Here is a 115,343-nt window from a genome sequence, read left to right as displayed (position 1 = left end):
TCGGCAAAGAGGCGAACCGCTTACGGTTGAGATTAAAGCTGTATATCCTTTCTCTATCACTTTATGGGGAAAGAAGCTGGAGCGTGAAATTCCGGTCCACTTCTCCATGTCAACGACAGGCCTGAAACATTATAAGGATCTGGACTACTATATAGATTGATAGGATGACTTTGTGTGAAAAATATTGCAGTAGGAGTATTGTTGATTATTCTAGTGTCAATTGTTGTGGAGCCTTTGGTGGAGATGGGCATTGTATTTAGAGAGAAGGTAGTGCTGAGCACTGCGATCTCTAATGCTTGCCGGGCAGCCAAGGATCGGAGTTTAGAGTATGAACTGCTACGTGGACTGGATGCGGTGATTAACGAGGAGAGGTTCAAAGAATACTTTTCAGATGCGTTCGAAAGTGCTCTAAATGTATCGGAACAGACCGATAATGGCAACGTGCTTACATTTACCTCCAATGATGATAGATACAATGATTTTACGGTAAATTTAGATTTTTCTAACATAGAGAACACCCAAACCAGCCAATGGGTATCAGAAGTTAATGTGAAAGCACAGGCAACATACAAATTTAAAACCAGATACTTAAAGCTCGCTGAAGAAGCAGACAAAGAAGTAGATTATCAGTTAATTAGCGAGAGGAAATATATTCTCTCCGTTAAGAATTGATGAAAGGAATAATCAGAATGGACTATATCATGGTTACTTTTCAAACGGATACAGGTCTAAGAATGGACCTAAAAGTTCCGGTGTTTGTGACTATAGAAGAACTGTTAGACATGTTAACGGAGTCCTTGAGCTTAAAGGAGAGAAGCGGGGCTAAGCTTCAGGCTGAGCCATTAGGCAGAATATTAAGTAATAGTAAAACCTTGGATCAAGAAGGTGTAGCCCAAGGCGCACTGCTCACACTTATCTGAGAAGGGGCAATGAAATGAATGGCAACCTGCAAAGTGGCGGATTAATCCTAAAGGCTGATGAATCTCTTTTTATTACGGATATTAAAAACTATTCAGGAACCTATTCTTTGGACAGAGCGAATGATCAAGCTGTGCCTATTCATTATGAGGGTTTGTTCTGGTTCATGAATGAGGCTGGCAATTTCCTTTATTACAGTGATCAGTTAAAGGGAAATGTGCTCTGTAAGCTTGATATTGTAAAGCAACATTCAGAAGTATTGTTAGACAAACCTTGTTATCAGCTTCAGCGACATGAAGATTGGATCTACTATATTCACGAGGAGGACCATCGATTATATCGCTGTTCTACTAGTGGTAAACGTGATATGAGGCTGATTGATGAGCATGTGGAGAGTTTTCTCTTGTACGAAGGACAAATCTACTATGCTACACCAAATGGGATTAAGAGGAGCACAGAATCCGGTGAGGCAAGTGAAAAGATTAGTGAATTGGTTACAAGTTTACTGATTCGGATAGGAAATAAGCTGTGTTTTTCAGATGCCGAGAATGGACATCGCTTGACGCTACTTGATGTGGAGCGTCATACGGTAACTATGGTAGACAATATAGTTGCCCTTAGTATAAGCACGGATGACAAATATATTTATTGTGCTAACCGATTAAATGACAACAGTATATATCGCGTAGATCCATTGCATGGAGGGAGTATTCGAATATCTGGGGAAAGCGCGGACTATTTACATGTTCTGGACAATGATCTTTATTTTTGCAGTGGTCGTGAATGGCATCGAATCTCTCTATTTGGTGGAGAGGCGGAGACAATAACCTTTATAGGAAGGTAGATCTAATGAGCTATGAATTCAGTCGTCAGCCCCGTTTTCTACCGGATATGCCCCGGGGAGAAATTGATGTTCCTAATCCACCTATGATTAACGAGAAACCAGAGATCTCTTGGTTCGGAATATTGCTTCCACCTATCGTAATGTTGATTATTACCGTATTAATCGCAATGACTTCACAGTCCATCTATTTACTGATCTCAGTTGCGACCACAGTAATGACACTGATTGGCTCATTGACAGGAGCAACTTCTCAGATTCGGAAATATAAGCTAAAGAAGAAGGAACGGGAAGAAAAATATCTTCAATTTATAACCGATGTCCGCAGCGATTTGTCGATAGCTCGCGAACAACAGGTGAAAGCCATGAATGAAATGAGCCCGGATCCTGCGGAATGTGTGCAACGAATCTCGCGCAGGGATAACAAGCTATGGGAAAAAACGCCTTCACATAATGATTTTCTGGCTCTGCGGATCGGGGTGGGAAGTGTACCCCTGGAACTGCACATCAAATACACCAAACAGGCGATCATCCTTGAAACAGACCCGCTGCTGATGGAGCCGCAGAGATTGGCCATGGAATTTGAGAAGGTCCCGAACGTTCCTATAACGGTTAATCTGTTGACTACCGAAATATGCGGGATTGCCGGTGAAAGCGATAAAACAGCTGTGCTAATAAAACTGATGCTGCTACAGCTTGTGACTCATCATGGTTATGACGATGTCAGGGTTATTGTTCTTGCCGCAGAGGATGAATTGGAGAAATGGGATTGGCTGAAATTTGTACCCCACCTATGGGATGACGGTTTTAATATCAGATTTCTTTTATGTGGTAAAGCCATTGCCCATCAGACCTTGTCCGAGATTTATGGCTCTTTGAAGGAGCGGGAGATGAGGTCTTTGAGCGGTGGTGTATTGCCCCATTATCTCTTTATTGTAGAGGACGCTTCCTTACTTGAGAATGAGCTAATCAGTAAATATTTGTACAACGGCAGTGTAAAGCTTGGAGTATCAACCCTTTTTATCGCCAAGAATTCCGCTTATTTGCCCATGAACTGTAAAACGGTTATTCATTTAAACGGAAAAAACGGTGAAATGGCCAATCGATTAACCGGGGAGAAGATCGTATTTACTCCGGATCAGGCAGATATAAAAGATTTAGATCTAGTCGCCAGAAAGCTCGCACCGCTACGAATCAAAAATTCAAGTGCTAATTTCTCACTTCCATCCTCCATCACACTGATGGAAATGCTACAGAACGAAAAGGTATCTGAAGTAAATGTAATGTTGAACTGGACCCGCAACAAAACCTATATGGGCATGAGTGTACCTATAGGGGTGAGGGCTGGTGGAGAAGCTTTATATTTAGACATGCATGAGACGGGGTTCGGGCCCCATGGTCTTGTAGCCGGGACAACAGGTTCTGGCAAAAGTGAATTATTACAAAGTATCATCGTATCCCAAGCCATTCATTACCATCCGCATGATATTGCTTTTGTTCTTATTGATTATAAAGGGGGCGGCATGGCAGATGTATTCAAGGGAATGCCTCATCTGGTCGGTACCATTACGAATTTGGATGGGAATCAAACGACGAGAGCACTGCTATCTATCAAAAGTGAGCTCATGCGGCGGCAACGTGTCTTCTCGGAATATGGCGTGAACAATATTGATAAATACCAGAAATTATTTTATAGCAAAAATGTAAAAGGTGACATGCCAGCCATTCCCCATCTGATTATGATTGCGGATGAGTTCGCGGAGCTTAAGCAGGATCAACCGGATTTCATGAAAGAGCTTGTAAGTACGGCCCGGGTAGGTCGAAGCCTTGGCGTCCATTTGATCCTTGCCACCCAGAAGCCTGCCGGCGTAGTGGATGACCAGATATGGAGTAACTCGAAATTTAAAATATGTCTTAAAGTGCAGGATGAGGCTGACAGTCGGGATGTTATTAAACGTCCTGATGCGGCCATGATTAAGGAACCGGGAAGGGCGTATATACAGGTCGGAAATGATGAGATCTTTGAGTTGTTCCAATCTGCGTATTCTGGTGCTGATTATGATCCGAAAGGCGAACTGCAGAAACAGGAGAACAAGACCAAACGAATCTATAAGGTAGCTCTGAATGGTAGAAGCGAGCAGATCTTTCCGCTTGAGGAAGAGAAATTCTCCCAAAATGAGTCTGCTTCCCAACTGCATGCCATGGTTGAATACATTACAGAAACTGCCAAGCAATATGGGATTTCTCCAATGAAAGGGCCTTGGCTACCGCCACTGCCTGAAGTAGTCTACCTCGATTTATTGCTGCCGAATAGCTTAGCAGATGGTAGATGGCCGCAGCAGCAGAAACTGCTCAGTGTGCCAGTGGGGATCATGGATGATCCAAGAGGACAGAGACAGGAAGCGCTGGAGATAGATTTTGCATCTGAGGGGAATCTGTTTGTCTATGGAACGCCGGGTACAGGTAAAACCGTGTTCCTCAAAACGTTATGTTTATCGCTGGCTCTAATGTATCCGCCGGATGACGTCAATATCTATATTATGGATTTTGGCGGAAGCTCACTCAAAGCTATGGAGAAACTCCCTCATGTCGGTGGGGTAATGACACTGGAGCAAGAAGATAAAATTGACCAATTTATGCGCTTTATGTTCAGGGTTATGGAGGATCGAAGAACGCTGTTTCAAAATAATGGAAGTGAAGGGTTCAATGATTACCGTAGAAGTGGACGAAAACTGCCCGCATTTATAGTCATAGTCGACAACTACTTTGCTTTATCGGAGACCTACGAAGATTTTGACGCTCAAATGGTGCTGCTGGCTCGTGAAGGTTTTAAATACGGTATTTATATGGTCGCTACAGCAACCAATAGTGCTTTGGTCAGATATAAATTTTCGGTTAACTTCAAAATGGCGATCAGCTTCCAGATGACTGAGAAGAGTGAATATGATGGTATTGTAGGACGAACGGAAGGCTTGGAACCCGCTAAGGTTGCAGGCAGAGGATTGGTAAGAGGCAAGCCGCCTTTGGAATTTCAGACTTCGCTTCCTGAATATCAACATACCGCTACCGAGCTCATCTTGAAGAGAATGGAGGCTTTGAATCTAACTGGAGCCGCACCAATTCCGGTGATGCCTTCTACGATTGATCTGCGGCAGCTCAATAATAATACAGAGCAACTGGCAATAGGCTTGGGCAACAATGATTTACAGCCTGTGTTTATAGACCTTGTTGCAACACCAGTGCTGATGATAGCTGGAGAGGCTATGTCAGGAAAGAGCACTTTACTTGTATCGTGGATGAAGCTGCTGAGCGAAAAGGAGGATCTAGAGGTATATGCGCTGGATTCATCTGCTATGGGCATTTATGAACTGATACAACAGTCTTACGTAACGGATTTATCGAACGTGGATGATTTGGACAATTTCATTGATGGGATCAAAGAACAATTGGAAACTAGACGCAGTGAGCTTCTCTCATGCAGAATGTCCGGTGGTGACGTTGGCGCTCTGATGAAACAGTGGAAGCAGATAATCTTCGTTATTGATCGTCTAAGTGAATTTACGAGCGGAGACAAGTATATGCTGCATGAGCTGATTGAACGAATTGTGAAGCAAGAACGCGGCATGAAGGTAGCTGTTCTAGCGGCAGATAACACAAATGATCTTACCTCTAATTGGGATTCCTTGGGCAAGACTATCCGAGAAGAACAGACCGGGATCCTGCTAGGTAGAATGAAAGAACAAAATCTTTACAATGTGTCCTTACCTTACGGAATCCAGGAGAAAGATGGGGAGCAAGGTGATGGCTATCTCATTGTAAAGAATAAATATACCGGATTAAGATGTGCCGTATGGAGTAAGGAGAATCGAGTTAATGCGGGAGTAGGAGTTTAGGATGGAGGTGCAGCTAGTGTCAGTTAGTCCATCAGAAATCAGGGGAAACGCTTCACAAATCCATAGTCTAATCAATGAAGTGAACAGTACTTCAAAAAAACTGCAAAGTGATTATACACAATCGGCCAGCTATTGGACCGGTACGGCTTCTAAAGCATTTCAAAGTGAATACAACGAGCTGGATAGCGAAATGAAGACCCTGCTTACAATGCTGGATAGGCTCGAAAGTGGGGTCCAAAGAGTGGCTTCAGAAGTGATCCGTGCTGAACAGGAAAGAGAAGAAAAGCGAAGACTAGCAGAGAAGGCGGCGCAAGAGGCACTGAAACAAAAGCAATTAGAAAAGCAAAAGCAAAGCCAGAAGTAATGACAGGGGTGTTGAGATAGAAATGCTTTGAAAGGAGGTGAATAATGTGGCGGGAAACAATCTTACATTTAATCCGGATCAGGCACTAGGTGTAGCTAAGTCTATTAAAACCAAAGCAAACAATGCAGATACTCTTATCAAACAATTGCAATCTGAAATTCATGCTGTTAGCGGTTGGTGGCAAGGAGAATCACAAACTGCTTTTATACAACAATTCGATGGACTTATGCCTAGTTTTAAGGAAATGGTTCTCTGTGTAGAGAACATCAGTAAGAACCTAACGCAAATTGCTAACATCAAGCAACAAGCCGAGCAAGAAATGGCAAGTAAACTGCGTGGAAAATAATGCTGGCATACATAACAAGGCAGATTTTGAGCTATCTGCCTTGTTAGTATGATTTTAAGTAAGTATGAAGTGAATTTATTTGGGGGGATCTGTAAGTGAAGCTGACCGAACAACAATACATAACACTGGCATCAGTTGTAGAAGCAGCAGACGGTCTCGAACTGACGGATAGTCTGACTTTTGCTGGTGCAGCAGCCTATGCCTATAGAGATGAGCATGATGATAGATTAATTATCTTTACATATAAAGGAAAAGATTGGCTTGCGGATCTGCAGTCTCTGTTAAGCGGTCAGAGCAGCATGCCGGAGGAAGCATCAAGATTTTTATTAAAAAACAAAGGGGAGAAGGATTGCCAGGTTACTGGTTATTCCATGGGCGGTGCCTTAGCTCTTTATGCAGCAGCGGTTAATGAGGGGATTGGTGGTGTGGTATTCGACGCACCAGGTATAGTAAACATTCTGACTGCGGAGCAAAGGGGGAAGCTTCAGGTTAAAAATATTGTGGCTTATAACAGTCTTGTATCCGCGTTAGGCAAACACAACGAAGAGATTGTATTTGCTAAATCGGGTATAGAAGAAACGGAATTTCTAATTCCTGATTCGCTTTGGCAGCGCTATACCTTTGACTCTGAGGGGAATGTGATTATAGGTGAAAAAGGGAATGCCTATGCTTTGCTATCCAAGATTAATATCCTAACGGAAGAGCATACGCCTGTTTTTGATGCTGTTATGAGTGGATTTGGGGATACCGTCGGACTAACAGAATCTGCATCGGATCATTTGGGTTACGTGATATTTACCTTAATAGATCAGTTAGATGTAGGAAAAGTGCGAGGTGCACTGATTGAAATTGCCCACAAATATGAACGAATGTTGGATGCGAAGTTCAGCGAGTGGAGAACCGAAATGAATAATATTCCGGAATCCTTCTTATTCGATGACATCCGTGCGAAATTTGAACAACTATCTGAAGCAGCCATGCTAGAGGCAGCGGGAATAGCAGAAGAGCTTAATGAAATCACGCAAGCTGTCTTATCCATCTTGCTGATTTGCAGTCCGGTAGGGGATAAGCTGATGGACCATGTAGAGGAATGGTTGAATAAACTGACAAATGCCCTCATGGAACGTATGGAGAAACTAACGAACCAAATGACATTACATCTCGATAAAGTGGTTGAAACAACCATGAATCAAATGCTCAAATTTCCAGAATTGAAGCTGGATTTTGAGTTCTGATTACTAACTGGAATCGCGATCAAAAAGGAGTGAAGCCAGCATGAAAAAGATTTATACAAGGAAGGTGTTGACTCTGATGTTGATATTATCAATGTTCAGCTTTATGGGATGTGGCTCTAGAGAGGAGAAAAGTGAAAAGAAAATTTTGAGCTCCTTGCAGGAAAAGTATGGCGAGGAATTCATCCTTGATGGCATAGGCGGCGGTTGGGGAACGATGAACAACAATACTTTGAAGGCGACTGTGCATCCTAAGAAGGATGACACGATTAATGTACGGGTGGAAATCACGAAGGATTTGGAAAAGGTGTATGACAACTATTTAAACCAGGTGGTAGCAAAAAAAGACGAACCAATGATTCAAGCAATCGCTGCTAGCATTTGGCCTGACAGTAAAATTATCGTTGCCAACGAAACGGGGTTGGTTTACCCCAAGCATAACGATACAAAGATTTCCTACGAGCAATTTCTGAAGTTATATCCAACGAATACGCTGGTGATTTCAGTCTATTTAAATAGTGATAACTATGTTGATGGTAATGGAGATATGGACCAAGAGGCAGAAATGAGAAAATATATGGATTTTGCAAAAATACTAGCAGAAAATAAATATGTGAGTAGTCTGATAGGGATAGGATACCTCACTCCAGAGGCCTATGGTCGATTAGAAGAGGTCAAAAAGGCAGAGGAAAGTGTTGACATATATTTTAGTGACGAAACTAAAAAAACAGGAATTATTAATATAGTTACAATGGCTGGATTCAAATTAGGAGTTGATGGAAAGATTGTAGAATCTCAAGACAAGATTAGAGAATTCTTTGATATATGGAAAGAGGACAGAATAAAAAGAATGGAACAAAGAGGGGGATTGTAATGGACGATACGCTTACAGAGGTAGAGTTAAAGCAGATCTCACAACTTGTTTATTTAGATATACTCAACATTAAGGATTTGGAAAAAACATATGCATTATATAAAAAAATCACTCTCGGCGAAGTTCTCAACTTCTACGCTTCTCCCGCAGGTCAGCAACAATTAAAAGAACGCTTTCCTGACGATCTTAACGGAGTCAAAGAATACAAGCAGTGGAATGATCTCATAGAGCAGATGAATATATCTGATTATCAGAATTGGGAAATCTCCAATATCGTCTCTCATAATAAAAAAGAGGAATCAGGTTTTGTTGCATTTACAGTAGATACCAAGAACGGGGCAAAGGTAGCGGCGTTCCGGGGTAGTGAACCAATGGATAACCCGCTTTACCATAATGACTGGAAAAACAACGGAACAACTGCATATGCCCTTGAATCTTTACAACAGGCGGAAGCTAAAGAATATATGGATAATTTCAAAATAGATGCGGGTTATGAATTGTTTCTGACTGGGCACTCGCTAGGAGGTAATCTAGCCCTATATTCCTCTTTTATATTACCTGAGAATTTACGGAATCAGCTAACTTCCGCATCAACGTTTAATGCACCGGGATTTAATGGAACCTTGCTTGATAAACACAGGGCCACTATAGATGAATTGAATGAGAATGACAAAATTAAAGAGTTCAGAAATAAAAATGACATCGTTCCGGCCTTATTTCAAAATCCATCAGCAGGTATTTACATTGACACTGAATCTGAAAGGAATACCGTGCTGCCACATCATTCCTTATTCTCACTGAAGATCGACGGGAACAATGAGTCCTTTCAACGTTCAGAGTCACAGACTCGGGCTTTGGTTCCTAACCTTGTGCATAATATTACAGTTGGTTTAGAAATTGTGCCGGGGCCACTAAAGGAAGCATTGGTTGAAGGGATTTTTAAAGTATTGGATGGGGAAGTAGATCTGCGGCCATTAGCGTTTGCGGGAATAGCCGTAGTTGGGCTTTTAATGGTGACTGTTGGGCCCGTTGCAGTTGTTACTGCGGCGATTACTGCAGCGTTAGCTGCGCTCGTTGTCACTATAAAAGCTCTGGTTGCGCTTTATGTGATTGGTTTTGTAATTGACAGTGTGATTCCCTGGATTGAGCAAAAGGTGGAGGATATCAAGGAGAGAGTGGTCTCCTTTTATAATCAAAGTGTTGAATTTGTAACGAATATGGTGACAGAAGCTGTCCGAGTGACTAATTTGATCGGTGATAAAATTGAGGAGTTTTCACAAAAGGTAAAGCACGCAGTCTCTGATTTTATGACGAAATTAAAAGAGGGCTTTAATCGTTTTGTAGAGAATGCCATTCAGTATATTGAAGCTCAGAAGGAATATTGGATTAGTGTAAAAGACAAAGCAATGAAGAAAATGGGGGATATATTCCAAAGTGTAAAATCTAAAATTAAGAAAACTAAGGAAGAATTTATCGCTGGCGTACGCACGATTAAAGATTCAGCGATCAGCAAAGTCAAATCGACCGTAACGAAAACCATAACGAAGATTGCAGTTGCATCTGCTAGTGTCATTCAAGGAGCCAAGATTTTGGCGAATATGGATAAACTGGAGAGTCTGCAGAAAAGTCTGGTGCGTAAGGAAGAGAGCATTGCTGAAGCCGTCGAGAGGATATTATCTATAGCTTCAGGAGTCAGTTCTAACGTGGGCAGGACTTACAGTGAATCTTATGTTCAAGCTCAATTAAGAGAAGTTCAACGTTTAAGCAATGAAGTCCGGACACAGAAAAATCGTGTAACAACAGCGATTAACGGAAAAACTGCAGGTTTAAGATACACAGTTACAAAATATCGAGAGATTGAATCCAAAATTGTTGCAGCTGCCCGTGCAAGTACTACCTCAATACATCTTAACTAATTATATCAGGAAATAGAAAGATAAATTGAGAGGAGTAATTATATGAAAAAATTAATCAGTTCTCTACTTTTATTACTAATGGTATCCCTGATGACTTCTGCATTTTCAGGTTTTGCAGCAAGTCTTCCATTGAGGGTAGTAGTAAATGGAGAAAAAGTTATTTTTCCAGACGCCCAGCCTTTTATCGATGCGCAGCAAAGAGTACAGCTACCCGTGCGTTTTATAAGTGAAGCGCTTGGAGCTAAGGTGTTATGGGACAGTAAGGCCAAAAAGGCAACAATCTCGCTTGAAGGCAAAACAATGGGTGTCTATATCGGGAAAAAGAGTTATGAGCTCAATGGAAAAACAAAACAAATGGACACGGCAGCATTGTTCAAACAGTCAAGAACCTTTGTCCCACTTCGATTTGTATATGAAGGACTCGGTGTAAACGTGAAATGGGATGATGCTGTGAAGACGGTCTACATCACTACTCCTTCAGGTGAAATAGCTACCTCTGATAAGCCTGCTACGGGAGAATCAACGAATGGAGCGAAGACGGTAACGATTCATGGGTTTGAAATCCCGTATACTCAATTGGGGGCCAATCTAGAGTCGACTTATATTACCGATTCACAGCTGACAGTATACAACAATGATGATCGGAAAGCAGGTCAGTATCTTTTTCAAATCACAATTACATTTACTAATATAGGCTCTGACCCTGCACTGGAAGCGAAGGAAGCGGAGAATATTCTTAGACAAAACATTGAGGGCGATGTCGTAGATTCGATTATGAAGTATGTTAGAACAAAAACAAAAAGAATGGATGAGCTAGATTATAAAGTCTTCCAAAGCAAAGATTATAAAATTGATGTAGACTCTCCTGGTATGGGGGATATAGGAATCGCAGTATGGCCGAAGTAGGAGAGGTGAAGGTATGAAAAAATCGATATGGCTTAGTATAGTGACAATATTCTTATTCCAATCTATAGCTTCTTCAGTTTTCTCTGAAGAGTCAGTGAATGATACATCTAACAATCTTCCAAAAACAGCGACAGCTGTTATCGAGAAGATCAATAAAGATATGGCGGAGCTCTATAAAAAATCTAATTATTACACAATGGAGACTAATAAAGGAAAGTTAAGAGAGGATTTGTTGCAAAACCAGATAAAATCTAACAATAGTAATTTTGAGATTGTTTATGGTGGAAATCATGAATGGCTGGAGCATAGCAATATGTTTGCTTTTTCCGGGTATTCGATTGATGGGGACTCGGTCTCAACTGAGGGAGCTCCATGGTATGCTGGATGGAGCGGGATTCAAATTCAGAATTTTAATATGATTAAGGAACCTTGGAAGGACTCTGGCGTAAAATCAAGCTACAAAATTAGAAAAAATGATTTTGATGCATTTGTAGGTCGGGATATTGAGTATCTAGCAAATTCCGGCGGGACTTTTGAGCAGGCGATTCTTACTGGACTAAACCTGAGCTATGCCGGTAAGAAATATGAACGGTTCATCTATAACAATCAAGACAAGGAGTATAAAGACAGGGTTGTATACACTCAGAATACTACACCGTCTAAGGGAGGGCGATGGATAGATTATGTTCACGTCTTGCAACCGCCTACCTATCTGTCTTGGGGATCAGGCAGGATTTACATCCAAGGTTCCAACGGAAATATTACTTACTTAGGCATTCCTATCGCACCGTTTATTTTGCAGGTAAATGATTTATCCCCTCATTTCGAAACTTTGCCAACCGGCGCGGTAGCTGGACAAGAGGTAACCGTTGGAATCAGACTCAGATCCAGCTTCGCCACGCAGAAAACAACAGATTACGCTTGGAAGATCACGAGTAACGGAAAGGAAATCCCTGTAAGATACCATGGTCATGCGTCAACGTTAGCAGGTGAAATTATGCTTGCGGCTAATACGGCTGACAATATTCTTTTCGCGACATTTACAATGCCTGATGAGGACGTATACATCCAGTTTAATCTGAACAGGTTGAAGTCACCTAATGAAGTCTTTTACGGAAATAATGAGATTTACGGATGGATTAAGAAGGTCAACTCGATGCCAACAACTAAAGGCTCCTTCGATCTGGATTATAATGTGTTATCGAAAAAAGTGAAATTCGGGTTAGCCGATGGTGCTGCTATAAAGGCTGTTCTACAACCGCAATATTCTGATTTTACTTGGAGTGGGAATGCTACAGGCGCTTTGGAAGTAATCAATAATTCGGATACTATCTATCGTTATTTCCGTGTGGAGAATAATCCGCTGGTTAACGATGCCGCCAGTACTATAGTTAGGCAACCTGACATCATAGCTAGTCTACAGCGTCCTGATTTTGGTGATGATCCTGTTAACGGTAAGTGGTACATTAATCCGGCTCCGTATACACCTAATCAAAAGTCAGGTAATATCAGTTTCCAGGGTACTGTGAGCAGAAATTTCACTCGTAATTATCAGGTGTGCAGCACAACTAAGAACGGGCAAGGTAAAGATGTTGAATCTTGTCAAACGTATACGGAGAGCGGCAGCACTTCAGCTCCGTTTACACCAGGTGAGGATGTCAAAACCATTCGGACCTATATTTATAACGGGGCCAAACAAATAGCACCTAAGCTGTACAAGAATTCAATAGACAAGAATAAAGCGGATTCTTTGATTCGAAAGCTCCTCTGGACAAGTGAGCCTTACAATTATAATGTAATCCGCTGGATGGCTCATGAAGATGAGAATAAGAACTTACAGGATTGGACGAAAGTAAAGGGGCAATTCGAACGAATCTTCACACAACAGGCAAGCGGAGACATCGGTTGGAAGGTAGAGAATAGCATGGCTCAAGCTTATAAGAAAGCCAGAGCTACCGCTAAAAAAATGCTTAACGACAAATCTAATTATGATACCGCCGTGTTTGCGACGGATAAGCAACTTCAAGGGTATGATTATCCGATTAAATCCGGATATTATTTTAATCCTGTTGGAACGTATACCTTTACACTGGAGACAGTTACGTTTAAAGATACGGATAAAGACACGAAGGACCATAAGGATCTTGTTGAGGAACTTACGAATTCTTTCCGATATGAAACTGATCTTATGTATATCAATAATGATAAAGTTGCGGTCAATCTGCGGAATGAACCACTGAGCAAAAACGGGAATAACTTTGCAAGAAAGCCAGCAGCTTTATCCGTAGAGGATAACACCGGAGTGAATGATGCGAAATTGTTGACGGTGGAGAACAGCTTTACTAAAGATGTGGAAGAGATCCCATATTCACAAGAAAGAGAAAGTGATAATGGCACCCATGAATTCTGGAAGAATATATTAGAGGGTTACTCACAGTCTAGTACACTGGGAAGCTTCGACAATTTCAAATACCGTGAATATGTGGGCTTGAATCAGAATATGTACAAGATCACGGAAAAGTCTACGGTGACGATTACGATTAATAAGGACCATATTCCTGTCTATACTACAGCTGAAATGCCAGATGGGAAGTACTATGTTAAGGCTTGGTTGGCAGATGTGGAGCTCTCCAAGAGTACCAACGCATACAAATCACTGGGCAAGCTTGTCGGCATTAAGCCGCTGGATCAAATTGAGGTTACGGTAAAAGGCTCTATGTTTGATGACTTAAATAATTAAACAATAATAAAACTCCCTTCATGCAAAATTGCATGAAGGGAGTTTTATTATTGTGATAGCGCTTCATCCAACGTATAATAAGGGCTGTTGATTGTTTTATTTTATATTGTTTTTTTATTTTCACACTGGATGGCGGATTATTGCTTATTGGAGAAGGGAGATAGTTGCTATGAAGTTATTGGGAGCGATTGAAGCAGGCGGAACGAAGTTTGTATGCGGGATTGGTTATGAGGACGGTACCATTCTGGACCGAGTTAGCTTTCCGACAACAACACCGGAAGAAACGATGGGACTCGTAATCGACTATTTTAATGGGAAGAATGTAGAAGCTTTTGGTATTGGATCGTTTGGACCGATTGATCCCGTGCTGGACAGCCCTACTTATGGTTACATAACAACGACACCAAAACCTCACTGGGGACAATATAATCTGGTAGGTACAATGGCTGAGCAATTTAACGTGCCGATCGGTTTTGATACGGATGTGAATGGTGCAGCGCTTGCGGAAAGTAAATGGGGAGCGGCTAAAGGTCTGGACAGCTGCCTTTATATTACGGTTGGGACAGGTATTGGAGCGGGAGCAGTTGTTGGAGGTCAGATGGTGCATGGATTGTCTCATCCTGAGATGGGACATATTCTAGTTCGCAGACATCCAGAGGACACGTTTGAGGGCTACTGCCCTTATCATGGCGATTGCCTTGAAGGGTTAGCCGCAGGTCCGGGGATTGGCAAACGCTGGGGACAACCAGCAGGCGAGCTGCCTGTTGACCATCCAGCTTGGGATATGGAAGCTCATTATCTTGCACATGCACTTATGAATTACGTGCTGATTCTGTCTCCCGAAAAAATCGTAATGGGCGGTGGGGTCATGAAGCAAAGCCACTTGTTCCCGCTAATCCGTACCAAGCTGCAGGAGCTGCTTAAAGGTTATGTTCAGCATCCAGCGCTCAATACCGATATTGATAATTACGTTGTGCCACCGCAGCTTGGAGATAATGCAGGACTTGCAGGTGCGATTGGACTGGCAACCTTAGCTTTGGCAAGAAACTAGTATAAAAAGATATTGACTGTTAGGAAATATATGGTATTGTAGGATCTAACAGTATAGCATTTAATGAGGGAGCACCTCTTTCACGTTTATCGTGAGAGTGGTGCTTTTTTGCGTTTTCCGAGTCTGACAGTGTGGGATTCACACCAGCGAAGAGTAGTTCAGACCCGGTAGGTATAGTGCTTGCTGAAGACTAGAAAGGCAGGGATGAATATGCAAATTGTATTTATGAATCGCTTATCCAGAATATCTGGGGTGGATCAAGAGGTGTTCGCTCAGCTATGGATTGGAGAGGAAGAAGGAGTGTGGAGCCTGGGCTGGCGTGATTTTTCAGACGGTGAGGAGACGCAGGAGCATTTGTGGTATGCGGGTGGTTCTTGGAATGAAATGCTCTGTGTTTACAGGCATGAGCTGGCGGTGAAGATGGGGGATGGCTATCGGCCGTTGATTGATGGCGTATTTCATGAAGAAGACGGCCTTACTGGGCGTAATCAGGAGCAGCTAAGGCTGCAATATTACAGTGAATATAATGGGAACGAAGCTATTTATGAGGAGTTATGTGCTTGGCGCCGCAGCCGAGCTTCTAGTGAACGGAAAGCCCCTTACATTCTTGCCAGCAATCGTTTGTTACGTTTGATAAGCACTTTCTTGCCGCATACACCAGAGGAGCTGCTGCAGATCCCTGGTGTAGGGGAAGGAAAGGTAGCCCAATATGGCACGGATTGGTTGGCTATAACCTCTACGGCTGCAAGGGAACATTCCTTTCCTTTGAATTGGGTTCACCAAGAAATTGAGGAGGACTCTTTTGTATCCTGGCTCTATAAACAGAAAGAGGTCAAATATAAGAAACAGCTAGAAAGACTGCGATTACGGCGAATTCTGCTGCAAGGGATCGAGAATGGGTTAGGGTTAGAACAGCTTAAGGTGAACAGTGGAGTGAACCGTCGCGAACTGATTGAAGCGGTAGAGGAGCTGGAAAGAGAAGGTTATTGCGTGGAGAAACTGATCGAGGTAGAACTGGAAAATATGCCGCAGAATGAACAGGAAGCGATATGGAATGCCTATCTAGAGGCAGGAGATCTTTTTCTAAAGCCAGTGCTGCATATGGTGTATGGGGAGGATTTTTCAGCAGCAGAAGGGCTGGACAGCTATTATGAACGTCTGCGGCTGATCCGCATTCGTTTCCGGCGGGAGCAAGCTCCTAAAGTGGGCGTGGCGACCAGTTTCTAGTAGCTTTTCCTCATATCAAAAAGACGAAGGCTTCCTTACACCATAGGGTTAAAGGGCCTTCGTCTTGCCTATTCGTCCGTTTATTTTCATAGCCATTCTTTCTTGCGGAATACATACAGCATCCCACAGCCTAACGTCAACATTAGACCTATAACGGCAAAATAGCCGTATTTCGTATGCAACTCAGGCATATGATCAAAGTTCATCCCATAGATTCCGGTAATTACGGTCAAAGGCATGAATATCGTTGTAATCGCGGTAAATACTCTCATAATTTCATTGGCGCGGTTGGCGATACTGGATTGGTAGGCCTCACGTAAGTTGCCCATGAGATCGCGGTACGTCTCAAAGGTTTCGGATATTTTAACTGCATTTTCATAAATGTCGCTAAAATACTTCTGCAGCTGATCATCAATCAGACGGAGGTCTTTTTTGTTCAGGGTATTGATAACCTCTTTCTGTGGTCCCAGCATCTTCTTTAACCATAAGATCTCACTTCGCAGACCGATAATCTCACTCAGATGAGATTTCTTGGTATGCATTAAAATATCCTCTTCAAGCTTCTCAATCCGGGCTTCAATTCGGTCACCTACGGAGAAATAATTATCTACGACAAGGTCGATAAGCAGGTAAAGGAATTGGTCGGGTTCGCTAACCTCTTGCTCCCATAACATGGGCTTCAGGATGCGCAGCTCGTGGATCTTTTGTTTCGTTACAGTAATAATATAATGTCTGCCCAAGAATATATTGAGTGCCCGCAGGAAAATTTCCTCATCATCAAAGCGGATGCTGTTTACAACAATAAAGTAATGACTTTCGTATATTTCGATCTTTGGACGTTGATCCTCTTCACTAAGGCAATCCTCAACAGCGAGATCATGCAGGTTGAACAGGGGCTGAAGCAGCTCCAAATCCTCCACATCTGCATCAATCCAATAGAACCCTTCTGTTGGGGGTGTCAATGTTTCATCAATTTCATCAATAGGTGTAAAAACCCCTGCATTCACCAGCCGGATTTTCATCTGATTCCACTCCTTCTATCCCCGGGTCTTCACCAGGGACTGCTAATTAAGCACAGAGAAAAAAATCAGCTTGGCCGGCGTTACAATCAATACAAGAGGCCGAATGACGATTCGAGGGCATGAAGAAGAACTGCTCCCGCCGCCGGCAAGCTGATGATTATCCTGTGTGGTTGCTCATTTTGTACACTTAATTGCGAGCTCGGGTCGCCTTCCATTCTTCTTCTCACCTCTTCTTTTCGTTCAGGTATGAAATACTTGTCTAGTATAACAACGGAGTATGCCTCTTTCAAGCAAATTTATTGTTACTTTAAGGCTACTTCAGCATTGTATGGACTTGACGAAAAGGAGGTTCATGATTTAAAGTAAATTTTAAAGAAATTTAATTGAATACAGCTAAATCTTATCAAGAGCAGGTGGAGGGACTAGCCCTATGAAACCCGGCAACCGGCGTGTGAACGCACGGTGCTAATTCTTGCGGAACTTTGCTGACGACTAAACCCCGTCCAAAAGTTTCTGGCAGATGAGAGAGGCGCATATGACTGTAGATATGACCTTTCTCGTTTTCCGAGAAAGGTCTTTTTATTGTTCAGAAAGCCGCGATGTGACAACATAACCTAAATACAGTTAAGGAGTGGAAAGACAATGCCAATTAAAATTCCCGACAGTTTACCAGCAAAAGAAGTACTATCCGGAGAAAATATTTTTGTGATGGATGAAAGTTTGGCTTTCCATCAGGATATCCGTCCACTAAGGATTGCTATTCTGAATCTCATGCCGACTAAAGAAACGACGGAGACTCAATTGCTGCGTTTAATAGGAAATTCACCGCTGCAAGTTGATGTTACCTTGCTGCATCCACGCTCACATACTTCTAAGAATACTTCTGCTGAGCATTTGAGAAGCTTTTACAAAACTTTTGACGAGATCAGCCACCGCCGTTTGGATGGCCTTATTGTTACAGGAGCACCCGTAGAGCAAATGGAGTTTGAGGAAGTATCCTATTGGGAAGAGCTAAAAGAGATTTTTGAATGGAGCAAGGATAATGTGACCTCGACCATGCATATCTGTTGGGCGGCACAGGCAGGGTTGTATCATCATTTTGGTGTTCGTAAAGTGGCATTGCCTGAAAAATGTTTTGGTGTATTCTCCCATACGATTAATCAAAATAACATTAAATTGCTGCGCGGTTTTGACGAGGTATTCCATGTACCGCATTCCCGTCATACCGATGTCTCCCGCGAAGATATTGAGAGCAATCCAGATCTGCAGATTCTGGCAGAATCCGAAGAAGCTGGTATGTATCTAGTAGCTACGACCGACGGCAAACAAATATTTGTGACCGGACATTCCGAGTACGATCCTCTATCCCTGAAATGGGAATATGATCGTGATTTGGAGAGGGGCATGGAGATGGCCTTGCCGAAACACTATTTCCCTAAAGATGATCCAGAACGGACACCTCCTGCAGTGTGGCGTGCACATGCCAACTTATTATTCTCTAATTGGCTCAATTACTATGTATATCAAGAGACACCTTACGATATCGACCCGATTGTTTATTAAGATCAGCGCTACATTATAATTTAGGAGGCATTTATCATGGACGACAAACTTAGGATTGAAAGCAGACTGGCACAAATAGGTTCACAAGAAGATCCGGCTACCGGAGCCATTAATTTTCCTATCTATAATGCTACGGCATTCCGTCACCCGAAGCTTGGGCAGAGCACAGGTTTCGATTATAGCCGTACCAAAAGTCCGACCCGTTCCGTACTGGAGAATGCGGCTGCGGAATTGGAGTCTGGTGATGCAGGTTTTGCCTGTAGCTCTGGGATGGCGGCTATTCAAACCATATTTACCCTGTTTGGGCAAGGCGATCACTTGATCGTTTCGCTGGATCTTTACGGCGGGACCTATCGTTTGTTGGAACGAATTATGTCCAAGTTTGGAATCACTGCTTCCTATGTAGATACGAATGATTTGGATGCGCTTGGGGCTTCCCGTCTTCCAAATACAAAGGCGATATTTATTGAAACGCCAACGAATCCTTTGATGATGGTTACGGATATTGCAGCCGTTGCTACTTGGGCTCGTCATCATGGGCTGCTCACAATTGTAGACAATACACTGCTGACTCCATTTTTCCAGCGTCCTCTGGAATTAGGTGCGGATATTGTAGTCCATAGTGCTACCAAATATTTGGGCGGACACAATGATGTACTTGCTGGTCTTATTGTATCTAAAGGGGCTGAATTATCCGCTGAAATAGCGATTCTACATAACTCTATTGGCGCTGTGCTTGGGCCAACAGACAGTTATCAGCTGATGAGAGGCATGAAGACACTGGCTCTGCGTATGGAACGGCACGAGAGTAATGCACTAGCAATTGCCCGCTATCTACAAGAGCACCCGGCGATTGCGGAAGTGTTCCATCCAGGCCTGCCGGATCATCCGGGATATGAAATTCAGAATCGCCAGTCCTCGGGCAATACCGGAATTTTTTCTTTCAAATTAAAAGATGCCAGATACGTAGAACCTCTGCTTCGTCATATTCGGCTTATAGCCTTCGCGGAGAGCCTCGGCGGGGTTGAATCGTTAATGACCTATCCTGCAGTACAGACGCATGCGGACATTCCTGTGGAAATTCGGAATGCGGTGGGTGTAGATGATCGGTTGCTGCGCTTCTCGGTGGGCATTGAACATGCGGAGGATCTAATTGCTGATCTGGGTCATGCTTTGGAGGCTGCGCGGGCGGAAATCGAAACGAAGTAAAAGTAACGGCAACCCAGATCGGCACCGAATTGCTGGAAAATATCGAGGATCTAACTCACCGTTGATTTAGAGCTGGTGTTAGACTGAGGATGAAATAGAGCTGTCTCATAAGCCGGGAATTGGCTGCTGGGATAGCTCTTCTTTTTGGACTTTTTGCTATTGGACACAGCTGACCTTAGATACAGCATTATTACACATTTGGAATGTTAACGGCCTCCACAGCAGCTATAGCGCTAAAAAACAGCTTTCATGAGGCTCTTTTCATGGAATAGCATCACTGGAGTCCATAACTATGCTCTAAAGGCTAAAAACTTGCAAATAACGTCATCTGTGTCCGACAGCCTCAGGGAATTTTGATTCAACGGGTGCAGGCAGCAATGTAAGGACTCTTTCTGCTGGATGGTATCTTGCTGAGAAAGTAAAAAGTTTTTCAAGCTGTTCAGATTGTGATACGATGAGGAAATGAACTGTTCATTTATTAAAATATAAGGTATAAGTTACATACTATACTTTATCCTTATGTTACTACGAGAAACGGTTGTTATCTCTAAAGGACGACAACGTTATTTTTTCTTGTGATTTTGTGAATCTACCATATCCCTAAGGGTTTAAAAGGAGGATGCGAACGATGAGTGCGATAGATCTTATTTTGGATAAAGCCCTGCGGGGCGACCGTCTCCAATTGGAAGATACCATCCGACTATTCGAGAGCAACGAAATTGAGAAAATGGGTGCTGCTGCAAACACTATTATGGAACGCTGGCACCCGGACCCGTTAGCCACTTTTGTAATTGGCCGTAATATTAACTATACGAATGTATGTGATGTGTACTGCCGTTTTTGCGCTTTTTACCGCAGACCAGGCTCGGATGAAGGCTATGTGCTGCCAGATGAGGCGATTTATCAAAAAATTGCTGAAACAATTGCTGTTAATGGTACAGAAATTCTTATGCAAGGTGGAACTAATCCTAACCTTCCATTTAGCTACTATACAGATATACTGCGCGGAATTAAGCAACGGTTCCCTGAGATTACAATGCACTCCTTCTCTCCTGCGGAGATTATGAAGATGAAAGAAGTATCAGGATTACCACTGGAACAAGTGGTTCGTGAAATTCATGCTGCGGGTCTGGATTCATTGCCAGGTGGAGGCGCAGAAATTCTTGATGACCGTACACGCCGCAAAATCAGCCGACTAAAAGGCTCGTGGCGCGAGTGGATGGATGTAATGCAGACGGCACATAAAGTGGGTATGAATACCACAGCGACAATGGTGATTGGGCTTGGGGAAAGTATGGAGGAACGTGCTTTGCACTTACTACGTGTGCGTGAGGCTCAGGATGAGTGTATTGCCAACAAATATGATTCTGAAGGTTTCTTGGCCTTTATCTCATGGACATTCCAGCCGGACAATACCAACCTGAAGCTGGACAGACAAACGCCTGAGGAGTATCTGAAGACGGTGGCGATCAGCCGCCTTGTGCTGGATAATATTAAGAACTTCCAATCTTCTTGGGTCACTATGGGGCCAGAGGTCGGCAAGCTCTCCCTGCAATATGGCTGCAACGATTTCGGCAGCACAATGATTGAAGAGAACGTAGTATCTTCGGCGGGTGCGACTTACAAGGTAAACATCGAGTCGATTACTCAGCTGATTCGCGAAGCAGGCAAAGTTCCAGCGCAGCGGAATACACGTTATGATATTCTGCGGGTGTTCGATGATCCTAATGCGAAGATTGATAATGATTTTGTAATGCAGAACTAATATATATTAATTAATCAACGCTTGATGCTTGTTAATCCTTCAGTGGATTAATGAGCATCAAGCGTTTTTTTGTAAGATTAGGATTACGATCATTTGCAAGCCTCATTGCAGAACACAACTGAATCTTCGCTTGTTATATCATCCGCTATGCGTACGGACCCAGTGGATCTTATTCGCAGACTCAGCGCCTTTTGAGTCGGGATTCGGACCCCAGCGACGCTATTCCTTGAAAAAAGCCTCATGTAGGCTGGTTTTTAGTGCAATAGCGACTGTGGGGTCCGATAGGATGGGGAAATCAGAAAATGATACGTATAAGAGCATCAGTGTCCGATAGAGCTGCAGTATATGAAATATGAACAGAAAAGCATTTTTAATTTCTTTTTACCTATTCACATTATTATCCAAAAGTGATATCATAATCATATCAAAAGAATATCTAGTGGGGGTGCTTTTATGAAAGAGAAAACGCTTCGTCCTGTCAGTGGATTTTGGGTTCTCGCATTGATTGCAGTTTGTTTAGCTGGAGGAATTTATGGTGCTGTTCAGGAGTATGTCGCAGTGCCAGTCATTCTGTTCGTTGTAGCTGGGGTATTATGTACAAGTGTTACGGTTGTGCAGCCCAATAAGTCGGTCGTAGTTACCTTTTTCGGGCAATATGTAGGGACTATCGTGACAAGTGGCTTGTTTGCAGTCATTCCGTTCAGTTTGCGCAAGACGGTTTCCCTCCGCGTACGTAACTTTAACAGTGTCAAGCTGAAGGTTAATGATGTGGAAGGGAATCCGATTGAAATTGCTGCAGTTATCGTATTTAAGGTAATTAACTCTGCAAAAGCGCTTTTTGATGTAGATAAATATATGGCGTTTGTGGAAATCCAAAGTGAAACAGCGCTGCGTCATGTAGCCAGTAAATACCCGTATGATAACTTCAATGAATCGGGCATGTCCCTGCGGGCTAATGCAGATGAGATTGCTAAAGAATTGGCAACCGAGCTGCAAGAACGTTTGTCGATATCTGGTGTCGAGGTCATTGAAGCGCGGCTTACACACTTGGCTTATTCCACAGAAATTGCCAGTACAATGTTGCAACGTCAGCAAGCATCTGCAATTCTGTCCGCTCGTCAAATCATTGTTGAAGGCGCCGTAGGCATGGTCGATATGGCGATTAAACAGCTTAAAGAAAGCGGCGTAGTTGAGCTTGATGAGGAACGCAAAGCGGCGATGATCAATAATCTGATGGTTGCGATCGTGTCGGAGCGCGGAGCGAGTCCGGTCATTAACGCCGGCTCGTTGTACTAAGGCGGTGCATCATGGCGGCCAAGAAAAGCTTTCCACTGCGGATCGATCCGGATCTGCATGAGGCGCTGGAACGATGGGCGGGAGAGGAATTTCGCAGCGTAAACGGACATATCGAATACTTGTTGCGTGAGTCTTTGAAACGTGCAGGCCGCTTACCTGAAAAAAAACGGCGAGAGGAATAACCACAAAAGGATTGTTTCGGTATCCATGTATTGGCTGCCAGAACAGTCCTTATGTGTGTCTTCTGCCTGAGTTTCTATCATTTTGGACCCTTTTCTGACTTGACTGTCAGAGAGGACAGATTTATAATTACTCCATAATTCACGTTAACAGCATTGACGAAGATATGAGTTGATTGTTCTGGACCGTTCAGAGAGAGGAAACTTAGGCTGAAATTTCCTCCGGCATCCTGCTTTCGATTTACCCCTTTGTAGCTGCCTTTTTGAACTCCCTGCAATGGGATAGTAAGAACTGCCGGTTCATGGTCGTTACTCCATGCTTACGAAGGATTCTATCTTCACTCCGCTTGAGGTTTCAAGGGAGGCTAGAGAGAATCGAATTTGGGTGGAACCACGGGTGTAATCGCTCGTCCCTTTGCGGGACGGGCGTTTTTTTGTGTGCGTGGATATTATTGTTCCGCAAAGGTTAAAGGGCCGTTAGGCTTAATTATATGAAGGAGGAATTAGCAATGTCAGTAAGTATTAAGCTTCCGGACGGTTCTGTCCGTGAATACGCAGAGGGTAGCAGTATTGATGATGTAGCAGCTTCTATTAGCAGTGGCCTGCGCAAAAATGCAGCAGCGGGGAAAATGAACGGTATCGTTGTAGATTTATCTACTCCCCTTGAAGAGGGCGCACTGGTAGAGATCGTAACTTTGGATTCACCTGAAGGTCTGGAGGTTATGCGTCACAGTACAGCTCACTTGATGGCTCAAGCGGTCAGACGTTTGTTCGGAACAAAAGAAGTTAAGCTTGGTGTAGGTCCGGTCATTGAAGATGGCTTCTACTACGATATGGATCTGGAACATCCTCTAAATCCTGAAGATTTGCTCAAAATCGAAAAGGAAATGGACCGCATAATTTCGGAGAACCTGCCGATCGTGCGCAAAGAAGTTAGCCGCAAGGAAGCACTTGAAATTTTCGGTGAGCTAGGTGATCCTTACAAGCTGGAATTGATCGAGGCATTGCCTGAAGATAGCGTGATTTCTATCTATGAACAAGGTGAATTCTTCGATCTATGCCGCGGACCGCATGTGCCGTCGACTGCCAAGATCAAAGTCTTTAAATTGATGAATGTAGCTGGTGCTTACTGGCGAGGCGACAGCAAGAATAAGATGCTTCAACGCGTATACGGCACAGCTTGGATTAAAAAAGCTCAGCTTGATGAGCATCTTCGCCTGCTTGAAGAAGCGAAGAAACGCGACCACCGGAAGCTTGGTAAAGAGCTTGAAATCTTTACATTTAATCAATTGGTAGGACAAGGCTTGCCAATCTGGTTGCCTAAGGGTGCCAAATTGCGCAGTATTCTGGAGCGTTATATCGTAGATCTGGAAGCAAGTCTTGGCTATCAGCATGTATACACACCAGTTCTGGGTAATGTTGAACTGTACAAAACTTCAGGACACTGGGAGCACTATCAAGAGGATATGTTCCCTAAGATGACTATCGACAATGAAGAATTTGTTCTTCGTCCAATGAACTGCCCGCATCACATGATGATTTATAAGAGCTCGATGCACAGCTACCGTGATCTGCCGATCCGTATTGCTGAGCTTGGTATCCAGCACCGTTATGAAATGTCAGGCGCATTGACTGGCTTACACCGTGTACGTTCGATGACTCTTAATGACTCCCATATTTTCTGCCGTCTGGATCAAATTAAAGGCGAGTTCATTCGTGTAATCGAATTGATTAAACAGGTATACAGTGACTTTGGTATTAATGACTACCGTTTCCGGTTGTCCTATCGTGATCCTAAGGATACAGAGAAATATTATGCGAATGACGAAATGTGGGAAACTGCACAGCGGATGTTGCGTGAGGTAGTAGAGGAAGCAGGACTGCCGTTCTACGAAGCAGAAGGCGAAGCTGCATTCTATGGTCCTAAACTTGATGTGCAAATTAAAACTGTATTAGGTAAAGAAGAGACTCTGTCTACTGTACAAATCGACTTCTTGCTGCCTGAACGTTTTGAACTGGAATATATCGGTGATGATGGTCAAAAACACCGTCCAGTCGTTCTGCACCGCGGAATCTTGGGTACTATGGAACGTTTCGTTGCCTTCCTGTTAGAGAACTTTGCGGGCTCGCTGCCGCTTTGGTTATCTCCACAGCAGGTTAAAGTAATTCCTGTATCGACAGCGTTCGACGATTATGCCAAGGAAGTTACAGACAAGCTGCGTCGCCGTGGTATCTCTGCTGAGGCAGATCTTCGCAATGAGAAGCTGGGTTATAAGATCCGCGAAGCTCAGCTTGAGAAACTGCCATACATGTTCGTAGTTGGCGAGAATGAGATGAACGCTCAGACGGTCTCCATCCGTAAACGCGGGGAAGGCGACATTGGAGCTAAGCCGCTTCAAGAAGTGATTGAGCTCTTGTCTCAGGAAATTGCTGATCGTGTGATTTCCTAATTTCTTGTAATTAACAACACCAAAATTACGTCTAAATAAGACCTCTGTTATATGCCCATGAGGATCAACTTCTGATCTTCATGTATAAAATTTTGTGAATCGGGAAACCTTCGCTAATAAGGGGGAGGTTTATCACATGAACAAAATGGGCATATTTCAGAGGTTTTGGTGTCTTTTTGTCACCATCGTTTTGCTATTGACCGCTGCTGGAATCATTCCAGAATCTAAGCAACAGGCAGTAGGGGCCATTGGGACAGGAGACACTTTACAGCACACGGGTATTAACAAAACGCTATCGAACGAGTTGCAATATACCAAGGCTAATTCTGTGTTTATGAGAACCACAGATGATAAGGTCGTTCTTGCGACTGGCCGCGCCACACTAATGTCAAACGAGGCGCATTCCGTCGCACCTGTATTACCTGCAACAACAAAAAATAAACCAGCAGCGACAAAGGCACCGCAGAGCACCAAAGCTCCAACCACTAAAACAAATGGTGGCAGCGGATCTTCAAAACAGTTACCAAATTCTATTCCTGTAGCCGCTCCCGCGGAAGACCAGATTATTACTTCAATGAAAGTAATGGCGACTGGCTATACTGCGGGTTATGAATCTACAGGTAAGACATCTAAGCATCCCGAATATGGAATCACTTATTCAGGTGTAAAAGTGCGCAGAGATAAGAATACAGTCTCAACCATTGCTGCTGACCCTAAGGTTTTGCCGCTGGGTAGTATTCTTTATATACCGGGCTATGGATACGCCATAGTTGCTGATACGGGCTCGGCTATTAAAGGGCGGAAGATTGATCTGTATTTTGCTACTACGAAACAGGTGTATAAGGAATGGGGCAAAAAATCGGTTGTAGTTCAACTCATTAAGCGTGGTAACGGGACTTGCACGGAAGTCATGCTGAAGAAGCTGAGCCAAGCGATTGAGACTTACAAAGCAGTGCCGCAATCCCTACTCGAAGAATCCATTTAATGGGATTGAACTTATTTTCACTTGGTCATGCATAATAGTGACATCACCTTGCCATAATACGGACTGGGGCAAAGCAATTGCCTCTTCCGAGATGTTCTCTTAGTAAGCATATTCTATGCTGCATAAGAGAAAAGGAGGTGAATTCCGTGGCCAATAACAAGAAATCTAAAGTACAAGAAAATTACAAAACACCAAATGAAAAATACAATGCTGAGTTTGCTGTTGAGAATGACGGCGCTACTAAGCAAAGTGGAAATACTTCTAAACCAGCTCAGAAACCGCAACAATAATGCGCTAACTGAAGCAGAAGACTGCTGAAAAAAAGAGACTGTCCAAATCAGTTAATTACTGAGGGACAGTCTTTTTTCATATATAATGAAGTAAATAGAATTTTATCCCATTCATCTCAGTCTAGAGACTGAGGGGAAGTTCCTTCTCTCGCCGCTGTTTCTCAGCACTTCATTCCTGTAGACTAAGGCTATAAGATTGAAGAAGAGAGCGTTCCACTACTTTAAAGGGGAAATGAGTCATGAAAAGAAGGTTCACCAGCCAGGTTTTAGGCGGCCTGATCCTGATAGGGATTGGAGCTATGTTTCTACTGAGACAATTGGGTTACACTGATTTCAGCTTAGGTTACCTGATTTCGAATTATTGGCCGGTTATCTTGATCCTAATGGGAATGAAACGGCTTTTAGGTACAGGGGAGGAGCAATCAAAAGGTTCTTCACCTATCGGCGGCTTTTTCTTTCTGGCGATCGGAGTGTTTTTCCTTGGACGGAATTTAGATTGGTTTGATATTTCGGCCGGGGATTTTTTCAAAATGTTCATTCCAGTCATGTTGATTGGCGGCGGACTTTATGTGATTTTTAAACCACGCGGTTCAGTACCACCTGTGCCACCAGCTCCACCGTCACCACCAGATCACTTTCCTTCAGGAAAAAGCTCACTAGATGTGGAGCCGCCCAAACCGCTGGATTCCACACTTGATGAACAATTTGAGCAAAAATTCGGCAAGGCTTCTGGTCAACGCGACTGGAAGGACTATCTTCAAAAAGATGAAGAAGACGATGAGGACGAAACAGGATCTTATAAGTCCGGCGCTGAAGCACGTTGGCAAGAGAAGCAGGAACGACACGAGCGCAGACGTCAGGAACGTCATGAGCGTCATGCTCGTAGACATGGTGAATGGCATGAGGAATTCCATGAATCAAATAATCAAAAGGAATCGACCAATCGCTCTGCTTTTATCGGAGATGTCCACATGGGGCGCGAGCATTTCCAACTGAAGAACACGAATATCTCGCAGTTTATCGGCGATACCGTACTGGATCTGACGAATGCACAAATTGCTTATGGCGAAACGAGGATTAATATTTCCGCTTTTATAGGCGACATTAAAGTGTACATTCCGAATGATATGGATCTTGGCATCTCGGTGAACAGCAGTTCTTTTATCGGGGATATGGAAGTTCTGGATCAGTCTCGCAGTGGGTTTATGAGCAGTGTACAGTGCAAGACTCCTTATTATAAAGAAGCAGGCAAAAAAGTCCGTATAAATGTAAGTGCATTTATAGGTGACATTAAAGTTAAAACGGTGGGTTAGATGGGGACAATCTTCAGTAATACCAAATGGTTGCTGTTGTTTTACTTTTTGCTCACTGGAGCGGTAAGCGCTGGATTGATGTATGCAGGCACTTGCCTTGGTTATATCGAAGTGAAGGATTATAGGATGTGGCTGTACTTATGTCTCGGGATTGTGTTGTTCACTGTAGTTATCGGCTACATGGCAGGCCAGCGGATTCAGCGCCGGATTGATCATCTGGATCTGAATATGCTGCAGGTAGCCAAAGGAAATCTGTCCGTACGGATGCCAGAAAGTGACGATCAGTCTTTTGCCCGAGTGTATCACGAGTTTAATGTCATGATGGATACGGTTGAGAATAAGATGCAGCTTCTACAGCGATTGGGTGAACAAGAGGTTATTGAGAAGGAACAGGCAGCGGAGAGTGCGGTGTTGGAGGAAAGAAGGCGTATGGCCCGGGATCTGCATGATACGGTGAGCCAACAGCTTTTTGCCATCCATATGTCCGCTTCTTCGCTGCCTAAAGTTCTGAAGGTCAATGAAGCTCAAGGTCAAATGGTCATGGACCAGTTGATTACAATGTCTCAGATGGCACAAAAACAAATGAGAGCATTAATTGCACAACTGCGTCCAGTGGAGCTGGAAGGTCGAAATCTGTTCGAGGCGCTGGAAAAATGGTTTCCCGATTATTGTCGCCAGAATGGCTTAAAAGGAATGAAGGAGCTCGAACTTCAGGGCGAGTTATCGGAAGCGATCGAACATCAGCTGTTCCTAATTATTCAAGAGGCGATGGCGAATATTGTGAAGCATGCTGAAGCTAGACTGGTCAGCCTATCACTGCGTGAAGGATCAAGACAAGTTGTGCTGAGTATTAGTGATGACGGTCAAGGTTTTGAACATGTGCAGCAAAAACAAGGCTCCTACGGTCTCACCACCATGCGCGAACGCGCGGAGAAACTGGGTGGGCAAGTGGAGATTATTAGCCGCAAGGGTGCGGGAACGACGATCCGTGTACATATTCCTAAGTTTGTTCAAGGGAACCCAGAATTAGAGCAGAATAGATCGTTAGGAACAGATACACAGGACGAGGAGGAGTAGAGCATGAGTGTCATAAAAGTGTTGCTCGTAGATGATCATGATATGGTACGGATGGGCCTCAAAACTTATCTAATGCTGGAGCCTACATTCGAGGTCATCGGTGAGGCGGCGAATGGACAAGAGGCGCTGGAGATGCTGCGTGCTGGTGGACATGAAGGTCTGCCTGACCTCGTGCTGATGGATTTGATGATGCCTGTGATGAATGGTGCCGAGACCACAAGAGCAGTGCTGGCTGAATTTCCTGGCCTCAAAATCGTGATCCTCACCAGCTTTCTGGAGGATGATCTTGTTGTAGATGCTATAGAGGCTGGTGCTGTCAGCTACGTGCTCAAAACAGTGTCGGCAGAAGAGTTAATCTACGCACTGCAAGGGGCTTACCGCGGCATGCCCGTCATGACGGGTGATGTGTCACAGGCGCTGACCCGTGGTATACGCCAGCGCACCGTGCAAGGTGATTCCTCCGGTTTAACAGAGCGTGAGAAGGAAGTCCTGCTGCTTATAGCTGAGGGCAAGACCAATAAGGATATCGGTGAGGAGCTGCATATCAGCATCAAGACAGTGAAGACGCATGTCAGCAATCTGTTGATGAAATGCGAGCTTGATGACCGTACCCAGTTGGCTATTTACGCTCATCGAAAGGGCTGGGCTCAGGGGTAGGACTTGTAGACTAAGGTGCATTACTATTTGAAATGGTTTTAGAAGCTCGGGCCGCGACCTTTTTCGCGCCCGAGCTTCTTTTTTCTGCTTCCCTGTATAATCTCCTCCCATTTGCCTATATCTTTTATCTGCGCTTAAATTGTTTTTAATGTGACCTTAAGGTTTAAAGTACAAAATAAGAATATGAAAACAAATTAATCCTTGTCACGGCGACAGGAAGCAGGAGGAAAGATAAACATGGACGATAACAAAAACAACTTCAATCGCGACAATGGACCAGCACCAGATCGGGAATGGGACAATAATAACAATAGCAGCAATAATAATACTTCATCTGAAACAGGATCATCATCCTACTACTATTCTTACGGACCTTTTAAATCTTTGAACAAAGATGAGAATAACGCTGACGGAGGCGCGCAGCACTACAATCGGATGGAGCCAGAACGGGTCGAGGTTACACCTCCACAGCCTGTAAAGCCCTTACCATATAACACATCACTTCGTACCACTGGCTATGATGGCAATGGTGGTGGCCGCGGAGGAAATGGCGGTGGCGGTTCTGAAGGTGGCGGCGGCTGGCAATATAATAAAAAACCAAAAAGCTCGTTAAAAACAGTGCTGGTATCATTCCTAGCCGGTATGGTCGTTCTCTCGGGCTCAATGTATATGGCAGACAGAGGTAACTGGTTTACGGGAGATACAGCTACAACGGTTGCTACTAGCTCCGGAACGAATGGAACGGCGAAGACAACGGGCGAGAGTGCAGGTGTTGCGCCTTCTACTTCTACTACATCCTTGGTGACTGGATCTCGTGATGTGACAGGTGTTGTTGATGCAGTGGGACCAGCAGTCGTTAAGATTGAGACATTAGTGAAAACTAATTCGCGTAATGGAAGCTCATCCAGCCCGAATCTGAGTGATCCCTTCTCACAATTTTTCTTCGGGGATCAATACAGTGGAAATGGTTCTTCACAAAATGAACAGGATTCCAAATCAGGATCGGATTCTTCATCACAGCTTATCCCTTATGGAATTGGAACAGGCTTCATTTATGAGAAATCCGGCTATATTTTGACCAACCAGCACGTAATTGACAATGCTGATGTAATCCAAGTAACCGTCGATGGCGTAACCAAGCCTTATGAAGCGAAGCTGCTAGGTTCTAGCAAAGATCTGGATTTGGCTGTGCTTAAAATTGAAGGAGATAGTGATTTCCCTACCGTAGCACTTGGAGATTCGGATAGCATAAAGGTAGGTTCAGAAGTGGTTGCTATCGGTAACCCACAAGGCTTCGACCATACTGTAACTTCCGGTGTTCTTAGTGCAAAAGGACGCAGTATTGATATTAACGAAGAAGATGGCAGTGGAACTCGTAATTACAAAAATCTGCTGCAAACCGATGCTTCTATCAACCCGGGTAACTCAGGTGGGCCGTTGCTCAACATGAATGGACAGGTAATCGGGATGAACGTAGCCGTCAGCACGGATTCTCAAGGTATTGGTTTCGCAATCGCTGTGAATACGATTAAAGAAGTCGTAGATAAACTGGAAGCCAACCAAGCCATTCCGAAAGAGCCGGTACCTTTCATTGGTGCAACTCTTATGACGATTACAGATGAGGTTGCTAAGCAAATGGGTACGGATATTAAAGAAGGTTCTGTGGTTGCAGATATCATCTATAAATCCCCAGCGTATACCGCTGATCTGCGCCCTTACGATATCATTACCGGTGCGAATGGAACGAAGTATTCAACCAACCAAGATCTGATTACCTTCATTCAAACGTTAAAAGTTGGTGATAAAGTAACATTAAATGTTGTGCGCGACGGTAAAACCATGGATCTTTCAGTTACCATCGGTAACAAAAATGATTTTGATACAACGACTACACAACAAAGTCAGCAGCAATAATACCGGACGGTAAGTCACACGGAAGGGGCGACCCTTCCGTTTTTGTCTAATTGTGATGTAAACTGCTACAATATATAAAAAGAACTGAACAATGGGGGCTGCTTGATGCGACCGAATATTCTAATTATTGATGATGACGAAAAGATTATTTCTATGCTGCGTAGAGGTTTAGCTTTTGAAGGTTACGATGTGAAAACAGCGGTGAATGGAGCGGATGGATTACGGGCAATCTTGAGCAGTGATCCGGATGTGGTAATTTTGGATGTAATGATGCCTCAGGTGGATGGCTTTGAAGTATGTCGCCGCCTGCGGGAAGGGGGCAGTAATGTTCCTGTTCTCATGCTTACCGCGAAGGATGAAATTGAGCACCGTGTAAAAGGGCTTGATCTGGGTGCGGACGATTATCTGGTTAAACCTTTTGCCTTGGAAGAACTGCTTGCACGTGTACGTGCGCTGCTTCGGCGTAAGAGTGAGCAAAGTGAAGGTGGAGAGCAAGCGGTTTCTTATGAAGATATTACGCTGGATGTGGATTCACGTGAGGTTACCCGTGCCGGTAAAAGACTGGAGCTAACAGCGAAGGAGTTTGAGCTGCTTCATCTTTTTATGCAAAATCCGAAACGTGTGCTTTCACGGGATCTGATCATGGATAAAATATGGGGTTATGATTATAGCGGTGAATCTAATGTGCTTGAGGTATACATAGCTATGCTACGTCAAAAGACGGAGGAGCATGGCGGTAAACGCCTCATTCAAACGATCCGGGGTGCCGGTTACATTCTAAGAGGTGACAACTAACATGTCTATAAGATTGCGGCTGACTGCTTGGTATTCAGGGATTTTGGCCGTTATGCTGCTGGCCTTATCAGCCGCAATTTACGGTTTTGTTTATTTTAATACTTATGGGGACTTGAAGAATCGCCTCCAGGTGCAAGCTGAGCAGACCATTCCATTTTTCAGTATCAATTTATACAGCGGTGAACTAATGATGGATGGGGTCAGAACTCCTGAGAATTCTAATACGTATACACAGATCTATGTTTATGATACTAAGGTTATGCAGCGAACGACAAACATGAGAAATGGTAATCTTGCATTTGATTATCCCGAGCGGGATAAAATTGTACAGGGATTTCGTAATGTTGTAATTGAAGGCAATCAATTTCTGATTTATGAACGGCCAATTCTATTGGAAAATTATAAAAATAATCCTGCTGCTGTGTTACAAGTGGCTACCTATGTAGGTGAACAGAATAAGCTCTTGGAGCGTTTAAAAACTATCCTGCTCGTAGGTTCTTTTGCTACCCTGATCGCGGCATTTACCTTCGGCTTGTTCCTAGCGCGCAAATCCATGAGTCCAATCGGCAAAGTAATTGAAGCTGCGAATGGGATTCAGACGGGGAATGATTTAAGCTCGCGTATTGAATACGATGGGCCGCCAGACGAGATAGGAAGACTTATTGAGACCGTTAACAGTATGCTTGGGCGTATGGAAGGATTCTACACAGAGCTGGAGGATTCGTATGCGGCTCAGCGCCGTTTCGTTTCAGATGCTTCACACGAGCTTCGGACACCGCTCACTACGATTCGCGGAAATATTGATCTGCTGCAAAAGGTTTGGGAGATGGAACCCGGAGAAGGGAAGATGAGTGAAGCTGAGATTCGCCAGCTATCGCTTGAATCGGTGCAGGATATCGCAGACGAGTCTAAGCGTATGAGCCGCTTGGTAGCGGATATGCTCTCGCTCGCGCGTGCGGATACTGGACGTACTTTTGATATAGAGCCCGTGGCACTGGAACCGATGATGAATGAGATTGCGCGCCGCGCCTCTTTCCTGCCGCGTCAAGCCGAGTGGGTTACAGGTGATATGTCAGTCTTAAACGGCAAATATATAGTTGGGAATAAAGATTATCTACAGCAAATGCTCTTTATTTTTATTGATAATGCCTTTAAGTACACGCCTTCTGGCATCGTGAGTTTGGATACCCTTTTCTATCAGAATCAGGTTGGTATTCGGATCACTGATACAGGTATTGGTATGGATAAAGATGAGGTTCCATATATCTTCGATCGTTTCTATCGTGCGGATGAATCGCGTGGAATTACGGAAGGGATTGGGCTTGGTCTATCCATTGCTAAGTGGATTATTGACGAGCATGGTGGGTCTGTGGAGGTTGTTACACGCCAAGGTGAGGGTACTACTTTTGTCATCTGGTTGCCGCTTCTCTTTGCTCCGCCGCTGGAATAGGGTATAATTTAGAAGTGTCCTATTACAGAGGTCAATGAAAGCAGAAAGCTGGTGAACTCATGGAAGTCATTAAAATCTCTCCCCGGGGATATTGTTACGGAGTTGTCGATGCAATGGTTATGGCACGGCAGGCTGCGCAAAATCTCGATCTTCCCCGGCCGATTTATATACTGGGTATGATTGTTCATAACAGTCATGTCACGAATTCGTTCGAAGATGATGGCATTATTACTTTGGACGGACATAATCGTCTGGATATTCTGGATAAAGTGGATAGTGGGACTGTTATATTCACTGCACACGGGGTTTCTCCTGAGGTGCGCAAGATGGCAAGGGACAAGGGTCTGACTACGGTCGACGCCACCTGTCCTGATGTCACGAAGACCCACGATCTTATTCAGGAAAAAGTAGATGATGGTTATGAGGTCATTTATATCGGCAAAAAAGGCCATCCGGAACCAGAGGGTGCTGTGGGTATTGCCCCTGAGCATGTGCATCTGATTGAAAAAGAAGATGAGATTGCTACGTTATCCATCCCTTCTTCACGTATCGTCATTACGAATCAGACTACTATGAGCCAGTGGGATATTAAACATATCATGAAAAAGCTTCTGGAGACCTTCCCAGGTGCTGAAGTGCATAATGAGATATGTATGGCTACCCAGGTACGTCAAGAGGCTGTAGCGGAACAAGCAGGGCAATGTGATCTGGTGATTGTTGTCGGTGATCCGCGAAGCAACAACTCTAATCGTCTGGCACAGGTGTCGGAAGAAATCGCTGGGGTTCCTGCCCATCGTATTTCTGATGTGTCTGAACTCCAAACAGAATGGTTAGAGGGTGTGAATATCGTCGGGGTCACTTCTGGCGCATCCACACCTACACCTATCACCAAAGAAGTGATTAACTACTTAGATCAGTATGATTCGGCTAATCCGGAGACGTGGGAGATTAAACGTACTGTGAATATGGCGAAGCTGCTGCCACCGGTTAAGAATAAGAGTGCAAGTACTACTTAATGTAATGGGCTAGGCTCGAACTTATATATTATGAACGCTGCAACAAGAGCGCTTAACTTCGTCAGTCGAGGTTAAGTGCTCTTTTTTATCGAAAGAACGCTTCCAGCATAGGAATCTAGAATATAGATTGACTATAATCGCTTTTTGAGGTAGAATTGCTTTAGTGATTAAAAGCATAAAAGCTTAAAAGCGAACACGCGTCGTAGCGCGATAGTATCTAGCGGAATTATTATAAATTTTAAGTGTAGAGAGGGAGTTATAAATATGATCGTCATTACATCAAATCAAACACCGGAAGAGCAGGTTAAAGATATAATTGCCGTAATCGAAAAAGAAGGTTTGCAGGTGCATCTCTCCAGAGGAGCAGATCACACGGTGATAGGTTTAGTGGGAGGCGTCACTCCTAAGCTCGCCGAGCATTTGCGGCAAATGAAGGGTGTAGAGAACGTCGTGAAGATCTCCAAATCCTACAAGCTGGCCAGCCGGGATTTCCATCCTGAGGATACGATTATTGATATCAAGGGTGTGAAGATTGGTGGAGAAAACCTGGTGATCATGGGCGGACCTTGCGCCGTTGAGTCTCCAGAGCAGATTGATGAGATCGCCCGGCTTGTTAAAGCGTCTGGTGCTCAGGTACTTCGTGGAGGCGCGTTTAAGCCCCGCACAGGACCGTACAGCTTCCAAGGCGTAGGTGTGGAAGGTTTGACTATGATGGCTGAAGCAGGAAAGCGTCATGGCCTGTTGACGATTACAGAGGTTATGACACCGGAGTATGTTGATATCTGTGCGGAGCATGCGGATATTCTGCAGGTGGGTACACGGAATATGCAGAACTTTGATTTGCTGCGCAAGCTGGGTACCTGTGGCAGACCTGTTCTTCTAAAACGTGGCTTCAGTGCGACCTATGATGAGTTGCTCAATGCAGCGGAGTACATTTTGGCAGGCGGTAATAAGGATGTAATGCTCTGTGAGCGCGGTATTCGCACATTTGAGACCTACACTCGTAACACACTGGATCTATCGGCTATTCCAGTTCTACAAAGCTTAAGCCATCTTCCAGTAATCTCTGACCCAAGTCACGGAACCGGTCGTCGTGAGTTAGTTGAGCCTATGGCCAAAGCTTCTGTTGCTGCTGGTGCAAACGGGCTAATTATCGAAATGCACACAGATCCGGACAATTCCATGACAGGTGATGGTGTTCAATCGTTATTCCCTGATCAGTTTGATAACCTGCTTAAAGATCTGGAAAAGCTGGCTCCAATTGTTGGACGTAAGTTTTCTACTTCGCCAGAAACGGTTTCGGCGCTATAAAATTCAATCTAAGAGCTTCCTCGGAAGCCCTCTTAACCCGCGACCTAGTGGGAAAAGAGGGTTTTTTTGGAGTTGAATAAAATAAATGTGACATGAAAATATGCGAAAATAACAGATTTCACGAAAGCGTTAGAATATCTTACATTGCTGAAAGAAATACCTGACATAAGCATTGACGATGTTAGGTATGAGATTTATAATTACGACAGCAAAAAAAATTAAAACAAGAACATTTGCATACTGTGAGCGGCCTAATGTTCGGAACTTGGGGGAGGAAAAATTCATGTCGGTTGAAAAAGTGTTGCAAACAATTAAAGAGAACAATATCGAGTGGGTAGATTTTCGATTCGTAGATTTAGGTGGTCGTGCCCACCACATCTCTCTGCCAGCTTCTGAAGTGGAAGATGAAACTTTTGTAAATGGGGTAGCATTCGACGGTTCTTCCATCAAAGGTTTCCGTGGTATTGAAGAATCAGACATGGTTATGATGCCTGATCCGAATAGTGTGTTCATAGATCCGTTTACAGCTCATCCAACGCTGAACGTGATGTGCGACATTTTCACTCCTGATGGCGAACGTTATGAGCGCGATCCTCGCGGTATTGCTGTGAAAGCAGAAGAATTCCTGCAAAAAAGCGGAGTAGGTACATCTGCATTCTTCGCACCTGAATCAGAATTCTTTATCTTTGACGATGTTCGTTACGAAAGTGGCATGAACAGATCCTCATTCTTCGTAGATTCTGAAGAAGCGGCTTGGAATACGGGTCGTAAAGAAGAGGGCGGCAACTTGGCATTTAAAGTTGGCGTTAAAGGTGGATATGTTCCTGTAGCGCCAGTTGACTCCCAACAGGATATCCGTAGTGAGATGTGCCGTCTGCTTGCTGAAGTTGGACTACGCATTGAACGTCATCACCATGAAGTAGCCACTGCAGGTCAAGCGGAAATTAACTTCCGTTTTGATACCTTGAAGAAAACTGCTGATAATCTCATGACTTATAAATATATTGTACAAAACACTGCACGTCAGTATGGCAAGGTAGCAACCTTCATGCCAAAACCGCTGTTTGGTGATAACGGTAGCGGAATGCACGTGCATCAATCGATCTTTGACGGAGATACTCCTTTGTTCTATGAAAAAGGCGCTTATGCTAACCTGAGCGAAATGGCTCTTCATTATATCGGTGGTATTTTGTACCATGCACCAGCATTGATCGCTTTGACTAACCCAAGCACCAACTCCTTTAAGCGTCTGGTTCCTGGCTACGAAGCACCGGTTAACTTGGTTTACTCCAAAGGAAATCGTTCTGCAGCAGTTCGTATCCCAGTAGCAGCTGTGACACCAAAAGGCTGTCGTATCGAATTCCGTACACCGGATTCCACGGCTAACCCTTACTTGGCATTCTCCGCAATGCTGATGGCAGGTCTGGACGGAATCAAGAACAAGATCAACCCGCAAGAACTGGGTTATGGTCCTCTTGATAAGAACATCTATGAATTGTCTGATGCAGATAAAGAAAAAATCCGCAGCGTTCCAGGCAGCCTGAGCGAAGCGCTTGATTCTTTGGAAGCTGATTACGAGTTCCTAACAGAAGGCGACGTATTTACTAAGGACTTCATCGATAACTATATTGCTCTGAAACGTTCTGAAGCACAAGAGGTAGCGATTCGTGTTCATCCACATGAATATGCCCTGTACTTCGATCTATAAGATTCCTGCTATTATAATCTTTATAATAAAAGAAGCTGTCTCAAAAGTAGTGATTCTACTTGGAGGCAGCTTCTTTTTTTGAATTGGGAAAGTAATGGATTTTATTGTACTTTATGAATGTGTGCCACGCATAGTGTTCTAAGCCATGAGTAGTGTTCTATGTTATTGGGGTGGGCGGTAGGTGACTGTTAGGTGTGATTTCCGTTCGGCTTGCAGTATATGATTTGTGGTATCTGTGACGCTGGACTATGTACGGTGAGCGATATGCGTTCTGTGTTTATGTGATGTACAAAGTGGATTTAAACTAATTAGGGAAAAACTCCCTAAAAATAGCCGATATTTGCTCTAAATGAACGAAATCAGGGAATTCCTCCCTAATAATCAGGGTGATTTCTTTATTAGTTACTGAATAGGCCAAAATTCAGGGAAGTTTTCCCTAATTATAAGTCCGATGAACAGAAATCTCTGATTTTTAGGGAGAAATTCCCCAATTATTTTATAAGTACTTCACTTATTGCATCATTTGGAGTGCACTAGGTACGCCCTTGAATCCATTTGGGCATCAAGTAGTGTTAAGAAACATAAAAAGGCTGTCACCAAGCCATAAAATGGCTGCTTGGGACAGCCCCTTTTTGCTATTCGTGTATTCTCCGAGAAAGGCTACACTAGCCCCCGTTCAGGAGCGCCGCAGGACTCTCTAATGATAAGCTCTGGTTCTACGCTGAAAGAACTCGTACCTGATTGGTTGTTTATTAGATCATACAGCATTAGTGCTGCTAGGCGACCGATCTTATCTTTATTTTGGCGGATGGTAGTCAATAGGGGTGTTGTATAATTGCAGGCCTCAATATCATCACAGCCAATAATTGCAACAGTTTCAGGAACAGCGATAGAAGCCTCTTTAAGGGCACGCATCGCCCCTATAGCAAGCTGATCGGACGCTGCGAAGATCGCTCTAGGTAAATTTCCATTCTCAATCATTCTACGCATCGTCTCATACCCACTGGCCTCAAAGAAGTTACTTCCGTTTAAGAACCAATTCTCGTTAATAGGCAGCCCCAAATCTTCAAGAGCTTTGCGATAACCACTTTCGCGCATATTGGAGATGTCTGAATCTGAGGAGCTGCCGATGTAGCCAAGCTCTCGATAGCCCAGTAAATAAAAGTGTTCTACCACTTTGGAGGACATTTTGAAATTATCCGACATGATAAAGCCAGAGTTGTCACCCGTTAGTTTTAAATCTACGCCGATACATGGAATTGCACTGTTGTCTAATTCGCTGATAGAGGTTTCTAGCTCCTGTCCGGATAGAAGCACACACCCATCTACATTAAAATGCTGACAACGGGCAAGATAATCGTTAGTATCGCCACTTTGGAATTTTTCATTGGAAAAAAAGATAAGGTCGTAACCTAGTAGTCCCATTTGTTTTTTAAATGAATTTAGCACCTCGATGAAAAAAGGGTGGGTAAAGTCGACATTCAGCATTCCGGCAAAAATCACTCCGATTAGATTGGACGATTTCGTAGCCAATGTTTTAGCTGAATTGGAGGGGGTATATCCAGTTTCTTTTATAATTTGTTGAACCCTTGTCTTGGTATCTTCCGAAATATCACTGTAGTTATTAATGATTTTGGATACTGTCGAAACAGAAACTCCAGCAATTTTCGCTATATCTTTGATGCTGTAGGCCAAATTAAGTCCCCCTTATAGTGAAAAATGTTCCGTAATATATGTTTAAAATCTACTCAAGGCTATTTTTTTATGACTTGAATTTATGATTTACGAAATAGTTTCGTTACTTATTTTATAGTTCAATAAGATTATAGTCAATGGAATGTTTACTCTTAAACTAGGATTATGCTTGATATTAAAGGTTTTTTTGAATGATTGGTTCAAAAAACGTTCAAAAATGAACAATGAAAAAAGACTTTACAAAGACAAATAACGATGCAATAATGAAAATACCGAAACCGCTTTCTGTGATATCATCCTTACTGTTTCGTGATTTTCAGAAATTAGCATGTGGTTTCGTTAAAGGGTCATAACAAATTATCTGGGGGGTAACAAAATGGTAAAGAAGCTTTCTGCGGTATTGTTGAGCTCAGCGCTAGTGCTCTCATTAGCAGCATGTGGAAGCGGCAATAACAACGCGAATGGTGAGGCTACTCCGGGCAGCGGAACAAACAAGCCTGCATCTGGTGATAAGAAAGTGATTAAGATCTTACACTGGAAACAAGAGAATATTAACAAGGTCATTACAGAAATTAATAAAAAGTTTGAAGAAAAATATCCGGAATACAAAGTGGAGTACACAACCACTGGTCCGGATGATGAATTCAAACAAGCACAAAGAGCAAGAATTACAGCTGGTGACGTAGATGTACTTGCCGATCTATCCGGTATGAGATTGTCTCCGAAAGATTGGACACCAGGTGCGAAAGTGCCAGACTGGCAACAATGGATTGATTCCGGACTGATTGCTGATCTGAGCGGCGAAGCTTTCGTTAAAAACTACAATGCGAATGATATTGCTAAAGCCGGCACTTATAAAGATAAAGTGTATGCAATCCCAACCGGTAAAGTAGCGATGTCAGGATTCTTCTATAATAAAGAAATTTTTGAACAAAACGGGCTGACTGTACCTACAACTTGGACAGAGTTCATTAGTGTTCTAGATACATTGAAAGCAAAGAGTATTGTTCCAATCGTAGTGGCTGGTAAGGATGTATGGCCTTTGAAATTGCCAGTGTTCGGTTTGCAAGCCAAGATTCTGGGTGGCGGCAACCAACAACAATGGATTGAAGGGGTTTGGAAGGGAACTTCGGCGTTTAACGATGCTGAGGCTGTAGAAGTATTGGAGAAAATGAAGACGCTTCAAGATAACTACATCATCGACGGTTTCTTGGGTATCGACTATGCAACAGCACCTTCGTTTTTCGCAACAGGAAAAGCAGCTATGATTGCTGACGGAACTTGGGATGCTCCTACGATCGCGGCAGCAAATCCAGATGTGAAATTTGGTTACTTCCCAATCCCAGCTACAGAAGATGCTGCTAAGAATAATTCTCTTGTCGGTAAATACGATGTAACTTGGTATGCAGCAGAAAAAGGCCCGAACAAAGAAGGCGCTTTGAAATGGCTGGAATTCTTCTCTGAACCAGAAAACTACACAGAATATGTTAAAGCAGCTGGATTCTTGCCTACACAAGACAATATTGCCACTGAAAGTGACTTTATTGACAAAGAACTTGCTCCATACATGACTGGAGATTTCGAACTTGCTTATGAAATTATGATGATTAACCGTGATAACGTTGGTGAGCACATTGCAGCTGAAGGCGTTCACACTGAATATTTGGCACCAGGCGGCGAGTTTAAAACCGCTAAAGAGCTTGCAGATGTACAACAAAAAGAATGGGAAGCAGCAGCACCTAAATAAGTAGCTATCCCGATAAATAAAAAGAATCTACAACATACTGTACACCAAACATGTTTTACAACTTCGGGGTCTGTTTTGTGCAGGCCCCGATCATTTTATTGAATTAGGATTGGGTAGGTGAGAGAAATGTATCCGTTCGGGAAAGGTATTAAACGATATATACCGCTTCTGCTGCTAATGATTCCATTATCATTGTATGTAATTTTCTATTTTGGCCCATCTATGATGACGGTTATCTATTCATTTACAGATATCACTAACGTTCCTGGAAGCAAGATGAGTTTTGTAGGCCTTGACAATTATTATGATGTATTTTACTCAGGAAATTCAGGCGAGCGTTGGGATTCCATTATACGTACTATTTATTTCATGGTCATTGTAACCATTGTACAGAACGGTGTCGGTCTGCTTATGGCCGTAGTTATCAATCAGAAGCTGAAAGGCGATTATTTCTATCGCGCGGTATTCTTTTTACCGGTTGTGCTTGGTGTAGCGGTAGTTGCACTGGTATGGGGCATGATGTTCGATCCGCTGAGTGGTCCGGTTAACCAACTGTATGATTCTTTGTTCGGTTATAAAGATATGTTCTTTGGAAGCTTCACTCATGCGTTCGGTTATATTATATTTACGCAAATTTGGATGTATATGGGTTATTCGATGCTGATTTTCCTTGCGGGACTACAATCCGTACCGAAAGATTTGTATGAGGCTGGATATATAGACGGAACTACGAAGTGGCAATCTTTTAAAAATATCACATTCCCACTTATCGCTCCATCCTTTACGATTAACATTATTTTGTCTATTATCGGTGCGATGTCCACCTTTGATATTATTCTCGCAACTACGGACGGTCGCTTTAACACAAGAACGATGGCATATGACGTTTATAAAGAGACGTTCCGTGGTTCTCTACAGATGGGACTTCCTTCCGCGCTTTCCGTGGTTCAGTTCCTTATGATTCTGGTGTTTGTAGTATTTGCAGTGAAACAAATGCGTAAGAGAGAGGTGGAATATTAATGAAGGATTCCAAAACCGCCAAAACTCTCTCTTATATTCTGATTGCAGTGTTGCTTGTTTTGTATATCATGCCGTTGTTATTTGTAATCAATATTTCATTCAAGTCCTTTACAGAATATCTGTTAGATCCTATCGGTCTCGTAAAAAGTATTCAATGGGATAATTATAAAGAAGCTTGGCTACAGGGTAATTTCTCTAATTATTTCTTAAACAGTCTGCTGTATACAGCTGTGGCAACAGTGCTGACCCTAATTGTTTCGTTATTCGGGGCCTTCCCGGTGGCGAGAAATTATGTGAAGTGGAGCGGATTTATTTATTTGTTCTTCTTGATGTCTCAGTTCCTGCCGAATCCAATGGTCGCACAGTTCAAGCTGATGCTTACCATGAAACAGGAGCTAGGATTTGTAGGTTATGACACGAAGCTGGGTTACATTCTCCTTAAAACAGGCGGAACGGGTATCGTGTTCATGATGTTTGTAGGTTACATCAAAGGAATTAGCCGGGAGATGGATGAAGCAGCAGGTATGGATGGCGCTGGATATATGCGTTATTTGTTCCAGATCATCATGCCACTTATGAAACCAGTAATTGCTACAGGTGTTATTCTAACAGCAATTAGTATCTGGAATGACTTCGTGGGGCCGGTCATGTATTTACCGAGTCCAGAAAACTATCCAATCACCTTCGGGCTTAAAGAATTCCGCGGTCAATACGGGAACAACTGGCCTATGTTGGCGTGCGGGATCATGATCGTATCTGCACCGCTTATCATCCTATACACCTTCATTCAAAAGTATATCGTTGACGGTGCATTGGCAGGTGCGGTTAAAGCTTAAGTAGTTGTGTAAATGAGAGGATGGAGAGAATGGATCGTAATAAAATTCATGGCTTCGAATTCACCGGAAATGATGGGGAATTCAGGCTTCAGCAACCGGATCGCAGCAGTTTTCTATATTTCCCTCTAGTGAATGAAGGGGGAATGATGTCGACGGTAACTCCAAAACTTCATGGTCAGGTTACCACAGGTCATAATACATTTTTGACACCGCCATTATCTGTTGAAGATTTGCATAATTCGCGGGCTTCCCGTAACTTCTGGGTATACGTAGAAGGCAAGGGAGCTTGGTCGGCAGTGGGGAACTCCGCTAAGCAAAATGCCGATTTCTATACATCGTCTACTGATGAAGCAGTACTAGAGGCTGGTTTCCTGTGGCAACGCGTAACGCGTTGTAACGCAGAGATGGGTGTTAAAGCTGAAATCACCAGCTTTGTGCCAAGCGGTAATGATAAGGTCGAACTAATGAAGGTTACGTTGACGAATACAATAGCAGAGGTTATTACGCTGACACCGACAGCGGTAGTTCCGATCTACGCGCGTTCGGCAGATGATCTGCGCGATCATAGACATGTAACCTCTTTGCTTAACCGGATCTATACTTCACCTTATGGTGTTGAGGTTCAGCCTGCGCTCTCCTTTGATGAGCGGGGACACCGCATCAATCACACTTCTTATGGAGTATTTGGTGCAGAGGGTGACGGCAGTCAACCTGCTGGTTTCTTTCCAGTGCAGGAGGAGTTCATTGGAGAAGGTGGAAGTCTGGATTGGCCAGAAGCTGTTATCCTGAACAACACGCCGGAGATTGGCACGGGTGGAGGTGTACAAAGAGAGGGATATGAGGCTATCGGGGGTCTTCGTTACGAGGCGCTTAATCTGTCTCCTGGTGACAGCCATTCTTATATAGTAGTTATGGCGATCCATAATGAGAGAATTGACGTGGATGCCTTGATGAACAAATATGGTACATCTGAAGCTTTTGATCATTTGCTTGAGGAAACTAAAGCCTTCTGGGCAGATAAAGTGAATATGGTAGAATTTCATACCGGTGATTCAGATGCTGACCAATGGATGAAATGGGTTACGATTCAACCCGTGCTGAGAAGACTTTATGGTAACTCCTTCTTGCCTTATCATGATTATGGAAGGGGCGGACGTGGCTGGCGGGATCTTTGGCAGGATTGTCTAGCACTCCTTATTATGGAACCGGCTGAAGTACGCAGCTTACTGCTGAACAACTACGCCGGGGTAAGAATAGATGGTAGTAATGCCACTATTATCGGTCAACAGCCTGGTGAATTTATTGCCGACCGTAACAACATCCCGCGGGTGTGGATGGATCATGGAGCTTGGCCGTTCTTAACGACTATGTTATATCTGGATCAGAGTGGTGATCTTGATTTCTTATTGCAGGAACAGACGTATTTCCGCGATACCTTTATGAGTCGCTGTAAGGAACGCGATAATTCATGGGATACCTCGCTGGGAAGTGATCTCAGAACTACTTCTGGTGAGGTTTATAAAGGTACGATTCTGGAGCATATCCTACTGCAAAATCTGGTTCCGTTCTTTAATGTTGGAGAGCACAATAATATCCTGCTGGAGGGCGCAGACTGGAATGATGGTCTTGATATGGGCGCAGACCGGGGTGAGAGTGTAGCTTTCACAGCATTCTACGCAAGTAACTTATTGGATATTTCTCGTGTGCTGCGTACGCTAAAGACTTCTAAAGGGCAAGAGACAGTTGAATTGGCAGAAGAAATGAAACTATTGCTAGATTCGCTTGGTGATCAAGTGGATTATGAATCTGTATCAGGCAAGCATGAAAGACTTAATCAATATTATGCTGCCGCTCCGAACAAAGTCAGCGGTATTCGTGCAGCACTCGACATAGAGACAGTAGCGGACGATCTGGAACAAAAAGCAGAGTGGATCTTTAATCACTTGCGCCGCAATGAGTGGGTGGAAAGTGAACACGGTGGAGGCTGGTTTAACGGTTATTATAATAATGATGGAGAACAAGTGGAAGGGGAATTCGCAGAAGGCGTTCGAATGACGCTTACGGGTCAAGTATTCCCGCTGATGGGCCATGCAGCTGCACCAGAGCAAATTCCGCATATCATTGCCGCCGTGGATCGTAATCTACTGGATGACAAAATTGGGTACAGACTTAATTCCCGTTTCGGAGGGATCCAGCAGAATCTGGGTCGTGCCTTTGGCTTTGCCTTTGGACATAAAGAGAACGGTGCTATGTTCAGTCACATGACCATCATGTATGGCAATGCATTGTATAAACGCGGATATGTGAAAGAAGGACATAAAGTATTAGAATCTCTGTATAGCTTAAGTACTGACTTTGCAAAAGCCCGCATATACCCAGGAATTCCTGAGTATATTAACGAGCAAGGCAGAGGGATGTATACGTATTTAACAGGATCAGCAAGCTGGCTGCTGTTAACTATGGTTACTGAAGTATTTGGTGTAAAAGGTAAGCTAGGTGATCTTTTGTTGCAACCGAAGCTTGTTAAAGAGCAGTTTGATTCCGAGGGAAAAGCCTCTATTAAGACAATCTTCGCGGATCGCGAGTTTGAAGTGGTCTATAAAGCCACAGGAAGCTTAAACTACGGGGAGTACCAAATACACTCTGTTACCCTGAATGGCAGCGAGGTGACGCTGCAGCGCGGCTCAGGAAGTGCGATTATTCCGCGTGAAGAGTTGCTCTCTCTGCAGACAGAGAAATGCCACTTGATTGAAGTGACATTGGCGTAGCTTTATACGATATTTTAAGACGTCTGCACCGTTATTCATAGCGGCTGCAGACGTTTTTTTCAATAATGAATATTTATTCATTGTAACAATGAACGAAAGGGCGCGTTAGGTATGGGTTGCAGACTGTCAAATGGCATATTAACTGTCGATATCGCTGATATCGGAGAGTATAAGGGCACTCGTTTTGACTGGACAGGATTTATTACACAGGTGACATTAGAAGAGGGGAAACATACGTTTTGTGTGCCGGAAAGCTTGAAGCCAGGCGAAGGAACTGGAGGCAAGGGGCTTTGTAATGAGTTTGGCATTTCCCGGGCAATTGGATATGATGAAGCGCCAATCGGAGGCTGGTTTCCAAAAATCGGAGTCGGATTGTTACAAAAAGGAAATTCCCCATTATACAGCTTCAATGAGGAGTTCCCTTTAACCTCTTTTAGTAAGGATGTCGAAGCAGGGAATGATGCGGTCACATATACGATCCACCCAATGGAAAGCAACGGATATGCTGTGCAGCTAACCAAAACGATTTCTTTACAGGGGGATCAATTAACAATTGCATATGAATTGCATAACAAAGGTCAAAAGCCTTTCCATACGGAGGAATATATTCACAATTTCATCGGAATCGATGGGTTGAATATTGGGCAGGATTTTGAACTGCGTCTTCCGAGGGAACTCAAGGTAGTAGAACCAGAATCCTCCTATACGAAAGAATTGCTAGAGGTATCCGGGAATACTCTTACTTGGTCAAAGGAACCGGATAAACCCTTTTATTGCAAGTTGAGCGGTTGGGAAGGTCAGGAAAATGAGTTCACCTGGGAGTTGGTTCATAAGCCTAGTGGAACGGGCGTGCGAGAGAGTGGGGACTTTCCAGTAGAACGTATGGCCCTGTGGGGAGAAGGTCATGTAGTCTCTCCTGAAGTATTTGTGAACATTAGTCTTTTACCGCGTCAAAGCAAGAGCTGGCGCCGATCTTACCGGTTTTTCACTGCGAAATGAGTACCGTCTTAACCTTTTATGTGAATAATTATACTTGCTGGTGCGGGAGAATATTGCTATCATAACCATATCCATATTGATAGGAGAGAAAGGGTGGGGAGCAGTTTTGAATAAGAGAGCATACAATTTTAATGCCGGACCGGCAGCATTGCCGCTTACGGTACTGGAACGCGCACAAGCGGAGTTTGTTGATTTCCGGGAAAGTGGAATGTCTATCATGGAGATGTCGCACCGTGGTGCAATTTACGAATCCGTGCATAATGAAGCGCAGGAACGTCTGCTTTCGCTCCTCGGCAATCCGAAGGGCTATAAGGTATTGTTCGTACAAGGCGGAGCAAGCACACAGTTTGCAATGATCCCTATGAACTTGATTTCCGAAGGCCAAGTAGGTAGCTATGTAATGACAGGTAGCTGGGCGGATAAAGCTTATAAAGAAGCCAAATTGGTAGGAGGCGCTCATGTTGCTGCTTCTTCCGAAGATAAGAAATTCTTGGCTATACCTGAATTAAGTTCGATCAAAGCTGCGGAGAATGCTGCTTACCTTCATGTTACTTCCAACGAGACCATTGAAGGAACGCAATATGCAGAATTTCCGGATGCAGGCTCGATTCCGTTAATCGCGGATATGTCTAGTGATATACTTTGCCGTCCAATCGATGTGAACCAATTCGGAATGATCTATGCCGGAGCACAAAAGAACCTTGGACCTTCAGGCGTGACTGTAGTTATCGCGAAAGAAGAATTGCTTGCAGAATCACCTTCTAACATTCCTACTATCATGCGTTACAGCACTCATTATAAGAATAACTCTCTTTACAATACACCTCCATCTTTCTCTGTATATATGGTGAACGAAGTATTAAAATGGATTGAGGAGCAAGGCGGCTTAGCTGGCATCCATTCCAAGAACCTTGAAAAATCGGGTCTGTTATATGATCACATCGATGGAAGTGACGGTTTCTACCGTGGCGTTGCAGAACAAGGCAGCCGCTCTATTATGAACGTTACTTTCCGGATGCAATCAGAAGAACTCGAAAAGCAGTTTGTCAAAGCTGCTGAACTGGAAGGTTTTGTCGGCTTAAAGGGTCACCGCAGTGTTGGGGGCTTGCGTGCTTCCATCTACAATGCAGTTCCTTACGAAAGTGTAAAAGCACTGTCCGATTTCATGAACCATTTCCGGCAAACTCAAGGTTAATGAATTCTATCTATAACCTTCCGCCTTCTTGGTGGAAGGTTTTCAGTTTGTTTGGAGAAGCTATGGTTAGGCACTAGAGTAAAACATCTGGCTATTAAGCCTTTAGAGAGGAAGGAACCATATAATGGCACTCCATATCGTATTAGTCGAGCCGGAAATTCCGGCCAATACTGGCAACATTGCGCGTACTTGCGCCGCTACAGGCACTCATCTTCACTTGGTTCGTCCACTCGGATTCCGTACAGACGATGCTACATTAAAAAGAGCAGGATTAGACTATTGGCATGCTGTTACTATTGAATATCACGACTCCTTTGCTGAGGTTTTGGAGAAATATAACGAGGGGCGTTTCTTTTACGCAACGACGAAAGCAGAGAAAAGATACAGTGACTTTGAGTTCCAAGATGGCGATTTTTTTGTTTTTGGCAAGGAAACGAAGGGGCTTTCTGCAGAGATTCTAGAAGCAGGTAAAGAAACAAAAATGCGCATGCCAATGAGTGATGCTGTGAGATCTCTGAATTTATCCAATTCGGCAGCTATTATTGTGTACGAGGCGCTTCGACAATTGGATTTTCCTAATCTTATTTAAAAAAAGACAAATTTTTTATTTTTTTCAGCAGGATTCGACAATTAGGTAACGAAATATATTGAAAGAGCCGAAATAAGTAGTAGCTACTAAATAATTTTTCTTGAACAGGAGAGGTGTACGTTAGTTATGAAACCTGCTGGTGTAGTTCGCAAAGTGGATCAGTTGGGTAGAATTGTTCTGCCTAAGTCCCTGCGTAAAAGGTATCAGATGAATGAAGGCGACCCGGTTGAAATTTTGGTACAGGGTGACCATATCATCTTGGAGCGTTACCGTCCAAAATGTGTTTTCTGTGGATCAATGGATGGTGTAAGCGAATATAAAGATCGTTATATTTGTTCTGCATGCCTTTCGGAAATGACTCAATTGCCAAGACATGCCTAAGAAGTACATATTTTGAATTTTGACAGCCAAGAGCTTATAAAAAAACTGTCCTCTTCGTAGAACTCTTCTACTTGGGGGCAGTTTTTTTATGTATACGAAAAATGCCCCCGCACCAAGTGGCTGCAGGGACATATCGGCTTTATAGGCCTTTTGTTTTGTCGTCGTTGTAAGATGAGGTAAGGATGCCGACCGTAAATAACACAAATACGAACATTACGATCCAAAAGGTTAATGAGAACGACATACTGGCACCTCCAATAGCGAATGTATTCGTTATCAAGATTATAACCTGCAATTTAATAAAAATAAACGCAAATGTGATATGTTACATAGAGAATTTACTATATTATTTAAAAAACAGGAAATTCGTTGGCACAGCTCTTAGATTTCCATCGGATGGTTTATTGATAACTCTTCCGTTAAAGATCAATGAGGAAGAGCCACCACCATCTAAATTATAAGCATCTACGAGGCCCATATTCGATAATTTGTTCTGAATCTCCTCCAGCTGTGCACCAGAGCTGCCATACTCATTATATCCATCTGCTACAAAAAGCAGGATCTGATCATCTTTATATTTGCCGATCACGGTACGTGGTGCCCGATTAGGGGATGTTTTCCACTTTTCGGGTATGGGTGTTTTAATGTTGTTTTTAAGGAGGACAGGCACAAAGGTGGCGCCGAATACCGGATCTAGCTGATCTAATTGTGCGCGACTGTAGAATTTCCCGCCGATTAATTGCCCGGATTTGTTCAGCCCAACAAAACTTAGGTCCTTGTACGTTGGCTCAAAACCGTATAAATACTTTCCATCCACTACAGTTGTGCTTAAGGGATAACGTTTTCCGGATTGATCTGCAAAGCCGCCCGCATTAATACCAGCAATGGCACCATTACGCTGTACGGCATGCATAGTAGTTTCCGCACCGGAGGCTGTCTCCGCCAAGCTCATCTTCATAGCGGTCGGGTCCTTCAATTTGATTTTCAACGCATAAGCTTTGTAGTTTCCTGGATTCAATCGATATAACTCAACTCTTATACGGTCGCTGGTAACAATCTCTGAAGGTATACCAAGCTTGGCTGAAATCCTGCGGTTATAGATCAGTTCAGGCCGGTTCGCCTGAGTCTTTGCTGTTTCGACCAGCTTATTCATCGTAGTGGTAGTCTCTTTATATAGCTTGGCACTAGCGCTGACAGCATCAATGGTGTAAGCTGCGGAGGCCTCTGCCAGAGTCAGCTCTTTTTTTAAGGAAGCTGTTTCATTCACTGGCCCAGCGCTTGGTGTGAATTGTCCTACATCAAGGTCTAGCTGTAGCGGTGGTCGATACCACGACATACATATAAACAAGCCTATGAACGGTGCAGTTAGAAGCATGAAGAAGCGATTTACTCTTTTGACTGGCGTCATCATTTGATCAGATCCATTTCTTTCTTCAAAGCTTCTAACTGTTTGCTTACCTCACTCAATTGCGTATATAGCTTGTTGCTGTTATCTGTCTTGGCACTAGCATTATCTTTAGTGAAGGTTAATAGTTCGTTAAAGCTTTGCACTGTATTCTGCAATTCCTTCACTTCTTCAGAGAGAACGGCAATTTTTGCTTCATAGTCGGTCTTTAAAACGGTAAGCTGCTGCTGGCTCTGAGTACTAAGTTCGGTTAGCACTTGTTGCTTCAGATGGTTCGTGTAGCTGTATACAGCATATACGCCGAGTCCGATCATCATAATCCAGAACAGTAAAAACCATTTTACGGAAGGGCCGTTTCTCGCAGTAGTAGAGCGCGAGCGTACCGGGGACGTTTCCGCTAGCGGTTGCATTTTATCACCTCGGGTTGGTCTTTTTTTCAAGTCCCCATTCTATCAGACTTTGACAAGATTCGCAAAAATGTAAGAGAGTATGAAAACTAGAAAAAGTAATTGCATCCTATTAAACTACTGCGATACAATTTCTATAGATTGGAATTCTGATAGACGTACACAAGGTAACCAGCTAGAGATTATACAGACAAGTCATCATACAGCCTTGCTTGCGTTTTAACCGGAAACGCTGCGGCGCTTTCCTTTCTAGATGATTATATATAGAGCAGGGGGTCAGGGCATTAATGATGAAGGTTTGGCAGGTGGTCATTGTGGGGTGTCATCCTACAAGTATGCTGGGGACAAAATTGATTTTGGAAGAGGAAGAGGGGCTTAAGGTTCTGGGAATGTATTCCACTTGGGACGAAGGCGCTACCATCGTAAGGGAAAAAAATCCCGAGCTAGTGCTAGTAGATTATCATATGCCTGAGGGGAATATTGAGAGTGTGCTGTTAAATATGAAAAAAAGCTCACCAAACTCACATTTTGTCGTGATGACAGACGAAGACGGGCGAGAACTGCTTCAGCCCCTCGTAGAACTAGGAGCCAGCGGGATATTCTCGAAGGGAGCTTCTCCCCGTCAGCTTTTACAGCTGATCCTGGGTTTACGGGAGGGTTTTCTTTCAATGCCGTTGGAATGGATTGAAAAAGGAGCTTGGCCGATTTCGACATTTAAAGGATTAGATGATGTTCTGCAACTGACGGAGACAGAGATGTTTATCATGGAGCGAATCGTTCAAGGGATTACCTACGATAAAATTGCGCTTGAAATTGCGGTAAGCCGTCGGTCCATTGATAATTATTTGCGCAAAATCTATGTAAAGCTCGATGTTTCGACCCGGGCACAAGCGATTGAGAAATTCGCGCTCTTCTCAAGACAAAACAGGCAAATCTACGCCTAACCCACGCTTTACGACATAATGACGTATGGGGTGGAATATTCTTGGAGTAGAAGTAAGAATATCATGTTGAATGGGTAACCATCCCGTCCTTGGATGAGGATGACGAAGCCGTTTCTACTTGGTAACAGGGAAGGGGGATTTCGCATGATTTACGAATTTTCTGCTCGCGCACACACATTGTTGTCGTCATCGCTTCTTAGTATCCGCACCCAAACACGGAGAAGCTCCATGATATCGCTAGCTGAAGAATTACCAGCGGAAGAACTATTCCCATTGTCACTGCTTGCTGAAGCAGCATCTACGGTGATTTCAGCAGATGCGGGAGCACTGCAATATGGTGATCCTGCCGGGTACGGACCGCTTCGGGAGTGGCTTGCTGGGGATTGGCTTAAAGAAAAAGGGGTAAATGTTGTTGAGGGTGGAGTTCTGCTAACAACGGGTAGCCAGCAAGCCATTGATTTGTTGTCGCGGGTATATATTGATCCAGGAGATCGTGTATTAGTAGAAAATCCGACCTCTCCAGGATTTTTGCAGACTCTTCGGATGCAGGGGGCCGTTATTATTCCCGTACAGGGTGATTTGGACGGGCTTGATCCGGAGCATTTGCGGAGCCAGATCGAGCTGCATAAGCCGAAAATGCTGTTCGCAACCCCTAGCTTTACCAATCCAAGCGGCATTTTATGGAGTTTGGAGAGACGCCGCGCAGTATTGGATTTATGTATCGCATATAACATCTTGATTGTGGAAGATGATTCTTATGGGGATTTGCACTTCCAGAAGCAGGGTGAACACAAGGCCAAAAGATATCCGTCTTTGTATGCATTGGAAAATATCAGCGATGGCGGACATGTGCTTTATATCGGTTCGTTCAGCAAGACCGTTGCGCCCGCGCTGCGGACGGGCTGGGCGGCAGGCAGCCGAGTCTTGATCAGAATGATGTCTGCGGCTAAGCAGATGGCCGATTGGCAGTCGAGCGCATTAAATCAGCGGCTGCTGCATCATTTATTGGATGTGTCTGCGTTTGATCTGCGTGAGCATATCGCGCAGCTGAATCGAGAGTATAACACCCGTCTGAAGCTTATGGTGGAACTGCTCAAGCGGCCTGCTTGGAAGGGCAGCTCCTATGATCTTCCATCAGGAGGCATGTTCCTGTGGGTCGCACCACCAGAGGGAATGGATGTTATGGCATTGCTCAAATGTGCGCTAGGTAAGGGAGTGGCTTTTTTGCCGGGTCCGTTATGTAGTGTAGATGGAGTCAGCAATCACCTTCGCCTTAACTTCAGCCATCCCGGCCGGGATGAGCTGCTGCTTGGCATGAACCTGATGAGCGAAGCGGTTAAGGAGTTCACGGCACGGAGTTAGGTAGTGGAATGAAAGTTGGGAATGAAATGATTGAAATGATGAAAACACAAGACACTCTTAGAGCTAAAACACGGACAGAATTACAAGTCGGGCAAGACGAAGTGCGTGATGTGAGATTAATTAGGGAAATCCTCCCTAAAACTGGTCGATTTGAACTCTAAAATGGACTGTTTAGGGAATTTCTCCCTAAAAAATCAAGGGATACCCCGTTTTAGGGGGTAATCTGGCGAAAATCAGGGAGTAATTCCCTAAAATGCGGTTTTTAGCGTGTGAATCGAAGAATATTAGGGAGGATTTCCCTAATAACTTAGTGTGCCTTTTTCGGAATGGTGTTTTTAAAGCTTATTTTGCTTTGAATGATTTAGTATTAGTGGATGTTGAATGTAGCATAGGGGTTCTAATGTGAATAAATCAGCAAGAGTAGCATGTTTAAGCAAGAGTAGAGAAAATAGTAATTAGTAAATAGCGCTCGTGTTCGAGAGTGTAAATAAGTTAAATAAGTTAAAAAGTACAGTCACTTAGTGCCGGGTGAGGTACGCAGAGATATGAACGTGGTAAGAGTGAGATACGAACGCGAATGAAATCTGAATGTGGACGAATGAGTTACTAATGTGATGAGAATGATTTGCGAACGTGGGAAAAGCGAGTTACGCACGCGGTAAGAATGAAATAGAAATGTGGTATGTATGAGATAGAGCGTGGTACGAACGAGATTCTAGTGTGTTAAGAATGCAATCTGAATGTGATGAGCAAGATACTAATGTGTTAAGAATGCAATCTGAATGTGGTACGTATGAGATACTCATGAGATATGTGTGAAATAAGACATGATACGTATGAGATACTAGTGTATTAAAAATGTAATCTAAATGTGATATGAGTATAGTAAGAACGTGGTACGCACCAGATACTAATGTGTTATGTGTAAGATAAGAACATGGAATGTACAGAGATAAGATTCAAATAAGATTAGACATACGAAAAAGCATCCCGTAGTTGGGATGCTTTTTGGCGTTATTTAATATGTTATGTGTGCATCAGAATAATAAGTTTAAAGTCTGAGTAAATGATTAGAACCGAGGTAAAAGATTAGAACCCGACTAAAAGAGGTGCTCGATTGATGTACTGTCCAGGTTAGGTTAGCTAATTACTGGGATGATTGCTGTTATTGGGTACGCCGCTTGTTATCGCGGCATATTCAACCAGCGCCGCATGACCGGCTGGGGTTAGGGTATAACGCCCACGGCTTACCCGGTGAAACCAGCCGTAGTAGTTGTTCTGAAGCATAGCGGCGGCGGTGGGTACGCCGCTACGCTTCCGCAGCTCGGCCGGAGTGATGCCGGCTGAGCGGGGAGCGCTTCCTGCGGCCAATACGGCCGCTGGAAGCGTGCTTGAGGCAGCGCTAGGGGCACCGCTTCGCGTGCCTGCCGCCGCTGCCTCCCGTGCTGCCGCGTCCCCGGCAGCACGGCTCTCCGGCGCTGAGCTCAGCGCCGGAACCTGTTCAGCGGTGCCCGCCGCTGAACGTTTGGCAGCTGCGAGCGAAGCCTTCGCAGCTGCCTTCTCTGCAGCGGCGGCGGCGTCCGCCTCCGCTGCTTGCAGAGAAAGCGCGACACGCAGCGCTTTCTCACGGTAGGCCGTCACGAGCTTGACGCGCGTGCTGCCGCCGGTGTTGTAGTCTCCGCTGCGCTCGCGGAACTCATAGAGCAGGCGCTCGCGCCGCCGCTTGTTGCTGCGCTGCGCAGGCGGCTTCTCGTCTGGCTCTACAAGCACCTCGACCAGCGGTGCTTTGGTCTTATAAAAGATAACGGTGATCAACCCAAGACCGAGCCGGCGGCATAACCCGCTAAGCTCGCCCCAGCGCTGGTTCACCGCACCTTTTTTATCACGGACACGTTCCACTGCGAGATAGACGATGGGACTGAGCTTCAACCGTTCTACCCCTTGCAGCAGCAAGGCGAGATTGAATGATTTTTTCATCTCCACGATCAGAGGATGCTCAACGTCCTCCCGAATCCCCACCAAATCGCAGGTCCGGACCTCACCTTTGATGCTGTAACCCTGCTTTTCAAAAAAAATCTTCAAAGGAGCGTACAGCTCCGTTTCATGTCGTACCGCCATCTTGTCACTCCCGTAGGCCTTTATTTTCGGGTTTCTCAATAAGGTTTTACAGCCATTTTCTGATTCTCTATTATAGCACAGTAAAAAAGAGGTCAACTATTCCGCGCTTGCCGCATAGGTATGTAATACACTTTTTAACGCTATAGGAGAGCAAGTAGAAGAGCAAGTAGGAGCGCAAGAGGAGGCAGCGAGCAATGGACATTTTTGAGCGTATAGCTTCGTATCGGGCTGAGAACGACCGGTTGGCGTGGAGCGGCACCTTCAAGCAGTATATAGAACTGTTGAGAAAAGACCCCTCTCCCGCAAAAACCGCTCACTCCCGCGTTTATGACATGATTAAGTCGCACGGCGTAGAGGACATAAACGGACGCAAACGGTATAAGTTTTTTGAACAGGAGATTTTTGGACTTGATCGTGCAGTCGAAAAGTTGGTCGAGGAATATTTTCACTCTGCAGCACGTCGGCTTGATGTTCGCAAACGGATTTTGTTATTGATGGGACCTGTCAGTGGGGGGAAATCGACCCTGGTCACGCTGCTTAAACGTGGTTTGGAACAGTACTCGCGGACAGATGCGGGTGCGGTATACGCAATAGAAGGCTGCCCGATGCATGAGGACCCGCTGCATTTGATCCCGCTGGAGCTCCGTCCGGAGATTGAGAAGGAACTTGGTGTACGTATTGAGGGCAACTTGTGCCCATCCTGCCAGATGCGTCTGAGAAATGATTATGCTGGTGACATTGAGCAGGTTAAGGTGACGCGTGTTATTCTGTCAGAAGAAGAGCGGGTAGGGATTGGTACCTTTAGTCCATCTGATCCGAAGTCTCAGGATATCGCTGATTTGACAGGAAGTATTGATTTTTCGACCATTACTGAATTTGGTTCGGAATCTGATCCGCGTGCCTACCGTTTTGATGGTGAGTTGAACAAGGCTAACCGTGGGCTGATGGAATTTCAGGAAATGCTCAAATGCGACGAAAAGTTTTTATGGAACCTGCTGTCACTGACGCAAGAAGGCAATTTCAAGGCTGGCCGCTTCGCGTTGATAAGTGCGGACGAAATGATAATTGCTCATACAAATGAAACCGAGTATAAGTCGTTTATTTCTAATAAAAAGAATGAAGCGCTCCAGTCCCGTATGATTGTTATGCCTGTTCCGTATAACCTCAGAGTTTCGGAAGAGGAAAAAATCTACGCGAAGCTGATCGCCCAGAGTGATATGAGTCATGTGCATATTGCGCCACATGCGCTGCGTGCCGCCGCTATTTTTTCCATCCTAACCCGTCTTAAAGAAAGCAAAAAACAAGGTATGGATCTGATCAAAAAGCTGCGGATGTACGATGGTGAAGAGGTCGAGGGCTATAAAGAGGCCGATCTTAAGGAGATGCAAACGGAGTATTTAGATGAGGGCATGTCCGGAATTGATCCGCGTTATGTTATCAACCGCATTTCCAGCGCTCTGATCAAAGGAGATCTGCAGTGCATGAACGCACTGGATGTCCTGCGGGCGATAAAGGATGGCCTGGATCAGCATCCATCGATTACAAAAGAGGAGCGGGAGCGTTATCTGAACTTCATCTCCATTGCCCGCAAGGAATATGATATTTTAGCGAAAAGCGAAGTACAAAAGGCATTTGTCTACTCCTTTGAGGAATCTGCGAAGACACTTTTTGAGAATTATCTAGATAATATCGAAGCCTTCTGCAATTGGTCGAAAATTCGTGATCCGCTGACGGATGAGGAAATGGAGCCGGATGAGCGGTTAATGCGTTCGATTGAAGAGCAAATTGGTATCTCTGAGAATGCAAAAAAAGCGTTCCGTGAAGAGATCCTGATCCGGATTTCCGCGTATTCACGCAAAGGGAAGAAATTCGAGTACAACAACCACGACCGCCTGCGGGAAGCGATTGAGAAAAAGCTGTTCACAGACCTCAAAGATATCGTCAAAATCACCACCTCGTCCAAAACACCTGATGAAAGTCAGCTCAAACGAATCAATGAGGTATGCGCCAGACTTATTGATGGACATCACTACTGCCCAATCTGCGCCAACGAGCTGCTGAAATACGTGGGAAGTCTGCTAAACCGTTAAAAAGAGTTCATTTATGCGGGGTGTTCCAAAAGCCATGAAAATGGCTGTGGAGCACTCTTTTTTTGTCCTTCCATGTTTTACTGCCTCCTTTTACCCTCCTAATGTTGATCTAAACGCCGCCACCCATCTGACTAATTTGGCTGTTGTGCGTAGGAAGTTGCTAAAGGACACAGGAGACCCTAAACGTAGATTTTGAGCATCTTTAGCAGGCTATTGGACCCTATGGTCGCTATTAGCAGGAAAAACCTAAATATGAGCCGTTTTTTGAGTAATAGCTGCACTGGAGTCCGAAACTCCGCTCAAAAGGCGATATTTTGGAAAATAACGTCATCTGGGTCCTTTAGTCAGTCGTAGGGAGCAACTGAAGTGTAAGTAGGTTACGTGAATCCAGCGTTGTCTACTTCGAGGCTTACCCAAAATGATGGCGGCCAAGAATACGCAGAGTTGTGATCCTTCTGTAAATGGAGGGGCTCGCTGCTCTGTTTTTTTATACAGGCAATAATGCAGCTCAGCAAAACAGGAACAGTCCATCTCATGCGCAGTTGATATAATGAAATCACCGTACGGGGGAAGGCTGGTGCTGCACTTGAATTACAGTAAAGATATAGAAAAATGTGTTGAATATATAGAAGCTCATATCAAAGAAAATATAACGGTGGAAGAAATAGCGACTGAGGTCGGATATTCGGTGTATCATTTTTGCCGAGTGTTCAGCTTGTGCAAGGAAATGTCTGTGATGGAATATGTTCGGAGCCGAAAATTATCCTTAGCCTCAATTGAATTATTTGCTGGAAAAAAGATCATTGATATTGCGCTGGACTATGGTTTTGAAACACAAAGTGGCTTTACTAAAGCTTTTCGCAAAACCTTTGGTTATAGTCCGACACAATATGCGGCGCGGATGGATGGGTTTAGTAAAGGAAATTCAATATTTGATATCGGAGGTTATATTATGAATCCTGTTTTTGTTCGTAAGCCTGCTTTTAAGGTGGCTGGTTATGGTATCCAAACTAATGTTGCGGGTAGTATGTACACTAAGGATATTGCTTCTTTTTGGAGCCATTATGAGGGTGAAAACCTGGAGTCCAAAATGTATAAAATACTAAACCCGCCTAAACACGGAGAAGTTGGTTTATGTATTCCGTCTTCAGATAACGGCAATGCCACCTATCTTTTGGGTGTTATTGTTGAGGACTACTCCAAGGTAGAAGCTGATATGTTGACGATGGATGTGCCAGAAGCCGAATATGCCGTGTTTACAACACCTCCAGTGGATACTTCAACAGATACAGAGCAAATACAGTTTGCCCAAGTCATAAAAAGCAGCTGGAAGTACATCTTCGAAGAATGGTTTAAGGATAGTGGTTACGTTTATGACGAGACTAAACTGGATTTTGAGTTTTACGATGAACGCTGCCATTCGCGGCCAGATACAGTGATGGAGATTTACGTTCCTGTGAAAAAGTTGACTGAATAGTCGATAAGGGCAAATACCGCTCGGTGATAATTGTAATTTCTGAAATGTTTGGACTTTATGTCGCTGACAAAGGCGAACGCTACGCGCCTACATTTTTAAACTTCCTTACGTTACGTTCACCTGGGCATTTGCCATGTGCAGTTATTAAGTCGATATGAGGGTGTCGATGAAGGTCCGCAGCGTGTTACCGCTGCGGGCCTTCTTTTTTAGGAATTCCCATATGGGAAACGTAGATACCTTGGAGGAGTTATACATCGAAATTAATACGTTTGACGAGTATGATCTTCCGTAGTTTAATAGAGTCAATTAATAAGGTAATTCGAAAATAACGGAGAGTGAAGCAGATGATTAGAGAAGCGAGAGCTGATGACTGGAAAGACATAGCGGAATTATTAGAACAGTTGGGATATCCGGATACAGAAATGTTCATGCAAGAAAAAATAGAAAAGCTAATCCTACATCCGGATGAGGAATTATTGGTTTTTGAGGAAGATGATAAAGTGGTAGCTTGTATTTCCATGCATTACATACCCCAATTAGGTCTGGTAGGAGAGACTGCAATTATAAGTTATCTTGTGGTGAGTAATGCCATTAGGAGCAAAGGAATTGGACGAAAGCTTGAGGAGTATTGCGCTGATTTAGCTAGAAAAAGAAACTGTGATAAAATTCAGGTTCATTGTCATTCCAGAAGAACTGATGCGCATAGATTTTATGCTCGACAAGGGTTTGTTGAGGCTCCAAAATATTTCTCGAAGTCGTTAAAAGAATCTGAATCCACATTTTAGTCATAGCAAAAAGCGGCAGACCAGGGTGTTAATACCCGTTTAGGTCTGCCGCTTTTTTTAGTTTAAATAAATTTCCGCTGCACCTTTTTACCATCGTATGAAAAACGCGCCTTTTTGTCTTCCACAACTGTTTGTAGATGAACTGTGCGCCCCCATAAAGAGTAGATGTGAGGGAGTGTGCGCTCCAGGTACTTCAGATCCAGCTCGATGCTTTCATAGCGATGAGTTATAAATAATTCACCATTCTTCTCGAAGTCTGCATCCTCAATGACCAAGTAAGGAGACCCGCCATTGACCCGGGCGAGCACCAGTTGATCGCGTACATTTTCCCATGCTTTATCGGTGATTTTCCATTCGGGGCCTTTTTTCTCAAAAACATAAAGATCGAGGTCGTTCACCAATTCCTTAGATAGATAGCTGCGGATAAAAGAGGTATCGGATTCCAGCTCACGTACTTCAAAGATTTTCTCGCGGTCCCAGCGGCGTTCGATGTCTTCAAAGATTTTCAGCCCCAGATAGTAAGGATTCAGGCTTTGCCGTGAGGGCTGCACGACGGATGAATTCAGTTTTGCGTATTCCACTGTTTCCTCTTCGGTCAGATCTAGTTCGCGAACGATGCGCTGATGCCAGTAGGAAGCCCAGCCTTCGTTCATGATCTTTGTTTCCATCTGTGGCCAGAAGTAGAGCATTTCGTCATGTAGCATCGTCATAATGTCACGTTGCCAATCCTCCAAAACAGTGGAATATTGCTGAATGAACCAGACCATATCTTTTTCTGGCTCTGGGGGGAAAGCACGATTTCCAGAGGGTGCTTCCTGCGGACCGGTAGTGCTTTTATCTAGATTCCATAATTCGTCATAAGGATTGGATGATTTCGAGCCACCTGGAGGGGCATCTTTGAGCTCCTTCATCTTAGCTTCCAGCAGGTGAGTTTTGCCCAGCTTGCGTGGTTGGATCAGACTGGGGTCTATATGCTCCTGGATAGCCAGCACTGAATCGATGAAGCTCTCCACAGCATCAGTTCCGTAGGTTACAGAATAACCGGCAATCCGATCTGCTGTAGCTGACATACTCTCGACCATATCTCGGTTGGACATGGAGAAACGCATATTATTTTTGAAAAAATCACAGTGCGCTAGCACGTGGGCAACAATCAGCTTATTCTGAATCAGTGAATTTCCATCCAGCAGGAAGGCATAACAAGGGTTGGAGTTAATAACGAGCTCGTATATTTTGCTCAGTCCGAAATCGTATTGGGATTTCATTTTATGAAAGGTTTTTCCAAAACTCCAGTGTCCAAATCGTGTAGGCATTCCATAAGCGCCGAATGTATAAATGATATCTGCGGGGCATATTTCATAACGCATGGGATAAAAATCTAAACCGAAGCCAGTGGCTATTTCCGTAATCTCGGCAATTGCCCGCTCTAGCGCATTAATTTCTTCGCTTGGCATGAATCTTTCTCTCCCTCCAGCTTGGGCTTATGCTGCAACCTATTCTGACAAGGCTGCAAAGGTTCCGCGACAACGTCCGGGACTGTTCCATTTATATATATGGGAGAGTAGATGAGTGTATGACGTTCTGAATTTCTGAGCAAAGATAATGTGATTTTGCATACATTATTGGAAGGACGCACTAGCTTTTTTTGTATGCGATTCTATCAACGGTACCCTTCTCGGTGAATTCGGACTCAGATGACGTTATTTGCAAATTTCCAGCCTTTTGAACAGGGTTTCGGACCCCACAGACGCTATCCCACAGAAAGAGGCTCATATGTGGTGTCTTTCTTACCAATAGCGGCTATGGGGTCCGTTAGCATACCAAAAGTGGAATAATACTGCGATTAGTGTCATCTGTGTCCGATAGGCGCCCAATAGGTGCCCAATAGATGCTCCATATGTGTTCGAGAAACAGTTCCATAGATGCCCGATAGAAGCTCCATATGAGTTCGAGGAGCAGTTCCATAGGTACCCGATAGAAGCTCCATATGTGTTCGAAAAGTATTCCATAGGTACCCATAGTACTCCACAAGTATCCGATTAGTACTCCATAAGTGTTCGAAAAGTACTCCATAAGTGTCCAATTAGTGCTTCACAAATTCCAGATTGCTCACCACACGAGCATAAGCAGTTCAGAGTTCCCAACCCTCAGTACACAAACCTCCGTTGCGCCCAATAGCTGAATAAGAAGATTGAAGCCTCGGTCAGTAGCTTGGCGGCGACAAGCGGAATAATCAGCTTTTCATTATAGAAATAGAGTAGCCCATAGTTGAACAACAACACGAGGATCACCAGCGCAAAATATTTGGGAAGCGACGCCTGAATCTTGGAGCGTTTGCCGCCCGTGAAGACATATTTTCGATTCATAGAATAGTTGAAGACAGAACTGCACAATCTCGCGGCCGCGACGGACAGGAATAGGTTATGGCTGAGACTCTGGAACAGGAATAAGAGTGTGAAGTCGAGCAGGGCAGACAGCAGCGAAGAAGTGCTGAACATTAGTATCGGCAGGTATATCCGGAAGGAGTCCATCAGAGGCCGGAAATGGGAGGATTTATTATCGTCCAGATAGACGGTATCGATGTACTCTTCCGTAATGGTGTACCCCTCTTTATGGGCAGTCAGCAGCATGTTCATTTCATATTCAAACCGTTCGCCGGGAATCTGGCATAGCCAATCAAGCATTGGTAGAGGGTAGCCGCGCAGACCAGTCTGTGTATCATAAATCTTAGTGCCTGTAGTTAAGGAAAAGACCGTCCGGGTTACCGAGTTGCCGAAGCGGCTGCGCAGAGGAATGGTTCCGGTGAACCTGCGGCTGCCGAGTACGATTCCCGGGGGAGTCTGGTTCCGCAGAGATTCAACGATTCGGTTAATATCATAAGGCAGATGTTGGCCGTCGCTATCCGCGCAGACTACATAATCCGGCAGACCAGCCTCCTGAATATACTGGAACCCTGTCTTCAGAGCACGTCCTTTTCCGAGGTTGACTTCATGGGTTAGGACAGTGCAGCCGAATGCTTCTGCCATATCGAAGATTCCACGGTAGTGCGGGCCGCTGCCGTCATCTACAAGAACAATAGGTTCAAGCTGGAAATTATGCAGCTGTAAAATCAAATCGAGCAGTCGTTCATCTGGCTCATAGGCTGGGATCAGTATAGTCATGATGTTGCACCCTCCTTGATATAAAGAATGTCGCTGACGCCCCGCTCCTTGTTTTTGCCCTGCGGATTATTTACGACCCGTCCCATGAAGTACATAGTGGATGAACCACCGCCGTCCAGATTGTAGGCTTCTGTGGCGCCAAGGTCGGACATTACATCGGCTAGCTCAGTAAGGGTCATCCCACGGCTGTACCCTTCATTGCGCCCGTCAACTACGACAAAAACATAATGGTTTGGTTCGATCATACCAACTGCGGTGCGGGGATTCGCATTCTGGATGGAATGGTTGCCGAAGTTGGTATCGATTTTGACATTGCTGAAATCACTGGCAATCTCCCCGTCCTGAATCAGAATCGGGCCAAAGGAAAGGGTATCGGTGGCCCCTTGCGCCAGCAGTTCAGAGGAAGAAATCTCTTCCTCGTTATAGGTTTGCATCGTTCCGTCATCGAACAGCGCCATTGCATCCCGCACAGGATCATCACGATACACCGTGCCGTTACGGATAATCACTCCGTCATTGCGGAAGCCATAGTAATCCCCGTTGATGGCAAATATCGCATTGTTCGCGGAAGCAATGTCCGAGGTATCCTCAGTGATGTTTGTTCCAAAGCTGTTGTCGGCAAAGGCAGTGCGCAGGCTGCTCGCTTCCTTGAGGACGACATCAGCGACAAAATAGGTGATCTGGTCTGAACCGGACCCTGTCTGCACTTGATCGATCTGGATCTGAATATCATCGCTGGAGTAATTCCAGTCATCAGAGGTTGCATTAACTTTGGCAGCTGTAACGGCTGTAGCTCCTGAGCTGCTAGTTGTAGCTGCATCATCCGCAACCACGACTTCGACATGTTCGATTAAGTAACGATCTGCCAGACTATATATCACTGTGCCGAGAAGCAGGAGGACAATGATCATGACGATCAGCAGTTTTCGTTTGAAGCTCCAGGCTTGTTTACTTCTCTTGTTCAACATTGAAGCATCACCTCTTTTTGTAAGTTGTTAAGGCCATCATACCTGGGCTACCTTTAATGAAACTGAAATAAAAACTGAAATAGTAAGCGCTCCGGGAAATTGGTATAATTTAACGAAGAGGTTTTCGACTACGGGGAGGTTTGGACATGCCACAGCGTGTGCTGCTGATTGAGGACGACGAAGCAATCAGTGAAATGGTCAGGTCTTATTTGGTAAAAGAAGGTTATGAGATTGAAGCTGTATTTGACGGTGAAGTAGCGGAGAGAACATTTCGGACCGGGGGTCCATTTGATCTTGTACTGTTAGACCTTATGCTGCCGAAGCGTAGCGGGACTGACATTCTTCAGACTATCCGTGCGGGGAGTCTGGTTCCAGTGTTGATCATGTCCGCCAAAGACAGTGATGTAGATAAAGCGCTTGGGTTAGGCTTTGGGGCAGATGATTATATTACGAAGCCCTTTTCTATGATTGAGCTAGCGGCTAGGGTGAAGGCAGCGATCCGTCGTGCAGGTTATGCATCTCCCAGTATCCAAGTGGAAGATCAAGCTCCGGTGAAGCAAATGATCTCCATTGGCCGATTGACTGTAGATTTAGATAACTTCTCTGCGTTGAAGAATGGGGAAGAAGTAAAGCTAACGTCGAAGGAATTTCATATTCTTAAGCTGTTTGTGACGCATCCGGGCCGAGTATTTACCAAAGCGCAGATTTATGCGAGCGTATGGGAGGATGATTATTTCGGGGATGAGAACGTCATTAATGTACATATGAGAAGATTGCGTGAAAAAATAGAAGACGACCCCTCCCATCCCGAATACATTAAGACGTTATGGGGCATCGGGTATAAGCTGGGAGAACAGCTATAATGATTGCGGGGCTAGGTGTTGTCATTGTGCTCTTACTGGCCGTCATTGTCTGGCAATATCAGAATTCGCGTAAAGCTTCTAATGATTTGCGATATATGCATGACAAGTTAAGCAGCATTATGGAAGAAGGCTCACATGAAAGATTGCTGCTGTTCAGCGGTAATTTGGAGCTGCAAAACGTGCTGATTGACCTGAACCGGCTGCTGGATATCAATCATAAAGGAAGCATTGAGCGTGTGAGGCTGGAGAAATCCATGCGTAATATGCTGTCTAATATTTCTCATGATCTTAAGACTCCGCTAACGGTTGTGCTTGGTTATATTGAGACCATTCAGCAGGATGAGCATTTGCCGGCTGAGGAACGGGAACGGATGATGAAGATGATTCATCAAAAAGCCAATGAAGTGATCCAGCTGATGAACAAGTTTTTTGATTTGTCCAAGCTGGAATCAGGAGATCGGGAAGTTGCTCTTTCACGAGTTGAGGCAGGTGAAGTATGCAGACGCAACATCCTTTCTTTCTATGATATCCTCAGTGCTAAGGGCAGTGAGGTGGAGATTGAGATTCCGGATGGGGCTGTTTACTTCATGGGAAATGAAGAGGCTCTTGATCGAATATTGTCCAATCTGTTGTCGAACGCAATTTCTTATGGCGACGCGGGGGGCGTATTAGGATTAAAGCTCTATAGTGATGAGAACAAAGTATACATAGAGGTGTGGGACCGGGGAAAGGGCATTAGTGAAGTACACCAAGATAAAGTATTTGAGCGTCTGTATACGCTGGAGGATTCAAGAAACCGGGCTTATCAAGGCAGCGGTCTAGGTCTGACGATCACCAAAAGATTAACGGAGCAAATGAATGGAACGATTACACTGGTTAGTCAGCCGTATGTGAGAACGGTGTTTACCCTTACTTTTCGCAGATTACGCTTCTAAGGAATAGAATTGTGCGCAGCTTAAGATTTTCGTAAGAAACGAGTAATAAAAAAGAAAATTCTGCTGTGTACAATAAGAACTAAGGAAGACGAGACGAAAACAAAGGGGAGCGCGGAATTGACTACAATACTTCGGACAAGAAATTTAACGAAAACCTATCAAGGTAAAGAAGTCGTAAGCAATGTGAATATGAATATTAAGCAAGGTGAAATTTACGGGTTTCTTGGACCCAATGGTGCTGGCAAAACTACCGTGATGAAAATGGTCACGAACCTCGTTAAACCTACGAGTGGAGAAATTGAATTTTTTAATGAAAAAATGACAGAGCATTCTTACGAAATGCTGAAGCGGATGGGCTGCATCATTGAATATCCCGTGTTTTATGATAAATTGACAGCCAAGGAAAATCTGATTTTGCACGGAGAGTACATGGGCTATTATGATCCGCAAGCGATTGGTGAAGCGCTGGAGCTCGTAAAGCTCACAGGTGTCGATAAAAAGCCGGTGAAGCAATTTTCACTTGGGATGAAGCAACGACTGGGTATTGCCAGAGCCTTCATGACGAAACCTGAGCTGCTCATTTTGGATGAGCCGATTAACGGGTTAGATCCTGTGGGAATCAAGGAGATGCGTGAAGTGTTCCGGATGCTTAGCCGTGAATATGGAATGACGTTACTTGTATCTAGTCATATTCTGGGGGAAATAGAGCAGATTGCTGATACGATCGGTGTGATCCGGCAGGGTGCTCTGGTAGAAGAAGTGGCGATGGATTCCATTCGTGGCCAAAATACTGAATATATCGAAGTGGTTACGAATGAGATTAATAAAGCAGTGTATGTGTTGGAGCATAAGCTTGGGCTTAATAATTTCAAAGTGCTGGACCATATTACAGTAAGAATATATGACGATGGAATCTCACAGCGTGATCTGAATAAGGCGTTAGTGCTAGCAGATGTGGAAATTGAGAGTATCAGCAAAAAACAACATACGCTGGAAGATCATTTTCTGCAATTGATTGGGGGTGAAAGCATTGCTTAAATTAATATCTTTGGAGATTCGGAAGAATAAGCTAAAAACGCTTCTTACAGGTGCTGCAATCGTTAATCTTGCGATTCTTGCTTTTATGATTATGGTTTTATTCGTTGATCAAAATGAGAGCGAACCGTCGTTTGCTTCTTATGCAGAGTTGTTTGAGGGTGTGTTCGTTTTTGTAAAGGCTGCTTATATTATTTTCGCTTCGGTTATTATTAGCAAGCTGGTGATTGATGAGTATAAGAACAACACCATTACTCTTCTCTTCATGTATCCTATCTCACGTAAAAAGCTAATGACTGCGAAAATATTGATAGTGTTCGCCTTCACATTTGTTGCCATTATCGTGGCAGACATTGTAGTCGGCGCTATCCTAATAGGATTCAATTCCTTTGCAGGGCTAATTCCGGGTGAACTGACCCTTCATGTAATCACATCAGAGCTGATTAAGTTAGGCGCAAACGCATTTTATGCCGCGGGTATCGCTCTAATTCCATTGTACTTTGGGATGAAGAAAAAATCAGTCCCAGCCACCATCGTCTCAGCTGTGTTAGTTACCTCCCTAATTTCTGGGGGATTTGATCAAGCGCGTTTAGGTAATTTAGCGGCGGTGTCGATCTCACTTGGTTTGCTAGGAGCAGCCATTGCCTATATGGCCATTCGCAACATTGAACATAAAGATATCGCCTAATAGATTCGGAATTCCCCCCTTTTATAACCCTTTTGTAACGATGAAAAAGCATCGTGATTGGGGTTATAAAGGGGGGATTTGACGTTTATCTACGACTGATTTCCGTAATTTTGATATAATAGATATGAAATATATTTTAAATTTTAGATGAACATTGCCCGTTTAGGGGTAATGATAATGGATGAGAGAGCCTGAGGGGATGTGAACTGTGGATAAAGACTGGACGTCCATTCTGAGACGGTTGCTTTCGGAAGAGAGCGCTTATAAATCGTTATATGACCATCATCCTGATTTGATATTCGTTCTGGATAGACAAGGTCGCTGCGTAGGAACCAACCTAACGTTCCATCTAGGCTCCGGCGCAGAAGCGCAGTTTCAAAATACAAGTCCGATATCAGCAAAGAGAAAAAAACTTGGCAATATTGCTAGTTTTGAGGCTGCTCTGCAGGGGAACTCCTCAAGCTTTGAGCTACAAGATTTAGAGAATCCCAAAAAAGGCTCGAATTGCGTAGGCGTTAAACTTTTACCGATCAGAACGGAAGAAGGGATCGCCGGGGTATTCGCGATTACCAAAGTAGCTAACGGAAGCGCTCTTTTACATGCGGAATTGTTACAAGACTGGTTGGATGAATTGGCAGACACCTTGGACACTGAAATACCTGCCAAGGGAGAAGCGGAGGTAAGCTCCAAAGATACCTCAATAGTAGCTGTGAAGGATCAACAATCGAGTCTCATTCTGAATTCTGTCTCTGCGGGAATCTTTGTGCTCGATACAACGGGGCGAACTCTTTTTATTAACCGTGAGGCAGCAGATATGCTAGGCTATCAACCTACAGAATTGATGGGTCTGAAGCTTATGGATTATATCCATCATATCCAAGGTGACGGTTCGCGCTATTCGACGCCTGATTGCCAGATTAGTCTTACGATAGAGGATGGAATCATCCGTAAAAAAGATGATGAGATCTTCTGGCGTAAGGATGGCACCAGTTTTTTTGTTAATTACCGGGTGGCACCTCTTATTGATGAAGGGCTGATCGCAGGTGCGGTTATTGCCTTCAGTGATATTACGAATGAGCGAGAAATCATTCGTGCCAAAGAATCAGCAGAGCAGGCAGCGCAAGCCAAATCTGATTTCTTAATGATGATGAGCCATGAAATTCGGACGCCGATGAACGGGATGATCGGAATGGCTGATCTATTGTTGGATACTGAGCTTGGAGAAGAGCAGCGAGGTTATGCCGAGATTTTACGCAGCAGTAGTTATACGTTATTGCAGATCTTGAATGACATTCTTGATTTCAGCAAAATGGAAGCAGGTAAAATGTCACTGCAATCCGAGAAGTTTGATCTCCGCGAAATGATCTCAGACGTCATTGATTTATTTGCACCGAAAGCGGAAGAGAAGAAGCTGGCATTACGGTGGTGGATGGATACTAGCGTTCCAACCATAATCATTGCTGATCCGATCCGCTTGCGGCAGATTGTCGTGAATCTGGTAGGCAATGCGCTGAAATTCACTGAACGTGGGAGCGTGACCCTATCGGTGAAGAACATTCCACTATCTGATGAACAAGAATTTTTGTTGGAATTTTCAGTGCGGGATACAGGTGTAGGAATTGCCGGTAACAAACTCAATCTGTTGTTTCAATCTTTCTCACAGCTGCATCCGTCCATAAACCGTAAATATGGAGGCACAGGCTTGGGACTGGCGATTTGCAAGCAGCTCGTTGAGCTGATGGGTGGGACGATCTTTGTAGAAAGTGAAGAGAATCAAGGTTCTACGTTTCGTTTTATGCTGCCTTGCAGAGCAGAAGATATAGAGCTGGAAGTAACTTCAAACTAGGGGGGGTTACACACAAATCTCCGGTCCATTTGCTTAAGAAGCAATGGCCGGAGATTTGTGTGTTATTAGTCCTGAAGCATATACATGAGACCTACAGTATGCGGCCCACAATGGCTGCCAATTACACAACCAGCATGGAGAATTGCTATTTCATTAACTTGAGTTTTCTCTCGTAGTGCTGACTCCAGATAGAGTGCATCTTCTTCCGCCAAGGTATGGACAACGATGAGCAACTCTTTATCCATTCGATCGATGTGAACCAAAGCGTTCTGGAGCATTTGTTCCACAGCTTTTTCCTTTTTGCCACGGATTTTGCTAGTAGGTATGATGCTTCCATCTACCAGTCTAAGAACAGGACGGATTTTGAGTAGACTACCGATGAAGTTCTGCATGCCTGAACAGCGTCCACCCATATATAAGTAATCTAGCGTATCCACAACGAATTCAGTTTCCACAAGGTTGCGGCTGTGCTCCAGCAGGGCTGCAATCTCCACCGCAGTGTGGCCTTTTTTAGCAGCTCTGACAGCCTTCATAACAAGGAGGGCAATGCCTCCGCACAAGGTTTGCGAATCTATGACCTGTACGCGTCCCTCAGGAAATTCCCCGGCAGCCAAAAGTGCATTCTGATATGTAGAGGATAGTGAGGAGGAGAGACTGATATATACAATATCTTGTCCGCTACTAATCACGGGTTGAAATGCAGCAATGAAATCTGCTGGCGAAGGTGCTGCCGTTTTCGGCAATACTCCACTAGCGGCTACACGGCGATACACTTCCTCGGGTGTAATATCTTCACCATCTTTGTAGGTACCTTCTTCAAATACTACATAAAGAGGAACGATGCCGATGTCATAAGTATCCTTCCAGTTTTGAGGTAAATCGGAAGTGCTGTCTGAAAATATTTTTACAGTAGACATGAAATTCTCCTTCACCGATAATTCGGATGACAATAATCAATAATCATTATAGAACTATATAATCTATTTATTATACCAAGACTATGCCAATTCTCAAAATGAAATAGTAGGCAATCACAAGAAAAAAGACTATCGAGGTTTCGATAGTCTTTCTAGTTCTATTCTTTTTTCGTAACAGGGATCCATATCTCACAGCGATAGTCCTCTGCGTCTGGTCTCCCCGGAAGATATAGCTCAAACTCAGGCCCGCCTGTATGCTCGTAGCCTGTGGAAGGGAACCACTCCTGGAAAATGCGTGCCCATACCTGCTGGATAGCATCAGGCATCGGCCCTACTGAGGTGAACACAGCCCAACTTGCAGCTGGGATTGTTGTAGAAGCAAAGCCCTGTGCATCAGTCTCTGGAGTAGCTTCGACAGCGATCCAATAGGAGAAGGTTTCTTTATCATGGTTCATGTCAGAGCAGATGCCTAATAAATCCTTATCTCCACCGAGCTCAATCAGCTTATCCGACGTACCATTTTCATTAGCTTCTATCCACAACTGAGGGATGCGGCGCAGATTCTCCCCATCTTTCGTTGTCATTTCCTCTACTAGTCCGATAACATTAAAGGCGTCTCTTTTCTCAATTCTGTAGTCCATTTCTTTATCTCCCTTCAGTGATAGATGGAAGGAGAGTCTAGGGAAAGCCTTGAGCTGTACCCCTGACTCCCGCGCAGCAGAAGGAGTAATTCCATGTGCCTTGCGGAATGCTTTGGCAAACGACTCGGGCGAGTCATATCCGTATTTCAGTGCAACATCCAGCACTTTAACTTTAGAAATAGCAAGCTCCTGTGCAGCCAGAGTTAATCTGCGCTTACGGATATAGTCTTTAATAGATACTCCGGTAAGCATATTGAACATGCGCTGGAAATGAAAGGGGGAGGAGTAAGCAACCTTGGCGATTTCTTCAATCGTCACAGATTCCTCCATCTTGCTCTCCATATAGTCTAAAGCTTCTTTCATGCGGATAAGCCATTCCAAGTCCGTCATCTCCCTTTAAGTTCATACTATCAGGCTGCATTTGCAAAATCCTGTTATTCCGTGCTCTCTAATGACAGGTAGCGGGCAGAAGGATAATCTCATAAAAAATCATCCTAAATAGTATAACTCAGGAAGATAGACAAAGTTAGTCTTTCAATCGATACACTCTTGCTTCATAAGGTCGTAATAATTCCCGTGTGGGTGCATCATCAGGGTAATTTCCAATAATAAGTTCCGTAGCCTTACTTAGCTCTGCGGAAAGATCAACAGTCTGTGGAACCTCATTGAAATTGAGCAGCACCAGCCACTTCTCGTCATCCAGAGTACGCGTATAGGCATATATGTCCTCATGCTCTGGCAAAAGTAGCTTGTATTCGCCATAAGCCATGATCGGATTTTTTTTGCGCAAAGCAAGCAGCCTTTGGTAATAATAAAAGATAGAATCCGAATCAGCCAGCGCCTGCTCCACGTTAATTTCCTTGTAGTTCGGATTAACTTTGAGCCACGGCTCCCCTTCAGTAAAGCCGGCATTCGCAGAATCATCCCATTGCATCGGAGTGCGCGCATTATCACGGCCTTTGATATGAATAGCGTTTAGAACGCTGTTAGGATCAGCGCCGCCTTCGGTAACCTTTTCGCGATACATATTGAGGATTTCTATGTCTTTATAATGTTCAATGGCAGTGAACTTTACATTGGTCATCCCGATTTCTTCGCCTTGATAAATATAGGGCGTCCCTTTCAGCGTGTGCAGTAAGGTAGCGAGCATTTTGGCAGAGATCACGCGATACTTACCGTCATCCCCGAATCTTGAGACCATACGTGGCTGGTCATGATTGTTAAGATAAAGACTATTCCAACCCTTATCCGCCAGACCCACTTGCCATTTATGAAGAATATCGCGCAGCTTCGACAACGTCCACGGGGCTACGTCCCATTTGCCGTCAGGACCCGAGTCCACATCCATATGCTCGAACTGGAATACCATTTGCAGCTCTTTGCGTTCCTCGTCCGTGTAAAGGATGGCATCTTCAACTGTAGCGCCAGGAGTTTCACCGACAGTCATAATGTTATAGTTGGATAACACTTTGTCATTCATTTCATGTAAAAACTCATGAACACGTGGTCCATTCATATAATATTCGCCACCCCAGGCAAGTTCCCCGGGAGCGAGGCCGTCTCTATGGGAGGAAGGGAGACCTTCCACTTTGGAAATCATATTGATTACATCCATTCGTAGACCATCCACACCCTTGTCGAGCCAGAAGGTGATCATCTTGTATAACTCCTCACGCAGCTGCGGATTCTCCCAGTTGAGATCCGGTTGCTTGCGCGAAAACAGATGCAGATAGTATTCACCAGTAGTTTCATCCAGTTCCCAAGCCGGGCCGCTGAATACAGAACTCCAATTGTTGGGGCGCTCACCATCTGGTCCACCCGGACGCCAAATGTAGTAATCACGATATGGATTATCTTTTGAAGAACGGGATTCTACGAACCAAGGATGCTCATCTGAGGAATGATTGATTACAAGGTCCATCATCAGTTTTATGCCACGGGCGTGCAATCCAGTCAGTAATTCTTCCCAATCCTGCAATGTGCCGAACTCATCCATAATATCTTGATAATCGCTGATGTCATAACCGTTATCGTCATTTGGCGATTTATAGACAGGTGACAGCCAAACTACGTCGACACCTAGCTTTTGCAAATAATCCAGACGTGAAATGATTCCTTGCAGATCTCCAATCCCGTCACCATTGCTATCTTGAAAGCTGCGGGGATAGATTTGGTAGACAACGGCTTCTTTCCAAAAGGTTCTGTTCATTCATAATCACTCCTTTTATAAGTTAGCTTCCTAAAAAATAAAGAGACCCCAAAAGCTTTAAGCTTCAAGGGTCTCTTGGGTGTAAGTTTTATACTGTGACGGAATTGCTATCAGCAGTGATGCTGCTTAGTCCGTTTACGGTATATTCTTTGTCGTAGATAGTAATAGAAGCAGGGATATCAGTTTCATTCGTAACAGTAACTTGTGCATCCGTAACGCTTACTTTCAGACGGGAGCCGCGGAACATAATTTTAAAAGAGTAAGCAGTCCAGTGACCTGGGTTAGATGGGCTCAGTGTCAGTCTGCCGTCATGTACGCGGAGTCCGCCGAAACCATGTACGATCGACATCCAAGTACCAGCCATGCTAGTGCTGTGCAACCCGTCTTCTGTATCATTGTTATAGTTGTCAAGATCCAGTCTTGAAGTACGCAAGTACATTTCATAGGCCTTATCCTTATATCCCAGCTCACTGGCTAGAATGGAGTGGATACAAGGGGAAAGGGAGGACTCATGAACAGTGATCGGTTCATAAAAGTCGAAGTTGCGTTTTTTTGTATCCAGATCGTAACGGTCACCCAGGAAATATAATCCCTGCAGAACGTCTGCTTGTTTAATGAAGCAAGAACGCAGGATACGGTCCCATGACCATTTTTGGTTAAGTGGCAGATGCTCACGTTCCAGATCTTTGACTTGAATGATCTCTTTGTCCAGGAAGCCATCTTGTTGTAAGAAGATACCCAGCTCTTCATCCGCAGGATAATACATCTTAGCAATGATGTCTTTCCATTTTGTAGTTTCGCTCTCTTGCAGCCCTAGTTTGTCAACTAGCTCTGCATAACGAGCAGGCTCATTTTCTTGCAAGTATGCCAGTGCTTCCATGGTGTATTCCATAGTCCACGAAGCCATACGGTTTGTATACCAGTTATTATTAACGTTATTCTCGTATTCATTCGGGCCCGTTACGCCGAGCATTACGTATTTGTCTTTGCGTGATGCGTAGTGAACACGTTCTTCCCAGAAGCGGGAGATTTCCACGAGAACCTCTAGGCCATATTGTCCCAGATAAGCTTTGTCTCCGGTGTAGTTCACATAGTTGTAAATGGCGTAGGCAATGGCACCGTTCCGGTGAATTTCTTCAAATGTAATTTCCCACTCGTTGTGGCATTCTTCACCGTTCATAGTAACCATTGGGTACAGCGCACCTTTTTTGAATCCAAGCTTACGGGCATTTTCTTTAGCTTTCTCTAAGTGCTTGTAACGGTAGATCAACAAATTGCGGGCAATGGAGGAGTCCGCCGTACTGAGATAGAAGGGAACGCAATACGCCTCTGTATCCCAGTAGGTGCTGCCGCCGTATTTTTCACCGGTAAAGCCTTTAGGCCCAATGTTCAGGCGGTCATCTTCACCATTATAGGTTTGATTGAGTTGGAAAATATTAAAGCGAATCGCTTGCTGAGCCGAAACGTCACCTTCAATAATGATGTCGCTTTCTTTCCATTTTTCTCTCCAAGCTTCAATTTGTTCAGTCAAAAGGGTTACGAACCCAGCTTCCTTAGCAGCTTGCAGAGCAGTTTGGGCGGCGTCGACCAATTGTCCCAGACCGTGATTCCGAGAAGTAACATTGGCTACATATTTATAAATGACGATTTGATTGCCCGCTTGTGCGGTTACGTCCAGTTTGCTGGCTACATATTTCTCTTGTTCGATGACTTCTGCTTCGGCAGTTACCTTTTCACCATTGACAAGGATATCAAAAGCCATAGCAGAGGTGACATGGAAGTCGAGTTTCTTAGTCTTTAGGGTGAGATGTCCATGATCAGGTCCCGCTTGTTTCTCAACTTCATTCCAGAATTTCTCGTCATAGTTGGAATCCTTGTTCTTCACATCACCATCAAGATAAGGAGTAATCGTAATCTTGCCTGAGAAATTGACAGGAATGATGGAGTAGCGAATCGCGCCGATTTCTTGACGAGTCATGCTTACGAACCGGATACTTTCTACTTTAACTTCCTTACCATCTTCGAGTGTGGCAGTGAAGCTACGGGAGAGCGTTCCTTCTTTCATATTAAGTACCCGGCGGAATTCGGAAACGGTGCACTTTGCCAGATCAAGGGGGGTACCCTCGATATCAATGTTAATACCGATCCAGTTCGTGCTGTTAAGTACTTTGGCAAAATATTCAGGATAGCCGTTTTTCCACCAGCCAACACGTGTTTTGTCAGGGTAGTAGACGCCAGCCATGTAGCTGCCTTGCAGGCTGTTACCGCTATATTGCTCTTCGAAATTGGCCCGGCCACCCATAAATCCGTTACCAAGACTAAATACGCTTTCAGAAATTTCTTGCGTCTGTGGATCAAAGGATTCCTCAATAATGGACCATTCATCAATTGTTAAATATTGTTTCACGATAACCGCTCCTTTAAATATGTTAGGGGGATATATAAAATGAACAAATCCCTTGTTAAACTTCCGGTGATATAAAAGTGACTGCGCGGAATCTTTGGACTTTCGATCACATTTTGCGGATGAAATCTGATTATAAAGGCGAAAGTTATGCTTCTATAGTTCCAAAATTCCTCTCCGTCACTTCATCACCAGAAGGCTAACGATTAATTATTAGTTCATTTAATCTTTGGTTGGAATGTCCACAACAACTCAAATCAGTACTATTTGAGTTAATTATGTTCAATAAACTTATGCAAAAGATTCTTTGAGCAGGGACACACTCATATGAGCAAGCGATGGGACAACAATATTCGCTGCACTCAGGGTTTCCGGCGAACCAATGCCAACACTGAACATACCGGCCCGGGTAGCGGCCTCAATTCCCGCTTCTGCATCTTCGAAGACTACACAATGTTCAGGTGCGGCATCCAGTGCTTTGGCTCCTAATAGGAACACTTCCGGATCTGGTTTAGCAGCACTAGTGTGTGTGCCGTCGATGATTGCATCAAAGTAAGGGGTTAATCCGGTATTATTCAAGATCGTCATAGCGTTTTTGCTGGCAGAACCGAGAGCAACTTTGATGCCATTCGCACGGCACTCTTTTAGGAAATCAAGCGCACCTGGCAGAATCTCAGAACTGTCCATTTTCGCAATATATTCGACATAACGATTATTTTTCTGTTCCGCAAGCTTAGCTTTCTCTTCTTCGTCAATCGTTAGTCCGCCGATTTCCAGCAAAATATTTAGTGAAGCCGTTCTGCTGACTCCCTTAAGGCGTTCGTTATCTTGTTCTGTGAAAAGAAACCCCAGTCCATCTGCAAGCTCTTTCCAAGCAATATAATGGTATTTTGCTGTATCGACGATTACTCCGTCCAAGTCGAACAAGCAGGCTTTAATTTCCGACATTGTAGTACCTCCTAAAAGTTTTGACAGCGTCGTGATCCAGCGGATGCCGTATTAGAATCTTATTAAACCGTTTAAACTTTGATTAAGATGTGTAAGTTTATCCTAACCTAAGATCCTAGAAATCACCCATAAAGAACTGGATCAATAAGTATTGTATGATTTAGCGCAAACGTTTGTACAGATTTTCAAAAAATAAATGAAGCGGTTAAACGCTTCACTTATTCATTCGGTTTTATGCTTTGCCAGAGAGTGCATGGATGACTCTCTCACGATCAGACGATGGGGAATGACAAATCGGTTGGTATGACCTGAACCGTTATCCGGACTCTTGATATTTTGGATAAGTACTTGTGATGCGGTGTAGCCAAGATGATAAATTCCTATATCAATACTGCTGATCGGAGGACTAGATAATTCAGATAATGGAATATTGTTAAAGCTTACAATGGCGAGATCGTCTGGAACCTTGTATTTCAGTTCATTCAACCCGCGCAAAATTCCGAACGATACCATGTCATCCACCGCTACCAGCGCAGTGGGGCGATTCGGCAAATTCATGAAAAAGGACATCGCTCTATAGCCGCTATCCTGTAGAAATTCACCTTCTACAATCCATTCATCCCGCATTTCTAAACCGCTATTCTGCAATGCTTTACGATATCCGGCGAGACGGTCACGAGAAACGATTAGATTAGGTGGTCCACTTACGAAGCCAATACGTTTATGCCCCATGGAAATGAGGTGGTTCGTAGCATCGTATGCTGCCATCACATTATCATTATCGACTGATAAAATATTCTCATATTTATCACTTCGGCCAACAAGCACGAATGGATAATCGTTGCTCTCTAGAAAATCAATAACGGCATCATCCGTACGAGAGTAAAGCAGAATAACGCCGTCAACACGGCGACCCTTCAGAAGTCGTGAAACGGCTTCCAGTTCTTCTTTCTCGTTCGCTCCGGAGCTTATTAACACATCGTAACCGGAACGGCTGGCTTGTGTAACGATCCCGCGAATTAATTCCATAAAAAATAGATTAGAGAACAGCTCTTCAGCAGGTTTAGGAAGACTGAAGCAGATGCTGTTAGTAGTTTTCGACACCAAGCTCTTAGCCATCATGTTAGGGGTATAGCCCATATCCTCCATAATAGCTTTAACTTTGCGGGAAGTTTCCAGGCTGATTCTGGGATGGTTGGACAATACCCGGGATACCGTGGAGGGAGATACTCCCGCTTTCTTGGCCACATCCTTAATGGTAACTGTCATTGAAACCTCCTTATGGAACCGTTTGCTTTACACAGTAATATTAATCTAAGAGTTCTAAATTGTAAATAGATAAAGTCATTCAAAAGGGGGAAATTGCTACTTTTGGAAGGAACACAAGAAATTTCAATGTAATATTGTTGCTTTTCACCAAAAAAGTATGAATGATTCGGGAATTTTGATCTTAATATGTATAAATGCGGTCTGGATTTTGCGAAAAGAGTATTCGCTGAATGCAAACGTATGGCTTAAAGGATGCAAGAACTTAGCTGAAGGGAAGGGAAGAACAAGTTTCGTTTTTATTGCGGCTTTAAATTGAGCTTTTATTTTAGAAAATACTGGTTGACAATACCGCAAATTCGGCATTAGTATGTAAATCAAAATACAGCAAGCGTTTTCATTGGGTGTTTTTAGGTTGAACCAGTTGCACTAACGAATGGGTTTTATGGACTAGTGTTTGTGCATAGCTTTTTGCAAACGATTGCACTAATTTCGACATGATGTATCAAGTTTTTACTTTGATAAAAGGATGGTGACAGCGTTGAATTGGCTTGACGAGCCATACATATAGACCTTCTCCAACTTTAGAAGGAATAGCATGATTTATAATCTCATAAATTGGTGGGGTTTGTGAAATCATGTATCCGCTTGCAAAAAGGGAATTCATAATTATGGGAGGTTTTGCAAAAATGAAAATAACTTTATGGGGGAAGAGGGCATTTGCGATCTTTATGATTATTGCTCTCGTGTTCTCTGGTCTTGGACTACATCCTGTTAATGTTACAGCAGCAACGACGAAGGTTGTATTGGTTGGGGATCTGCAGTCTAAATTTACATCGACAGGTGCGGAAACGCCGGGTAAGGATTGGGATGAGACATCAGTAGTTACCCAAATGACCTATTCAGATAATGGCCTATATTCTTTTACAGGCACTCTGCCGGCAGGAGAATATAACTACAAGGTTACTCTTAATGATTTATGGGACGAGAACTATGGATTCACAAGTTACACCAATCCTCAGGGAACAAATGATGGGGAGAATATCCATATCAAGCTGGAAACAGAGACTGCCGTAACCTTTTATTATAATGACTTAACTCATAAAATAGCTGATTCCACGTATTACACACCGATTGCTTCCGCTAAACTACCAAGATTGACAGGAAACCTGCCGGCAGAAGCACTTACCGTATTATCTGATCCTGATTTTGATGATGTTTACAGTACGGTGGCTACCCTTCCTAAGGGAGATTACACCTACCAAGTTTCTGTTCCAGGAGACGGTGAAGCCGGGGATCAATTGTATCCCGAAACTGCTAATAATCTGAGTCTTCCTTCAGATCTGCCGGTTACCTTTAAATTTAATCCACTGGATGGCAGTGTGACAGCAGAATATAAAATTCCTTCTGAACCTGTTGAGGTTACTCCTGTTCCGGCTGGACACATCCGTATTCACTACAATCGGACAGCTGGTGACTATGAAAATCAGGGATTATGGACATGGGATGATGTTCAATCCCCTTCCGCAAATTGGCCAACAGGTGCAACTCCATTTCCTGAAGGGCAAATCGATTCTTATGGTGCTTATGTTGACGTGCCAGTGAAGGATGGAGCTAAGAAAATTTCGTTCCTTGTGGTAAACCGAGTCACTCAGGCCAAGGATGAAGGCGATAAGCTCTTTACTATCAACACGCCTGAGGCGAATGAAATTTGGATCAAGCAAGTTTCAAATGATGTAACACCGTATGAACCAGTTGCACTTGCTCCTAATACAGTGCGAATTCACTATACCAGAGCTGATACAAATCATGATCAATATGGACTGTGGCTGTGGGATGACGTCGTAGCCCCATCCGAAAATTGGCCGTCTGGAGCTACTCCTTTTGTAGCAGATCAAACAGATCGTTATGGTGCATATGTTGATGTTCCGCTTATTGAGAATGCGAAGAAAATCGGCTTTATTGTGATGAAACCTTCGAACGGTGATAAGGACGGTGACAATAAAACCTTTAGCCTGCTGGATCGATACAATCAGCTATGGGTTAAAGAAGGAGACAACAATGTTTATGTTTCTCCGTTTGGTGAGACACCTATTGGCTTAGTATCCGCAGAGGTGCTGTCGACGAGCAAAATCCTTCTCGGCTTCACACTGACTGACGGTTTGGATCCAGCAGCCTTAAAGACAGCAATTACAGTTAAGGATAAAGAGGGTGCTGCAATCCCGATTACTGCTGTAACCCTTACAAGCAAAACTTCAATCGAAGTGGATACAGAAGCATTTGATCTGGAAAAAGTTCCGCTTAGCGTTACCTATTCAGGTAAAACGGTCTCGGCCGCAAGTGGCTGGAGAATGCTTGATGAAATGTACAATTATACAGGAGACGATCTTGGAGCTACGTATAATGCTGACAAAACAGCCACATTGAAATTATGGGCACCTAAAGCAAGCTCGGTCGTTGTGAATCTTTACGATAAGAATGACTCTAACGTGCAAGTGGGCAGTGTTGCTTTAACGCTCGGCGAGCAAGGGGTTTGGTCAGTCCAGCTGAAGCCAGCTGATTTGACAGGCACAACGGCAACAGATGTAAGGGGCTTCTTTTATCAATACGAAGTAACGAATGACGGTGTAACCCATAAGGTTCTTGATCCTTATGCTAAATCAATGGCGGTATTTACTGTGGATACCACAGGTGCTGCTGGTGCTGGCGGGGATACAGTGGGCAAAGCGGCTATTGTTGATTTAAGCCAGACGAACCCAGATACCTTTGGGTATGCTGATATAAAAGGCTACGAAAAACGTGAGGACGCCATCATCTACGAAGTCCACGTGAGAGATTTTACATCGGATGTATCGATCGAGGATAGTCTGAGTGGGGAAAGATGGGGTTCTTATAGCGCTTTTGAAAAGAAACTTGATTATATTAAATCTCTTGGTGTAACGCATGTTCAGTTGCTTCCTGTGATGGCTTGGTATTACGGGGATGAGACGAAGATGGGGACTCGAGAGCCGGATTATTCCGCAAAAAACAATGAATACAACTGGGGTTATGATCCTCACAGCTATTTTTCACCGGACGGGGCCTATTCACAGAACCCTGCCGATCCAGAAGAGCGGATTAAAGAATTAAAAGGTTTGATTGATGCCGTGCATGAAGCTGGAATGGGTGTCATTCTGGACGTAGTGTATACTCATATGGCTAAAAAAGAATTTTTAAACGACATCGTACCTAATTACTATGCCTTCCAAGATGCAAACGGTAACTTTATCGGGGGGTTCGGCAACAATTTAGCCACCAACCATAAAATGGCTGAGAAGCTGATGGTTGATTCGGTAAAATACTGGTTTGAAGAGTACAAGATTGATGGAATGCGCTGGGATATGATGGGCGATGCGACAGCTGATGCTGTTCAGCATGCTTATGATGCCGCAGCAGCAGTGAATCCGAAGGCACTCTTTATTGGTGAAGGCTGGAGAACATTCGGCGGCGCCGCGGCTGATCCTTCTCTCGCTGGGCAAGGTGCAGATCAGGATTGGATGGACAAAACGGATAGTGTCGGTGTTTTCTCCGATGAATTCCGTAATGAATTGAAGTCTGGTTATGGTTCCGAAGGCCAGCCTAGATTTATTACAGGTGGAGCACGTCCGATCGCTACAATCCTGGACAATATCAAAGCTCAACCTTCGAATACACCAGCAGATGATCCGGGTGATATCGTCCCATATATCGAAGCTCATGATAATCTGACACTTCATGATGTCATAGCACAATCGATCAAGAAGGATCCGGATATCGCTGAGAATGAGCTTGAAATTCAGCAGCGGATCAGATTAGGAAATATGCTCGTATTAACTTCTCAAGGTACAGCCTTTATCCATGCCGGTCAGGAATATGGGCGGACTAAGCAGTGGAAGGGCACAACGATTCCTGAGGATAAATTCACAGAGATGTTCGACAATAACAACCAATCGTTCGGCTATTTCATTCATGATTCTTACGATTCATCGGATGCAGTCAACATGTTTGATTGGACCAAAGCAACAGATGAATCTAAGTTCCCAGTACAGAACACGACAAGAAAATATACGTCGGGTCTGATGGAGCTGAGAAAATCAACGGATGCCTTCCGATTGGGCGATAAGGATTTGGTTGACTCTAACATTAACCTGATCCCTGCTCCAGAAATGAAGGATAACGATCTTGTCATCGGCTATTCCAACAAAGCAACAGATGGAACTGGCATCTATTATGTCTTCATGAATGGTGACAGCACAACTAGAAAACTGACCTTATCTGAGGATTTGACGGGCGGTCAGGTGCTTGTGGACAACGATGAAGCTGGTGTTACAGCGATACCGGCTGCACAGCAGTCAGGTTTTATTTTGACAGCAAATTCAATTACACTAGAGCCTTTGACGGCCGTGATTATTCAAAAGGAAGCTGCACCAGTTACGCTGAACTCTTTGGAAACAGATAGTGCAAGCTACACGCTGGCAGCAGGAAATACGCATCAAACCGCTGTTTTTGCGAAATATGATGACAATAGCAGAAGTAATGTTACTAAGAAGGCTACTTACCTCTCCAATAAACCTGAAGTAGCTACAGTAACTGATAAAGGTCTAGTCAAAGCGGTTGGGCTAGGAACGGCAACCCTTACTATCTCTTATGAGGGTATTTCTACAACCGTCACCGTTAAAGTTACTGACAAACGATATGTTCAATTCACTTATACCCGTAGCGATAAGGACTATAAGGATTGGAATATCTGGGTTTGGAACACTGGAGCTAAAAATGACCAGATTGATTTCACAACCTTTAAGAATGGCACAGCGAGCGTTCTGATTGAGGTTGCTGAGAATGCAACAAGCGTTGGATTTGTCCTGCGCAAAGGTACGGATTGGAACACGGGGAAACTAGACTACCCAGACGATCGTGTTATTCCGTTGACCCCTGGTGAACCGTTCACTAAGGTGTATGTAACCAGTATGGTTAAAGAGCTTGATATCAAACCAAGTATTAGCGGCCCTATTTTAAAAGATGGAACGATTACTTTCAGATACCGCGACGACGCTTTGTTCCGTAATGGAAATATGGACGCAATAACAGCTGCTAAAGTAAAAGTGAACGGCACTTCGTATCCAATGATCTATGATCCGGCTAACGAGTGGTTCACTTACACACTGGCTGATTTAAAAGAAGGTATGTATAAATATACTTTCTTGATTACAAAAGACGGCGTCACTACCGAAATTACAGATCCAAAGAATACGGTGAATGATGAATCTGTTATTGATTATCATCAACCTGTCGTTAAGATTGCGACATCCGTAAGTCCAGAGGCAGTCACATCCAATCAGAATGCTGTTGTAACCATCCACGCTTCCTCTTCGGAAGAAGTAACTTACTCTGAAGCATATATGGATTTAACTAATCTTGGGGGCCCTAGCAAAGTTAAGCTGGATACGGAACTCTTGAAACAAACGGTTGCTGTGGAAGACACGGTGTCAGCGGGCATCAAGGATATTCCGATTACGCTCGTAGACCAATACGGAAATGCACATAAGGAAAAGGCTACACTTGAGGTAAAAGCAAGAACCTATACAGGGGATAAGCTGGATTTTGATTGGGATGAGGCTCGAATTTATTTCGCGCTTACAGACCGATTTAAAGACGGTGACCCAACGAATAATGAGAATGTGAATAAAAATCATCTGGAAGCTTATCATGGTGGAGATTTCCGGGGGATGATCGACAATCTCGATTATTTGCAAGAGCTAGGAATTAACACGTTATGGATCACGCCAATCGTAGATAATATTGATTTTAACAAAGGCGTTGACTTTGGCAGCGAACAATATGGATACCATGGGTATTGGGCAAAAGATTTCACCAAGCTCGACGAGCATCTTGGCGATATGGCCACCTTCAAGGAGCTGATCGAAAAGGCGCATGACAAAGGGATCAAGATCATGGTTGACGTTGTACTCAATCATACGGGTTACGGTCTGAAAGCTGAGGATACCTATCCGACAATTACAGCTGAGGATAAAGCACGTTTCGAAGGGATGCTGCGCACGGATGGTGTATCCGCAGATACAGATCCAATTAAGGGTGAACTTGCCTTCCTGCCAGATTTCAAAACGGAAGATCCAGCCGTTCGTGAAAAAATTATCGCTTGGCAAACAGGCTGGTTAGACAACGCACGTACGGAACGTGGAGACACGATTGATTATTTCCGTGTGGATACGGTCAAACACGTGGACGATACGACTTGGAAAGCCTTTAAAAATGCACTGACAGCGATGGATCCAAACTTCAAAATGACCGGCGAATACTTCGGTGGAACCATTGATAACAATGGTGGAATGCTCGAAACTAGCCAGATGGATGGGCTGCTTGATTTTGGATTTAAAGATGCAGCCAGAGATTTTGCAAATGGTAAGGTAAACAGTGTGGATGCTTATCTGCAGGAACGTGAATTGAAGATCGACAATACGAAGATGATGGCTCAATTCCTGAGCAGTCATGATGAGAATGGTTTCTTGTCTGATTATGTGGGAGGCGATAAAGGCAAGCTGAAGATTGCTGCAGCTCTGCAAATTACCGCCAAAGGACAGCCAGTAATATACTACGGAGAAGAACTGGGTAATTCAGGCAGCAATGCTGGAAATATGTCTGAAGGTCAATTCAGTGAGAACCGTAAGGATATGCCTTGGGATCAATTGACGGCAGAGAAGCCACTACATGACCATTATCAAAAGCTGTTGAATATCCGTGCGAAGTACTCCAAAGTGTATTCCAAAGGTGCGCGCACGAAGCTCGCAGGTTCAGATGATTCAGGTTATTTGGCTTTCAACAAATCTTATGAAGATGAGAACGTAGTGACGGTAATCAATACTAAAACTAGTGAGAGTTCTGTAACGATTCCAGTACCGTTTGCTGCTAATTCATCGGTAACCGATGAATACAGCGGTAAAACATACATGGTTTCCGAGGATCAAAAGGTAAATATTGATCTGCCAGGTAGAGATGATGGAGGTACGGTTATTTTGGCTGAGGTATCGGATGTTATACCGACACCAACGCCAACGTCGACACCAACACCAACGTCGACACCAACATCAACGCCGACACCAACACCAACACCGACACCAACGCCAACGCCGACACCAACATCGACGCCAACACCGACGCCAACGCCGACACCAACATCGACGCCAACGCCGACACCAACATCGACGCCAACGCCGACACCAACGTCGACGCCAACACCGACACCAACGTCGACGCCAACATCGACGCCAACGCCGACACCAACGTCGACGCCAACATCGACGCCAACATCGGCACCAGAAGTAACACCGTCGCCTGAGGTGACACCAACGCCAGAAGCCACAGCGGCACCAACCTCTGGAGTTGTTGTTAACCCTAGCCCTACACCGCCAGCGGATACTCAGGTTGTGAATGAGGATAGCTTGAAGAATGGTAAAGAAGGCAAGGTGCAAATTGATGTTGCTGCCGGTAAGACAGCGGTACGCTTACCTTTACAAGCTGCACAAATACTAGGAACTGATGATCTTGTATTTAAAATGGGAGATCTGTTAGTTACTATCCCTAGCCAGCTTTTAAGTACAATGCCAAGTTTAGCTTCAGGTATTGATGGGGTAGGTGCCCAAATCTTGTTTGAACTGAACCCACTGGCGCAGTCTGCTGCGAAAACCATAGTAGACGGTTTAAACAATGATAGTGCTCATGTTAGCTCTCTTTCCGATGTATTTGAATTCAGACTTAGCGTGCTGATGAAAGACGGTACTCGGATTGTAATTAAGCAGTTCGATGAGCCGATTACGATCTCATTCAAGATTAAAGGGCAATTCAACAAAGACTTAATCGGAATCTATTATTTAAGTGATAATGGCGGGTTAGAGTACGTGGGAGGACAGCTGAATGGAGAGGTGATCACGGCACAAGTCACACACTTCAGTAAGTATGCTGTGCTTGAAATCGATAAGTCGTTCAAAGATGTTCCTGCAACCTATTGGGCATTTAAGGCGATTCAATCACTTGCCGCCAAACAAATCGTGTCAGGGGTCACTACCTCTGAGTTTGATCCGAAAAGTAATGTTAGCCGTGCGGAATTTACAGCACTACTAGTACGTGCACTTGGCTTAAAAGCGGAAGGGCAGGTCCTGTTTACTGACATCAGGTCAGATGCATGGTATGCCTCATATGTAGCCACAGCTGCTAAGCTGGGTATTGTTAGTGGACGGAGTAATAATATTTTTGCGCCGAATGCATCAATTACCCGTGAGGAAATGGCTGTTATGGCGATCCGCGCACTTGAAGTGAAGTCTGGTAAGAAGCTTGAACCTGTAGCAGCCTCTACGGCATTTACTGACGCTTCAAGTATTAGCAAGTGGGCGGAATCTTATGTGAAGACTGCAGCAGACTTAGGACTCCTGCAAGGCCGAGAGAACAATCGATTCGCTCCAAAAGCATGGATGACCCGCGCAGAAAGCGCACAGGTTATTTATACGCTGCTGAGCAAGTAGGCTAAACTAAGGTGTGCTGAACTCTGGCACCCTTTAGTTAGAGCAGCGGTTAGCATTTTAGTATTCTCCAAAAGAAAACAGGGTATCCCGAAGCGATTATCGCTTGCGAGATACCCTGTTTTGTTATGCTATATGGCTGAGCAGTGGGAAGAAAAGAAGTCTTTTAGATGATTGCCTTTAGGATTGCGAATCCATAGGCTGGCATCTTCACGTTCAGCTTGCTGCGTTCTGTGCGCAGTGTTTCGCCTGTAAACAAGTTCTCCCAATCCCGCTCGTCTACGTCAATACGGAAGGTCTGAGCGGTCTCTTCACTGTTGATTAGTACGACAATTGTCTGCAGATCCAGCCGGCGCTCATAGGCTAGCTTGCTGCCTTGTTGTCCTGCCTCAAGGAAGGTAAATGTACCTGTGCGGAGAGCAGGGTGATCGTTGCGTATTTGAATAAGCTGACGATAGAACTCGAAGAGCTCACGATCCTGCTTTTCAGGGTTCCACTCCATGCATTTGCGGCAACCAGGGTCACCTTCACCGTCCATGCCGATCTCGTCACCGTAATAGATGCAGGGAGTACCCATAAAGGTGAATTGGAACAGTGCCGCTAATCGCATCTTGTTTTTGTCTCCAGCAGCCAGCGTAAGCAGTCGTGGAGTATCGTGGCTGTCCAGCAGATTAAAAGCAACTTCACTAGCCTGCAGCGGGTAGCGTGATAACTGTTTACCAATGGAATTAGCGAATTCTTCAGCATCAAGAGTGCCATTCACAAAGAAGTCAAGGACGGCGTCAGTGAAAGGATAGTTCATAACGGCATCAAATTTATCGCCTTCTAGCCAAGGTGCAGATTCATGCCAGATTTCCCCCAATATGTAAGCCTCAGGATTAGCGCGTTTAACCACCTTGCGGAATTCCCGCCAGAAATCATGATCCACTTCATTGGCAACGTCCAGACGCCAGCCATCGATCCCGACTTCTTTGATCCAGTATTCTGCGACTTTCAGTAAGTATTGTTTAACTTCAGGATGTTCTGTGTTTAGCTTTGGCATTAGCGGTTCAAAAGCAAAGGTGTCATAAGTAGGGACACCGTTTTCAATTTGAAGCGGAAACTTGCGAATATGGAACCAATCTTTAAAGGCGGAAGCCTCTCCTTTTTCTTGAACATCCACAAAAGGGGCAAAGGTTCTGCCAGAATGATTGAATACGGCATCTAGCAGGACACGAATCCCACGTTTATGGCAGCTATCGACGAGCTTTTTTAAAGTCTCAATATCTCCAAAATGCGGATCGACTTTCATATAGTCTTCTGTATCGTATTTGTGATTAGTAGTTGCATCAAAGATAGGTGTGAAATAAATAGCAGTGATCCCAAGCTCGTTAAGATGATCTAAATGATCAATAACCCCTTGCAGGTCGCCGCCAAAAAAATTGGTTGGTGTTGGTTCGGAGCCCCATGGCTGAACATTTTCCGGATCAAGGCTCGGGTCACCATTTGCAAAGCGTTCTGGGAAGATCTGATAAAAAACAGCGTCCTTTACCCAGGCAGGTGGAGCGAATACATCAACGCGGTTAATGAAGGGGAATTCGAACAGCTTGTTTGGGTTTTCCGGCCGCACCGTTTGAAAGTCACTTTCGGTCATCCAAATTCGTTCGTTATCTTTTTGAAGTAAGAAGCCGTATTTCAAGCGGCGGTAGAGAGGTACTGAAGCACATTCCCAATAGTCAAACATAGCATCGGAGGTGAAGAGGGTCATGGGAATTAGTTCTTTTGTGGTATCCCAAGCGTATTTATCTCCAGCAAAGGCGAACACTTCGGTTAAATCCCCTTTTTTAGCGCGCAGACGCAGGTGAATCGTACTTTCATTATAGGCATAAGACCAATTTAACCGCGGACGATGATACACTGCTTCCAGTAACATGATAAATCCTCCTAAAGTTTTGTTAGCGTTACTTCCTCGAACACTTCGGCAAAACCACATCGAAAGCATAGGCTAAGTTTTGTTAGCGCTACTTCCTCGGACACTTCGGCAAAACCGCATCGAAAGCATAAACTATTCCCGGACGATACTCCACAGAGCGCGTGGAATGTAGAATGTCGCTATTGTTATTGGTTGCACAGTTTTTTATGCAACATGCACTAAATCAGTAGCAGAGTAGCACATAACAAAGAGGCACAGCCACCGCGAAATAGCTTGCCCGAGGTTGTACCTTTGATAAGTAACATTGCCTTTTAATTGTATAGAACAGGAGGCAGACAAGAGATGTTGTGCTTCATGCTGGACAGCCTCTTAACGTTTTGGATTATAGCATGGAATAAAAGGGCTTTCAATACTCTTGTTCAAACCATTGCACTAAATTTCACTAAAGTAAACGAGCATTGTGAACGTTAATTTATGAGAAATCTCTTGAAATAGAGAAAATGTGGCATATTAGGGGCAAATAAAATAGATATTCCAATATTAAACACATGAATTATCGACTAATTAAAAGATATCATGTGAAAAATGGAGATATATGCCTATAATGTATATCAATTAATGGAAAATGACCCAATACAGTATATGCAAACGTTTTTAAAAACAATCGTTACTGTTGTATGATGTACTCATGAATGAAGCGCTTTCGTACCTGTGAAATGCAGATACAGAAGGAGCAAGCTAAAAGAAGAACTTTTTTTTTAGCCTTTCTGAAATCGTTTGCGCAGATTGCAGCACTACTATTTTCCATCTTACGTTTTTAAAAATTGGGAGGGGTTAAAGTAATGAAATTGAAAAAAATGATGGTTATCACCGCAGCTTTCTCAATGGCTCTGTCCGTTACAGCATGCGGTTCGAACAACAACAGTACGAATAACGGGGGCAACAACGCAGCAAAAGCTACTAACAACGCTACTACAGAGACTGCAGCGCCAGAGAGCACAGATGCAGCAGTAACAGATGAAATCGTACCTGAAGATGGCGCAACTCTAGTGGTATGGGAAAGTAAAGAAGAAAGACCTTTTGCAGATGAGATTGCTAAACAGTTCACAGCAAAATATAACGTTCCAGTCAAGGTTGAAGAATTGGCACCCCCGGATCAAGTAACTAAGCTTACTCAAGATGGTCCTTCAGGATTAGCGGCAGACGTTATTCTTATCCCTCACGATAACTTAGGTAAAGCGGCAAGCGCGAGCTTGGTTCTTCCTAACGATGTCTTCGGTGAAGAAACAAAAGCTAACAATACTGAAGCTTCGATTATCGGATCTTCGTACGAAGGCGAATTGTATGGTTACCCAAGAGCAGCAGAAACTTATGCATTGTTCTACAATAAATCGCTTGTTAAAGAAGCACCTAAATCATTCGATGATGTTCTTGCATTCAGCAAAACATTCACGGATAAATCGAAAAATAGATATGGAATTATGTGGGAAGTAGGAAACGTGTACTTCAACTACATGTTTATCGCATCCGATGGCGGATACCTCTTCGGTAAGGATGGTACGGATAAAGATGATATCGGTCTTGCTAACGATGGCGCAATTGCAGGACTTAAAGAATTTGTGAAATTGAAGGAAGCATTGCCAATTAAGAGTGGTGATATCAACAGTGATATCAAACGCAGCTTGTTCAACTCTGGTGATGTAGCTATGGATATCACAGGTCCATGGGAGCTTGGAGGATACAAAGAAGCTCTTGGTGACAACCTTGGTATTGCTCCAATCCCTACAGTGAATGGCAAAACAGCAATTACATTCTCTGGTATTAAAATTTTCGCAGTTAACTCGTTTACTCAATATCCGAATGCTGCTAAATTGTATGCGAATTTTGCTTCAAGCAAAGACGCTCAGCTGTTACTGAACAAAACGATTGGTTCGGTTCCTACAAACAACGAGGCGCTTCTTGATCCACAGATCTCTAGCGATCCTTATGTGTCCGTTTTTGCAGAACAAGCTAAGAACTCCCAACCGATGCCTTCTATCCCTGAAATGGGTAACGTATGGAGTCCAGTAAATGCTGCCCTTCCAGAAATTTGGGATAAAAATGGGGATCCAAAAGCAGCAATGGACAAAGCTGTACAACAAATCAAAGATTTGAATAACAGTGCATCTCAATAAGGATCATAATTCACTGTCTTAACAGCATACAGTGAATCAAGCTGCCCGCCGCATGTTTAGCGGCTGGCAGCTTCTTATTTTCACTCGGAGAGGAGAACGGAAGCGAAATGCAACGACATCGCACGAGGGCCGCAATACTGTCGACGATTTTTATGGGATTGGGACAAATATATAACCGCCAATTCGTTAAAGGAATATTATATTTAGCCGTAGAAGCTGTAGCCGTTTTTTATTTTATTGAGAATCTTGCCAACTCCTTATGGGGCATTGTAACACTAGGAGAGAATCCGAGTCGTCTGGTTAAAGTGAAGGGGATCGCCAAGATGGTTACCGGTGATCACTCGATTTATATTATGATCCAAAGCTTGATCACCATCCTTATTCTTATTCTATTGATTATCGCGTGGTATTTGAATATCAGAGATGCTTACAAGATTGGAGAAAAACGTGATAACGGTCTTCAGGCAAACACTTTTAAACAAAGTGTTCGTTATATCCTGGATTACAAGTTTGCTCAAGCGTTTCTAGTCTTGCCGGGTATCGGTGTTCTATTCTTTACTATTATGCCTATTATCTTCATGATCCTGTTGGCCTTTACGAACTATTCCGCACCTGATCATCTTCCACCCGCCAAATTGGTGGACTGGGTTGGATTTCAGACCTTTCGTAATTTATTGGTCCTTAAGACATGGAGCCACACTTTTTATGGTGTATTAACATGGACAATTATATGGGCAGTTCTTTCAACCATTACTACATACTTCGGAGGACTGTTGGTCGCTTTGCTGGTGAGTCAGAAGGGCATTCGCTTCAAAGGAATGTGGAGAGTAATTCTGATTGTGCCTTACGCGGTGCCACAGTTAATCTCGCTTCTGCTCATGCGCAACTTATTTAACGGTCAATTCGGGCCTATCAATCAATACATGGGGTATTTTGGATTGGATGGATTACCGTGGCTGACTGACCCATTCTGGGCTAAGGTTACCGTAATTATCGTTAATATGTGGGTAGGTATTCCTGTTTCTATGCTGCTTATCATGGGCGTTCTGACTACTATCCCACGGGATATGTATGAAGCTGCTGAGGTGGATGGAGCATCGGGTTATCAGAAGTTCCGTATCGTAACGTTGCCGATGGTATTATTCTCCACAGCACCAACCTTGATTACGCAGTTTGCAGGTAACATCAACAACTTTAACGCAATCTTCCTATTAACTGGGGGTAGTCCGGTAAATGGTGACTATCAATATGCCGGTTCTACGGACTTGCTAGTAACCTGGTTATACAAATTAACGCTTGATCAGAATAAAAACAACATGGCTTCGGCAATAGGGATTATTATCTTTATCATTGTCGCTTCATTCTCCCTGTACAATTACCGCCGGACGAAGTCATTTAAAGAGGAGGATATGATCCAATGAGCAGAAAAGTCGCGAACATTATTCGCTTAGCAGGTAGTTATATTATCTTGATTGCTTTGTCGATAGCTGCACTCTATCCTGCCCTTTGGATTCTCTTAGCTTCCTTCCGACCTGGTAAATCATTGTACAGCAAAACGTTTATTCCCGAGCAATTCACTTTATCACATTACAGAGAATTGTTCACATCACCCAGCTATATGTTTGGGACTTGGTATGCCAATACCTTGAAAATAGCTGTGTTCTCGATGCTTATCGGGGTAGTTCTTACTTTGTTAACCAGTTATGCCGTATCCAGATTCCGGTTTAAAGCGCGTAAAACAGCGTTATCCACCGTATTGATTCTTGGTATGTTCCCTGGTTTTATGAGTATGATCGCTATTTATATGCTGCTTAAAGAGTTTAATTTGCTGGATACACATATTGCGTTAATTATCGTTTATGCGGCGGGGGCACCGCTGGGTGGGACCTTTATCGCTAAAGGGTTCCTGGATACGATTCCTCGTTCTTTGGATGAGGCGGCTCGAATAGATGGGGCGAGTAATTTCGGGATATTTATGCGGATCATCTTACCCTTGTCACGTCCTATGATCACTTACATGGCGCTGACTCAGTTTGTTGGTCCTTGGGTGGATTTCATTTTCGCCAGACTTATTTTGCGGACGAAGGAGAACTGGACGGTCGCAGTCGGAATGTGGGATATGGTTAACACGAACCAAAACACGAACTTTACCTTGTTCTCTGCGGGTGCGGTTTTGATCTCCATTCCAATTATGATTTTGTTTGTATTCTTGCAACGTCTGCTAGTAGATGGCTTGACAGCAGGAGCTAGTAAGGGGTAAACCCATTCGCTCGCTTCATGCTAATAAATGATCAGGGTACAGCCTTTATACAGAAATGGAGGGCTGTACCCTTATTTCGTCACGGGGAGTGAACTTAATGAAAAAGTCCTGGACTCTATATTTTAAATCTGTTGGAGTTAAACTGTTCGTTATTTTATTTAGTTCTATAGTTCTCTTATCCTCCGTGCTAGGATTGACTTCCTATTTTGCCGCTAAAAATATCATTACGAATGAGGTTGCTGCAGCCTCCACACAATCTGTAGTTCAGGCAGCGGACAAGCTGGATTTTGTGCTGGCAGAGTATGAGGCACTATCAAGGCAGTTTGCACTCGACTCTGTGTTAAAGGGTGATTTAGAAAAAATAAATAGTGGCGAGCTTACAACTGTGGACAAAGCCGGTGCTGAAGATCGGATTCGCAGAAAGCTGGACTTGGTAAAAGGGTCTGATGAGCGGATGTATGGCGTCAGGCTGGTATCCAAGAGCTTGGTAGACTCAGAATCTTATAAGTCTGCTGGCATAAGTGGGATTCGTAGTGATGAAGGCATTTCCGCAAGATTAGAGCAAATTGCCGCAGCTAAAGGAGAGCCAGTCTGGTTTCCCGTTCGTGAGAAAGGCTTTTTTGATGCTTATACTGAGCCATCCTTAACTATGGGGAGATTGCTACGTAATCTTTTACATCCCGAAGCGGAGTATTACATGCTAATCGAAGTGAAAGGGAAGGCCATGACTGAAATGCTGTCTAACCTTCAGATTGGGATGACCGGTGAAATTCGTATCTTGAGTGCGGATGGCAGCATTGTGTATGGTGCGGATCATGCCAAGCTGGGTCAATCCTCTTACATAAAAGTTTCAGAAGAACAAGGGAAAGAGCAAAATCATTCATTTACAGCGGAGGATGAGAACGGAAGTTCTCAGCTTGTTGTATACCAGCCCCTGGCGACTGCCAAGTGGATGCTTATGGGGTATGCTCCTGTCAGTGATTTTACTAAGTCTGCGGACAAGCTTTTATATATCACATTTTCTGTGGTGCTGGCGGCAGCCTTAATAGCACTGCTAATTGGTTATATTCTTGTTCGATTGGTAGGGCGCCCGCTGGGTAAGCTGGCAATCTTGATGGAGGAAGGAGAGCGTGGGAACCTACAGGTACGAACCAATTTCAAGGGCAAAGATGAGATTGGCCGCTTGGGTCAAAGCTTCAACAAAATGATGGAGCAGATCTCCTTACTTGCAAGGCAGAGCGGGAATTCGGCAGATGAGGTCCTCCTTACTTCGGAACAATTAGTACAAGCATCAAGTACAATCTCCCTCCATGCCAGAGAGGTTGCGACCGCTACCGGTGAGATTGCAGCGGGGTCAGCCAGCCTCGCTGTTGAAGCCGAACGCAGTTATCACAATGTTGAGATTATCGGCAACAAAATGAGTGAAGTGACGGAAATAAATACAGTGATGGACCATTCAGCAGAACGGGTCATTGAGGTTAGCAATCAAGGTACAGAGCTGATGAAGCTGCTGGTAGAGCAGAGTGAGTCTACGGTAGAGGTGATCAATCGAATTCAAGATAATTCTACTAAGCTCAGAGAAAGCACTCATTTAATTCGCAGTATACTCAGCCCTATGATTGCTGTGAATAAGCAGACCAATATTTTGGCACTAAATGCTACCATAGAAGCAGTTAGAGCAGGTGCGGCAGGTAGAGGGTTCATAGTGATTGCTGATGAAATCAGGCAGCTCGCTAACCAGTCGAATGAATCGATTCAATCGGTCTCCAAGATCACGGAAGAGATTGGTCTACATATCGAGAACACCGTTAAGGATATCAATGAAGCCGCTCCTAAGTTCCGTGAACAAATCTCTTCTGTAAGAGAGTCGTCAACGATATTCGCGAGTGTCAAAGAGGAAATGGAACATTTCATGAAACATATTAGTGAATCTTCTGCTTCTGTCCTCGAACTGATTGAGTTCCAGCGTCAACTCGGTGAATCCATGGCCAGCGTAAGCTCCATCGTCCAGCAAACCACTGCTTCGACGGAGGAGGTAGCTTCTATGTCATCTCAGCAATTCACGGTTAGTGAGGAATTGGTTGCCCTATCGGAAAAGCTGGAGGGCTTGGCAGCCGATCTTAAGCACTCTTTGGTTTCTTTTCAAGTATGACAATATTATTCTAATAGAGACGGGCAATTTTCCAATATAATGGAGAGTTGCTCGTTTTTGTTGATTTGATTGCTATCGGACGTTATCTTGTCTTCGAAGTGGCTAAAGAGATACACTTGTATTAAGTAATAAATGAAGAAAGTAGTGATCCATTGACGAACTTAAATCTGAGCCCCAGCGGGAGTCTTTTTCAGCAGGTTTTAATCGAGGGAGATTATAGTCCTCATTTTTTTGCTTACTATTATAAACAGTGGAATAACTACAATATGTCTTACCATCAGCATAATTCAACGGAAATCATGTATTTGATCTCAGGAAGTTGTATCGTAGATGTCCGTCCAAGCTCAGGAGGAGAAGAGAGAGTTCGGCTGAAGCGGGGAGAATTGATCATCCTAGACGCGAATGTTCCGCATAGGCTGATTGTTGAAGAGGGGGCACCTTGTCGGATGCTAAATGTGGAATTTGGCTTCATGGAATATAGAGGGGTTGCACCCTCTGTCGGCAAGCTAGCCCGTGAAGAAACGGCGCTCGCAGAAATGCTGCAGCTTCCTTTTTCCAGTTTAGTAATGCCTGATCCGGAGGAAATCTATCATGTTCTAAAGGGACTTGTGTTAGAGCTTGATCAGAGCGGCGGGAAGGGGGGAAGTATGGTTGATTTATTATTTTGTGAGCTTCTGTTGCGATTATCCAGACTTCGGCAAGAGCAGCTTCATACCAGCCAACAGCCCTCGCAGCTTTATGTGCGCCGGAGCATCGAATTTCTGCATCAGAACTATGACCAGAACATTCAGGTTAAGGACATCGCTGCCGCAGTAAATCTGCATCCCGGATATTTGCATCGAATTTTTAAGAGCCATACGGGTCGGACACTCAGCGATTACTTGAATATGCTGCGAATGGAGAAGGCGAAGATGCTGCTTGGGCAGAGCGACATCCCGATTGCTGAAATTGCAGATTACGTAGGAATTAGCAGCAGGCAATATTTTCACCTTCTTTTTAAAAAATACGCCGATTGCACGCCTGTAGAATTCCGCAATTCCATTGAGCGTCACGCCTGGAGTTATGAAGAGCATGATTTTTAGTAGATAGGTTAGGATTTTTGACACCTTCTTTCAAAAGAGGTCATGATATTGGTTACGCTTTCCTCAGGTCCCTTGCTACAATGGACAGGAACAACCAATTCATTACCGGAGGATGATAACCATGTCATTTAAAGTGTCTTTTATAGGGGCAGGCAGCATTGGATTTACCCGTGGATTGTTGCGGGACTTACTAACTGTACCGGAATTTAAAAATATCGAAGTCTCATTTATGGATATTAACAGCCACAATCTGGAGATGGTCACGGAGCTATGCCAGCGTGATATTAAGGAGAATGGTTTAAATATACAAATTCAGGCGACAACGGATCGCAGAGAAGCACTGAAGGATGCTAAGTACGTATTTTGTACTATTCGGATGGGTGGGCTTGAAGCCTTTGCTACGGATGTGGACATTCCCTTAAAATACGGAGTCGATCAGTGTGTGGGAGATACTCTGTGTGCGGGAGGTATCATGTACGGGCAACGCGGAATTGCGGAGATGCTGAATATTTGCCGTGATATTAGGGAGATGGCAGCACCGGATGTGCTTTTGCTTAACTATTCGAACCCGATGGCTATGCTGACCTGGGCCTGCAATAAATATGGTGGTGTTCGGACCATCGGTCTATGTCATGGTGTACAGCATGGGCACCAACAAATTGCGGATGTGTATGGGCTTAAGAAATCCGAAGTTGATATTATCTGTGCGGGCATCAATCACCAGACCTGGTATATTTCAGCAAGTCATGAGGGGAAGGATCTGACCGAAGGTCTTTTAGAGGCTTTTGAGAAACATCCGGAATTCAGCCGTACGGAAAAAGTGCGCATCGATATGCTTCGTCGCTTTGGATACTATAGTACAGAATCCAATGGACACTTAAGTGAGTACGTGCCATGGTATCGTAAACGCAGTGATGAAATTATGGATTGGATCGATCTGGGGAGCTGGATTAACGGAGAAACAGGCGGTTATCTGCGTGTCTGCACGGAAGGTCGGAATTGGTTCGAGACCGATTTTCCAAACTGGATGAAAGACCCGGCATTGGAGTATACGAAGGAGAATCGCGGGGAAGAGCACGGCTCTTATATTATAGAAGGATTGGAAACGGGACGAGTGTACCGGGGGCACTTTAATACAGTGAACAATGGCGTAATCTCTAATTTACCAGAGGACGCCATTATCGAAGCACCGGGATATGTAGACCGGAACGGGATCTCCATGCCATTGGTAGGTGAATTGCCGCTTGGGCCTGCCGCCGTATGTAACGTGAGCATTTCAGTGCAACGTCTGGCGGTTGAAGCAGCTGTACACGGCGATGATAAGCTGTTGCGTCAGGCATTTATGATGGACCCACTCGTTGGTGCTGTATGTAATCCAAAAGAAATCTGGCAGATGGTCGATGAGATGCTCGTCGCAGGGGAACAGTGGCTGCCTCAATACAGCGAAGCTATTGCTAGGGCCAAGGAACGTTTGGCTTCAGGAGAGCTTATCCCAACGAACGCTAACAACGAGGGCGCTGCTCGCCTGAAGGTGAAGACGGTGGATGAGATGATGCAGGACCGGGAAGCAGCGAACAAAAATGCTGGTGAGTCTGATAAAGGCAAGGATAGAGAGAAGGTTCATTAGGCTGTAGCGTTGAAAGCTTTTTAACTATAAATAACCTCCGCATTCCAGAGTTTGAGATTGGAGGTTATTTGCATGGTGGAAATCTAAGCGGGGAAAAACAAAACAGCAGTCATAGCTTACGATAACAAGCTGACATGGGTGGGGAGTACAAGTTTATCGGTGCCGATCCAAATTGTGAAATTAGGTGTATAGTAGGAGTTATTATGTAACTGAAAAAAGAAAGTTAGTTTAATTTCACTGGCTTATTTTTTAATCTATACCGTAGCGCCGAGCGCTACAGTAATCCCACACAGTTGCCCTACATACTATTCTGACGCATTCTTTGATATTTACGGACTCAGATGAGCAATTTGCCCATCCCCGATACTTACGGACCCAGATGACACTATTTAGCAATTTATCGCCTTTGGAGCATGATTTCGGACCCCAGTGCAGCTATTGCTCAGAATGAAGCTCGTTTTTGGTGTTTTTCATGCTAATAGTAGCTATGGGGTCCGATAGCAATCCAAATGTGCGCTAAAGCTACTTATAAGGTCATCTGTGTCCGAATGCGCCGATCCCCCAGTAATCCCAAAGTTGCCCTACATACTATTCTGCGTATCCCCTGATCTTGCGGACCCAGATGACGCTATTTGCCCATCCCCGATGCCTACGGACCCAGATGACGCAATTTACGAAGTTTGTTGTTTTGTTCAAGAAGGAGCAACGCCAAAAACGCGGATGTCCCATCAGCCATTCTTGGCTTTTGGGACACCCGCGTTTTGGAGTGGGGCATTAAGAATTAACCGTACCCTTTGGACTAAAGAAGGTCTTCAGCGCCTGATACACTTCTTTTTTGTCTTTAATGACATAATGCATGAATTGTTCATGTTTCAGGTGGCGATAAGCTGACATTAAGGTACTGCTACGATTGTATTGATTCACCTCACCGTAGCCGAACATATTGCTTCGTTTCAGCAGTTCTCCGATCAGCTTCACACAACGTTCGTTGTCGGAGGTGAGATTATCACCATCGGAGAAGTGAAATGGATAAATATTGTACTGTGCTGGCGGGTAGCGGCTATCGATAATTTCAATCGCTCGCTGATATGCTGAGGAACAAATCGTTCCCCCGCTTTCGCCACGGGTGAAGAAATCATGCTCACTGACTTCCTTAGCCTCCGTATGGTGGGCGAGAAAGACAATCTCTACCTTCTCATACTGGCGGCGCAGAAAACGGGTCATCCAGAAGAAGAAGCTGCGGGCGCAGTATTTTTCAAAAGAACCCATCGAACCTGACGTATCCATCATGGCAATAATGACCGCATTGGAATGAGGGGTTCTAATATCATCCCATGTTTTGTAGCGCAGATCATCTGGGCTGATACTGTGGATGCCGGGATTGCCGCTGCTTGCATTGCGCCGAAGATTCTCCAGCAGCGTACGTTTTTTATCGATGTTGGACATCATCCCTTTTTTACGAATATCGTTAAAAATAATGGATTTGACCTCGATCTCTTCCTTATTCTTAGGCTTCAAATGTGGTAATTCCATATCCTGAAATAGAATGTCCTCCAGGTCTTCCAGATTGACCTCTGCTTCCACGGTGTCTTGACCGGGCTGATCGCCTGCTTTTTCTCCTTTGCCTGGCTGTGCCGATTGTGAATCGCGCCCAAGCACATCTCCGACCTGGCTTTCTCCGTCCCCCTGTCCTACATGCTTCTGTTTACGGAAGTTATAAATAATCCGGTATTCATCCAGACTGCGAATCGGAACCTTCACAATCTGCTTACCGCCTGACAAAATAATATTCTCTTCGGTAACGAGGTCAGGCAAATTATCCTTGATGGCTTCTCTGACCTTTTGCTGATGGCGTTCCTGATCCTGATGACCTTTACGATGAAGGGACCAATCTTCTTTTGAGACTACGAAGGAAAAGGGACCGGATGATTGCGACAGGATGACCACCTCCCATGGAATATGAATGTTGATTGAAGGAATCTTTTGCAAAGTATATATTTGGATCCCCCGCAAAGTACCTGAGTACGCATAGAGAGCAAAGCCTCACCTTGTGGGGATGTTTTGGGGTTGTAACTAAAGTATATTCATGGGGATGAGGGATATGTGATTTCTTATTCACTGATCTCATCTACGGTCAGCACATAACTGTTAGATTGACTTTCGCCAGAGTAGTCACGTCCATCCATATTGAAAGAGTATTGAGCATTCACGGAGCCCTTAAGGAAACGACCCATTACCTGTTCACTCACCTGGATAAAATAATGAATGTTAACCATAGATGCAGCATTAACTATTCCCAGCGGCAAGGTGCCGGTAAATGAAGATTGTGGATTCGGAACTCCATCAATTACAATGCTGTTGGGATCAAGAAAACATTTTTCCGGGGTTAGACGATTCAGAGATATTTCCGCAGGCCAATTTCCGTTATTGGTTAGTGAGATCCAGCATTGGACTCGCTCACCTGCTTCTACAATAGTTGGTTTTGCATGGACTACCAGTGAAATGACAGGTGTGACTACTAGGGTGGTAACTGTATTGGAACGAGAGGTTTGTCGTACGGTCCGTCCGTCTGGAAGCACAAAGGTATACTGAACGCTAGCATGGTTTTGTACGGCTGCGATTTCATGTATGTTAATGGCTGCAGGTATACTCACTTGAAAAACTACAACTGCTGTAGTTCCGCCTCTTAAAGAACCTAACTGGATGCCTTCCGCTGGTCGTGCACCTTTTTGCAACACTCCATTTAAGAGAACACTATCCCATACGAAAAGAGCACCTGAAGGTATAGCATCTGTTAGGACTGCATTTACAGCCAGATTCCCGTTGTTGGTTACCGTAAGCTCATATCTCAAATTGTCGCCCGGAGCTGCTGTAACATGATCCACTTTTTTACTAATGGTGACCCCCGCTTGGACAAGTGAGACAACCGCAGTGTTACTTTCGGTCGTAATTGTATGCTCATCAACTGAATAGGTGACAATTGCACTATTGGTCAAGGCTAACGAGGGAGAAAACTCTGTTACCCGGACACGAAAAGTAATATCAACGCTTAGGTCTGTGTCCAGCGAACCGAGTAATATTCCTTTCGCCGGGTCTGCTTCTGGGTAATAAATCCCACCTGCAATGACACTGCCTGGAATAAACACTGTCCCGTCCGGAATAGAAATTGTTGCACTGATTTGAGTTAAGAGGCTGTTGCCTTCATTTGTAAGTCGCAAGGTGTAAGTTACTACATCCCCAATAAAAGAAGTCGGAGTACTTGCAGACAAAGAGGTCGAGAGCTGGTAGGAGCGTAAAGAAACCAGTACAGAGTTAGACGCAAGCTCACCCTTAACGGTTCTTCCCTCCGGAGTGGAAAAAGAAAAACGGCCTAGCGCTTTATTTTGCAGCACTAGGGAAGACGACAGCGAAATGATGACGACTTGAAAGGCGATGCTCACTTGACTCTGCGGTGCAATAGAACCAAGGGGGATGCCTGAAGACGGTGTAGCCCCCGGAAGAGGCACACCGTCTCTGAGTACACTGTTGGAAATAAAGGATACACCTTCTGGAAGAATGTCAAACACCGTCAAAAAAGCATCTGTATTTCCATTATTACTGGCTTTAATGGTATACACCAAAGTGTCGCCTAAAGAGGCGTGGAGTTTATCTGTACTCTTCAGCAATGAAAGCACGGGGCCCACGACCGGGGTGTTAACGGTATTGGAATAGACAATTCCATCAACACCCGCTGCCGAATTGAAGAGTACCATGGATTGATTGGTTACGACAGGTTGGGTACGTGAGCCGGGAATCATAACGCTACTACCTGAACCTGGAAGGTAATGGTTGAAGAAGCACCTGCAGCAATTGTACCAATTGCGATTCCCGAAGCCGGACTGCCACTAGGACGAGGGGCTCCATCTACGGTAATGCTTCCCGTTACGAACTGGCTGCCAGCTGGAATAGGGTCAACCATGATGACGTTATTGACTGGTGAAATCCCTAAGTTGGTGACAACTATCGTATAGGTAATGATATCGCCAACAACCGCATCAATAGAAGTAGTGCTCTTAACAACACTTACGTCCGGAGAAGATACAGGGATAATGAGGACGTTTGAGACAGAGGAGCCCGTGAGTGAACGTCCATCTGGCGGTGTGAATGTGAAATTTGCTGTAGCTTGATTGACCAACTGCTGCGGTGAAGGCAGGGACGCAATAGTAACCTGTAAGGTAATCGTTACTGTTACTGTACTTCCCGGAGCTACCGACCCAATACTTAAGCCTGTAGACGGATCTGATCCTGGTTGTGGTACCCCATTCACGAGCACGCTGTTTGGAACAAAGACAGCTCCGTTAGGGATGGTATCGGTGATAACTACATTTGCGATGAGGTTACCAGTATTCGTCACATTCAAGGAGTAAGTAATCGTATCTCCGACAGTTGCGGCGGTTCTGTCCGCCCCTTTGACAACTACAATAATAGGTTGATATACCGGAATTACTAGTGTATTTGAGAATGAGGAGCCTGAAAATGCGCCAGAGGTGAAACTGACAGAAGCCTGATTACTAAGCGTTGCAGGATTAGGGAGCACATTGACAATTGTGTTGAATGAGACTTGGAAAGATGCGCCTGGCGCAAGCGTGCCGAGCGAGATGCCGCTCGCTGGATTGGCGCTAGGGCGTGGAGTGCCATCTACGGTCACACTGCCAGCGACAAAGGTAGAGCCCGCAGGTATTGGATCACTGAGGTTAACGTTACTGATATTTGCTATTCCACTGTTGGTAACAGTGAGATTATAAGTGATGGTATCGCCAACAACGGCATCGGTAGCTGTCGAAGATTTAGTGATGACAACGTTCGGTGAGGATACTGATATTGTTGTCGTATTGGAATTGATCGAACTGTTAAATGTCCGTCCATCCGGAAGCGTATATGCAAACGCGACCGAAGCTTGATTGAGCAGCTGTTGGCTTGCCGGCAATGTTGTGATAAGAACTGAGAAGATCACAGACAGGCTTCCGTTCGCGGAGATTACACCCAGTGGTATGCCAGCAGCCGGGTCTGCTCCTGGAGCAGGAGCGCCTTGAATGAGTACACTGTTTGGAATAAACGTTGTACCCGCAGGAATGGTATCACTCAGGGTTGCTAAAGCACCGTAGTTACCTGTGTTGGTCACATTGATAGTATAAGTAATCGTATCCCCAACGGTAGCATTGACTGAATTGGAGCTTTTTACTGCTGCAAGGATAGGCAGATAGACAGGTGTGGAGACGATATTTGAGAAAGCTACATTCGAGACAACACCTGAGGTGAAACTGACCGTTGACTGATTGTTTAACAATCCGGTAGCCGGCAGTGAAACTACATTTACGGTAAAAGCAACAGTTACGGTTACACCAGGTGCTATGCTGCCTAAGGTTACTCCAGTAGATGGGCTAACTCCTGTACGAGGCACACCGTCCACAAGCACGCTGCCTGTCACAAATGTAGTACCAGCAGGAAGTGCGTCTGTGAAGACCACATTATTTACAGTGGCAATACCGTTATTAGTTAAAGCTATGGAATAGGTGATAGTGTCACCGACCGTAGTTGATGTTGTGGTTGTAGTTTTAACTACAGCAATATTAGGTGAGGAGACAGGAATAGTGACGGTGTTAGAGAGTGCAGACCCATTAAGTGTACGTCCGTCGGGTAAGGTGAAGCTGAATGCTGCGGTTCCTTGATTGACCAGTTGCTGAGGACTAGGCAATGAAGTGATGTCAACCGTGAAAATGACTACGGTGGTTCCTCCAGGTTGTATTATTCCAGCTGCAATTCCGGTGGAAGGATCCGCTTGCGCTAAAGGGAGGCCGTTGATGAGCACACTATTCGGAACGAAAGCCGTACCTGCGGGAATATTATCCGTCAGTGTTAAATTAGCAGCATAGTTTCCTGTGTTACTCACTGTCAGTGTGTAGCTAACTGAATCGCCAACCGTGGCATTGGCTGTACTAGCACTCTTGACTACGGCAATGTTCGGCTGGAACACAGGGACTGTAACAGTATTAGAAAAAGTGGAGCTTGAAATAACGCCTGAAGTGAAGGTAACGGATGCCTGATTGATGAGTGAAGCTGTAGGAGGGACAGGGGTAACAGTAACACTGTAAGTAACCAGCGCTGAAGCACCGGCTGCTAGAGTGCCGATAGATATCCCCGAAGCAGGACTCAAGTTCGGGAATGGAACTCCGTTGACCGATACGCTGCCTGTTACAAAAGTACTCCCTGCCGGTGTAGGATCACTCAGTAAGACGCTAGTAACAGATTCTATACCATTATTAGTTATATTGACGTTGTAAGTGACCGTTTCACCAACAGCAACTGATGTTGAAGTGGTGCTCTTGGTAACGACAATGTTAGGAGCAGAGACTTGTAATGTGACAGTGTTAGACACAGCAGTCCCAGATAACGGTCTACCGTCAGGCGGAGTAAAGGTAAAGCTTGCGGAAGCTTGATTACTAATTTGCTGAGGTGTAGGTAAGGAGATGATATCAACGGTGAAGCTGACAGCAATACTGGCACCAGGAGCGACATTTCCTACAGCTATCCCTGTATCTGGGGTTGAACCAGGTTGAGGCATACCACCCACTATGACACTATTAGGAACGAAGACAGTACCTGCTGGGATGTTATCAGTTAGTGTTAAATTTGCAGCCAAATTACCTGCGTTGCTAACAATCACTGTGTAGATGACAGAATCACCGACGACTAGAGCATCGAAATCGCCGTCTCCATCAGCGGCACTTTTTACTAAGGAGATTTGGGGCTGAATAACTGGTGTAGTTGTGATATTAGATGAAGAAGAACCGGAGAATACACCGGATGTAAAACTGACAGACGACTGATTGTTAATCTGTGATGGTATCGGCATTGTTATCCTCACCTCGAATGTTACGGTAGCTGTGGCGCCAGGGCTCAAACTACCGATTGGAATGCCGGCGGACGGAACTGCTAGCGGCAGGGGAGTGCCACTTACAATTACGGTTCCGGGAATGAAAGCTACATTCTCAGGCAGAGGATCGCTGAGAATGATATTGCTTACTGTTGCAATACTGTTGTTGGTCAATACAGAGGTAAAGGTAAGGATATCACCAGTAACAGCAGTAGCAGCGTTTACGCTTTTTACAACACTGACGTTAGGGGCAGACACTGGGACAGAGAGCGTATTGGACACTACATTTCCACCGAGCTGACGCCCGTCTGGAAGGGTGAAATTATATGTCGCTGAAGCAGAGTTCAGCAATACTTGTGATGGAGGCAGGGCTGTGATTGTGACCAGAAAACTTACGGTGACACTGTCACCAGGAGCGAGCGGTCCAACTGGAATGCCAGTTGCCGGATTATATCCGGGCAAAGGTGTTCCGCCAATAATTACACTATTCGTGTCAAACACAGCTTGGGGTGGCAGGATATCAGTTACTAATAGAGTAGCTGCAATATTCCCGGTGTTGCTGATCAGGATGGAGTATGAGAGAGATCCCCCTACAGATGCCTGTGCTGCATTGGCGCTTTTGACCATACTAAGGATGGGCTGAAATACAGGTGTTACTATCGTGTTTGAGAGCGAAGAACCGGTGAACGCCCCAGAGGTGAAGGAGGCGCTGGCTCTGTTTGTAAACTGTGCTGGACTTGGCAAGGTAGCGACATTCACTCTAAAAGACACCGTGACAGAGCTGCCCGCGGCGATACTTCCGATTGCTATACCTGTACTTGGGTTAGCAGCTGCTACCGTCGAACCGTTGACAGTCACACTGCCCGCTACAAAAGCTCCCCCCGTAGGAATAGGGTCAGAGACAACGACGTTGGTGACAGCGACGCTGCTTGGGTTGGACACTACGACTGAATAAGTCAGATTTTCTCCAACCGCTACATTAGTCAGGTTTGCAGTTTTGGTTAGTGTAATGTTAGGAGCGGAGACCGGAATGGTTAGGGTATTGGACAGACTGGTCCCGGATAATGATCTTCCACTTGGCAATTGGTAGGTGTAACTGCTGCTTCCTTGATTATTCAAAACAGGTGGAGTAGGCAGAGATTGCACAGAGACAAGAAAGGTCACAGGAACAGCTGCCCCTGAAGCTAAAGTACCTAAGTTAATTCCTGTAAGTGGAGAGTCAGCAGGTCTAGCAACACCGTTAACAGTTACACTTCCCGAGACAAAGGTGCTTCCTGAAGGAATATTGTCGCTCAGGGTTACAGCCGCCCCGATATTTCCAGAATTCTGAACATTTAACGTATAAAGAATATTGCCGCCTACAGTTGCACTGGAAACGTTCGAGCTTTTTGCAATTTGGATTACAGGCTGATACACGGGAGTTGTCGTCGTGTTTGAGACTGAAATGCCAGTAAAAGCACCCGAGCTAAAAGAGGCGCTAGATTTATTCAATAGCTGAGCGGGGCTGGGTAATGAGATAACGTTGACCTGAAAAGTGACGGCGACGGAGCTTCCTGGAGCGATGGTACCGACAGAAATCCCTGTTCCAGGATTAGCTGAGGGTTGTGACACACCGGCGACGGTAACACTTCCGGGGACCAGCGATGTACCCGCAGGGATGGTATCTGAGAGTGACACGTTGGTAATTGCTGCAATTCCGTTGTTGCTGATTACAGAGGTGTAGAGTAGTATATCTCCGACAGTTACGTCGGCGAATCCAGCGCTTTTGACTACGGTAACATTAGGTGTTCTAACTGGAATAGACAAAATGTTGGACGAGGCAGATCCAGCTACTGTTCGCCCATCTGGAACTTGAAACGTATAAGCGGCGCTTGCTTGGTCGACCAGCTGTGGCGGAGAAGGTAGGCTATTCACGATGACCCGAAATTGAACAGTAGAACTGCCACCGGCGGCAATCGTACCGATAGCAATCCCTGTGGCAGGGTTACCGGCGATAGGATTTCCATTGACGGTGAAGCTACCTGCGACATAAGAGCTGCCTGAAGGAATATTATCAGTAAGTGTTGTTACCGCGCCGATATTTCCTGTGTTAGTGATTTGAAGGGTATAGGTGATCTGATCTCCAACCGTAGCATTGGTAGTACTGGCTGATTTCACAATGTTAAGGACGGGTGAATATACAGGTAAGGTTACTGTATTAGATGGAATGACCCCAGTCATGATAGGGCCTCCGGCTACACTTTGAAATGTAAAGGCAGCATTAGCGGTATTAGCGATATTTTGCGGACTTGGTGGTAATGAAGTGACTTTGGCTTGATATGTAACAGTTATTGAACTGCTTAAAGCTAATGAGCCTAGTGAGATTCCTGCTGTAATATCAAAAGTAGGTCTGGAGACACCAGCAACAACTACGCTTCCAGTTACAAAAGTGGATCCTGCCGGCAGCGCATCTGATAAAACGACACTTGCTGCTCCCGCTGTTCCTGTATTATTGACAGTCACCGTATAAGTTACCGTATCACCGACTATGGGGCCGGCTACATTAGCGCTTTTAGTGAGGTTTATTTTTGGAGCATTGATATCAACCTGTATGGCATTACCGTTGAGTACATAAGCATCGCCTGAGGTGGTTAATTGTAATACGGCTGAAGATTGATTGTTTATCAGCCGTGCGGAGACGTCAACATTGGTAATATCCCAGCCTTGGCGACCACCGATAATGTTGGTTCCTGGATTTCCGTTTATTTGGTTGCGGTTTCCAAAGGTACCCGTTGTGTTTAGGTTACCTGCATCATTGTTAATCTGCGATGCAAAAAAGTTGTTGGCAAAGTTATTAGGTCCCGATAAAGCAACAAGTGTAGCAGAGGTTGGACCAAATAATGCCTGATCCCCCGAACGGTTGGCATCCCCCTCCTGCGCGCTGAATAACGCTCTGCCGCCAAGCGCACCAGTAATGGGTGTGGCAAATCCAGTTATTGTAGTGGATACCGGAGCTGAGTTTGCCTGTACAAGTATTGCACCTGCCCGAAGGGACATATTGCGAAAAGGTAAGGCTGTATTTTGGTAGATTACTCCTAATGTCCAGCCTGCATGGTTGGCCGTGGAATCACTAGGAATAACAATCGTACCCACTACACCGCCAGTGGTGTAGGTGCCGGCACCGCCTTGTTGGATAATGCTGGTCACGTTGGCGGAACGAACATATGCCGATGCACCACCTCCCAAATCGACTACGTTGCTCGTTGCTGAATCAGGAGTAACACTGAATGTAGTGCCGGCAGGGGTTATGAAGGAGACAGGGTTGTTAATGGCCGAACTAAGGTTTACATTTCCGTTAATATAGGTACCGCCCCAGATTAGCTCCGCATACAGTACGGTACTGCCTGAGGGTAGGACCAGTATGGCTGCTGAACTGTTGCTTGTATAAAGACTAGTAGTTCCGCTAGGATAGGTACCAAATGTTGATGAAGTATTAACAGTAGTAAAGCCACCGATGCTGTCTAGTGTTCCTGGCACTCCGATCGTATCGGAGCGGCTAAGTCCAAGCGTGTTGCCGGTAAATGTGATAGCACCGGTCGCATTGATCGTTGCCCGTACGACTAGTGGAATGATTCTCACCTCCTTCGAGGTTGGTTTTGATCAAAAGTGTGCCGTCCTATAACTAGGACGGCACAGTTAATACCTGTATGTTAGCCTATGACACAAAATGGGTATTAGTGTATGTCCCATCTTAAAATTATAGAAAAAAATGTCTGTTTTGTGATTTAAGTCTTCGTTCGACAAGAACATGAGGTTCAGGATAATGGCTTCTGCTCATCAGCTCTAACTCCTGATCGTTGATATTGTGCTTGACTACGACAAAATGGTACATGATTTCATGCACTACATTTGCTTGAAGGGTCTTTAGTATTTCTAGTTCTTCAGTTTCGTAAAGCGGATCTTCATAAGGATGCTGATAGAATAACTCCATCCGCAGCAACCGATAATCGAAGGGTGGTGCGGGTACAGGGTAGTCTGGAATAGCTGGGCAAACTGGACCGGATGGAGGCTGGAAGAAGGATCCTGTAAAATGCCGGGGGGTATATTCGTCAAACTTCTGCTTGAAGGCAGGGTTGGACATATGGGCAAAGCTGTGGGCATAGGGTGCTAGGATGCAAACAACTGCTTTATGGATGCTAATTCTGTGAATTTCCGACAGGGCTGCGAATAAATTGTCCACATAAGGCAGTACACGGCTAGCCATAACAAACTCAGCACTATTGTCAGGGAGAGGAATCTCTTGGCAAATGTCACAGACAATATCTACATCAGGACCCGCGATCCGATCGATCCCGAGATAACCTGCTTCCTTATTAGATCCACAGCCGATATCGATTCTCAAGGGGCTCACTCCTTTGGGATAAATCAGGCTCACACTATTGTATTAATACCGCTGTAGCCTGCATCCGACGGATGCCTAATAGAAGCTGGAAGTTATCTAAAATTACTTCATATGAAACTTTCATAGAGTGGTTAACGTTATAGGAGTATACTTATGAAGATGACTTTGAAAATAATCGCCACATAGAGGAGGCACTCAACATGAAAAAACAACGTTCATTACCCGCCATAGCAGCGATTGCTGCCTTAACATTTGCCTTAACCGCTTGCGGTGGGAATAATTCGGCACAGACTTCAGGAGAACCGACTGCAACACCTTCTCCAACACCAACCGAGAGCGCAAGCACTGCTGAGCCTACAGAAGCTCCAAGCACTCCCGTACCCACTGAGAACCCAAGTACAGCCACACCAACCGAAAATCCGAGCACAGCTAAACCTAGTTCTACTCCAAAAGCTGAAGGTAAAACAATAAAAATGACGGCCGTTTATATCGGACAAATTGATAGTCATTCCGTTGAGATTGCGACAAAAGAAGGTCCAACCGCTTTTGAGATTTCAGCTGGAATGGAGAGCATACTTGACACTTTGAATTCGGATGATTCCGTAGTTATTGAATATGTGGAAAAAGCAGTGGAGGGCGATCCGTCCGTCAAGCAGCGTGTGCTGACAAAGCTGGCTCTAGCAAAATAATTGAATGTATTGATTTGCAAATTAATAGAGGGTGTCTCAGCAATCATATAGTGGTTGCTGGGACGCCCTCGTATTTGTTAAGCATAGTTCTTGCTCAAAACACTAAACTTTGTTTGGTCGATCACAGTACGCATACCTAGCAGCACCGCTATGGATCTAGCAGCACCACTATGGATCTAGCAGCCCCACTAACGGATCTAGCAGCCCCACTAACGGATCTAGTAGCACCACTAACGGAACTAGTAGCCCCACTAACGGAACTAGTAGCCCCACTAACGGATCTAGCAGCCCCACTAACGGATCTAGTAGCACACTAACGGAACTGGTAGCCCCTATATTGGACTCAGCATCATCGGACCCAGCGGCCCTTATACGCAGCTTTTTCCGATATTTGAATTACTATCGGACCCCATCGCAGCTATTGCCATGAAAAGCGCCCAATAGGATCCTTTTTCGATGCAATAGCGTCACTGGGGTCCGAAACTGTGCTCCAAAGGCGAAAAAAACGTGAATAACGTCATCTGAGTCCGTGAGCCGCGGATGAGGGATAGGATCCAGCATTATCGGAATTAGCATCATCGGACCCAGCGGCCCTTATACGCAGCTTTTTCCGATATTTGAATTACTATCGGACCCTATCGCAGCTATTGCCATGAAAAGCGCCCAATAGGATCCTTTTTCGATGCAATAGCGTCACTGGGGTCCGAAACTCTGCTCCAAAGGGCGAAAATCCGTAAATAGCGTCATCTGAGTCCGCAAGCCGCGGATGACGATGAGGACTCCCCGATGCAGATTTTAGCTTCATACATAAAATGAGGGTATCCCCACAACAGCTCAAAGTTGTTGGGATACCCTTTTTAATGAAGTTAACATGTTTAAAATAAGCTTAAAGCGTTCCAGCATTGACTAGGAAGGTTGTAATAAGCAGCATAAAGAGTAAGATAATAACACCATTAACAATCGTACCAATAATGCCAAACACCTTGCGACGTTTCCGAATGGAAAGCCCAATGATGCCGATGACTACTCCGATTACATTAAGAGCAGCTAAAATAATAACCGTTAATCCTAGAAGCATTATGAATTGCGAGGACTGGCTTAATAGTTCAGAATTCTCATTAACCAGTGAAGAAGACTTCATTATAATAGAGATAAAGATGGCTGCGTAGCCGATGATCGACACGAGACAGATAATGAATGAAGCAATACCAGGTCCAGAATGTTGAAGATCATGTTCTACTTTTTGATGCGTAGACGATAAATCAGCGCTTGGGTAATCCGGATGAGGGCTGGGATTTCCTACCTCTGCCGCAGGTACGTCTGATTTTGACAGAGAATTTAAGTCCATGGTTTGCACTCCTTGAGAGATTAGAATGAAAATGTTGTTAATATCCACTTTTTCATATTGATGCTAAAAAAGCAACCCCTGAATGAGGCAAATTAAAAAATGACTGCTGGAAATAGGAGCTGGCATTACGTTATGATAGAATGAGTCTAAAATTAAGGGGGTGTAATCATTTGCAACGGAAATTTATGGCCTGGGGGGCTGTGCTAGCAATGCTGGCAGTAGGAATTGGTGCTTTCGGTGCCCATCTACTAAAACCAGTTATCAGTGAAGACTATATGAAGGTATATGAGACTGGCGTGCAGTATCACTTGGTACATGCGCTGGGGGTAATTCTCATCGCACTGGCTGTGGGCCAATGGGGCGAAAGTGCCCGATTACGTTGGGCTGGTCGGTTGTTAATTGCAGGTACCGTTTTCTTCTCTGGCAGTCTGTATGTTCTAAGTATCTCCGGAATTAAGGTGCTAGGAGCGATTACACCTATCGGTGGGGTATGCTTTATAATTGGCTGGTTATGCCTTGCGATAGAAGGATTTTCACGTAAAACGTCGTCTTAGTTGTTAGGAAAAGAAAGACCAATAAGCACCTGTTCCCCCAAAGAGGGAGGGTGCTTATTTGCTTGTAACGCATGCGCTTACAGAAACTCGTCGATTTCATTTAGATTAAAGCTGTACACCTGCTTCTCATCCACATGGTAGACACTTATAGAGTTGGCTGCTTCATCAAAGTTTAAAATACGACAGGGCATGGACACTTGTTTCCCGTACCGGTTCGCTCGTAAACGTACCAATTGATTATTCTGAATATACTGACGAATCTTCCCGTATGCATCAGCTGGCGTTTCAATTGCCGTTTGCTGTGCAGGCGTTTCTGCCTGTTTTTTTATCGGTGTATCCAGCTGCTTCTTCGTGGATTTTGGAGGCAGCTTTAATGAAATGGGAGGAGCAGAGTTTTGATTCAAAGCTAGTTTAGCGGAGCGTAGCAAGCTGTCAATGGTTCTCCCTAATTCAAGACCGGAGTTAATGTTGAAATCTGTGATATGGTCATTATTGTTCAACATTTCGAGCAGAAATTGCAGTGCAAGCGGGTTGGTACGGGCATTAATCAGGATGTCGACGTTAAATAAATAATTGCCGTCTGTGCGTTGTAGTTTCTCGTCCATAAATCCCCCAGCTTTTCGTTTAGAACATCTCTGAATGGTTACAGGAATGTAATTAACTATAACATTAAACATGCAATATTCATATACCCAGGACTACTGGAATAGGGACTATTATACTGCATTTTATACTAGGCATAGGACTACCGTCAGCACACCCACAGGAAAATTAGCATACATATACAACGTGGATAGTGAAAAAAAGGAGGTGCTGCTATTGGTTACTATGGAGCCTATTACAGTAGGTGAACATACGCTGATCGGGGTAGAGGTTAAGCTTCCCAAAACTACACTGCTCTCCATCAGCACGAACCGAGGTTATATTATGTGCGGTGCACTGGATGTCGGTCTCCTTAATGAAACACTTAGTGATCGGCATATCATCGCGGCTCGTGCGGTGGGTGTACGGACACTTGCCCAGCTTTTAGCTGCCCCGTTGGAGTCTGTAACGATAGAAGCAGAGAGTCTTGGCATCGTACCAGGTATGACGGGTGCGGAAGCGTTACTTCTTATGGTCTGACCGGAAAATTTAACAATTCCAAACAAACGGGGCTTAGGCCCTTTTTGTTTGTGTGCAAGTATTCACATTTAAGCATAATCGGGTGTGTCTTTGCTCATGCTAGTACAAATAAAGGGGTTATGGAAGGCTTCTCCTTGTTTCGTATTACAGGTAAAAGGGTAAATTAAGAATAGACAAGTTACTACCGGACGAAGGAAATAGTAACCGGTAAATATAATGGATAAGGTAGGGATCATCTCATGGCTAAAGCATCGAATAAAGTAAATACAACTTCACTGGAACAGATCATGAATCGTCAGGTTGCTAACTTAAATGTCCTGTACGTAAAAATTCATAACTTTCATTGGTACGTCAAAGGAGAACAGTTTTTCTCCCTTCATGTGAAATTTGAGGAATTATATAATGAAGTAACCCTTCACATGGATGAAGTAGCAGAACGCTTGCTAACCATCAAAGGTAGTCCGGCAGCAACATTGAAAGAATATTTGGAATTAGCTACAATTCAAGAAGCTACAGGTAAGGAAGATACACGGGGAATGGTTCAGTCTCTGATTGAAGACTTCGCCACCATCTCTGAAGAGCTGACAGAAGGCATCGAGCTTGCCGAAGAAACCAAGGATCAGCCAACCTCAGATATGTTCATTAAAATCCGTAGTGATCTGGAGAAACACCAATGGATGCTACGTTCATTTCTTAGCTAATCATTAAGCAGTTTGAATAAGACTTCCTGCGGGAAGTCTTATTTTTGCGTTAGTCTTATACTTAATGAAAATCTTCTCTGAGTCACAAGTGATTAGCTAAAGAGAAATTTGTAAAAAAACAAGGTTTGATATAAAATTAGTGAGAATCATTGATAATCATTGTGATTCAATTTATAATAATTATAATGTGATAGAAAATCTAATTGTGCTGGGAATCAGGATTATCCTGTTTCAATACAACTTTTGATTTCGCAAATCGATCAATGGAGGGAATAATATTATGGCAGCAGAATTTGTCATTGAGGGTCTTAAAGCGACGATTGAGGGAAAAGAAATTTTGAAGGGGATTAACCTTCAAATGAAAGGTGGCGAAATTCACGCCATCATGGGACCAAACGGTACAGGTAAAAGTACTTTGGCTTCGGCGCTAATGGGTCATCCTAAATACGAAGTAACTGATGGAACTGCAACTCTTGATGGTGAAGATCTTCTGGAGATGGCTGTTGATGAACGCGCACGTGCAGGTCTTTTCCTTGCAATGCAATATCCAAGCGAAATCTCTGGAGTAACTAACTCCGACTTCTTGCGTTCTGCCATTAATTCCCGTCGTGAAGAGGGAAGCGAAATCTCGTTGATTCGTTTTATTCGCCAAATGGAAGCAAAGATGAAAGAACTAGATATGAACCCTGAGTTTTTACACCGTTACTTGAACGAAGGCTTCTCCGGTGGTGAGAAGAAACGTAATGAAATTCTACAAATGATGATGCTGGATCCAAAAATCGTGATCTTGGACGAAATTGACTCCGGTCTTGATATTGATGCTTTGAAAATTGTAGCTGAAGGCGTAAACTCCATGCGGAGCGAAGAACGCGGCTTCTTAGTTATTACCCACTATCAACGTCTTTTGAACTACATCAAACCTGATTATGTTCACGTTATGATGCAAGGTAGAATCGTGAAATCCGGTGGTCCAGAGCTTGCACAGCGTCTGGAAGCAGAGGGTTATGAATGGATTAAAGAAGAACTTGGAATTGAAGATGAAACTGTAGGGCAAGAAGCGTAAGAAACGCCAGGAAGGAGGAGACCACTATGACGACACAGACCATTCTTCCGGTGGATGCCGAACGCTTGAGCGAATTATCGCACAGCAGCGGCGAACCGGGTTGGCTGAAAGAAAGCCGCTTGAAGGCACTAGAATTGGCAGCTACTCTGACACTGCCTAAATTAGAGAAGACACGGATTGATCGTTGGAATGTCAATAATTATGGTAGCTATAAAGCAAGTGAACCTTTTGCTTCGCTAAGTGATGCACCTGCATCTATTTCTTCCTTGATCAAGGATCAGGAGGAAGGCAGCCTGATTATTCAACGCAACTCTGGTGCAGTATATACACGTATCGCTCCTGAGCTTGCAGAACAGGGTGTTATTTTTACAGATCTACAGACAGCTGTTAAAGAACACGGAGATTTGGTTCAACGTTACCTGCATAAAGCCATTCAGCCAGACGAGCATTCTATCGCAGCGCTGCATGCTGCATTGTGGAATGGTGGAGTATTCCTCTATGTTCCTAAGAATGTTGTTATTGAAACTCCGCTTCAAGCAGTGCTGTTAACGGATGATGCGGAAGCTACTTTTGTTCCACACATTCTGGTCGTAGCTGATACTAACAGTTCCGTAACCTATGTAGACAACTACGTATCGGATAAAGAAGAAGCTGGACTACACAATGGTGCGGTAGAGGTATTCGTGGGCGCAGGCGCTAAAGTTCGTTATGCTACAGTGCATCAGCTTGGTGTAGATACTACAGATGTAACTTATCGCCGGGCTGTTGTTGAGAATGACGGAGTCATTGAATGGATTGTTGGTGAGATG

General features: G+C 44.3%; 84 protein-coding genes and 1 riboswitch (2 of these 85 running past the window's edge). Of the genes, 63 read left to right on the top strand and 21 right to left on the bottom strand.

Features of this window, described 5'->3' with window-relative positions; all coding sequences use genetic code 11:
• From MKY63_RS02095 to MKY63_RS02030, 14 genes are all read left to right on the top strand, one after another.
• On the top strand, positions 1-160 hold the end of the coding sequence (locus MKY63_RS02095) for a hypothetical protein (RefSeq protein ID WP_036684493.1). The gene continues 323 nt to the left of window position 1, outside the view; only the last 160 of its 483 coding nucleotides appear in the window; its start codon lies off the left edge, out of view; the stop codon is at positions 158-160.
• A gap of 14 nt (positions 161-174) precedes the next feature.
• A complete protein-coding gene (locus tag MKY63_RS02090; RefSeq protein ID WP_036684491.1) occupies positions 175-672 on the top strand; it encodes a hypothetical protein in 498 nt (165 codons plus the stop codon).
• A 17-nt stretch (positions 673-689) separates the two neighbouring features.
• Positions 690-920, top strand: a complete 231-nt coding sequence (locus tag MKY63_RS02085) for an EsaB/YukD family protein (RefSeq protein WP_162164278.1) — start codon at positions 690-692, stop codon at positions 918-920.
• Positions 921-934: 14 nt separating this feature from the next.
• Positions 935-1,762, top strand: a complete 828-nt coding sequence (locus MKY63_RS02080; RefSeq protein ID WP_036684488.1) for a DUF5050 domain-containing protein — start codon at positions 935-937, stop codon at positions 1,760-1,762.
• A 5-nt stretch (positions 1,763-1,767) separates the two neighbouring features.
• Positions 1,768-5,652, top strand: a complete 3,885-nt coding sequence (gene essC / locus MKY63_RS02075; protein WP_339811355.1) for a type VII secretion protein EssC — start codon at positions 1,768-1,770, stop codon at positions 5,650-5,652.
• A 16-nt stretch (positions 5,653-5,668) separates the two neighbouring features.
• Complete coding sequence (locus MKY63_RS02070) at positions 5,669-6,016, top strand: WXG100 family type VII secretion target (protein ID WP_162164277.1); 348 nt, start codon at positions 5,669-5,671, stop codon at positions 6,014-6,016.
• A 46-nt stretch (positions 6,017-6,062) separates the two neighbouring features.
• Complete coding sequence (locus MKY63_RS02065) at positions 6,063-6,362, top strand: WXG100 family type VII secretion target (protein ID WP_036684485.1); 300 nt, start codon at positions 6,063-6,065, stop codon at positions 6,360-6,362.
• Between the two features lie 95 nt (positions 6,363-6,457).
• Complete coding sequence (locus MKY63_RS02060; protein ID WP_076271937.1) at positions 6,458-7,597, top strand: Mbeg1-like protein; 1,140 nt, start codon at positions 6,458-6,460, stop codon at positions 7,595-7,597.
• Positions 7,598-7,637: 40 nt separating this feature from the next.
• Complete coding sequence (locus tag MKY63_RS02055) at positions 7,638-8,468, top strand: hypothetical protein (protein ID WP_076103994.1); 831 nt, start codon at positions 7,638-7,640, stop codon at positions 8,466-8,468.
• Entirely contained in the window at positions 8,468-10,384 is a 1,917-nt protein-coding gene (locus MKY63_RS02050; RefSeq protein ID WP_076297591.1) for an Mbeg1-like protein, read from the top strand. The genes MKY63_RS02055 and MKY63_RS02050 overlap by 1 nt, the downstream gene beginning before the upstream one ends.
• Before the next feature lie 42 nt (positions 10,385-10,426).
• Entirely contained in the window at positions 10,427-11,290 is an 864-nt protein-coding gene (locus MKY63_RS02045; protein WP_076101575.1) for a copper amine oxidase N-terminal domain-containing protein, read from the top strand.
• A 13-nt stretch (positions 11,291-11,303) separates the two neighbouring features.
• Positions 11,304-14,030: a hypothetical protein gene (locus MKY63_RS02040; protein ID WP_076297590.1), complete on the top strand. Its 2,727-nt coding sequence runs from the start codon at positions 11,304-11,306 to the stop codon at positions 14,028-14,030.
• A 169-nt stretch (positions 14,031-14,199) separates the two neighbouring features.
• Complete coding sequence (locus MKY63_RS02035; protein WP_051491338.1) at positions 14,200-15,081, top strand: ROK family protein; 882 nt, start codon at positions 14,200-14,202, stop codon at positions 15,079-15,081.
• 210 nt (positions 15,082-15,291) lie between these two features.
• The gene (locus MKY63_RS02030; protein ID WP_339811351.1) at positions 15,292-16,308 is read left to right on the top strand and encodes an HRDC domain-containing protein; all 1,017 of its coding nucleotides are present in this window, start codon (positions 15,292-15,294) and stop codon (positions 16,306-16,308) included.
• A gap of 86 nt (positions 16,309-16,394) precedes the next feature.
• On the opposite strand, the gene corA is transcribed toward MKY63_RS02030, so the two are convergent.
• Positions 16,395-17,330: a magnesium/cobalt transporter CorA gene (gene corA / locus MKY63_RS02025; protein WP_038569550.1), complete on the bottom strand. Its 936-nt coding sequence runs from the start codon at positions 17,328-17,330 to the stop codon at positions 16,395-16,397.
• Between the two features lie 397 nt (positions 17,331-17,727).
• A riboswitch (SAM riboswitch) is annotated at positions 17,728-17,857 on the top strand.
• Between the two features lie 115 nt (positions 17,858-17,972).
• Here corA and metA point away from each other — a divergent pair.
• From metA to glnA, 17 genes are all read left to right on the top strand, one after another.
• A complete protein-coding gene (gene metA, locus MKY63_RS02020) occupies positions 17,973-18,893 on the top strand; it encodes a homoserine O-succinyltransferase (protein ID WP_036684477.1) in 921 nt (306 codons plus the stop codon).
• Between the two features lie 36 nt (positions 18,894-18,929).
• Positions 18,930-20,102 (top strand): PLP-dependent transferase, encoded by a 1,173-nt coding sequence (locus MKY63_RS02015; protein WP_076101579.1) that lies wholly within the window; start codon positions 18,930-18,932, stop codon positions 20,100-20,102.
• Positions 20,103-20,730: 628 nt separating this feature from the next.
• Positions 20,731-21,867 carry a cyclic dehypoxanthinyl futalosine synthase gene (gene mqnC, locus MKY63_RS02010; RefSeq protein WP_036684474.1) on the top strand — a complete coding sequence of 379 codons (1,137 nt, stop codon included), beginning with the start codon at positions 20,731-20,733 and terminating at the stop codon, positions 21,865-21,867.
• 453 nt (positions 21,868-22,320) lie between these two features.
• Positions 22,321-23,163 (top strand): SPFH domain-containing protein, encoded by an 843-nt coding sequence (locus MKY63_RS02005; protein WP_036684473.1) that lies wholly within the window; start codon positions 22,321-22,323, stop codon positions 23,161-23,163.
• 11 nt (positions 23,164-23,174) lie between these two features.
• Positions 23,175-23,345, top strand: coding sequence for a toxin-antitoxin system HicB family antitoxin (locus MKY63_RS02000; RefSeq protein WP_036684471.1), 171 nt, complete (start codon positions 23,175-23,177; stop codon positions 23,343-23,345).
• 506 nt (positions 23,346-23,851) lie between these two features.
• Positions 23,852-25,792: a threonine--tRNA ligase gene (gene thrS / locus MKY63_RS01995; protein WP_036684469.1), complete on the top strand. Its 1,941-nt coding sequence runs from the start codon at positions 23,852-23,854 to the stop codon at positions 25,790-25,792.
• Positions 25,793-25,928: 136 nt separating this feature from the next.
• Positions 25,929-26,777, top strand: coding sequence for a 3D domain-containing protein (locus MKY63_RS01990; RefSeq protein WP_235219506.1), 849 nt, complete (start codon positions 25,929-25,931; stop codon positions 26,775-26,777).
• Positions 26,778-26,923: 146 nt separating this feature from the next.
• Positions 26,924-27,067, top strand: a complete 144-nt coding sequence (locus tag MKY63_RS01985) for a hypothetical protein (protein WP_156113077.1) — start codon at positions 26,924-26,926, stop codon at positions 27,065-27,067.
• A gap of 239 nt (positions 27,068-27,306) precedes the next feature.
• Positions 27,307-28,380 carry a cell wall-active antibiotics response protein LiaF gene (liaF, locus tag MKY63_RS01980; RefSeq protein WP_036684468.1) on the top strand — a complete coding sequence of 358 codons (1,074 nt, stop codon included), beginning with the start codon at positions 27,307-27,309 and terminating at the stop codon, positions 28,378-28,380.
• On the top strand, positions 28,381-29,457 hold the full coding sequence (locus tag MKY63_RS01975) for a sensor histidine kinase (RefSeq protein WP_036684466.1): 1,077 nt from the start codon (positions 28,381-28,383) through the stop codon (positions 29,455-29,457).
• Positions 29,458-29,460: 3 nt separating this feature from the next.
• Positions 29,461-30,114 (top strand): response regulator transcription factor, encoded by a 654-nt coding sequence (locus tag MKY63_RS01970; protein ID WP_036684464.1) that lies wholly within the window; start codon positions 29,461-29,463, stop codon positions 30,112-30,114.
• Between the two features lie 237 nt (positions 30,115-30,351).
• Positions 30,352-32,028, top strand: a complete 1,677-nt coding sequence (locus MKY63_RS01965) for a trypsin-like peptidase domain-containing protein (RefSeq protein ID WP_339811343.1) — start codon at positions 30,352-30,354, stop codon at positions 32,026-32,028.
• A gap of 105 nt (positions 32,029-32,133) precedes the next feature.
• Positions 32,134-32,823 (top strand): response regulator transcription factor, encoded by a 690-nt coding sequence (locus MKY63_RS01960; protein ID WP_036684461.1) that lies wholly within the window; start codon positions 32,134-32,136, stop codon positions 32,821-32,823.
• 1 nt (position 32,824) lies between these two features.
• On the top strand, positions 32,825-34,273 hold the full coding sequence (locus MKY63_RS01955; protein WP_036684459.1) for a HAMP domain-containing sensor histidine kinase: 1,449 nt from the start codon (positions 32,825-32,827) through the stop codon (positions 34,271-34,273).
• Positions 34,274-34,332: 59 nt separating this feature from the next.
• Positions 34,333-35,289 (top strand): 4-hydroxy-3-methylbut-2-enyl diphosphate reductase, encoded by a 957-nt coding sequence (locus MKY63_RS01950; RefSeq protein ID WP_036684457.1) that lies wholly within the window; start codon positions 34,333-34,335, stop codon positions 35,287-35,289.
• 264 nt (positions 35,290-35,553) lie between these two features.
• Positions 35,554-36,600, top strand: a complete 1,047-nt coding sequence (aroF, locus tag MKY63_RS01945) for a 3-deoxy-7-phosphoheptulonate synthase (protein WP_036684456.1) — start codon at positions 35,554-35,556, stop codon at positions 36,598-36,600.
• A gap of 283 nt (positions 36,601-36,883) precedes the next feature.
• Positions 36,884-38,308 (top strand): type I glutamate--ammonia ligase, encoded by a 1,425-nt coding sequence (glnA, locus tag MKY63_RS01940; RefSeq protein ID WP_036684454.1) that lies wholly within the window; start codon positions 36,884-36,886, stop codon positions 38,306-38,308.
• Positions 38,309-38,968: 660 nt separating this feature from the next.
• On the opposite strand, the gene MKY63_RS01935 is transcribed toward glnA, so the two are convergent.
• A complete protein-coding gene (locus tag MKY63_RS01935; RefSeq protein WP_076101584.1) occupies positions 38,969-40,003 on the bottom strand; it encodes a LacI family DNA-binding transcriptional regulator in 1,035 nt (344 codons plus the stop codon).
• Positions 40,004-40,379: 376 nt separating this feature from the next.
• Here MKY63_RS01935 and MKY63_RS01930 point away from each other — a divergent pair, with 376 nt between their 5' ends.
• From MKY63_RS01930 to MKY63_RS01895, 8 genes are all read left to right on the top strand, one after another.
• On the top strand, positions 40,380-41,750 hold the full coding sequence (locus MKY63_RS01930; protein WP_036684451.1) for an extracellular solute-binding protein: 1,371 nt from the start codon (positions 40,380-40,382) through the stop codon (positions 41,748-41,750).
• A gap of 126 nt (positions 41,751-41,876) precedes the next feature.
• On the top strand, positions 41,877-42,770 hold the full coding sequence (locus tag MKY63_RS01925) for a sugar ABC transporter permease (RefSeq protein WP_036684449.1): 894 nt from the start codon (positions 41,877-41,879) through the stop codon (positions 42,768-42,770).
• Positions 42,770-43,606, top strand: a complete 837-nt coding sequence (locus MKY63_RS01920; protein ID WP_036684447.1) for a carbohydrate ABC transporter permease — start codon at positions 42,770-42,772, stop codon at positions 43,604-43,606. Before MKY63_RS01925 ends, MKY63_RS01920 begins: the two co-directional genes overlap by 1 nt.
• A 29-nt stretch (positions 43,607-43,635) precedes the next feature.
• Complete coding sequence (locus tag MKY63_RS01915; RefSeq protein ID WP_339811339.1) at positions 43,636-46,374, top strand: cellobiose phosphorylase; 2,739 nt, start codon at positions 43,636-43,638, stop codon at positions 46,372-46,374.
• 111 nt (positions 46,375-46,485) lie between these two features.
• Positions 46,486-47,373, top strand: a complete 888-nt coding sequence (locus MKY63_RS01910; RefSeq protein ID WP_036684443.1) for a hypothetical protein — start codon at positions 46,486-46,488, stop codon at positions 47,371-47,373.
• Positions 47,374-47,479: 106 nt separating this feature from the next.
• Complete coding sequence (gene serC, locus MKY63_RS01905; RefSeq protein ID WP_036684441.1) at positions 47,480-48,568, top strand: 3-phosphoserine/phosphohydroxythreonine transaminase; 1,089 nt, start codon at positions 47,480-47,482, stop codon at positions 48,566-48,568.
• A gap of 124 nt (positions 48,569-48,692) precedes the next feature.
• On the top strand, positions 48,693-49,157 hold the full coding sequence (gene trmL, locus MKY63_RS01900) for a tRNA (uridine(34)/cytosine(34)/5-carboxymethylaminomethyluridine(34)-2'-O)-methyltransferase TrmL (protein ID WP_036684439.1): 465 nt from the start codon (positions 48,693-48,695) through the stop codon (positions 49,155-49,157).
• Between the two features lie 126 nt (positions 49,158-49,283).
• On the top strand, positions 49,284-49,538 hold the full coding sequence (locus MKY63_RS01895; RefSeq protein ID WP_036684437.1) for an AbrB/MazE/SpoVT family DNA-binding domain-containing protein: 255 nt from the start codon (positions 49,284-49,286) through the stop codon (positions 49,536-49,538).
• Between the two features lie 346 nt (positions 49,539-49,884).
• On the opposite strand, the gene MKY63_RS01890 is transcribed toward MKY63_RS01895, so the two are convergent.
• Both MKY63_RS01890 and MKY63_RS01885 read right to left on the bottom strand, forming a co-directional pair.
• Positions 49,885-50,949 carry a phosphodiester glycosidase family protein gene (locus MKY63_RS01890; RefSeq protein WP_111503170.1) on the bottom strand — a complete coding sequence of 355 codons (1,065 nt, stop codon included), beginning with the start codon at positions 50,947-50,949 and terminating at the stop codon, positions 49,885-49,887.
• The gene (locus MKY63_RS01885; RefSeq protein WP_036684435.1) at positions 50,946-51,353 is read right to left on the bottom strand and encodes a hypothetical protein; all 408 of its coding nucleotides are present in this window, start codon (positions 51,351-51,353) and stop codon (positions 50,946-50,948) included. Before MKY63_RS01885 ends, MKY63_RS01890 begins: the two co-directional genes overlap by 4 nt.
• Before the next feature lie 284 nt (positions 51,354-51,637).
• Here MKY63_RS01885 and MKY63_RS01880 point away from each other — a divergent pair, with 284 nt between their 5' ends.
• From MKY63_RS01880 to MKY63_RS01870, 3 genes are all read left to right on the top strand, one after another.
• Positions 51,638-52,294: a response regulator transcription factor gene (locus MKY63_RS01880; protein ID WP_036684433.1), complete on the top strand. Its 657-nt coding sequence runs from the start codon at positions 51,638-51,640 to the stop codon at positions 52,292-52,294.
• A gap of 144 nt (positions 52,295-52,438) precedes the next feature.
• Positions 52,439-53,656 carry a PLP-dependent aminotransferase family protein gene (locus MKY63_RS01875; protein WP_036684431.1) on the top strand — a complete coding sequence of 406 codons (1,218 nt, stop codon included), beginning with the start codon at positions 52,439-52,441 and terminating at the stop codon, positions 53,654-53,656.
• A gap of 8 nt (positions 53,657-53,664) precedes the next feature.
• Positions 53,665-53,817, top strand: coding sequence for a hypothetical protein (locus MKY63_RS01870; protein ID WP_169744751.1), 153 nt, complete (start codon positions 53,665-53,667; stop codon positions 53,815-53,817).
• A 982-nt stretch (positions 53,818-54,799) separates the two neighbouring features.
• Here the strand turns inward: MKY63_RS01870 and MKY63_RS01865 are convergent.
• Complete coding sequence (locus tag MKY63_RS01865; protein WP_051491337.1) at positions 54,800-55,774, bottom strand: DUF2161 family putative PD-(D/E)XK-type phosphodiesterase; 975 nt, start codon at positions 55,772-55,774, stop codon at positions 54,800-54,802.
• Positions 55,775-55,968: 194 nt separating this feature from the next.
• Between MKY63_RS01865 and MKY63_RS01860 the strand changes: the two genes are divergently transcribed.
• The 3 genes from MKY63_RS01860 to MKY63_RS01850 all read left to right on the top strand — a co-directional run bounded on the left by MKY63_RS01860 (position 55,969) and on the right by MKY63_RS01850 (position 60,126).
• Positions 55,969-57,864, top strand: coding sequence for a PrkA family serine protein kinase (locus tag MKY63_RS01860; RefSeq protein ID WP_036684429.1), 1,896 nt, complete (start codon positions 55,969-55,971; stop codon positions 57,862-57,864).
• A gap of 550 nt (positions 57,865-58,414) precedes the next feature.
• On the top strand, positions 58,415-59,341 hold the full coding sequence (locus MKY63_RS01855; protein WP_235219505.1) for an AraC family transcriptional regulator: 927 nt from the start codon (positions 58,415-58,417) through the stop codon (positions 59,339-59,341).
• A 344-nt stretch (positions 59,342-59,685) separates the two neighbouring features.
• Complete coding sequence (locus tag MKY63_RS01850; protein ID WP_094903793.1) at positions 59,686-60,126, top strand: GNAT family N-acetyltransferase; 441 nt, start codon at positions 59,686-59,688, stop codon at positions 60,124-60,126.
• A gap of 62 nt (positions 60,127-60,188) precedes the next feature.
• Here the strand turns inward: MKY63_RS01850 and MKY63_RS01845 are convergent, their stop codons facing one another.
• From MKY63_RS01845 to MKY63_RS01835, 3 genes are all read right to left on the bottom strand, one after another.
• Positions 60,189-61,580 (bottom strand): SpoVR family protein, encoded by a 1,392-nt coding sequence (locus MKY63_RS01845; protein WP_036684424.1) that lies wholly within the window; start codon positions 61,578-61,580, stop codon positions 60,189-60,191.
• Positions 61,581-62,273: 693 nt separating this feature from the next.
• A complete protein-coding gene (locus MKY63_RS01840; protein WP_076271943.1) occupies positions 62,274-63,287 on the bottom strand; it encodes a bifunctional glycosyltransferase family 2/GtrA family protein in 1,014 nt (337 codons plus the stop codon).
• On the bottom strand, positions 63,284-64,255 hold the full coding sequence (locus MKY63_RS01835) for a phosphodiester glycosidase family protein (protein ID WP_339811330.1): 972 nt from the start codon (positions 64,253-64,255) through the stop codon (positions 63,284-63,286). The genes MKY63_RS01840 and MKY63_RS01835 overlap by 4 nt, the downstream gene beginning before the upstream one ends.
• A gap of 146 nt (positions 64,256-64,401) precedes the next feature.
• Here MKY63_RS01835 and MKY63_RS01830 point away from each other — a divergent pair, with 146 nt between their 5' ends.
• From MKY63_RS01830 to MKY63_RS01810, 5 genes are all read left to right on the top strand, one after another.
• Entirely contained in the window at positions 64,402-65,118 is a 717-nt protein-coding gene (locus MKY63_RS01830; RefSeq protein ID WP_036684414.1) for a response regulator transcription factor, read from the top strand.
• Entirely contained in the window at positions 65,118-66,053 is a 936-nt protein-coding gene (locus tag MKY63_RS01825; protein ID WP_038569569.1) for a sensor histidine kinase, read from the top strand. Before MKY63_RS01830 ends, MKY63_RS01825 begins: the two co-directional genes overlap by 1 nt.
• 117 nt (positions 66,054-66,170) lie before the next feature.
• Positions 66,171-67,091 carry an ABC transporter ATP-binding protein gene (locus tag MKY63_RS01820; RefSeq protein ID WP_036684408.1) on the top strand — a complete coding sequence of 307 codons (921 nt, stop codon included), beginning with the start codon at positions 66,171-66,173 and terminating at the stop codon, positions 67,089-67,091.
• The gene (locus MKY63_RS01815; protein WP_076101638.1) at positions 67,084-67,776 is read left to right on the top strand and encodes an ABC transporter permease; all 693 of its coding nucleotides are present in this window, start codon (positions 67,084-67,086) and stop codon (positions 67,774-67,776) included. The genes MKY63_RS01820 and MKY63_RS01815 overlap by 8 nt, the downstream gene beginning before the upstream one ends.
• A 208-nt stretch (positions 67,777-67,984) precedes the next feature.
• Complete coding sequence (locus tag MKY63_RS01810; RefSeq protein WP_051491336.1) at positions 67,985-69,622, top strand: ATP-binding protein; 1,638 nt, start codon at positions 67,985-67,987, stop codon at positions 69,620-69,622.
• A 65-nt stretch (positions 69,623-69,687) separates the two neighbouring features.
• Here MKY63_RS01810 and MKY63_RS01805 read toward each other — a convergent pair whose 3' ends face one another.
• From MKY63_RS01805 to MKY63_RS01780, 6 genes are all read right to left on the bottom strand, one after another.
• Positions 69,688-70,539: a DegV family protein gene (locus tag MKY63_RS01805; RefSeq protein WP_076275173.1), complete on the bottom strand. Its 852-nt coding sequence runs from the start codon at positions 70,537-70,539 to the stop codon at positions 69,688-69,690.
• A 158-nt stretch (positions 70,540-70,697) separates the two neighbouring features.
• Positions 70,698-71,561 (bottom strand): AraC family transcriptional regulator, encoded by an 864-nt coding sequence (locus MKY63_RS01800; RefSeq protein WP_170914210.1) that lies wholly within the window; start codon positions 71,559-71,561, stop codon positions 70,698-70,700.
• A 145-nt stretch (positions 71,562-71,706) separates the two neighbouring features.
• Positions 71,707-73,389, bottom strand: coding sequence for an alpha-glucosidase (locus MKY63_RS01795; protein WP_036684397.1), 1,683 nt, complete (start codon positions 73,387-73,389; stop codon positions 71,707-71,709).
• 88 nt (positions 73,390-73,477) lie between these two features.
• Positions 73,478-75,796: a glycoside hydrolase family 65 protein gene (locus MKY63_RS01790; protein ID WP_076101639.1), complete on the bottom strand. Its 2,319-nt coding sequence runs from the start codon at positions 75,794-75,796 to the stop codon at positions 73,478-73,480.
• A gap of 288 nt (positions 75,797-76,084) precedes the next feature.
• Entirely contained in the window at positions 76,085-76,741 is a 657-nt protein-coding gene (gene pgmB, locus MKY63_RS01785) for a beta-phosphoglucomutase (RefSeq protein ID WP_036684390.1), read from the bottom strand.
• A 222-nt stretch (positions 76,742-76,963) separates the two neighbouring features.
• A complete protein-coding gene (locus tag MKY63_RS01780; RefSeq protein WP_036684387.1) occupies positions 76,964-78,010 on the bottom strand; it encodes a LacI family DNA-binding transcriptional regulator in 1,047 nt (348 codons plus the stop codon).
• A 686-nt stretch (positions 78,011-78,696) separates the two neighbouring features.
• Between MKY63_RS01780 and MKY63_RS01775 the strand changes: the two genes are divergently transcribed.
• On the top strand, positions 78,697-86,559 hold the full coding sequence (locus tag MKY63_RS01775; protein ID WP_339811324.1) for a pullulanase: 7,863 nt from the start codon (positions 78,697-78,699) through the stop codon (positions 86,557-86,559).
• 163 nt (positions 86,560-86,722) lie between these two features.
• Here MKY63_RS01775 and MKY63_RS01770 read toward each other — a convergent pair whose 3' ends face one another.
• Positions 86,723-88,468: an alpha-glycosidase gene (locus MKY63_RS01770; protein WP_076316674.1), complete on the bottom strand. Its 1,746-nt coding sequence runs from the start codon at positions 88,466-88,468 to the stop codon at positions 86,723-86,725.
• An 842-nt stretch (positions 88,469-89,310) separates the two neighbouring features.
• Between MKY63_RS01770 and MKY63_RS01765 the strand changes: the two genes are divergently transcribed.
• From MKY63_RS01765 to MKY63_RS01740, 6 genes are all read left to right on the top strand, one after another.
• Positions 89,311-90,642 (top strand): maltose ABC transporter substrate-binding protein, encoded by a 1,332-nt coding sequence (locus MKY63_RS01765; protein ID WP_036684378.1) that lies wholly within the window; start codon positions 89,311-89,313, stop codon positions 90,640-90,642.
• A gap of 107 nt (positions 90,643-90,749) precedes the next feature.
• Positions 90,750-92,063, top strand: a complete 1,314-nt coding sequence (locus MKY63_RS01760; RefSeq protein WP_036684375.1) for a sugar ABC transporter permease — start codon at positions 90,750-90,752, stop codon at positions 92,061-92,063.
• The gene (locus tag MKY63_RS01755) at positions 92,060-92,902 is read left to right on the top strand and encodes a sugar ABC transporter permease (RefSeq protein WP_036684372.1); all 843 of its coding nucleotides are present in this window, start codon (positions 92,060-92,062) and stop codon (positions 92,900-92,902) included. The genes MKY63_RS01760 and MKY63_RS01755 overlap by 4 nt, the downstream gene beginning before the upstream one ends.
• Before the next feature lie 97 nt (positions 92,903-92,999).
• Positions 93,000-95,054 (top strand): methyl-accepting chemotaxis protein, encoded by a 2,055-nt coding sequence (locus tag MKY63_RS01750; protein ID WP_051491335.1) that lies wholly within the window; start codon positions 93,000-93,002, stop codon positions 95,052-95,054.
• A 266-nt stretch (positions 95,055-95,320) separates the two neighbouring features.
• On the top strand, positions 95,321-96,136 hold the full coding sequence (locus MKY63_RS01745) for an AraC family transcriptional regulator (RefSeq protein ID WP_235219504.1): 816 nt from the start codon (positions 95,321-95,323) through the stop codon (positions 96,134-96,136).
• 121 nt (positions 96,137-96,257) lie between these two features.
• Positions 96,258-97,763, top strand: coding sequence for an alpha-glucosidase/alpha-galactosidase (locus MKY63_RS01740; RefSeq protein WP_038569578.1), 1,506 nt, complete (start codon positions 96,258-96,260; stop codon positions 97,761-97,763).
• Between the two features lie 774 nt (positions 97,764-98,537).
• Here the strand turns inward: MKY63_RS01740 and yhbH are convergent.
• The 4 genes from yhbH to MKY63_RS01720 all read right to left on the bottom strand — a co-directional run bounded on the left by yhbH (position 98,538) and on the right by MKY63_RS01720 (position 109,057).
• On the bottom strand, positions 98,538-99,701 hold the full coding sequence (yhbH, locus tag MKY63_RS01735) for a sporulation protein YhbH (RefSeq protein ID WP_036684553.1): 1,164 nt from the start codon (positions 99,699-99,701) through the stop codon (positions 98,538-98,540).
• Positions 99,702-99,874: 173 nt separating this feature from the next.
• The gene (locus MKY63_RS01730) at positions 99,875-101,560 is read right to left on the bottom strand and encodes a DUF11 domain-containing protein (RefSeq protein WP_076144233.1); all 1,686 of its coding nucleotides are present in this window, start codon (positions 101,558-101,560) and stop codon (positions 99,875-99,877) included.
• Positions 101,557-108,294, bottom strand: a complete 6,738-nt coding sequence (locus MKY63_RS01725; protein ID WP_143763152.1) for a DUF11 domain-containing protein — start codon at positions 108,292-108,294, stop codon at positions 101,557-101,559. The genes MKY63_RS01730 and MKY63_RS01725 overlap by 4 nt, the downstream gene beginning before the upstream one ends.
• Positions 108,295-108,412: 118 nt before the next feature.
• Positions 108,413-109,057: a methyltransferase domain-containing protein gene (locus MKY63_RS01720; RefSeq protein WP_051491334.1), complete on the bottom strand. Its 645-nt coding sequence runs from the start codon at positions 109,055-109,057 to the stop codon at positions 108,413-108,415.
• Between the two features lie 200 nt (positions 109,058-109,257).
• On the opposite strand from MKY63_RS01720, the gene MKY63_RS01715 reads away from it, so the two are divergent.
• The gene (locus MKY63_RS01715; protein ID WP_036684361.1) at positions 109,258-109,746 is read left to right on the top strand and encodes a hypothetical protein; all 489 of its coding nucleotides are present in this window, start codon (positions 109,258-109,260) and stop codon (positions 109,744-109,746) included.
• Positions 109,747-110,632: 886 nt separating this feature from the next.
• Here the strand turns inward: MKY63_RS01715 and MKY63_RS01710 are convergent.
• Complete coding sequence (locus MKY63_RS01710; RefSeq protein WP_051491333.1) at positions 110,633-111,094, bottom strand: hypothetical protein; 462 nt, start codon at positions 111,092-111,094, stop codon at positions 110,633-110,635.
• 170 nt (positions 111,095-111,264) lie between these two features.
• On the opposite strand from MKY63_RS01710, the gene MKY63_RS01705 reads away from it, so the two are divergent.
• A complete protein-coding gene (locus tag MKY63_RS01705) occupies positions 111,265-111,648 on the top strand; it encodes a DUF423 domain-containing protein (protein WP_076144234.1) in 384 nt (127 codons plus the stop codon).
• A 77-nt stretch (positions 111,649-111,725) separates the two neighbouring features.
• Here MKY63_RS01705 and MKY63_RS01700 read toward each other — a convergent pair whose 3' ends face one another.
• Positions 111,726-112,253 (bottom strand): hypothetical protein, encoded by a 528-nt coding sequence (locus tag MKY63_RS01700; protein WP_036684355.1) that lies wholly within the window; start codon positions 112,251-112,253, stop codon positions 111,726-111,728.
• Between the two features lie 214 nt (positions 112,254-112,467).
• Here MKY63_RS01700 and MKY63_RS01695 point away from each other — a divergent pair, with 214 nt between their 5' ends.
• The 4 genes from MKY63_RS01695 to sufD form a co-directional block, all read left to right on the top strand.
• Positions 112,468-112,770, top strand: a complete 303-nt coding sequence (locus MKY63_RS01695) for a DUF1805 domain-containing protein (protein WP_036684352.1) — start codon at positions 112,468-112,470, stop codon at positions 112,768-112,770.
• Between the two features lie 239 nt (positions 112,771-113,009).
• Entirely contained in the window at positions 113,010-113,471 is a 462-nt protein-coding gene (locus tag MKY63_RS01690) for a Dps family protein (protein WP_036684350.1), read from the top strand.
• Positions 113,472-113,751: 280 nt separating this feature from the next.
• Positions 113,752-114,534 (top strand): Fe-S cluster assembly ATPase SufC, encoded by a 783-nt coding sequence (sufC, locus tag MKY63_RS01685; protein ID WP_036684347.1) that lies wholly within the window; start codon positions 113,752-113,754, stop codon positions 114,532-114,534.
• Positions 114,535-114,560: 26 nt separating this feature from the next.
• Positions 114,561-115,343, top strand: the 5' portion of a protein-coding gene (sufD, locus tag MKY63_RS01680; RefSeq protein ID WP_036684344.1) for a Fe-S cluster assembly protein SufD. 519 nt of this gene lie beyond the right edge of the window; 783 of the gene's 1,302 nt are visible here — the first part of the coding sequence; its start codon is at positions 114,561-114,563; its stop codon lies beyond the right edge, outside the window.

The sequence above is a fragment of the Paenibacillus sp. FSL R7-0189 genome, assembly GCF_037969925.1.
Taxonomy (GTDB): domain Bacteria; phylum Bacillota; class Bacilli; order Paenibacillales; family Paenibacillaceae; genus Paenibacillus_AQ; species Paenibacillus_AQ odorifer.
The sequence above is the reverse complement of the archived record's forward strand: the minus strand, read 5'-3'. Positions and strand labels throughout refer to the sequence as shown.

What these genes read in the sequence shown, in the direction of transcription:
- MKY63_RS01960 (WP_036684461.1), top strand. Translation starts at nt 32,134, where the DNA reads ATGCGACCGAATATTCTAATTATTGATGATGACGAAAAGATTATTTCT.
- MKY63_RS01700 (WP_036684355.1), bottom strand. Translation starts at nt 112,253, where the DNA reads ATGGACGAGAAACTACAACGCACAGACGGCAATTATTTATTTAACGTC.
- MKY63_RS01750 (WP_051491335.1), top strand. Translation starts at nt 93,000, where the DNA reads ATGAAAAAGTCCTGGACTCTATATTTTAAATCTGTTGGAGTTAAACTG.
- MKY63_RS01880 (WP_036684433.1), top strand. Translation starts at nt 51,638, where the DNA reads ATGATGAAGGTTTGGCAGGTGGTCATTGTGGGGTGTCATCCTACAAGT.
- mqnC (WP_036684474.1), top strand. Translation starts at nt 20,731, where the DNA reads ATGAGTGCGATAGATCTTATTTTGGATAAAGCCCTGCGGGGCGACCGT.
- pgmB (WP_036684390.1), bottom strand. Translation starts at nt 76,741, where the DNA reads ATGTCGGAAATTAAAGCCTGCTTGTTCGACTTGGACGGAGTAATCGTC.
- MKY63_RS01775 (WP_339811324.1), top strand. Translation starts at nt 78,697, where the DNA reads ATGAAAATAACTTTATGGGGGAAGAGGGCATTTGCGATCTTTATGATT.
- liaF (WP_036684468.1), top strand. Translation starts at nt 27,307, where the DNA reads ATGAAAAGAAGGTTCACCAGCCAGGTTTTAGGCGGCCTGATCCTGATA.
- MKY63_RS01795 (WP_036684397.1), bottom strand. Translation starts at nt 73,389, where the DNA reads ATGAACAGAACCTTTTGGAAAGAAGCCGTTGTCTACCAAATCTATCCC.
- MKY63_RS01730 (WP_076144233.1), bottom strand. Translation starts at nt 101,560, where the DNA reads ATGATTCCCGGCTCACGTACCCAACCTGTCGTAACCAATCAATCCATG.
- MKY63_RS02000 (WP_036684471.1), top strand. Translation starts at nt 23,175, where the DNA reads ATGGCGGCCAAGAAAAGCTTTCCACTGCGGATCGATCCGGATCTGCAT.
- MKY63_RS01840 (WP_076271943.1), bottom strand. Translation starts at nt 63,287, where the DNA reads ATGACTATACTGATCCCAGCCTATGAGCCAGATGAACGACTGCTCGAT.
- MKY63_RS01745 (WP_235219504.1), top strand. Translation starts at nt 95,321, where the DNA reads ATGTCTTACCATCAGCATAATTCAACGGAAATCATGTATTTGATCTCA.
- glnA (WP_036684454.1), top strand. Translation starts at nt 36,884, where the DNA reads ATGTCGGTTGAAAAAGTGTTGCAAACAATTAAAGAGAACAATATCGAG.
- corA (WP_038569550.1), bottom strand. Translation starts at nt 17,330, where the DNA reads ATGAAAATCCGGCTGGTGAATGCAGGGGTTTTTACACCTATTGATGAA.
- sufC (WP_036684347.1), top strand. Translation starts at nt 113,752, where the DNA reads ATGGCAGCAGAATTTGTCATTGAGGGTCTTAAAGCGACGATTGAGGGA.
- MKY63_RS01835 (WP_339811330.1), bottom strand. Translation starts at nt 64,255, where the DNA reads ATGTTGAACAAGAGAAGTAAACAAGCCTGGAGCTTCAAACGAAAACTG.
- MKY63_RS01930 (WP_036684451.1), top strand. Translation starts at nt 40,380, where the DNA reads ATGGTAAAGAAGCTTTCTGCGGTATTGTTGAGCTCAGCGCTAGTGCTC.
- MKY63_RS01950 (WP_036684457.1), top strand. Translation starts at nt 34,333, where the DNA reads ATGGAAGTCATTAAAATCTCTCCCCGGGGATATTGTTACGGAGTTGTC.
- MKY63_RS01915 (WP_339811339.1), top strand. Translation starts at nt 43,636, where the DNA reads ATGGATCGTAATAAAATTCATGGCTTCGAATTCACCGGAAATGATGGG.
- MKY63_RS01885 (WP_036684435.1), bottom strand. Translation starts at nt 51,353, where the DNA reads ATGCAACCGCTAGCGGAAACGTCCCCGGTACGCTCGCGCTCTACTACT.
- MKY63_RS02080 (WP_036684488.1), top strand. Translation starts at nt 935, where the DNA reads ATGAATGGCAACCTGCAAAGTGGCGGATTAATCCTAAAGGCTGATGAA.
- MKY63_RS01860 (WP_036684429.1), top strand. Translation starts at nt 55,969, where the DNA reads ATGGACATTTTTGAGCGTATAGCTTCGTATCGGGCTGAGAACGACCGG.
- thrS (WP_036684469.1), top strand. Translation starts at nt 23,852, where the DNA reads ATGTCAGTAAGTATTAAGCTTCCGGACGGTTCTGTCCGTGAATACGCA.
- MKY63_RS01805 (WP_076275173.1), bottom strand. Translation starts at nt 70,539, where the DNA reads ATGTCTACTGTAAAAATATTTTCAGACAGCACTTCCGATTTACCTCAA.
- MKY63_RS02040 (WP_076297590.1), top strand. Translation starts at nt 11,304, where the DNA reads ATGAAAAAATCGATATGGCTTAGTATAGTGACAATATTCTTATTCCAA.
- MKY63_RS01965 (WP_339811343.1), top strand. Translation starts at nt 30,352, where the DNA reads ATGGACGATAACAAAAACAACTTCAATCGCGACAATGGACCAGCACCA.
- MKY63_RS01870 (WP_169744751.1), top strand. Translation starts at nt 53,665, where the DNA reads ATGAAAGTTGGGAATGAAATGATTGAAATGATGAAAACACAAGACACT.
- MKY63_RS01710 (WP_051491333.1), bottom strand. Translation starts at nt 111,094, where the DNA reads ATGGACTTAAATTCTCTGTCAAAATCAGACGTACCTGCGGCAGAGGTA.
- MKY63_RS02055 (WP_076103994.1), top strand. Translation starts at nt 7,638, where the DNA reads ATGAAAAAGATTTATACAAGGAAGGTGTTGACTCTGATGTTGATATTA.
- MKY63_RS01715 (WP_036684361.1), top strand. Translation starts at nt 109,258, where the DNA reads ATGAAAAAACAACGTTCATTACCCGCCATAGCAGCGATTGCTGCCTTA.
- MKY63_RS01825 (WP_038569569.1), top strand. Translation starts at nt 65,118, where the DNA reads ATGATTGCGGGGCTAGGTGTTGTCATTGTGCTCTTACTGGCCGTCATT.
- metA (WP_036684477.1), top strand. Translation starts at nt 17,973, where the DNA reads ATGCCAATTAAAATTCCCGACAGTTTACCAGCAAAAGAAGTACTATCC.
- aroF (WP_036684456.1), top strand. Translation starts at nt 35,554, where the DNA reads ATGATCGTCATTACATCAAATCAAACACCGGAAGAGCAGGTTAAAGAT.
- MKY63_RS01830 (WP_036684414.1), top strand. Translation starts at nt 64,402, where the DNA reads ATGCCACAGCGTGTGCTGCTGATTGAGGACGACGAAGCAATCAGTGAA.
- MKY63_RS01920 (WP_036684447.1), top strand. Translation starts at nt 42,770, where the DNA reads ATGAAGGATTCCAAAACCGCCAAAACTCTCTCTTATATTCTGATTGCA.
- MKY63_RS01975 (WP_036684466.1), top strand. Translation starts at nt 28,381, where the DNA reads ATGGGGACAATCTTCAGTAATACCAAATGGTTGCTGTTGTTTTACTTT.
- trmL (WP_036684439.1), top strand. Translation starts at nt 48,693, where the DNA reads ATGGCACTCCATATCGTATTAGTCGAGCCGGAAATTCCGGCCAATACT.
- MKY63_RS01895 (WP_036684437.1), top strand. Translation starts at nt 49,284, where the DNA reads ATGAAACCTGCTGGTGTAGTTCGCAAAGTGGATCAGTTGGGTAGAATT.
- essC (WP_339811355.1), top strand. Translation starts at nt 1,768, where the DNA reads ATGAGCTATGAATTCAGTCGTCAGCCCCGTTTTCTACCGGATATGCCC.
- MKY63_RS02015 (WP_076101579.1), top strand. Translation starts at nt 18,930, where the DNA reads ATGGACGACAAACTTAGGATTGAAAGCAGACTGGCACAAATAGGTTCA.
- MKY63_RS02085 (WP_162164278.1), top strand. Translation starts at nt 690, where the DNA reads ATGGACTATATCATGGTTACTTTTCAAACGGATACAGGTCTAAGAATG.
- MKY63_RS01910 (WP_036684443.1), top strand. Translation starts at nt 46,486, where the DNA reads ATGGGTTGCAGACTGTCAAATGGCATATTAACTGTCGATATCGCTGAT.
- MKY63_RS01845 (WP_036684424.1), bottom strand. Translation starts at nt 61,580, where the DNA reads ATGCCAAGCGAAGAAATTAATGCGCTAGAGCGGGCAATTGCCGAGATT.
- MKY63_RS01890 (WP_111503170.1), bottom strand. Translation starts at nt 50,949, where the DNA reads ATGATGACGCCAGTCAAAAGAGTAAATCGCTTCTTCATGCTTCTAACT.
- MKY63_RS01755 (WP_036684372.1), top strand. Translation starts at nt 92,060, where the DNA reads ATGAGCAGAAAAGTCGCGAACATTATTCGCTTAGCAGGTAGTTATATT.
- MKY63_RS01970 (WP_036684464.1), top strand. Translation starts at nt 29,461, where the DNA reads ATGAGTGTCATAAAAGTGTTGCTCGTAGATGATCATGATATGGTACGG.
- MKY63_RS02030 (WP_339811351.1), top strand. Translation starts at nt 15,292, where the DNA reads ATGCAAATTGTATTTATGAATCGCTTATCCAGAATATCTGGGGTGGAT.
- MKY63_RS02005 (WP_036684473.1), top strand. Translation starts at nt 22,321, where the DNA reads ATGAAAGAGAAAACGCTTCGTCCTGTCAGTGGATTTTGGGTTCTCGCA.
- MKY63_RS01875 (WP_036684431.1), top strand. Translation starts at nt 52,439, where the DNA reads ATGATTTACGAATTTTCTGCTCGCGCACACACATTGTTGTCGTCATCG.
- MKY63_RS01990 (WP_235219506.1), top strand. Translation starts at nt 25,929, where the DNA reads ATGAACAAAATGGGCATATTTCAGAGGTTTTGGTGTCTTTTTGTCACC.
- MKY63_RS01850 (WP_094903793.1), top strand. Translation starts at nt 59,686, where the DNA reads ATGATTAGAGAAGCGAGAGCTGATGACTGGAAAGACATAGCGGAATTA.
- MKY63_RS02035 (WP_051491338.1), top strand. Translation starts at nt 14,200, where the DNA reads ATGAAGTTATTGGGAGCGATTGAAGCAGGCGGAACGAAGTTTGTATGC.
- MKY63_RS01740 (WP_038569578.1), top strand. Translation starts at nt 96,258, where the DNA reads ATGTCATTTAAAGTGTCTTTTATAGGGGCAGGCAGCATTGGATTTACC.
- MKY63_RS01765 (WP_036684378.1), top strand. Translation starts at nt 89,311, where the DNA reads ATGAAATTGAAAAAAATGATGGTTATCACCGCAGCTTTCTCAATGGCT.
- MKY63_RS01855 (WP_235219505.1), top strand. Translation starts at nt 58,415, where the DNA reads ATGAAATCACCGTACGGGGGAAGGCTGGTGCTGCACTTGAATTACAGT.
- MKY63_RS02045 (WP_076101575.1), top strand. Translation starts at nt 10,427, where the DNA reads ATGAAAAAATTAATCAGTTCTCTACTTTTATTACTAATGGTATCCCTG.
- MKY63_RS01770 (WP_076316674.1), bottom strand. Translation starts at nt 88,468, where the DNA reads ATGTTACTGGAAGCAGTGTATCATCGTCCGCGGTTAAATTGGTCTTAT.
- MKY63_RS01865 (WP_051491337.1), bottom strand. Translation starts at nt 55,774, where the DNA reads ATGGCGGTACGACATGAAACGGAGCTGTACGCTCCTTTGAAGATTTTT.
- MKY63_RS01690 (WP_036684350.1), top strand. Translation starts at nt 113,010, where the DNA reads ATGGCTAAAGCATCGAATAAAGTAAATACAACTTCACTGGAACAGATC.
- MKY63_RS01925 (WP_036684449.1), top strand. Translation starts at nt 41,877, where the DNA reads ATGTATCCGTTCGGGAAAGGTATTAAACGATATATACCGCTTCTGCTG.
- MKY63_RS01955 (WP_036684459.1), top strand. Translation starts at nt 32,825, where the DNA reads ATGTCTATAAGATTGCGGCTGACTGCTTGGTATTCAGGGATTTTGGCC.
- MKY63_RS01780 (WP_036684387.1), bottom strand. Translation starts at nt 78,010, where the DNA reads ATGACAGTTACCATTAAGGATGTGGCCAAGAAAGCGGGAGTATCTCCC.
- MKY63_RS01760 (WP_036684375.1), top strand. Translation starts at nt 90,750, where the DNA reads ATGCAACGACATCGCACGAGGGCCGCAATACTGTCGACGATTTTTATG.
- MKY63_RS02050 (WP_076297591.1), top strand. Translation starts at nt 8,468, where the DNA reads ATGGACGATACGCTTACAGAGGTAGAGTTAAAGCAGATCTCACAACTT.